The sequence below is a fragment of the Maritimimonas sp. 2304DJ26-3 genome, assembly GCF_056591635.1.
On sequence record NZ_JBWQOK010000003.1, the window covers coordinates 288,357 to 403,699 of the forward strand.

Annotated in this window: 118 protein-coding genes (2 of these 118 cut by a window edge); 86 read left to right on the forward strand and 32 right to left on the reverse strand. The window is 30.5% G+C overall.

The genetic code is table 11. The features are described 5' to 3' along the window. From AC1EUV_RS09940 to AC1EUV_RS10000, 13 genes are all read left to right on the forward strand, one after another. A protein-coding gene (locus AC1EUV_RS09940; RefSeq protein ID WP_480198549.1) for an N-acetylmuramoyl-L-alanine amidase family protein crosses the window boundary here: on the forward strand, window positions 1–593 show its 3' portion. 508 nt of this gene lie to the left of the window's left edge; only the last 593 of its 1,101 coding nucleotides appear in the window; the start codon falls outside the window, past its left edge; its stop codon occupies window positions 591–593. Between the two features lie 69 nt (window positions 594–662). Beyond that, window positions 663–1,607, forward strand: a complete 945-nt coding sequence (locus tag AC1EUV_RS09945) for an MlaD family protein (protein WP_480198550.1) — start codon at window positions 663–665, stop codon at window positions 1,605–1,607. Window position 1,608: 1 nt separating this feature from the next. Beyond that, window positions 1,609–2,214 carry a carboxymuconolactone decarboxylase family protein gene (locus AC1EUV_RS09950; RefSeq protein WP_480198551.1) on the forward strand — a complete coding sequence of 202 codons (606 nt, stop codon included), beginning with the start codon at window positions 1,609–1,611 and terminating at the stop codon, window positions 2,212–2,214. Between the two features lie 21 nt (window positions 2,215–2,235). After that, complete coding sequence (locus tag AC1EUV_RS09955; protein WP_480198552.1) at window positions 2,236–3,546, forward strand: 4Fe-4S dicluster domain-containing protein; 1,311 nt, start codon at window positions 2,236–2,238, stop codon at window positions 3,544–3,546. Continuing rightward, window positions 3,536–3,979 carry an LNS2 domain-containing protein gene (locus AC1EUV_RS09960; RefSeq protein ID WP_480198553.1) on the forward strand — a complete coding sequence of 148 codons (444 nt, stop codon included), beginning with the start codon at window positions 3,536–3,538 and terminating at the stop codon, window positions 3,977–3,979. Before AC1EUV_RS09955 ends, AC1EUV_RS09960 begins: the two co-directional genes overlap by 11 nt. Before the next feature lie 15 nt (window positions 3,980–3,994). Next, window positions 3,995–4,774 carry a (Fe-S)-binding protein gene (locus AC1EUV_RS09965; RefSeq protein WP_480198554.1) on the forward strand — a complete coding sequence of 260 codons (780 nt, stop codon included), beginning with the start codon at window positions 3,995–3,997 and terminating at the stop codon, window positions 4,772–4,774. A gap of 22 nt (window positions 4,775–4,796) precedes the next feature. After that, window positions 4,797–5,414, forward strand: coding sequence for an SPOR domain-containing protein (locus tag AC1EUV_RS09970; RefSeq protein WP_480198555.1), 618 nt, complete (start codon window positions 4,797–4,799; stop codon window positions 5,412–5,414). Window positions 5,415–5,418: 4 nt separating this feature from the next. Continuing rightward, window positions 5,419–6,318, forward strand: coding sequence for a 1,4-dihydroxy-2-naphthoate polyprenyltransferase (locus tag AC1EUV_RS09975; protein WP_480198556.1), 900 nt, complete (start codon window positions 5,419–5,421; stop codon window positions 6,316–6,318). Between the two features lie 82 nt (window positions 6,319–6,400). After that, window positions 6,401–7,078 carry a metal-dependent hydrolase gene (locus AC1EUV_RS09980; RefSeq protein WP_480198557.1) on the forward strand — a complete coding sequence of 226 codons (678 nt, stop codon included), beginning with the start codon at window positions 6,401–6,403 and terminating at the stop codon, window positions 7,076–7,078. Window positions 7,079–7,088: 10 nt separating this feature from the next. After that, window positions 7,089–7,481, forward strand: coding sequence for a VOC family protein (locus AC1EUV_RS09985; RefSeq protein ID WP_480198558.1), 393 nt, complete (start codon window positions 7,089–7,091; stop codon window positions 7,479–7,481). A 13-nt stretch (window positions 7,482–7,494) separates the two neighbouring features. Further along, on the forward strand, window positions 7,495–8,529 hold the full coding sequence (locus AC1EUV_RS09990) for an o-succinylbenzoate synthase (protein WP_480198559.1): 1,035 nt from the start codon (window positions 7,495–7,497) through the stop codon (window positions 8,527–8,529). A gap of 30 nt (window positions 8,530–8,559) precedes the next feature. Then, complete coding sequence (locus AC1EUV_RS09995) at window positions 8,560–9,513, forward strand: CPBP family intramembrane glutamic endopeptidase (RefSeq protein ID WP_480198560.1); 954 nt, start codon at window positions 8,560–8,562, stop codon at window positions 9,511–9,513. Between the two features lie 18 nt (window positions 9,514–9,531). Continuing rightward, window positions 9,532–10,584, forward strand: coding sequence for an AMP-binding protein (locus AC1EUV_RS10000; protein ID WP_480198561.1), 1,053 nt, complete (start codon window positions 9,532–9,534; stop codon window positions 10,582–10,584). A gap of 3 nt (window positions 10,585–10,587) precedes the next feature. Here AC1EUV_RS10000 and secA read toward each other — a convergent pair whose 3' ends face one another. From secA to AC1EUV_RS10020, 4 genes are all read right to left on the reverse strand, one after another. Beyond that, entirely contained in the window at window positions 10,588–13,926 is a 3,339-nt protein-coding gene (gene secA / locus AC1EUV_RS10005) for a preprotein translocase subunit SecA (RefSeq protein WP_480198562.1), read from the reverse strand. A gap of 156 nt (window positions 13,927–14,082) precedes the next feature. Continuing rightward, a complete protein-coding gene (locus AC1EUV_RS10010; protein ID WP_480198563.1) occupies window positions 14,083–14,304 on the reverse strand; it encodes a DUF2795 domain-containing protein in 222 nt (73 codons plus the stop codon). A gap of 116 nt (window positions 14,305–14,420) precedes the next feature. Continuing rightward, window positions 14,421–14,996, reverse strand: a complete 576-nt coding sequence (locus AC1EUV_RS10015) for a cob(I)yrinic acid a,c-diamide adenosyltransferase (protein ID WP_480198564.1) — start codon at window positions 14,994–14,996, stop codon at window positions 14,421–14,423. Window positions 14,997–15,013: 17 nt separating this feature from the next. Further along, window positions 15,014–15,790 carry an O-methyltransferase gene (locus AC1EUV_RS10020; protein WP_480198565.1) on the reverse strand — a complete coding sequence of 259 codons (777 nt, stop codon included), beginning with the start codon at window positions 15,788–15,790 and terminating at the stop codon, window positions 15,014–15,016. An 85-nt stretch (window positions 15,791–15,875) separates the two neighbouring features. On the opposite strand from AC1EUV_RS10020, the gene AC1EUV_RS10025 reads away from it, so the two are divergent. The 35 genes from AC1EUV_RS10025 (at window position 15,876) to AC1EUV_RS10195 (ending at window position 56,232) form a co-directional block, all read left to right on the forward strand. After that, complete coding sequence (locus tag AC1EUV_RS10025; protein WP_480198566.1) at window positions 15,876–16,664, forward strand: polysaccharide biosynthesis/export family protein; 789 nt, start codon at window positions 15,876–15,878, stop codon at window positions 16,662–16,664. 3 nt (window positions 16,665–16,667) lie between these two features. Next, complete coding sequence (locus AC1EUV_RS10030) at window positions 16,668–19,106, forward strand: GumC family protein (protein WP_480198567.1); 2,439 nt, start codon at window positions 16,668–16,670, stop codon at window positions 19,104–19,106. An 11-nt stretch (window positions 19,107–19,117) separates the two neighbouring features. Further along, window positions 19,118–20,416 (forward strand): nucleotide sugar dehydrogenase, encoded by a 1,299-nt coding sequence (locus AC1EUV_RS10035; RefSeq protein ID WP_480198568.1) that lies wholly within the window; start codon window positions 19,118–19,120, stop codon window positions 20,414–20,416. Between the two features lie 24 nt (window positions 20,417–20,440). Further along, the gene (locus AC1EUV_RS10040) at window positions 20,441–21,754 is read left to right on the forward strand and encodes a UDP-glucose dehydrogenase family protein (protein ID WP_480198569.1); all 1,314 of its coding nucleotides are present in this window, start codon (window positions 20,441–20,443) and stop codon (window positions 21,752–21,754) included. 11 nt (window positions 21,755–21,765) lie between these two features. Further along, the gene (locus AC1EUV_RS10045) at window positions 21,766–22,818 is read left to right on the forward strand and encodes an NAD-dependent epimerase/dehydratase family protein (RefSeq protein WP_480198570.1); all 1,053 of its coding nucleotides are present in this window, start codon (window positions 21,766–21,768) and stop codon (window positions 22,816–22,818) included. Between the two features lie 7 nt (window positions 22,819–22,825). Next, window positions 22,826–23,629: a 3'(2'),5'-bisphosphate nucleotidase CysQ gene (cysQ, locus tag AC1EUV_RS10050; protein WP_480198571.1), complete on the forward strand. Its 804-nt coding sequence runs from the start codon at window positions 22,826–22,828 to the stop codon at window positions 23,627–23,629. Between the two features lie 13 nt (window positions 23,630–23,642). After that, the gene (locus AC1EUV_RS10055) at window positions 23,643–23,879 is read left to right on the forward strand and encodes a DUF2061 domain-containing protein (RefSeq protein ID WP_480198572.1); all 237 of its coding nucleotides are present in this window, start codon (window positions 23,643–23,645) and stop codon (window positions 23,877–23,879) included. Further along, a complete protein-coding gene (gene cysC / locus AC1EUV_RS10060; protein ID WP_480198573.1) occupies window positions 23,872–24,465 on the forward strand; it encodes an adenylyl-sulfate kinase in 594 nt (197 codons plus the stop codon). Before AC1EUV_RS10055 ends, cysC begins: the two co-directional genes overlap by 8 nt. Further along, window positions 24,458–25,363, forward strand: a complete 906-nt coding sequence (cysD, locus tag AC1EUV_RS10065; RefSeq protein WP_480198574.1) for a sulfate adenylyltransferase subunit CysD — start codon at window positions 24,458–24,460, stop codon at window positions 25,361–25,363. Before cysC ends, cysD begins: the two co-directional genes overlap by 8 nt. Before the next feature lie 9 nt (window positions 25,364–25,372). Beyond that, a complete protein-coding gene (locus AC1EUV_RS10070; RefSeq protein ID WP_480198575.1) occupies window positions 25,373–26,632 on the forward strand; it encodes a sulfate adenylyltransferase subunit 1 in 1,260 nt (419 codons plus the stop codon). 3 nt (window positions 26,633–26,635) lie between these two features. After that, complete coding sequence (locus AC1EUV_RS10075; protein ID WP_480198576.1) at window positions 26,636–27,325, forward strand: cytidylyltransferase domain-containing protein; 690 nt, start codon at window positions 26,636–26,638, stop codon at window positions 27,323–27,325. 8 nt (window positions 27,326–27,333) lie between these two features. Continuing rightward, window positions 27,334–28,353 (forward strand): UDP-N-acetylglucosamine 4,6-dehydratase (inverting), encoded by a 1,020-nt coding sequence (pseB, locus tag AC1EUV_RS10080; protein WP_480198577.1) that lies wholly within the window; start codon window positions 27,334–27,336, stop codon window positions 28,351–28,353. Between the two features lie 13 nt (window positions 28,354–28,366). Continuing rightward, window positions 28,367–29,224: a Rossmann-fold NAD(P)-binding domain-containing protein gene (locus AC1EUV_RS10085; RefSeq protein ID WP_480198578.1), complete on the forward strand. Its 858-nt coding sequence runs from the start codon at window positions 28,367–28,369 to the stop codon at window positions 29,222–29,224. 1 nt (window position 29,225) lies between these two features. Continuing rightward, a complete protein-coding gene (locus AC1EUV_RS10090) occupies window positions 29,226–30,398 on the forward strand; it encodes an N-acetylneuraminate synthase family protein (protein WP_480198579.1) in 1,173 nt (390 codons plus the stop codon). Then, on the forward strand, window positions 30,395–30,877 hold the full coding sequence (locus AC1EUV_RS10095) for a Cif family virulence factor (protein ID WP_480198580.1): 483 nt from the start codon (window positions 30,395–30,397) through the stop codon (window positions 30,875–30,877). Before AC1EUV_RS10090 ends, AC1EUV_RS10095 begins: the two co-directional genes overlap by 4 nt. A gap of 3 nt (window positions 30,878–30,880) precedes the next feature. Beyond that, window positions 30,881–31,870, forward strand: coding sequence for a hypothetical protein (locus AC1EUV_RS10100; RefSeq protein WP_480198581.1), 990 nt, complete (start codon window positions 30,881–30,883; stop codon window positions 31,868–31,870). Beyond that, a complete protein-coding gene (locus tag AC1EUV_RS10105) occupies window positions 31,871–33,496 on the forward strand; it encodes a hypothetical protein (RefSeq protein WP_480198582.1) in 1,626 nt (541 codons plus the stop codon). It begins immediately after the preceding gene. 1 nt (window position 33,497) lies between these two features. Further along, the gene (locus tag AC1EUV_RS10110; RefSeq protein WP_480198583.1) at window positions 33,498–34,583 is read left to right on the forward strand and encodes a polysaccharide pyruvyl transferase family protein; all 1,086 of its coding nucleotides are present in this window, start codon (window positions 33,498–33,500) and stop codon (window positions 34,581–34,583) included. Between the two features lie 2 nt (window positions 34,584–34,585). Then, window positions 34,586–36,025 (forward strand): lipopolysaccharide biosynthesis protein, encoded by a 1,440-nt coding sequence (locus AC1EUV_RS10115; protein ID WP_480198584.1) that lies wholly within the window; start codon window positions 34,586–34,588, stop codon window positions 36,023–36,025. Window positions 36,026–36,032: 7 nt separating this feature from the next. Then, window positions 36,033–36,908 carry a sulfotransferase domain-containing protein gene (locus AC1EUV_RS10120; protein WP_480198585.1) on the forward strand — a complete coding sequence of 292 codons (876 nt, stop codon included), beginning with the start codon at window positions 36,033–36,035 and terminating at the stop codon, window positions 36,906–36,908. Then, a complete protein-coding gene (locus AC1EUV_RS10125) occupies window positions 36,905–37,834 on the forward strand; it encodes a hypothetical protein (RefSeq protein ID WP_480198586.1) in 930 nt (309 codons plus the stop codon). The genes AC1EUV_RS10120 and AC1EUV_RS10125 overlap by 4 nt, the downstream gene beginning before the upstream one ends. Window positions 37,835–37,854: 20 nt before the next feature. Beyond that, complete coding sequence (locus tag AC1EUV_RS10130; RefSeq protein ID WP_480198587.1) at window positions 37,855–38,901, forward strand: glycosyltransferase; 1,047 nt, start codon at window positions 37,855–37,857, stop codon at window positions 38,899–38,901. A 7-nt stretch (window positions 38,902–38,908) separates the two neighbouring features. Continuing rightward, a complete protein-coding gene (wecB, locus tag AC1EUV_RS10135) occupies window positions 38,909–40,033 on the forward strand; it encodes a non-hydrolyzing UDP-N-acetylglucosamine 2-epimerase (RefSeq protein ID WP_480198588.1) in 1,125 nt (374 codons plus the stop codon). Continuing rightward, on the forward strand, window positions 40,033–40,806 hold the full coding sequence (locus AC1EUV_RS10140; protein WP_480198589.1) for a sulfotransferase family 2 domain-containing protein: 774 nt from the start codon (window positions 40,033–40,035) through the stop codon (window positions 40,804–40,806). Before wecB (AC1EUV_RS10135) ends, AC1EUV_RS10140 begins: the two co-directional genes overlap by 1 nt. A gap of 75 nt (window positions 40,807–40,881) precedes the next feature. After that, on the forward strand, window positions 40,882–42,039 hold the full coding sequence (locus tag AC1EUV_RS10145) for an O-antigen ligase family protein (protein WP_480198590.1): 1,158 nt from the start codon (window positions 40,882–40,884) through the stop codon (window positions 42,037–42,039). Next, window positions 42,032–43,162 (forward strand): glycosyltransferase family 4 protein, encoded by a 1,131-nt coding sequence (locus tag AC1EUV_RS10150; protein WP_480198591.1) that lies wholly within the window; start codon window positions 42,032–42,034, stop codon window positions 43,160–43,162. Before AC1EUV_RS10145 ends, AC1EUV_RS10150 begins: the two co-directional genes overlap by 8 nt. Further along, on the forward strand, window positions 43,162–44,208 hold the full coding sequence (locus AC1EUV_RS10155) for a glycosyltransferase family protein (RefSeq protein ID WP_480198592.1): 1,047 nt from the start codon (window positions 43,162–43,164) through the stop codon (window positions 44,206–44,208). The genes AC1EUV_RS10150 and AC1EUV_RS10155 overlap by 1 nt, the downstream gene beginning before the upstream one ends. 50 nt (window positions 44,209–44,258) lie before the next feature. Then, a complete protein-coding gene (gene asnB, locus AC1EUV_RS10160) occupies window positions 44,259–46,139 on the forward strand; it encodes an asparagine synthase (glutamine-hydrolyzing) (protein WP_480198593.1) in 1,881 nt (626 codons plus the stop codon). A 1-nt stretch (window position 46,140) separates the two neighbouring features. Next, window positions 46,141–48,261, forward strand: coding sequence for a bi-domain-containing oxidoreductase (locus AC1EUV_RS10165; protein WP_480198594.1), 2,121 nt, complete (start codon window positions 46,141–46,143; stop codon window positions 48,259–48,261). 35 nt (window positions 48,262–48,296) lie between these two features. Continuing rightward, entirely contained in the window at window positions 48,297–49,379 is a 1,083-nt protein-coding gene (wecB, locus tag AC1EUV_RS10170) for a non-hydrolyzing UDP-N-acetylglucosamine 2-epimerase (RefSeq protein WP_480198595.1), read from the forward strand. 151 nt (window positions 49,380–49,530) lie between these two features. After that, on the forward strand, window positions 49,531–50,958 hold the full coding sequence (locus tag AC1EUV_RS10175) for a heparinase II/III domain-containing protein (protein ID WP_480198596.1): 1,428 nt from the start codon (window positions 49,531–49,533) through the stop codon (window positions 50,956–50,958). Then, window positions 50,958–52,154: a glycosyltransferase family 4 protein gene (locus AC1EUV_RS10180; protein WP_480198597.1), complete on the forward strand. Its 1,197-nt coding sequence runs from the start codon at window positions 50,958–50,960 to the stop codon at window positions 52,152–52,154. The genes AC1EUV_RS10175 and AC1EUV_RS10180 overlap by 1 nt, the downstream gene beginning before the upstream one ends. A 6-nt stretch (window positions 52,155–52,160) precedes the next feature. After that, complete coding sequence (locus AC1EUV_RS10185; RefSeq protein ID WP_480198598.1) at window positions 52,161–53,129, forward strand: MraY family glycosyltransferase; 969 nt, start codon at window positions 52,161–52,163, stop codon at window positions 53,127–53,129. A gap of 9 nt (window positions 53,130–53,138) precedes the next feature. Then, the gene (locus AC1EUV_RS10190; RefSeq protein ID WP_480198599.1) at window positions 53,139–54,263 is read left to right on the forward strand and encodes a DegT/DnrJ/EryC1/StrS family aminotransferase; all 1,125 of its coding nucleotides are present in this window, start codon (window positions 53,139–53,141) and stop codon (window positions 54,261–54,263) included. A gap of 79 nt (window positions 54,264–54,342) precedes the next feature. Beyond that, on the forward strand, window positions 54,343–56,232 hold the full coding sequence (locus tag AC1EUV_RS10195) for an SDR family NAD(P)-dependent oxidoreductase (protein WP_480198600.1): 1,890 nt from the start codon (window positions 54,343–54,345) through the stop codon (window positions 56,230–56,232). On the opposite strand, the gene AC1EUV_RS10200 is transcribed toward AC1EUV_RS10195, so the two are convergent. The 5 genes from AC1EUV_RS10200 to AC1EUV_RS10220 form a co-directional block, all read right to left on the reverse strand. Further along, complete coding sequence (locus AC1EUV_RS10200) at window positions 56,225–57,382, reverse strand: Lnb N-terminal periplasmic domain-containing protein (protein WP_480198601.1); 1,158 nt, start codon at window positions 57,380–57,382, stop codon at window positions 56,225–56,227. The genes AC1EUV_RS10195 and AC1EUV_RS10200 overlap by 8 nt on opposite strands. 2 nt (window positions 57,383–57,384) lie before the next feature. Beyond that, complete coding sequence (locus AC1EUV_RS10205) at window positions 57,385–58,503, reverse strand: putative type IX sorting system protein PorV2 (protein ID WP_480198602.1); 1,119 nt, start codon at window positions 58,501–58,503, stop codon at window positions 57,385–57,387. Window positions 58,504–58,594: 91 nt separating this feature from the next. After that, window positions 58,595–59,557 carry a YheT family hydrolase gene (locus AC1EUV_RS10210; RefSeq protein WP_480198603.1) on the reverse strand — a complete coding sequence of 321 codons (963 nt, stop codon included), beginning with the start codon at window positions 59,555–59,557 and terminating at the stop codon, window positions 58,595–58,597. Further along, on the reverse strand, window positions 59,558–60,298 hold the full coding sequence (locus AC1EUV_RS10215) for a 5'-methylthioadenosine/adenosylhomocysteine nucleosidase (RefSeq protein WP_480198604.1): 741 nt from the start codon (window positions 60,296–60,298) through the stop codon (window positions 59,558–59,560). It lies immediately after the preceding gene. 35 nt (window positions 60,299–60,333) lie between these two features. After that, a complete protein-coding gene (locus AC1EUV_RS10220) occupies window positions 60,334–60,993 on the reverse strand; it encodes an ABC transporter ATP-binding protein (protein WP_480198605.1) in 660 nt (219 codons plus the stop codon). A gap of 137 nt (window positions 60,994–61,130) precedes the next feature. Between AC1EUV_RS10220 and sucC the strand changes: the two genes are divergently transcribed. After that, on the forward strand, window positions 61,131–62,324 hold the full coding sequence (gene sucC, locus AC1EUV_RS10225) for an ADP-forming succinate--CoA ligase subunit beta (protein WP_480198606.1): 1,194 nt from the start codon (window positions 61,131–61,133) through the stop codon (window positions 62,322–62,324). A gap of 105 nt (window positions 62,325–62,429) precedes the next feature. Beyond that, window positions 62,430–63,155, forward strand: a complete 726-nt coding sequence (locus tag AC1EUV_RS10230; RefSeq protein ID WP_480198607.1) for a DUF3667 domain-containing protein — start codon at window positions 62,430–62,432, stop codon at window positions 63,153–63,155. Here AC1EUV_RS10230 and AC1EUV_RS10235 read toward each other — a convergent pair. The 3 genes from AC1EUV_RS10235 to AC1EUV_RS10245 form a co-directional block, all read right to left on the reverse strand. Beyond that, window positions 63,148–65,646 carry a M14 family metallopeptidase gene (locus AC1EUV_RS10235; protein WP_480198608.1) on the reverse strand — a complete coding sequence of 833 codons (2,499 nt, stop codon included), beginning with the start codon at window positions 65,644–65,646 and terminating at the stop codon, window positions 63,148–63,150. The two genes, AC1EUV_RS10230 and AC1EUV_RS10235, sit on opposite strands and share 8 nt — an antisense overlap. Before the next feature lie 86 nt (window positions 65,647–65,732). Next, window positions 65,733–66,101: a PUR family DNA/RNA-binding protein gene (locus AC1EUV_RS10240; RefSeq protein WP_480198609.1), complete on the reverse strand. Its 369-nt coding sequence runs from the start codon at window positions 66,099–66,101 to the stop codon at window positions 65,733–65,735. Between the two features lie 93 nt (window positions 66,102–66,194). Then, window positions 66,195–67,961 carry an ABC transporter ATP-binding protein gene (locus AC1EUV_RS10245; RefSeq protein WP_480198610.1) on the reverse strand — a complete coding sequence of 589 codons (1,767 nt, stop codon included), beginning with the start codon at window positions 67,959–67,961 and terminating at the stop codon, window positions 66,195–66,197. Window positions 67,962–68,113: 152 nt separating this feature from the next. On the opposite strand from AC1EUV_RS10245, the gene AC1EUV_RS10250 reads away from it, so the two are divergent. The 9 genes from AC1EUV_RS10250 to AC1EUV_RS10290 all read left to right on the forward strand — a co-directional run bounded on the left by AC1EUV_RS10250 (window position 68,114) and on the right by AC1EUV_RS10290 (window position 75,702). Continuing rightward, window positions 68,114–69,208, forward strand: a complete 1,095-nt coding sequence (locus tag AC1EUV_RS10250) for a Glu/Leu/Phe/Val family dehydrogenase (RefSeq protein ID WP_480198611.1) — start codon at window positions 68,114–68,116, stop codon at window positions 69,206–69,208. Between the two features lie 31 nt (window positions 69,209–69,239). After that, complete coding sequence (gene nusB / locus AC1EUV_RS10255) at window positions 69,240–70,178, forward strand: transcription antitermination factor NusB (protein ID WP_480198612.1); 939 nt, start codon at window positions 69,240–69,242, stop codon at window positions 70,176–70,178. Between the two features lie 50 nt (window positions 70,179–70,228). Beyond that, the gene (locus AC1EUV_RS10260; protein WP_480198613.1) at window positions 70,229–70,696 is read left to right on the forward strand and encodes a DUF1573 domain-containing protein; all 468 of its coding nucleotides are present in this window, start codon (window positions 70,229–70,231) and stop codon (window positions 70,694–70,696) included. A gap of 4 nt (window positions 70,697–70,700) precedes the next feature. Then, window positions 70,701–71,027: a preprotein translocase subunit YajC gene (gene yajC, locus AC1EUV_RS10265; protein WP_480198614.1), complete on the forward strand. Its 327-nt coding sequence runs from the start codon at window positions 70,701–70,703 to the stop codon at window positions 71,025–71,027. 159 nt (window positions 71,028–71,186) lie between these two features. Beyond that, window positions 71,187–72,074 (forward strand): CdaR family protein, encoded by an 888-nt coding sequence (locus tag AC1EUV_RS10270; RefSeq protein ID WP_480198615.1) that lies wholly within the window; start codon window positions 71,187–71,189, stop codon window positions 72,072–72,074. Then, on the forward strand, window positions 72,071–72,658 hold the full coding sequence (gene coaE, locus AC1EUV_RS10275) for a dephospho-CoA kinase (RefSeq protein ID WP_480198616.1): 588 nt from the start codon (window positions 72,071–72,073) through the stop codon (window positions 72,656–72,658). Before AC1EUV_RS10270 ends, coaE begins: the two co-directional genes overlap by 4 nt. 141 nt (window positions 72,659–72,799) lie before the next feature. Further along, window positions 72,800–74,344 carry a sensor histidine kinase gene (locus AC1EUV_RS10280; RefSeq protein ID WP_480198617.1) on the forward strand — a complete coding sequence of 515 codons (1,545 nt, stop codon included), beginning with the start codon at window positions 72,800–72,802 and terminating at the stop codon, window positions 74,342–74,344. Between the two features lie 17 nt (window positions 74,345–74,361). Next, window positions 74,362–75,060: a response regulator transcription factor gene (locus AC1EUV_RS10285; protein WP_480198618.1), complete on the forward strand. Its 699-nt coding sequence runs from the start codon at window positions 74,362–74,364 to the stop codon at window positions 75,058–75,060. A gap of 21 nt (window positions 75,061–75,081) precedes the next feature. Further along, window positions 75,082–75,702 (forward strand): L-threonylcarbamoyladenylate synthase, encoded by a 621-nt coding sequence (locus tag AC1EUV_RS10290; RefSeq protein WP_480198619.1) that lies wholly within the window; start codon window positions 75,082–75,084, stop codon window positions 75,700–75,702. Here the strand turns inward: AC1EUV_RS10290 and AC1EUV_RS10295 are convergent. Together AC1EUV_RS10295 and AC1EUV_RS10300 are read right to left on the reverse strand one after the other, a co-directional pair. Next, the gene (locus AC1EUV_RS10295) at window positions 75,697–76,320 is read right to left on the reverse strand and encodes a hypothetical protein (protein ID WP_480198620.1); all 624 of its coding nucleotides are present in this window, start codon (window positions 76,318–76,320) and stop codon (window positions 75,697–75,699) included. The genes AC1EUV_RS10290 and AC1EUV_RS10295 overlap by 6 nt on opposite strands. A gap of 4 nt (window positions 76,321–76,324) precedes the next feature. Continuing rightward, window positions 76,325–76,819: an RNA polymerase sigma factor gene (locus AC1EUV_RS10300; RefSeq protein ID WP_480198621.1), complete on the reverse strand. Its 495-nt coding sequence runs from the start codon at window positions 76,817–76,819 to the stop codon at window positions 76,325–76,327. A gap of 121 nt (window positions 76,820–76,940) precedes the next feature. Here AC1EUV_RS10300 and AC1EUV_RS10305 point away from each other — a divergent pair, with 121 nt between their 5' ends. Genes AC1EUV_RS10305 through AC1EUV_RS10330 form a run of 6 tightly spaced genes read left to right on the forward strand, consistent with a single transcriptional unit; the run spans window position 76,941 to window position 81,800 of the window. Beyond that, window positions 76,941–77,837 carry a MerR family transcriptional regulator gene (locus AC1EUV_RS10305; protein ID WP_480198622.1) on the forward strand — a complete coding sequence of 299 codons (897 nt, stop codon included), beginning with the start codon at window positions 76,941–76,943 and terminating at the stop codon, window positions 77,835–77,837. Between the two features lie 52 nt (window positions 77,838–77,889). Beyond that, window positions 77,890–79,377, forward strand: coding sequence for a phytoene desaturase family protein (locus AC1EUV_RS10310; RefSeq protein WP_480198623.1), 1,488 nt, complete (start codon window positions 77,890–77,892; stop codon window positions 79,375–79,377). Continuing rightward, complete coding sequence (locus AC1EUV_RS10315) at window positions 79,361–80,203, forward strand: phytoene/squalene synthase family protein (RefSeq protein WP_480198624.1); 843 nt, start codon at window positions 79,361–79,363, stop codon at window positions 80,201–80,203. The genes AC1EUV_RS10310 and AC1EUV_RS10315 overlap by 17 nt, the downstream gene beginning before the upstream one ends. A 9-nt stretch (window positions 80,204–80,212) precedes the next feature. Further along, window positions 80,213–80,653, forward strand: a complete 441-nt coding sequence (locus AC1EUV_RS10320) for a sterol desaturase family protein (RefSeq protein ID WP_480198625.1) — start codon at window positions 80,213–80,215, stop codon at window positions 80,651–80,653. Beyond that, complete coding sequence (locus tag AC1EUV_RS10325; protein WP_480198626.1) at window positions 80,654–81,349, forward strand: lycopene cyclase domain-containing protein; 696 nt, start codon at window positions 80,654–80,656, stop codon at window positions 81,347–81,349. Then, complete coding sequence (locus tag AC1EUV_RS10330; protein WP_480198627.1) at window positions 81,336–81,800, forward strand: SRPBCC family protein; 465 nt, start codon at window positions 81,336–81,338, stop codon at window positions 81,798–81,800. The genes AC1EUV_RS10325 and AC1EUV_RS10330 overlap by 14 nt, the downstream gene beginning before the upstream one ends. A gap of 18 nt (window positions 81,801–81,818) precedes the next feature. Here the strand turns inward: AC1EUV_RS10330 and AC1EUV_RS10335 are convergent, their stop codons facing one another. From AC1EUV_RS10335 to AC1EUV_RS10345, 3 genes are read right to left on the reverse strand one after another with little or no spacing between them, the layout of a single operon-like run. Beyond that, window positions 81,819–82,271, reverse strand: coding sequence for a hypothetical protein (locus tag AC1EUV_RS10335; RefSeq protein ID WP_480198628.1), 453 nt, complete (start codon window positions 82,269–82,271; stop codon window positions 81,819–81,821). After that, window positions 82,265–82,669, reverse strand: a complete 405-nt coding sequence (locus AC1EUV_RS10340) for a hypothetical protein (RefSeq protein WP_480198629.1) — start codon at window positions 82,667–82,669, stop codon at window positions 82,265–82,267. The genes AC1EUV_RS10335 and AC1EUV_RS10340 overlap by 7 nt, the downstream gene beginning before the upstream one ends. Further along, on the reverse strand, window positions 82,666–83,028 hold the full coding sequence (locus AC1EUV_RS10345; RefSeq protein WP_480198630.1) for a hypothetical protein: 363 nt from the start codon (window positions 83,026–83,028) through the stop codon (window positions 82,666–82,668). The genes AC1EUV_RS10340 and AC1EUV_RS10345 overlap by 4 nt, the downstream gene beginning before the upstream one ends. 35 nt (window positions 83,029–83,063) lie before the next feature. On the opposite strand from AC1EUV_RS10345, the gene AC1EUV_RS10350 reads away from it, so the two are divergent. Next, window positions 83,064–84,581: a M20/M25/M40 family metallo-hydrolase gene (locus AC1EUV_RS10350; RefSeq protein WP_480198631.1), complete on the forward strand. Its 1,518-nt coding sequence runs from the start codon at window positions 83,064–83,066 to the stop codon at window positions 84,579–84,581. Between the two features lie 20 nt (window positions 84,582–84,601). Here the strand turns inward: AC1EUV_RS10350 and AC1EUV_RS10355 are convergent, their stop codons facing one another. Together AC1EUV_RS10355 and AC1EUV_RS10360 are read right to left on the reverse strand one after the other, a co-directional pair. Next, the gene (locus AC1EUV_RS10355; RefSeq protein WP_480198632.1) at window positions 84,602–85,273 is read right to left on the reverse strand and encodes an acetyltransferase; all 672 of its coding nucleotides are present in this window, start codon (window positions 85,271–85,273) and stop codon (window positions 84,602–84,604) included. A gap of 222 nt (window positions 85,274–85,495) precedes the next feature. Continuing rightward, a complete protein-coding gene (locus AC1EUV_RS10360) occupies window positions 85,496–86,686 on the reverse strand; it encodes an NAD-dependent epimerase/dehydratase family protein (RefSeq protein WP_480198633.1) in 1,191 nt (396 codons plus the stop codon). Window positions 86,687–86,828: 142 nt separating this feature from the next. Between AC1EUV_RS10360 and AC1EUV_RS10365 the strand changes: the two genes are divergently transcribed. Beyond that, window positions 86,829–88,982 carry a TonB-dependent receptor gene (locus tag AC1EUV_RS10365; protein WP_480198634.1) on the forward strand — a complete coding sequence of 718 codons (2,154 nt, stop codon included), beginning with the start codon at window positions 86,829–86,831 and terminating at the stop codon, window positions 88,980–88,982. A gap of 5 nt (window positions 88,983–88,987) precedes the next feature. Here AC1EUV_RS10365 and AC1EUV_RS10370 read toward each other — a convergent pair whose 3' ends face one another. The 7 genes from AC1EUV_RS10370 to AC1EUV_RS10400 all read right to left on the reverse strand — a co-directional run bounded on the left by AC1EUV_RS10370 (window position 88,988) and on the right by AC1EUV_RS10400 (window position 92,421). Then, a complete protein-coding gene (locus AC1EUV_RS10370; RefSeq protein ID WP_480198635.1) occupies window positions 88,988–89,587 on the reverse strand; it encodes a MarR family winged helix-turn-helix transcriptional regulator in 600 nt (199 codons plus the stop codon). 56 nt (window positions 89,588–89,643) lie between these two features. Further along, window positions 89,644–89,907 carry a DUF2024 family protein gene (locus AC1EUV_RS10375; protein ID WP_480198636.1) on the reverse strand — a complete coding sequence of 88 codons (264 nt, stop codon included), beginning with the start codon at window positions 89,905–89,907 and terminating at the stop codon, window positions 89,644–89,646. A gap of 45 nt (window positions 89,908–89,952) precedes the next feature. Next, window positions 89,953–90,186 carry a thioredoxin family protein gene (locus tag AC1EUV_RS10380; protein WP_480198637.1) on the reverse strand — a complete coding sequence of 78 codons (234 nt, stop codon included), beginning with the start codon at window positions 90,184–90,186 and terminating at the stop codon, window positions 89,953–89,955. Window positions 90,187–90,289: 103 nt separating this feature from the next. After that, window positions 90,290–90,838 (reverse strand): hypothetical protein, encoded by a 549-nt coding sequence (locus AC1EUV_RS10385; RefSeq protein WP_480198638.1) that lies wholly within the window; start codon window positions 90,836–90,838, stop codon window positions 90,290–90,292. A gap of 36 nt (window positions 90,839–90,874) precedes the next feature. After that, window positions 90,875–91,567, reverse strand: a complete 693-nt coding sequence (locus tag AC1EUV_RS10390) for a hypothetical protein (RefSeq protein WP_480198639.1) — start codon at window positions 91,565–91,567, stop codon at window positions 90,875–90,877. A 196-nt stretch (window positions 91,568–91,763) separates the two neighbouring features. Continuing rightward, window positions 91,764–92,045 (reverse strand): DUF2188 domain-containing protein, encoded by a 282-nt coding sequence (locus AC1EUV_RS10395; RefSeq protein ID WP_480198640.1) that lies wholly within the window; start codon window positions 92,043–92,045, stop codon window positions 91,764–91,766. Window positions 92,046–92,061: 16 nt separating this feature from the next. Beyond that, entirely contained in the window at window positions 92,062–92,421 is a 360-nt protein-coding gene (locus AC1EUV_RS10400) for a rhodanese-like domain-containing protein (RefSeq protein ID WP_480198641.1), read from the reverse strand. Between the two features lie 125 nt (window positions 92,422–92,546). Between AC1EUV_RS10400 and AC1EUV_RS10405 the strand changes: the two genes are divergently transcribed. The 10 genes from AC1EUV_RS10405 (at window position 92,547) to AC1EUV_RS10450 (ending at window position 98,069) form a co-directional block, all read left to right on the forward strand. After that, the gene (locus tag AC1EUV_RS10405; RefSeq protein ID WP_480198642.1) at window positions 92,547–93,197 is read left to right on the forward strand and encodes a hypothetical protein; all 651 of its coding nucleotides are present in this window, start codon (window positions 92,547–92,549) and stop codon (window positions 93,195–93,197) included. Between the two features lie 125 nt (window positions 93,198–93,322). Then, entirely contained in the window at window positions 93,323–93,733 is a 411-nt protein-coding gene (locus AC1EUV_RS10410; protein WP_480198643.1) for a DUF2141 domain-containing protein, read from the forward strand. Window positions 93,734–93,743: 10 nt separating this feature from the next. Next, window positions 93,744–95,114: a 2TM domain-containing protein gene (locus AC1EUV_RS10415; RefSeq protein ID WP_480198644.1), complete on the forward strand. Its 1,371-nt coding sequence runs from the start codon at window positions 93,744–93,746 to the stop codon at window positions 95,112–95,114. Continuing rightward, window positions 95,080–95,430 carry a 2TM domain-containing protein gene (locus tag AC1EUV_RS10420; protein ID WP_480198645.1) on the forward strand — a complete coding sequence of 117 codons (351 nt, stop codon included), beginning with the start codon at window positions 95,080–95,082 and terminating at the stop codon, window positions 95,428–95,430. The genes AC1EUV_RS10415 and AC1EUV_RS10420 overlap by 35 nt, the downstream gene beginning before the upstream one ends. 6 nt (window positions 95,431–95,436) lie before the next feature. Further along, a complete protein-coding gene (locus AC1EUV_RS10425; protein ID WP_480198646.1) occupies window positions 95,437–95,751 on the forward strand; it encodes a 2TM domain-containing protein in 315 nt (104 codons plus the stop codon). Between the two features lie 11 nt (window positions 95,752–95,762). Beyond that, window positions 95,763–96,116: a 2TM domain-containing protein gene (locus AC1EUV_RS10430; protein ID WP_480198647.1), complete on the forward strand. Its 354-nt coding sequence runs from the start codon at window positions 95,763–95,765 to the stop codon at window positions 96,114–96,116. 12 nt (window positions 96,117–96,128) lie between these two features. Next, a complete protein-coding gene (locus tag AC1EUV_RS10435; protein ID WP_480198648.1) occupies window positions 96,129–96,479 on the forward strand; it encodes a 2TM domain-containing protein in 351 nt (116 codons plus the stop codon). 13 nt (window positions 96,480–96,492) lie between these two features. After that, window positions 96,493–96,834: a 2TM domain-containing protein gene (locus tag AC1EUV_RS10440; RefSeq protein WP_480198649.1), complete on the forward strand. Its 342-nt coding sequence runs from the start codon at window positions 96,493–96,495 to the stop codon at window positions 96,832–96,834. A gap of 9 nt (window positions 96,835–96,843) precedes the next feature. Continuing rightward, on the forward strand, window positions 96,844–97,317 hold the full coding sequence (locus AC1EUV_RS10445; RefSeq protein WP_480198650.1) for a DUF2306 domain-containing protein: 474 nt from the start codon (window positions 96,844–96,846) through the stop codon (window positions 97,315–97,317). Further along, complete coding sequence (locus AC1EUV_RS10450; protein ID WP_480198651.1) at window positions 97,314–98,069, forward strand: LytR/AlgR family response regulator transcription factor; 756 nt, start codon at window positions 97,314–97,316, stop codon at window positions 98,067–98,069. Before AC1EUV_RS10445 ends, AC1EUV_RS10450 begins: the two co-directional genes overlap by 4 nt. 28 nt (window positions 98,070–98,097) lie before the next feature. Here AC1EUV_RS10450 and AC1EUV_RS10455 read toward each other — a convergent pair whose 3' ends face one another. Next, window positions 98,098–100,014 carry a S9 family peptidase gene (locus tag AC1EUV_RS10455; protein WP_480198652.1) on the reverse strand — a complete coding sequence of 639 codons (1,917 nt, stop codon included), beginning with the start codon at window positions 100,012–100,014 and terminating at the stop codon, window positions 98,098–98,100. A gap of 167 nt (window positions 100,015–100,181) precedes the next feature. Here AC1EUV_RS10455 and AC1EUV_RS10460 point away from each other — a divergent pair, with 167 nt between their 5' ends. After that, window positions 100,182–100,574 carry a hypothetical protein gene (locus tag AC1EUV_RS10460; RefSeq protein ID WP_480198653.1) on the forward strand — a complete coding sequence of 131 codons (393 nt, stop codon included), beginning with the start codon at window positions 100,182–100,184 and terminating at the stop codon, window positions 100,572–100,574. Window positions 100,575–100,586: 12 nt separating this feature from the next. On the opposite strand, the gene AC1EUV_RS10465 is transcribed toward AC1EUV_RS10460, so the two are convergent. The 3 genes from AC1EUV_RS10465 to AC1EUV_RS10475 are packed head-to-tail and all read right to left on the reverse strand — an operon-like array spanning window position 100,587 to window position 102,683. Next, the gene (locus tag AC1EUV_RS10465; RefSeq protein ID WP_480198654.1) at window positions 100,587–101,123 is read right to left on the reverse strand and encodes an RsmD family RNA methyltransferase; all 537 of its coding nucleotides are present in this window, start codon (window positions 101,121–101,123) and stop codon (window positions 100,587–100,589) included. Beyond that, the gene (locus AC1EUV_RS10470; RefSeq protein ID WP_480198655.1) at window positions 101,123–101,974 is read right to left on the reverse strand and encodes a DUF3822 family protein; all 852 of its coding nucleotides are present in this window, start codon (window positions 101,972–101,974) and stop codon (window positions 101,123–101,125) included. The genes AC1EUV_RS10465 and AC1EUV_RS10470 overlap by 1 nt, the downstream gene beginning before the upstream one ends. After that, window positions 101,943–102,683 carry a hypothetical protein gene (locus AC1EUV_RS10475; RefSeq protein ID WP_480198656.1) on the reverse strand — a complete coding sequence of 247 codons (741 nt, stop codon included), beginning with the start codon at window positions 102,681–102,683 and terminating at the stop codon, window positions 101,943–101,945. The genes AC1EUV_RS10470 and AC1EUV_RS10475 overlap by 32 nt, the downstream gene beginning before the upstream one ends. 114 nt (window positions 102,684–102,797) lie before the next feature. On the opposite strand from AC1EUV_RS10475, the gene AC1EUV_RS10480 reads away from it, so the two are divergent. From AC1EUV_RS10480 to AC1EUV_RS10515, 8 genes are all read left to right on the forward strand, one after another. Continuing rightward, window positions 102,798–104,228 carry an ATP-dependent DNA helicase gene (locus AC1EUV_RS10480; protein WP_480198657.1) on the forward strand — a complete coding sequence of 477 codons (1,431 nt, stop codon included), beginning with the start codon at window positions 102,798–102,800 and terminating at the stop codon, window positions 104,226–104,228. A gap of 130 nt (window positions 104,229–104,358) precedes the next feature. Beyond that, window positions 104,359–106,008, forward strand: a complete 1,650-nt coding sequence (locus AC1EUV_RS10485) for a leucine-rich repeat domain-containing protein (RefSeq protein ID WP_480198658.1) — start codon at window positions 104,359–104,361, stop codon at window positions 106,006–106,008. Window positions 106,009–106,114: 106 nt separating this feature from the next. Beyond that, entirely contained in the window at window positions 106,115–106,669 is a 555-nt protein-coding gene (locus AC1EUV_RS10490; protein WP_480198659.1) for a 1-acyl-sn-glycerol-3-phosphate acyltransferase, read from the forward strand. A gap of 122 nt (window positions 106,670–106,791) precedes the next feature. Beyond that, entirely contained in the window at window positions 106,792–108,036 is a 1,245-nt protein-coding gene (locus AC1EUV_RS10495) for a type 1 glutamine amidotransferase domain-containing protein (protein WP_480198660.1), read from the forward strand. A 237-nt stretch (window positions 108,037–108,273) separates the two neighbouring features. Next, window positions 108,274–109,188: a helix-turn-helix domain-containing protein gene (locus tag AC1EUV_RS10500; RefSeq protein WP_480198661.1), complete on the forward strand. Its 915-nt coding sequence runs from the start codon at window positions 108,274–108,276 to the stop codon at window positions 109,186–109,188. A gap of 131 nt (window positions 109,189–109,319) precedes the next feature. Further along, window positions 109,320–111,032 carry an alpha/beta hydrolase-fold protein gene (locus AC1EUV_RS10505; protein WP_480198662.1) on the forward strand — a complete coding sequence of 571 codons (1,713 nt, stop codon included), beginning with the start codon at window positions 109,320–109,322 and terminating at the stop codon, window positions 111,030–111,032. Between the two features lie 159 nt (window positions 111,033–111,191). Then, window positions 111,192–112,043 (forward strand): helix-turn-helix domain-containing protein, encoded by an 852-nt coding sequence (locus AC1EUV_RS10510; protein WP_480198663.1) that lies wholly within the window; start codon window positions 111,192–111,194, stop codon window positions 112,041–112,043. A gap of 91 nt (window positions 112,044–112,134) precedes the next feature. Next, window positions 112,135–112,971 carry an SDR family oxidoreductase gene (locus tag AC1EUV_RS10515; protein ID WP_480198664.1) on the forward strand — a complete coding sequence of 279 codons (837 nt, stop codon included), beginning with the start codon at window positions 112,135–112,137 and terminating at the stop codon, window positions 112,969–112,971. Window positions 112,972–113,110: 139 nt separating this feature from the next. Here AC1EUV_RS10515 and AC1EUV_RS10520 read toward each other — a convergent pair whose 3' ends face one another. Both AC1EUV_RS10520 and AC1EUV_RS10525 read right to left on the reverse strand, forming a co-directional pair. Beyond that, window positions 113,111–113,974, reverse strand: a complete 864-nt coding sequence (locus AC1EUV_RS10520) for an alpha/beta fold hydrolase (protein ID WP_480198665.1) — start codon at window positions 113,972–113,974, stop codon at window positions 113,111–113,113. 7 nt (window positions 113,975–113,981) lie between these two features. Next, window positions 113,982–115,343 carry the 3' portion of an acyl-CoA dehydrogenase family protein gene (locus tag AC1EUV_RS10525; RefSeq protein WP_480198666.1) on the reverse strand. Its footprint extends 447 nt past the window's final position, so 1,362 of the gene's 1,809 nt are visible here — the last part of the coding sequence; the start codon falls outside the window, past its right edge; the stop codon is at window positions 113,982–113,984.

A 115,343-nucleotide genomic window follows, 5' to 3' on the forward strand; every position in this document is an offset into this window, starting at 1 on the left:
AAGAGGAATATTTAGATCAAAGTTTATATTTAGCTAGCTTGATTCAAGATAAAATGGTTGCTAAGGCTAAACGTAAAGATCGAAAAGTGAAACAAGCAGGTTTTATAGTATTGCATCAAACATTTATGCCTAGTGTTCTAGTAGAAACCGGTTTTTTAACCAATAAAAATGAAGGCGCATATTTAAACTCTAAAAAGGGGCAACAAGAAATAGCCAATGCAATATATCAAGGCATCATTGCATATAAAAAACAACATGATGCTAATACAGTAGTTGAAGTCAAACCTAAACCAGAGAAGCCTGTTGTAACAAAAGAGGAACCAAGAATTTATAAGGGCGTTGATTTTAAGGTACAAATAGCTTCTAGTTCAAAAAAAGTGAATACAGCTTCGTATAACTTTAAAGGACTTAAGGGAGTTGAACGAATAAGAATTGGAGCTCATCATAAATACTACTACGGCGAAACTTCAGATTATAATGAGGTTAATAGATTAAAGAAACAAGCGCAGCAAAAAGGATACAATTCTGCTTTTGTTGTTGCTTTTAAAAATGGAAAGAAAGTTTCTGTTAAATCGGTTTTGAACGCTCTTTAAAAATAAGCTACACTACTTTTTCTACTGCCAAAAATAATTAGTAATATTGCTTGTGTTAAAAACAATCTATTGAAAATTTCAAGCGAATTAAAAACAGGCTTAATCGCACTCGGTACTATTGCCATTTTTATTTGGGGATTTAGTTATCTAAAAGGAGAAAAATTACTTGATAAGTCTAGGTATTTCTATTCGGAGTATGATAATGTTCAAGGCTTAGAATCATCTGGGTCTGTTACTATTAACGGACTTAAAGTTGGTAAGGTTGATAAGATCTATTTTCACCCGAAGAAAGTAGGAAAACTCATAGTTAAGTTTTCAATAGAGAACCCAATTACTTTTTCTAAAAATAGTATCGCTCAAATTTATGCTCCAGATTTTATTAGTGGAAAATCCATTAAAATTTTACCTAATTATGACGGTACAACGGCAGTTTCTGGAGACTCTTTAAGAGGAAACGTAGAAGCAGGTATTTTGGGAGCATTAAATGATCAAATAGCTCCATTGCAATCTAAAGTAGAAAGTTTTCTAATCAATGCAGATACTTTATTACAAGGCTTTAATCAAATTTTTGATAAAGATGGTCAAACCAATATTAAGCAATCTTTAACAAAACTAAATGCATCACTTTCTTCATTTCAGAATGCTTCAAAATCTTTAGATGGTATGCTTGCTGAAAATGGTAAAATAGATTCTATATTAAGTAATGCAACACGAGCTTCAAAAAACTTGGTTAATCTAACAGATTCATTGAATAATGCGAATCTTAAAGCGACTGTACAGAAATTAGAAACTACAGTGAATCACTTTAATGGTGTGTTAAATAAAGTGAATAAAGGAGAAGGCTCTTTGGGTAAGTTACTAAAGGACGAAGGTTTGTATCAAAATTTAGAAGGCGCTACTAAAGAAATGGAAGAGCTTCTACGTGAGATGAAACTGAACCCTAAGCGATTTGTTCATTTTTCACTCTTTGGTAAAAAACCAAAACCTTACGATACTTCTAAAGAAGAAAATTAATATGGCTTTTATAAAAACCATATCATATAAAGAGGCAACTGGAGCGCTCAAGAGATTATATGACAAGGTAAAAGGCCCAAATAATAATGTAGATAATATAATGTCTATTCATAGTTTGAGACCTCATACAATGAAAGGGCATATGGCACTTTACAAAAACATCCTCCACAACAGTAACAACACATTGCCTAAATGGTTTTTAGAAACTTTAGGTGTATATGTAAGCATATTAAATAATTGTGATTATTGTATAGATCATCACTTTGAAGGATTAAAGAGATTACTCAATGATGATGAGAAATCAACAATTATTAAAAAAAAGTTAATAACTAATTCTTATGAGTCAATCTTCAATAAGGATTATTATTTAGTTTTACGCTACGCTGAAATGCTCACCATATCGCCTGATTCTGTCACAAATAATGTGATTCATGAGATTAAGAATCAAGGTGTTAGTGACGGTGAAATTTTAGAGATCAATCAAGTTATTAGCTATTTTAATTATGCTAATAGAACAGTTTTAGGTCTCGGCGTAAACACAAAAGGTGATATTTTAGGATTATCACCAAATGATTCTAATGATGAGAGTAATTGGAATCATTCGTAAAGATTAAATAACTCGAATTAAATGCAATACGTACCGAATATACTTTTTGCACTATTACTTGTTGTGGGTATAGGTTTCTTTATAAAGAATGTAAAGAAACTTTCAAGGAATATTAAATTAGGTAAAGATGTTGATCGATCAGATAATTCATCAGAGCGATGGAAGAATATGATTAACATAGCTTTAGGGCAATCTAAAATGGTACGTCGCCCGATTGCAGGTTTACTTCATATAATTGTTTACTTAGGGTTTATTATCATTAACATAGAAGTATTAGAAATCATCATAGATGGTTTGTTTGGTACGCATCGTGTTCTATCCTTTTTGGGAGGATTTTATAGCTTTTTAATTGGATCATTTGAAATTTTAGCTGTACTGGTGTTAATCTCTGTTATTCTATTTTGGATTCGTAGAATGGTGCTTCGAATTCCTCGTTTTTGGAATAAGGAAATGAAAGGTTTCCCTAAAAATGATGCATTATATATTTTGTATTTCGAAATGGTACTAATGACCTTGTTTTTGGTAATGAATGCTACCGATGCGTCATTTCAACACGCAGGTTCTGGTAATATTATAAGTCAATTTATTACTCCTTTATTCCAAGGATTTAGTCCAGAAACACTACACTTTATAGAACGAAGTGCTTGGTGGCTACATATTATTGGTATTCTAGTATTCTTAAATTATTTATACTATTCTAAGCATTTGCATATTTTATTAGCTTTCCCAAATACGTATTATGCGAATCTAAAGCCAAAAGGTCAGTTCAACAATTTAGAATCTGTTACTAACGAGGTGAAATTGATGTTAGACCCGAATGCTGATCCATTTGCTGCTCCAGCCGAAATAGAAACTGAAGAAGTGCCAGAAAAGTTTGGTGCAGAAGACGTTACTGATTTGAATTGGGTACAGTTGTTAAATGCATACACATGTACAGAGTGCGGTAGATGTACTTCTTCATGTCCTGCGAATTTGACCGGTAAAGAATTATCGCCCCGTGCAATTATGATGAAAACACGTGATCGCTTAGAAGAGGTAGGTAAGAATATTGACGCAAATGGAGGGGAGTTTAAAGATGACGGTAAGAAATTACTAAATGATTATATAACTCCAGAAGAATTATGGGCATGTACAACTTGCAACGCTTGTGTAGAAGAATGCCCTGTAGATATAGATCCATTATCAATCATTATGGATATGCGTAGGTATTTGGTGATGGAGCAATCTGCAGCGCCTCAAGAATTAAATATGATGATGACCAATATTGAAAATAATGGTGCACCATGGCAATACAATCAAATGGATCGATTAAATTGGAAAGATGAAGAATAAGTTTAATAAAGAATTAACAGAGTTAAGAGACAAGGAGGGTAACTTGTTGAGCCCAGCGTTGGCTGAAGGCGTTAAGAATTACTTAATTGATATTGATGGTACTATTTGTGACGATATACCTAACGAAGAACCAGAAAGAATGTTAACAGCAGAAGTATATCCTGACGCATTAAGAACATTAAATAAATGGTATGATGAAGGACATATTATTTGTTTTTTTACCTCTCGAACAGAAGAGCATAGAACTTATACTGAAATTTGGCTTCGTGAAAATGGGTTTAAATATCATAGTTTATTAATGGGAAAGCCTAGAGGTGGTAATTATCATTGGATAGATAATCATCTGGTAAAAGCAACACGTTATAGAGGGAAATTTACAGATCTTATAGAAAAAGAAGTAACTATTCAAGTCTTTGATGACGGTAAGCATTAATAAAATAAAAGAGTAATGAACGTACCTACAATGGCAGAAATGATGGCTCAAAGCAAGCAACCAGAAATTTTATTCTGGGTAGGTTCAGCGGGTAGTTATGATGATAGAACAAAAAAAATTACTAGAGCTTTTGTAAAAGTATTACATAAAGCAGGTGTGGATTTTGCCGTGTTAGGAACAGAAGAAAGTAGTACGGGTGATGCTGCTAAAAGAGCGGGAAATGAATTTTTATTTCAGATGCAGGCTATGACTAATATTGAAATTTTAAATGCTTACGAGGTTAAAAATATAGTTACTTGTGATCCACACTCCTTTAATACATTTAAAAATGAATACCCAAGTTTAGGAGGCAATTATCAAGTGTGGCACCATACCCAATATATTCAGAAGTTAATTAAAGAAGGGCGTTTAAATGTAGATGGAGATCTCTATAAACAAAAAAGAGTTACATTTCATGATCCTTGTTATTTAGGTAGAGCGAATGAAGAATATGAATCTCCCAGAGAATTGATAAGAAGACTAGGAGTGAATTATGTCGAAATGAATCGTAGTAAGTCTAGAGCTTTATGTTGTGGAGCTGGAGGCGCGCAAATGTTTAAAGAACCTGAAAAAGGAGATAAAGACATAAATGTTTTAAGAACTGAAGATGCCCTTAAAACAAATCCGAATATCATTGCCACTGGTTGTCCTTATTGTAATACTATGATGACCGATGGTATAAAAAATAAAGAAAAAGAACAAGAGGTTGAAGTTTTAGATATAGTAGAGCTTATTGCCAAAGCACAAAATTTGTAATAAAAAAATAGTACCTTAAGCCATGCCTTACATTAAAGACAAAAATTTAGTGAATATTTACGAAGAAGTAGATAAAGCCAATCAGACCATCGGTAAATTAACTGGTCTTTTAAGAGAAGAGGAAGAAAATAATTCTATACTCAAAAAACATAGAGCTATCTTAGGTATTTTCGGGTTGTTATTATTGATATTATTTCTTTGGTCATTTTTGGGGAAAGATGATAGTAAGGTTACAGATAAGTATTTGCATAAAAATAATTTAGCAATTATAGATGCTGATAGTTTAGAAGTTTTAAAAGAAGTTGCTTTAGTATCTACCGATGATGAATTTACTGATGATGGAGAAGGCGGTGGGTTAGCTGGTGAAACAATAGTTTATAGTGTACAGATAGGTGCTTTTACTAACTTTAAAGCACAATTATTTTCAGATGATTTAGCGCATATGAAAGAATTTTCTGAGGGAGGGCTTAATAAGTATGCTATTGGTAATTTTATCACCTATGCAGAGGCCAAACAGTTAAAAGATGATCTTAGAAACCTTGGTTTTAAAGATTGTTTTGTAATCGCTCAGTCTTATGGCGAACCAGTAAACATCAAAGAAGCACTTCAATTGAGTGAAGAAACTCAATATTTAAAATAGAACTATGCTTAAGGCTTTTATAAAAGCTGCTCGTTTACGCACTTTACCCTTATCTATTTCTGGTATTCTTATTGGTAGCGCTCTCGCTTACGCGGAAGATTTTTTTGATTGGAAAATTTTAGTTTTAGCCCTTTTGACCACTATTGGTTTTCAAGTCTTATCAAATTTTGCAAACGATTATGGTGATGGAGTTAAAGGAACTGACAATAAAGATAGAGTAGGACCAGAACGCGCTTTGCAAAGTGGTTCAATTTCACCTAAACAAATGCTGAATGCTATTAAAATAACAGGAATGCTAACCTTCTTAATAGCAATACTATTAATTTATATAGCCTTCGGTTTAAAAGAATATTCAAAATATTTTTTCCTTTTTTTAATTTTTGGTATTGCCAGTATAGCAGCGGCTATTAAATATACAATGGGTAAAAAGGCTTATGGATATAGTGGTTTTGGCGATGTGTTTGTTTTTCTATTTTTTGGTTGGTTAAGTGTGGTAGGAAGCTATTTTTTATTCACTAAGCAGTTAGACTTTGCTGTTTTTCTACCCGCAACATCTATTGGTATGCTTAGCGTTGGTGTCTTGAATCTTAATAACATGCGAGATAGAGAATCTGATGAAAAAGCGGGTAAAAGAACACTAGTTGTAAAGATTGGCGAAGAATTTGCGAAATACTACCATTACTATTTATTAATTGCAGCTTTTTTATTGGCTTTGCTATATGTAACAATGCATTATAAGAGCCCTATTCAATTTTTATTTATTATTGCTTATATACCAATTGCAGTACATCTATTAACTGTTTATAAGAATAGAAATACTAAGTTGCTAGACCCTGAGCTTAAAAAACTGGCATTAAGTACATTTCTATTTGCTATATTATTTTCTTTAGGTTTTATTTTATAATTGTTTTAGTAACTTTAATGTCGTCTTAAAGGACAAATTAGGAATGTTTTATTCCGTTATTTTTCAACGTAAACTTTAAAAAATGAAAATAACCTATTTAGGTCATGCTTCTTTAGCTATTGAAGTCTCCGGTAAGCACTTAATTGTAGATCCTTTTATTTCTGGTAATGAACTAGCAAAGCATATTGATGTAGATGAGCTTAAAGCAGATTATATCTTAGTAACTCATGCGCATCAAGATCATATTTTAGACGTAGATACTATTGCAAAAAATACAGGTGCAAAAATCATTTCAAATTATGAAATAGTAACGCACTATGCCTCAAAGGATATTGAAGGACATCCATTAAACCATGGAGGATCGTGGCAATTTGATTTTGGAAAAGTTACGTATACCAATGCTATTCATACAAGTTCTTTTCCTGACGGAAGTTATGGTGGGCAACCCGGCGGATTTATCCTCGAAACGGATGAGAGTAATATCTACATAGCTGGTGATACTGCTTTAACGTATGATATGAAGCTAGTTCCCGTTAAGGCAAATATAGATTTAGCAATTTTGCCCATAGGAGATAATTTTACAATGGGTATAGATGATGCAGTTATAGCTTCAGATTTTGTAGAATGTAATAAGGTATTAGGCTATCACTATGACACTTTTGGGTATATAAAGATCAATCATATTGAAGCTAAATCGAAATTCTCTGCAAAAAATAAAGAGCTTATCTTGCTAGAAATTAACAATTCAATAACTGTTTAAATTTAAGAATATGGAAAGTAATATGGTTGGCTGGTTTGAAGTACCCGTTACAGATATGAATAGAGCTGTTAAGTTTTATAATAAAGTATTTAATGTAGAAATTTCAATTCATGAGTTGGGGCCATTAACTATGGGATGGTTTCCGTTTACTGAAGACCAAAGTAGACCTGGGGCAGCTGGTTCTTTGGTAAAACACAAAGATGCATACAAACCTTCATCTGACAGTGGAGTATTGATTTATTTTTCTTCTAGAACAGGAGACCTTGACGATGAATTAAGTAGAATAGACGACGCAGGAGGTGAAGTTCTACAACCTAAAACTCAAATCTCAGAAGAATATGGTTATATGGCCTTGTTTATTGATTCAGAAGGGAATAGAATAGCTCTACATTCTCGGAAATAGTTTTTAAGCTTTTATGCAAGCATTTTATAAAAAGTACATTCTTAACTTCAAACAACCAGGGGGCACTTCTCGAGGAATTTTACACACAAAAGAAACATATCTTCTAATTATTGAAGAAAATGATAAGAAAGGAGTAGGAGAATGTGGACTCTTTAGAGGGTTAAGTGCAGATGACAGACCCGATTATGAAGAAAAACTACTATGGGTTTGTAATAATATTCACCTTGGAAAAGATGAAATACTAAAACAGGTCTATGACCTACCTTCGATTCAGTTTGGAGTTGAACAGGCATTTCTATCTTTAGAAAGTGAATCATCTTTTGAATTATTTCCTTCAGAATTTACAAATGGAAATTCTGGAATTGATATTAATGGATTGATTTGGATGGGAGAGGCTTCTTTTATGAAGCAGCAGATTATTGAAAAAATTAATGCTGGTTTTTCTACGGTAAAGTTAAAAATTGGCGCAATAGATTTTGAAACTGAATTAGGTCTCTTAAACTTTATCCGCCAAGAGTTTTCAGAAAAAGATATTGAATTACGGGTAGATGCAAATGGTGCCTTTAAACCTAATGAAGCGCTCGAAAGGTTAAAACAGCTATCGGATTACAATTTGCATTCCATTGAGCAGCCTATCAGAGAGGGTCAATTGCAGAAAATGGCTGAACTATGTGAGAAAACACCTTTGCCTATTGCTTTAGATGAAGAATTGATAGGAGTTTTTAGCTATTCAAATAAAGAAAAACTACTGGATACTATAAAACCACAATACATTATTCTAAAACCAAGTTTAATTGGTGGTTTTAACGGAAGCTCAGAGTGGATTCAATTATCAGAAAGGCACAATGTATCTTGGTGGATTACTTCAGCCTTAGAAAGTAATTTAGGTTTAAACGCTATTGCTCAATTTACTCACTCTTTACAGACTACTATCCCTCAAGGCCTCGGTACAGGTGGATTATTTACCAATAATTTTGATTCACCTCTTGTTGTAAAACAAGGAAAACTGTACTATAACCCTAAATCTCAATGGAAATTCAATCTTTAATCTTATTTTTGATCAAATTTGAAATTTAATATGGATTTTATACAACAAGGATATAAAGGAAATAAAGAATGGTATTGGTATTTATTAACGCTCATCGTTGTATTTGTCTTTTGGCAGATTATTGGAGTTGCTCCACTATCCTTAGTTGCCCTATCACATCTAGGTGGAGATTTAAATGAGTTTATGAAAGCGGGGAATGATGCATTTGCATCTATTGGGATAAACTCTAATTTATACTTGACACTTGCTTTATTAACATTGATTATGGGGCTTGTCGGTTTGATTTTATCAGTCAAATTTATACATAGAAGATTAATTAAAACTATAACTACTAGTAGAGAAAAAGTAGATTGGAAAAGAGTTGCTTTCGCTTTTGCTTTATGGGGAGGTATTTCTCTTTCTTTTATAATTTTAGGTGTTTTCCTAGAACCAGAGAATCTCGTATGGAATTTTAAACCGATTCCATTTTTAATACTTCTTGTAATATCTATTTTACTTATTCCTTTGCAAACTAGTTTTGAAGAACTACTTATGCGCGGATATCTTATGCAGGGCATAGGAGTTTTAGCGAAAAATAGGTGGGTTCCGCTTATCGTTACATCGTTAGTGTTTGGTTTGTTACACGGAGCTAACCCAGAAGTTGCTACTTTAGGCTGGGGAGTAATGGTATTTTATATAGGTACAGGTTTAATGTTTGGTATTACAACGTTGATGGATGAAGGTACTGAAATTGCTTTAGGTATGCATGCGGCCAACAATATAGTAGCAGCTTTATTTATTACTACTGATTGGACAGCATTTCAAACTGATGCATTGTATATAGATACTTCTGAACCTTCTTTAGGCTGGGAGACATATATTCCTGTTTTTATTTTATACCCAATAGTTTTGTTTATTCTTTCTAAAAAATATAACTGGTCTAATTGGCAAAATAAGTTGTTCGGTAAAGTAGAAGAACCTCAATTGATTGCCGAAAATAACTAGTTAGTTATTCTGATCGGAATGAAAAACCTAAGCTTTCATAAAGATTTTCACCTTAATGGAAATCATTTCGTAATTGCGAATGATATATTGAATTATTCTAAAACGCTTTCACCTAGTGTATATACTTTTTTAACGGTTTGGTTTAATAAAAATGATTATGTTGTTGTTCAAACATCTGGTTCTACAGGAAAGTCAAAAGAAATCAAACTTAAGAAAGAACATATGATTAATAGTGCTATTGCTACTAGTAATTACTTTAAGTTACCAAGCAAAACTACAGCACTCTTATGTTTATCAACTGATTTTATTGCTGGTAAAATGATGTTGGTACGAGCTTTGGCCTTAGGTTGGCACTTAGATATAGTTGACGTGAATTCTAATCCATTAGAAGGCATCAGAAAAAGCTATGACTTTTCGGCTATGATACCGCTACAGGTTTTTAATTCGCTAACAAAACTTTCAAAAATTAAGAAATTAATTATCGGGGGAGGTGTAGTTTCAAGAGAATTGGAACATAAGATTCAAAATATTTCTACTGAATGTTTTGCCACTTATGGCATGACTGAAACGATTACTCATATAGCAGTTAAGAAGCTAAATCATAATCCAGCATCATTTTATGAAGTTTTACACAATGTTATAATCTCAAAAGACAAGCGTAATTGTTTAGTAATAAATGCTCCAAATATTTCAGATCAAATGATAATTACCAATGACCTCGTAGAAATTATTTCTCAAACTGAATTCAAGTGGTTAGGTCGTTACGATAATATTATTAATTCTGGAGGAATTAAATTAATACCAGAACAAATTGAGTTAAAGTTATCTGAAGAAATTGATAGCCGATTTTTTGTAGCTGGCGTATCAGATAAAGTTTTAGGAGAGAAATTAGTTTTAATTATTGAAGGAAAAGAGGATAGAAACATCCTCAAATCTCAAATCTCAAATCTCAAGCTTTTAAGTAAGTTCGAAATTCCAAAAGAAGTTCATTGCATTCCTAAATTTATAGAAACCGAAACAAAAAAAATCCAACGTCAAAAGACATTGGATTTGATTTTTTCTAATAAATAGATTTTAGTCAACTAACACCCATTCACCTTTTTCAATTAATGGGATAGCTTGTTTATACTTTACTTCTTTACTTTGGCCATTCATAACATGCTTAATAGTCACACGTTCATTACGACCAATTTTACGTTCAGTGCGAACAATAGTTTCAGTAACATGCTGCTCTTGAGTTTGATTAGTAGAAGTATCTTGTGTTGGACTTCTAAAATCAGCCTTACTCACTTGCACTTTTTCTCGCTTTTGCTCACTAGCTTGTGAAACCTGATTCGCATTTTGATTAGGTAATTCACCTTTAAATAAGAATGATAGCACTTCCTTATTTACTTTGTCAATCATCTTTTTAAATAATTCAAATGCTTCAAACTTATAGATCAACAAAGGATCCTTTTGCTCATAAGTAGCATTCTGAACAGATTGTTTTAATTCATCCATTTGACGTAAATGATCTTTCCATGTTTCATCAATAATGGCTAAAGAGATATTCTTTTCAAAATCAGTTACTAGTTGTTTTCCTTTAGATTCATATGCTTCCTTAAGATTTGTAACAACATTTAATGTTTTTACACCATCAGTAAAAGGGACGGCAATACGCTCATATTGATTCCCTTGTTTTTCATAAACATCTTTGATTACAGGATATACTACATCTGCATTACGTACTATCTTATCTTGATAATGTTTGTAAACTACATCGAACAATTCATTAATTAATTCTTGTTCAGTTTTATTCTCAAATTCTTCTTTGCTAAAAGGAGAAGAAGTAGAAGAGAAACGAATGAGCTCAAATTCAAAATTTGAATAATCATTTGCAGCTTTATTCTCTAGTACAATGCTTTCACAAGTATCGTAAACCATATTTACAATATCAACCTGAAGTCGTTCACCATACAATGCATGTTTACGACGCTTATATACGACTTCACGTTGAGCATTCATAATATCATCATATTCTAACAGACGTTTACGAATACCAAAGTTATTTTCTTCAACTTTCTTCTGTGCACGCTCAATAGATTTAGAGATCATAGAATGCTGAATCATTTCGCCTTCTTTTAGCCCCATTCTATCCATCATCTTCGCTACACGTTCAGATCCAAACAAACGCATTAAATTATCTTCTAGAGATACATAGAATTGTGAAGAACCAACGTCACCTTGACGACCTGCACGGCCCCGTAATTGCCTGTCTACGCGACGAGAGTCATGACGTTCAGTACCTATAATTGCTAATCCGCCAGAGTTTAGCACCTCATCAGATAGTTTAATATCCGTACCACGACCAGCCATATTAGTTGCAATAGTTACTACACCAGGTTGGCCAGCTTCAGCTACAATGTCTGCTTCTTTTTTATGAAGTTTAGCATTTAATACATTGTGTTTTATTTTTCTTATTGCAAGCATTCTACCGAGTAATTCAGAAATTTCTACAGAAGTAGTACCAACTAATACTGGTCTCCCGACACTAACCAGTTCAACAATTTCATCGATTACCGCATTGTATTTTTCTCGTTTCGTTTTGTAAATTAAATCCTCTCTATCATCACGAGCTAAGGGTTTGTTTGTTGGTATCTCAACAACATCTAATTTGTAGATTTCCCAAAACTCGCCGGCTTCAGTGACGGCTGTACCAGTCATACCAGAAAGTTTGCGATACATTCTAAAATAGTTCTGTAAAGTAATTGTTGCAAACGTCTGCGTTGCATCTTCAATTTTTACATTCTCCTTTGCTTCAATTGCTTGATGTAATCCATCAGAGTAACGACGACCATCCATTACACGACCAGTTTGTTCATCAACAATCTTAATCTTGTCATCCATTAAAACATACTCAACATCTTTTTCGAAAAGTGTGTATGCTTTTAATAACTGATTCAATGTGTGTATACGCTCACTTTTAATACTAAAATCACGATAGAGCTCTTCTTTTGCCTTTGCTTTCGCTTCGGCATCATTATCTTCTTTATCTATTTTAGCTATCTCAATACCAATATCAGGTAATACAAAGAAGTTTTCGCCTTTATCTTTACTTCCGGATAAATACTCTATTCCTTTATCAGTCAGTTCTATGGAATTATTTTTTTCATCAATCACAAAATACAAAGCCTCATCAATCTTTGGCATTTCACGATTGTTATCTTGCATATAAAAGTTCTCAGTCTTTTGCAATAATTGCTTAATACCTTCTTGACTTAAAAACTTTATTAGTGCTTTATTTTTTGGTAATCCTCTAAAAACTCGCAATAAGTGAAAAGCGCCTTCTTTAGTATCACCTTCAGCTATCATTTTTTTAGCATCCGCTAATACTCCAGTAAGAAAAGTACGTTGCGTTTTTACAATGTCATCAACCTTAGGTTTTAGTTCATTGAATTCGTGACGATCACCTTGAGGAGTTGCTCCTGAGATAATTAAAGGTGTACGAGCATCATCTACTAAAACAGAATCTACCTCATCTATAATAGCATAATTATGAGGACGCTGTACCAGATCGTTTGGCGAATGAGCCATATTATCACGCAAATAATCAAAACCAAATTCATTATTGGTCCCATAGGTGATATCTGCATTATATGCTTTTCTACGTGCATCTGAATTTGGTCGATGATAATCAACACAGTCTATACTTAATCCATGAAAACCAAAAATAGGTCCCATCCAAGCAGCATCACGTTTTGCTAGATAATCATTTACGGTAACTACATGTACTCCTTTTCCCGTTAAAGCATTTAGATAAATAGGTAATGTTGCAACTAATGTTTTACCTTCGCCAGTCATCATTTCGGCAATCTTACCTCGATGTAATACTGAACCACCAATCAATTGCACATCATAATGGATCATATCCCAAGTAATTGGTTTGCCTGCGGCATCCCATGAATTACTCCAAATGGCTTTATCACTTTCAAGTGTAACATAGTCACCTTCTGCCGAAAGTTCCCTGTCAAAAGGAGTAGCGATAACAGTTAATGTTTTGTTATTAGTAAAACGCTTTGCGGTTTCTTTAATGACTGCAAAAGCTTCAGGTAAGATTTCGTTTAGAACAGTTTCAGAAGTTTCATAAATTTCATCATTTAAAGCGTCAATTTCTTTATAAATTTCTTCTTTACGATCTATATCTGCTGTATCAATTTCGTTTTTAAGCGCTAGAATTTTATCCTCAGCAACTTGAGTTGCATCTTTAATTTTTTGTTTGAACTCGCTAGTTTTATTACGTAACTCATCGATTGATAATGCTTTCATTTTACTATCAAAAGCTCTAACTGCATCAACAACTGGTTGTAATTCTTTTAAGTCTTTCTTGCGTTTATCTCCCACAAAGACCTTTAAAACTGAATTTAAAAGGCTCATAATTTCTTATTCAAAATGTTTAAGTAAATAGTAACAATTACTATTGATTTTTTGCAAGCACAAATATACTTATTGTGTTGCCTGTTTTATAATTTAATCCGTTAAATATGTAACCTAACGACAAAAAAAAAGTCTCAATTTTGAGACTTTAGGTTTTTAATATTCATCTTCGTTCCAGAGAAAATCCTCATCAGTAGGATAATCTGGCCAAATCTCTTGAATGATCTCATAGGATTCACCTTCATCTTCAATTGCTTGTAAATTTTCTACAACTTCAAGAGGAGCACCCGTTCTGATAGCGTAATCTATCAATTCATCTTTAGTGGCTGGCCAAGGTGCGTCACTTAAGTACGATGCTAATTCTAATGTCCAATACATAGCGTAATCTATAAATTTTTAATTTTTGCAAATGTAATTTTTTTAAGCAAAAAAGCAAGTTTTTTATAAATTATTTTTTTCGATAAAAAAAGAACATCATTTTTATTCTATTTTCGCTACTCATTTTTCTTAGGAATCCAAGGAATTTCTGTAGCTTGATTATCGATGGTCAATTTTCGTGCCAGTACAAAAAGATAGTCAGAAAGTCGGTTTAAGTATGATATGATGGTTTTGTCAATTACTTCTTCTTCGTTAAGATACACTACCAAACGTTCTGTTCTTCTACAGATACAACGAGCTATATGACAGAATGACACTGTTTGATGACCACCTGGAAGAATAAAATGAGTCATTTGAGGTAAAGTCTGTTCCATAAAGTCAATTTCTTTTTCAAGGAATTGAATATCTTCTTGAGAAATTTTAGGAATATTGAGTCGATCTTTACCACTTTTTAATTTTTCCTTTTCAGGAGGAGTTGCAAGCATTGCTCCCAAAGTAAAAATTTCATTTTGAACTTTTAATAATGTTTCTGAGGTTCTAACATCAATTTTTTGATCACGAATTAATCCTATGTAAGAGTTTAGCTCATCAGCAGTACCATAAGCCTCGATACGGGCATGATATTTAGGAACACGTGTACCTCCATATAATGCTGTGGTACCTTTATCGCCAGTTTTAGTGTAGATTTTCATAAAGCGAATTTATAGATTTAAACACGAATTGTGAAATGTTCTTTTTCTTGTTCTTTACGGAAAAAAACAATGCCCCATTGAATAGTATCTATTGTTATTGTCACTTTTGGATGTGCTTTAATATAATTCCATGCCTCAGACATACCTTCACTCCAATAAATATCATCAAAAATAAAAACAGAATCATTATGAATATGGTTGAGGCATTGTTCAAAATATTCAATTGTTGGTTTTTTTTGATGATTACCATCAAAATATATGAGATCAAAGATGTTATTGTCTAAAACTTTTGATAATGTGATTTTAAATTCGCCAATTACTAAATTTACATTATCAAAATTAAATTTATCAAATTGTTGTTGCGCAATTTTTGCTGTTTCAGGGCAGCCTTCAAGGGTTTGAATAGTACCACTTTTTGGTCTTCCTAGAGAAAGACTAGCCGTAGCAATACCTAAAGATGTACCTATTTCAAGAATATTTTTACAATCAAAATAGTTAATTAATCTATAAAGTAATTGAGCTCTTTTTTTTGAAATTCCAGCATTTTTAGCAATAGACGAAATTTTTCTCTGATTATCTAAAACCTTAGAACCTGCACCAAAATCTGCAACATTAATTTCAGAGCTATTTTTTAATAATCCGCACCTATAATCAGATAGAATTTGATAATCTTCATAATGAAATTTATCATAAAAACATTTTGTAATTAAATTATATACAAATGGGGAATGTATTCCATGCTGATTTGTTGACTTTAAAAAGAACTTTAAATAGGATTTTATTTGAAAAAACATCGTTAATTTCTTGTGTTCGAAAATAGGTAGAAATATTATTTTAATAAACAATTAAAAATTATATTTGCCGTTAGTTTAAAATTATATGATGCAGCGTATATTGATTATTCTTTTGTTGAGTATTTTTACAACCTCGTGTATACCAAGAAAAGATCTAGTTTATTTTCAGGGAGAGCCTAATCAAAAAGGTTCGATTCATAAAATATTAAATGAGCCTTATAAATTACAAGTAAATGATATTCTTGATATACGAATTAAGGCAGCTGATGGGGAATTAGTAGCGCTTTTTAGTCAAAATCAAGAACAAGCAAATTCAGGGGGTCAAGTTAGTGAAGAGAATTTATATTTTACATCTTATACGGTTGATAGGCAAGGAAATATAAGAATTCCTTATTTAGGAGAGTTAAATGTTTTGGGGTACACCGAAAAAGAGGTAAGAGAAAAGATAGAAAAAGAATTTGAATCCTTTTTCAAAAACCCTCAAGACATTTTTATTACAGTTAAATTGGCTGGTATTCGTTTTACTGTTTTAGGGGAAATTGAAAACCCTGGCACATTAGTTTTATTTCAAAACCAAGTTAGTGTAGTAGAAGCTATTGCCAGCGCGGGGGATATAACTTTAACTGGAAATAGAAGAAAAATAATTATAGTTAGAAAGAATATTGATGGAACTAAAAAATTTAGTATAGATCTTACCAACATATCTGCTTTTAATTCTGAATCGTATTATATTCAATCAAATGATGTTATTTATATAGAACCCTTAAAGCAAAAATCTTGGGGTACTGGAACTACAGGATTACAAACATTAACAACCATAGTTACTATCGTTTCTTTAGTAGCATCATCTATTTTAATTTCTAGAAACTTATAATTAATGGCAAAATTAGATAAGTTTGATATAGATATAAATGACATTAAATCTTTTGATTTAAAAGAATATATATTTAAAATACTTTCTTATTGGAAATTGTTTTTAGTAATGTTGATAATAGGATTACTAATCACTTTTTATATTAATAGACGTAAGCAAAGAATATATAAGCTTAGTAGCATTATCACAGTTAAGGATGAACAGAATCCATTATTTAATGCCAGTACAAATATTGCATTTAATTGGGGTGGACCGAGTGATAAAGTTGAAACAATTAAAACGATTTTAACCTCAAGAACACATAATGAAAAAGTTGTTAAAAAATTACGCTATTATGTAAATTATTTACAAGAAGGAAGATTTAGATCAATAGATGTTTATGGAAAGGTGCCTTTTGAGATAATTCCTGATTCCAATAGTTACCAACTTTTATATACCCCAATTGAAATCGAATTTTTAGATAATAATGAAGTTTCTTTAACGGTGAATTTTCAAGGTGAAAGTGCATCCTTGATTAATTATATAGATAATGATATAAATAATTATATAGTAGATCAAAGTTCATTTACGCAAAAATTTAGTGTTAATCAAACAGTCACTACTGATTTTCTTAGTTTTAAAATTGATAAAAAGAAAGTATTATCTGATTTGACAGGGAAGAAGTATATAATAATGTTTAATAGTTTTGACGGAACGGTAAGTACATATCAAAGAATTTTTGTTGATAATTTGAAAGATGGCACGTCAATCTTAGAATTAAGCCTAACAGGGTCAAATAAAAATAGAATTGTTGACTACATTAATACAACAGTAGAAATTTTGGATGAGGATCAACGTGAACAAAAAATACAATATGCTCAAAGGACAAAAGATTATATTGATACTGTATTTAATATAGCCTCAACTAACTTAAAAAATATTGAAAAGGACTTAGGTAATTATAAACAAAAAAACAAAGTATACGACTTGAGTGTAGAAGGTCAAGCTTTGTACCAAAATTTAACTGAACTAGATAAGCGACAACAAGAAATTAGTTCGAGACTGAAATATTTTGAAAATCTTGAAGAATATATTTTGGTTAATAATGAAATTAATGAAGATATACCCGCTCCCGTAAATGTAGGGATTGAAGACGCTAATATAACAAATAATATAGTTGAATTAGTAAACCTCTCTAAGCAAAAAAAGAATTTAGAAAAGACTGTTAATTCAAATTACCCTCCTTTAAAGAAAATTGATAACCAAATAAATATTACAAGAGATGTAATTTTGGAAAACATTGCCAATTTAAAAAGTGCTACAAAAAATAATTTATTAAGTATCAAAAGTAGATTAGGAACATATAACTCCCGATTGAACACCTTACCAAAAAAAGAACAAGGGTTAGTTAAATATCAACGAGACTATAATTTAACAGCAGCAAATTATGAATATTTAAAACAAAAACAATATGAAGCTGGAACTGCTATAGCAGCAAATGTTTCTGATGTTAAAATTTTAGATAAAGCAAAAGATATAGGCCAAGCACCAATTAGCCCTAAACCTCTTTTTAACTATCTCGTAGCCGCATTATTAAGTTTAGGAATACCATTTCTATATATTATTATTAAAGAAGCTTTAAGTAATAAAATTCTTACGGTCGAGGAAATAGAAAAGAAGTATAATATACCAGTTTTGGGAGTAGTAGGTAATAGTTTAATAAATAATTATTTAGCAGTTTTTAATAAACCAAAGTCTTCATTAGCAGAAGCGTTTAGGGCTTTGAGGTCTAATATACAATTTCTATTTAAAAAAGAAAGTGACTCAAAAACAATTCTTGTAACCTCTTCTGTGAGTGGAGAAGGAAAAACGTTATGTTCTATAAGTATGGCCTCAGTATTTGCAATGAGTGATAAAAAAACCGTTTTATTAGGGCTTGATTTAAGAAAACCAAAATTACATGAAGATTTTGAAATTAGTAATAATACAGGTATAACAAATTTTTTAATTGGCCAGAAGGAGATTGAAGACATAATTCAAAATACCAAGATCCCTAATTTGGATATAATACCATCCGGTCCAGTGCCTCCAAACCCATCAGAGTTAATACTAAGTAACCAGACAAAAGAAATGATGTCTTTTTTAAAAGAGAAATATGACTATATTATAATCGATACACCACCAGTTGGTTTAGTAGCAGATGCTATAGAATTGTTTAAATATGCCGACGCAATTATATACATAATTAGACAAAATTATACACAACGAGGAATGCCAAAAATGATTGATGATAAATATTTAAACGGAGAAGTGAAAAACATTAGCTATGTATTGAATGACTTTTCAGTTAAGGATGGATATGGATATGGATATGGATATGGCGGTTATGCATATGGTAAATATGGAAACGGTTATCATAGTGATGAGGCTATACCTTGGTATAAAAGAATATTTAAAAAGTAAAATTGCACAATATGAAAAAATCAAAAATTGCTATTATTGGCTTAGGGTATGTCGGATTACCATTAGCGGTTGAATTTGGTAAAAAATATCATACCGTTGGCTTTGATATTAATGAAGCAAGAGTGAGCCAATTAAGAAATAATAATGACATTACATTAGAAACATCTTCAGAGGAATTAAAGAGTGTTAATGTAGATTCGATTAATGATTTAAAAAATGTTAATGGTTTATGGGTTACGACAGATTTAAAAGAAATTGCATCTTCTAATTTTTATGTTATAACTGTTCCAACACCTGTTGATAAAAATAATAAACCAGATTTAACACCTCTTTATAAAGCTAGTGAGAGTGTAGGGAAAATACTTAAAAAAGGAGATATTGTAGTTTATGAGTCTACAGTTTTTCCAGGAGCTACTGAAGATGAATGTATACCAATTCTTGAAAAAGTTTCTGGGTTGAAGTTTAATAAAGATTTTTTTGCAGGATATTCGCCTGAACGAATTAACCCAGGAGATAAGGAACATACAGTCACCAAAATTTTAAAAGTAACTTCTGGATCAACACCTGAAGTTGCTAATTTTATTAATGAGGTTTATAAATCCATTATAGTAGCTGGAACCCATTTAGCACCTTCAATTAAAGTTGCAGAAGCTGCTAAGGTTATTGAAAATTCTCAAAGAGATATCAATATTGCTTTTGTTAATGAACTATCTAAAATTTTTAGATTAATGGATATTGATACCAATGAGGTATTAGAAGCAGCTGGGACTAAATGGAATTTTTTGCCATTTAAGCCAGGTTTAGTAGGCGGACATTGTATAGGTGTAGATCCTTATTATTTGGCTCAGAAGGCTACAGAATTAGGCTATAACCCAGAAATTATTTTGTCTGGTAGACGCTTGAATGATAGCATGGGACCATATGTTGCTCAAGAAACGATCAAAATGATGATCAAAAAAAGAATTGATATAAGTTCTGCAAATATTCTAGTTTTGGGTATAACATTTAAAGAAGATTGTCCTGATATTCGTAATTCTAGAGCTATTGATATTGTTCGAGAATTAGAATCATTCAATATGAGCGTCGATGTTTTTGACCCTTGGGCATCATCATTGGAAGTAATGCATGAATATAAACTCACATTACTTTCGTCAGAAAAAGAAATAACTAAAAAATACGATTCAATTATAATCGCTGTTTCTCATAAGGAGTTCAAAACTTTAAAACTAGATGAATATTTGAATGAGAATCATATCATCTTTGATGTAAAATCTACTTTTTCAAAAGAAAAATCAGACGGTAGATTATAATTAGTAGTTTAATTTGATTATGGAATGAATATAACAGTTATTGGAACTGGTTATGTAGGGTTGGTTACTGGTACTTGTTTATCTGAGATGGGTAATAATGTTACCTGTGTTGATATTGATAAAGAAAAAGTTAACCAAATGCGTAAAGGAATTGTACCTATTTATGAACCAAATTTAGAGGAATTATTTCATAGGAACATTGAAGGGAAACGATTACATTTTACAACTGATTTAAAGAATGCTATAAAAGATTCTATAATTATATTTTTAGCATTACCAACACCGCAAGACGAAGATGGTTCCGCAGATTTATCTTATGTTAAAGAAGTAGCTTATGATCTAGGAAAACTAATTAAAGATTATAAGATTGTTATTAATAAGAGTACAGTCCCTGTAGGCACTTCGGACATAGTAAAAGAAATTATTACGAACCATACGGATGTTGAATTTGATGTTGTTTCAAATCCGGAATTTTTGAGAGAAGGATATGCGGTTAAAGATTTTATGGAACCACAGCGTATAATTATTGGCAGTAAAAGTGTAAAAGCAAGAGAAATTTTAGAAAACCTTTATAAACCTTTTATAGATGTAAAACGACCAATAATTTTTATGGACGTACGCTCATCAGAATTAACAAAATACGCCTCAAACACTTTTTTAGCAACAAAAATTTCATTTATGAATGAAATGGCGAACCTTTGTGAAAAAATTAATGCTGATGTAGACCTGGTTAGAAAAGGTATGGGGTCTGATAATAGAATAGGTAATCGTTTTTTATTTCCTGGTATTGGTTATGGAGGGTCTTGCTTTCCTAAAGACGTTAATGCGTTGGTAAAGTCTAGTGATCAAAATGGATACGATTTTAAAATATTAAAGTCAGTTCTAGAAATTAATAAAGAGCAAAAAACCTCTTTGATTCCTAAATTAAAAAAATATTTTAATAATGAATTAGAAGGAAAGAAGATTGCTTTATGGGGATTAGCATTTAAGCCAAATACTGACGATATTCGTGAAGCACCTTCAATCAATATAATAAATGAATTATTATTGAAAAATGTTAAAATAGCTGCATACGATCCTGAAGCAATGAATAATATTAGGCGAGTCTATGGAAATAAAATTGAATATGGAAAAGATGCCTATTCAATTTTAGAAAAAGCCAATGCTCTTTTAATATGTACGGAATGGAGTGAATTTATTTCTCCAGATTTTAATAGAATGAAATTATTAATGAAAGATTGTGTAATTTTTGATGGAAGAAATATCTTTGAATTAGATACTATGAAACGTAATAAGTTTCACTACGAATCCATTGGTAGAACAGTTATTGAAAAATAATTTTTGATACAATGAATAGTAAAATAGAGAAAATATTAGTTACAGGAGCTGCAGGATTTATTGGATTCCACTTATCAAGATTGTTAATTGCAAACGGTTATAAAGTAGTTGGTATAGATAATATTAATGATTATTACGATCCTAATTTAAAATTGATTAGATTACGTGAGTTAGGGGTAGATACTTTAAAAATCAAATATAATAATCCTATACAAGGGAATATTAAGTTTATAAAATTAAACCTTGAAGATAAAGAGAATATTTTCAAGTTGTTTAATAATGAGAAGTTTGATTATGTCGTTAATTTAGCTGCTCAGGCTGGTGTAAGGTACTCTCTAGAAAACCCCCAGTCATACATAGATAGCAATATTACAGGTTTTTTAAATATTTTAGAAGCCTGTAGACATTACCCAGTTAAACATTTAATTTATGCCTCATCAAGCTCTGTATATGGACTGAGCGAGGAAATACCTTTTTCAGTAAATAACCACACTGATCATCCTTTAGCTATGTATGCTGCCAGTAAGAAATCAAATGAAATGATGGCACATTCTTATGCTCATCTGTTTAAAATTCCAAGCACTGGCCTACGGTTTTTTACTGTTTATGGACCATATGGAAGACCAGATATGGCATTGCATATTTTTACAAAAGCTATTGTGAACGATGAAGAGTTTAGTGTTTTTAATTTTGGAGATATGAGTAGAGATTTTACATATGTGAAGGATATTGTTGAGAGTATAAAAAGATTGATCCCGTTAGCGCCAAAAGAAAATAATCTAAATTTCAATGCTAAAAAGCCTAACCCTTCAATTAGCTCAGCACCCTATCAATTATTCAATATTGGTAATAATAACCCTGTAGCTTTAATGGATTTTGTTCATGCTGTAGAAGATGCTTTAGGAAAGAAAGGAAGAATAAAGTTAGAACCGATACAGGCTGGAGATGTTCCAAGAACTTATGCTGATGTTCAAAGTTTATTCGATTATATAAACTTTAAACCCGCTACTAATATTAAAGTTGGAGTTAAAGCTTTTGTCGATAAGTACTTAGAGTTATATTAGTGAATCAATGATAAGAGAGGAATTAAAAATTGCTGTTAGGGCTGCTATTGAAGCGGGTAAGGAGATTCTTAAAGTATATGAAAGTGATTTTGAACATGAGGTAAAAGATGATAAATCCCCTTTAACTTTAGCTGACAAAAATGCAAATGAAGTTATTAATTCATATTTGTTAAAAACAGATATACCAATTATTAGCGAAGAAAATAAACAGATTGATTACAATGTAAGGAAGAACTGGGCTAGATGTTGGATAGTCGACCCTTTAGACGGCACTAAAGAATTTATTAAACGTAATGGAGAGTTTACTGTTAATATAGCATTAATAGAAAATGGTTTGTCAATTTTTGGTGTTATTTATGTGCCAGTTATAAATACTATTTATTTTGGAGGTGTAAATCAGCGAAAATCTTACAAGTATAAGTTATCCAATAAAAAGGAGTCTATAGAGACTATTTTAGCAAAAGCTGAGGTATTAAACCCAATAGTTGATAATTCTAATTTGATACGAGTTGTAGGTAGTAGATCACATATGAATAAGGAAACACAAGATTATATTGAAGAGTTTAGAGTTGATAATAAAGAAGTGGAGATGCTTTCAAGTGGGAGTTCACTAAAATTTTGTTTAGTGGCAGAGGGCAAGGCTGATGTTTATCCTAGATTTGCACCAACAATGGAGTGGGACACGGCTGCTGCGCATGCGATTTGTAATGCATCTGGAGTTTCAGTAGCAAAAGTTGGTACTAATGAAGAATTAATATATAACAAAGAAGATTTATTGAACCCCTGGTTTATTTGTAAACTTCAGAGTTAAAAAAATATAATATATGGGAGAAGATATTTCAAAAAAGAGGCATATTGCTAAAACTTTCACTTGGCGTATAATTGCTACAGGTACAACTGTTATTTTAGCATGGATTATTTCTGGAGACCCTATGATTGGTTTACAAGTAGGTGGTTGGGAATTTTTTATTAAGATGTTATTATACTATTTGCACGAAAGGGCCTGGTATAAAATTAATTTTGGTTTAAAGTCAAGAAAGAAAGAAGTTATAAATGAGTAATATTACACCTCATAAATATCTAGTATCAAAAGAAGAAAGAAATAGACAAAATAATCATAGATCTTTTTTAATCTGGTTTACTGGTTTATCAGGATCTGGTAAGTCGACTATTGCAAATGCTTTAGAAACTAAACTTTTTGAAAATTCTATTAGAACCTATACTTTAGATGGGGATAATATTCGTGACAGGATTAATAAAGACTTGACTTTTTCTCCAGAAGATAGAACTGAAAATATTAGAAGAATAGCTGAAATTGCTAATTTGTTTGTTGACAGTGGAATGGTAGTTTTAGCAGCCTTTGTTTCTCCTTACAGGAAAGACAGAGACCTAGTTAAACATATTGTTGGAGAAAGTAATTTTGTTGAGGTATATATTAATACATCTATAGAGGAGTGTGAAAAGAGAGATGTAAAAGGATTGTACAAAAAAGTACGTTTAGGAGAAATTAAAAACTTTACAGGTATTGATGCACCTTATGAGCCTCCTATAAAGCCAAATGTAGAGATTAAAACTGAGGAGTTTACTAAAGAAGAATCCGTTTCAAAAATTATGGAGATTATAAAAAAAAAATTGAGCTATGAGTAAATATTTTTTAAATTACTTAGACGAATTAGAATCAGAAGCCGTTTTTGTTTTGCGTGAAGTTTTCGCGCAGTTCAGAAATCCGGTAATTTTATTTTCTGGAGGAAAAGATTCAATTGTATTAACTCACCTTGCAAAAAAAGCTTTTTACCCTAGTAAGGTGCCTTTTTCTCTAATGCATATAGATACAGGTCATAATTTTCCTGAAACAATAGCATTTAGAGATGAATTAGTAAAAAATCTAGGTGTTCAATTACTAGTGGGTTCGGTACAAGACGCTATTGATGACGGAAGAGTAATTGAGGAAAAAGGTAAAAATGCTACTAGAAATAGTTTACAAATAACTACACTTTTAGATGCAATAGAAAGTAACCAAATTGATTGTGCTATGGGTGGTGGGAGAAGAGATGAAGAAAAAGCAAGAGCTAAAGAACGTTTTTTTTCACATAGAGATGATTTTGGACAATGGACTCCAAAAAATCAACGACCTGAGTTATGGAATATTTTTAATGGAAGGATGCAACATGGAGAACATTTTAGAGTATTTCCAATAAGTAATTGGACAGAAATGGATGTATGGAATTATATCAAAAGAGAACAAATTGATATACCATCTTTGTATTTTGCCCATAACAGAGAAGTAGTTTGGAGAAACAATAGCTGGATTCCTATTTCAGAATACCTTCCTAAAATAGATGGCGAAGAAACTTTTATGAAAAAGATTCGTTTTAGAACGCTAGGCGATATTACCATTACAGGAGGCATAGAAAGCGATGCAGACACTTTAGAAAAAATAGTCGATGAGGTTGCCGCTATGAGAGAGACTGAGAGAGGGAATAGGGCAGATGATAAGCGTTCAGAAACAGCTATGGAAGATAGAAAAAAACAAGGGTATTTTTAAGATAGAAATATGAGCAAAATAGATAATAATCAATTATTACGTTTTACAACTGCTGGTAGTGTTGATGACGGTAAAAGTACTTTAATAGGGAGGCTTTTGTATGATTCGAAATCAATTTTTGAAGATCAAATTGCTGCTGTTGAAAAAACGAGTAAGAGAAAAGGTAGCGAAACTGTAGATTTGGCTTTGTTTACCGACGGATTAAGAGATGAAAGAGAACAAGGTATCACCATTGATGTGGCTTACAGATACTTTACCACACCGAAGCGTAAATTCATTATTGCTGACACCCCAGGTCATATACAGTATACTCGTAATATGGTTACGGGTGCATCAACTGCTAATGTGGCATTGATATTGATTGATGCGCGAAAAGGCGTAATTGAACAGACTAAAAGGCATTCATATATTGCTTCATTGCTTCAAATATCTCATGTTATTGTATGTATAAATAAAATGGATTTGGTTGATTATCAAGAAGAAGTATTTAATGATATTGTAGCACAATATGAAGGTATTTCTTCAAAAATGATGATTAAAGACGTGCGTTATATTCCTATTAGTGCTTTAGAAGGAGATAATGTAGTTCATCGTTCTAAAAACATGGCATGGTATCAAAATGCACCATTATTACATACTTTAGAAACTATTCATATAAGTAGTGATAATAATATGGTAGACGGCCGTTTTCCAGTTCAAACAGTATTAAGACCGCAGAGTGAAGAACATAGAGACTATAGAGGTTATGCAGGTAGGGTATCTAGCGGTATTTTTAGAGTTGGTGACGAAATAAAAATATTACCATCAGGACTAAATTCAAAGATTAATTCTATTAACTATTATAACAAAAATGTTTCTGAGGCCTTTTCAGGAATGTCCGTTGCTATTACGCTTGATGATGATGTCGATATTAGTAGAGGCGATATGATTGTAAAATCAAATAATGTACCTAATGTGACACAAGATGTTTCGGCTATGATGTGTTGGTTAAATGATAATAGAGCGAGACCACGTGCAAAGTATATTTTAAAGCATACTTCTAATGAGCAAAAAGCAGTTATTAAAGAGGTGCTTTATAAGGTAAATATAGATACTTTTAGACGTATTCAAGATGATAAAAATTTGGATATGAATGATATTTGTAAAGTGAATCTTAGAATTACTGCTCCCATTATGTCAGATGAATATGATGTAAATAGAGAAACAGGTAGTTTTATATTAATTGATGAAGCAACTAATGAAACTGTTGCAGCTGGAATGATAATGTGATTAATGAATGTAAGGGTTGTTATACAAGCCAGAATGGGAAGCTCTCGCCTTAGAGGTAAAACTTTAAGTCCTATTAATGGGATACCACTTTTAAAACGTGTTTGCGATACTATTTTAGAATTAAATTTATCAGAAGATATAGTTATTGCTACTTCTAGTTTAATTGAAGATGACCCAATAGAAGCATACACCTCAAGTTTCTTATCTATTAAATGTTTAAGAGGTGATAGTGATAATGTGTTAAGTAGATTTGTCGATGCTTGTGAAGGATTAAATGATAGTGATACAATTATGAGAATAACCGCTGATAACATTTTTTATCAAAAAGAAGTATGTAAGAAATTATTATTTATTCACAATCAAAGCAATAATGATTATACAGGCATTGAAGGTTTGAGTCATATTGCTTGTGAATTAATTCGTGTTGAGGCTATTCGAAGGTTAGATATTAAAGAATTGAATGATTATGATAGAGAGCATGTTACCCCTTTTTTTATTAATAATTCTAAAAAATTTAAAACAACTTTCATTAATCCTAACGAATTTGGCTTGATAAAAGAATTAGATAATCTTTTAACTGTTGATAATGAGGCAGACAGAAATAGAATGGAAAAATTAATAGAATTTTTTAAAAATGAAAATATGAGCTTTAATCAAAAAAACTTATATAATTGGTTGAATAGTAAAAATTAATTTAATAGATGAAATTAGATCTTAATAATAAGTCAATACTAATAACAGGAGGGACCGGCTCTTTCGGAAAAAAATTTATTGAAGTAATACTTAAAGAATTTCCAAATGTTGGAAGGGTTATTGTTTATTCAAGAGATGAATTGAAGCAATTTGAAATGGCGCAAACATTTAACCCGAGTAAGTACAAAGCCATGCGTTATTTTATTGGTGACGTTCGAGATAAAGAACGTATGAAAAGGGCTTGTGAAAATGTAGATTATATAATTCATGCTGCTGCATTAAAACAAGTTCCTGCTGCTGAATATAATCCAATGGAATGTATAAAGACTAATATTAACGGTGCAGAAAATGTTATAGAAGCAGCTTTAGATACCGGTGTGAAAAATGTTGTAGCCTTGTCAACAGATAAAGCAGCAGCTCCTTTAAACTTATATGGAGCTACTAAATTATGTTCTGATAAGCTATTTGTAGCTGCCAATAATATGAGTGGATCTAGAGATTTAAAATTTTCAGTGGTGAGATATGGGAACGTTATGGGCTCTAGAGGTTCTGTAATTCCTTTTTTTATAGAAAAGAAAAAAACAGGTATTTTACCAATTACAGATGAGAATATGACAAGGTTTAACATCTCATTAGAAGATAGTGTGAGTATGGTTTTACATGCTCTTGAAAATGCGCAAGGGGGGGAGATATTTATACCAAAAATCCCTTCTTATAAAATTACAGAATTAGCAGAAGCAATTGGGCCTGAATGTGAAAAACCAATCTTAGGCATTAGACCAGGTGAAAAAATTCATGAAGAAATGATAACATCTTCTGATTCTTATAATACTGTTGATGTAGGTGATTATTATGTTATTTTACCTCAAACTTTTAGATATACAAAAGAGGAATATATGGTTAAAAATAATGCAACACCTGTAGAATCTGGATTTGTATATAATTCGGGTACGAATACAGAGTGGGTGAGTGTAGAAGAAATTAGAGATTTAATTCGTCAACATGTAGACCCTACATTTAAAGTGTAAATTTTTGAATTCATTGTCTAAAGATAAAATTCTTGTTTTAGGTGCATCTTCATGGTTAGGGTATTTGCTAATACAACAGTTGTCTAAGAGTAATGCAATAGTAGCAGGAACAGTTTTTAGATCTCAGATTGTTTTTCCAAAATTTATTGAAATTTTTAGAACAGACAATGCAGTAGATAGCAATGAAAAAATTATACGATCTTTTAATCCCACGGTGATAGTAAATTTCTTAAGAGGTGAAGATGATCAAAGCTTTCTATTGCATCAAAAAATTATTGAAATCGCTGAGCTCATTCCTATTCATTATATATATATGTCATCAGTTTTAGCTTTAGATGGTTATAAGAATATCAATTTGGTAGAAACATTAGAGCCAAAGAGCGTTTCACCTTACGGAATATTTAAGGCCAATTGCGAAAAAGAGTTATATAAATCGACTATTTCTTGGTGCACTGTACGCTTTTCTTCAGTACAGGGTTGGGTACCACATAAACCTACAAGAAATCAAGTATTTTTAGAAAAATTGGTTAATAATATTGAGATTAAAGTAGATAAAGGTGTTTTACAAAATAGAGTGCTAGCTTCCTTATTAGTAGAATGCATTATTGATTTAATGAGCGATAGAATTACAGGAACAATCCATTTTGGTAGTATAGACTCTTCAGAAGAGTATGATTTTTTACAAAAGCAAGCTACAGCATTTGGTTTTAATTCTAAACGAGTTCATTTAATTGATAATGATAGGAATGTTAACTTAGTAGCGATACCCAATAAAATTTTTAAATTGTATGGTGATAAATATAAAGTTACCGAAGCTGATACAATAAAAGGACTATTAAGAATTGAAGGATTGGTAAAATATAAGTGCTAAAATGGAAGTAAAAATTAATAATAGAAAAATAGGAAAAGATGAACCTGTTTACTTTATAGCAGATATTGCTTCTAATCATAATGGTGATTTAGAGCATGCAAAAGAATTGATATATGCGTGTGCAGAATCAAGAGTGGATGCTATCAAAATGCAAAATTTTAATGCAGAAACTATTGTATCTGATTATGGTTTTAAAAATTTATCAGATTTGAAAACTCACCAGAGTAAATGGAAAACATCTGTATTCAATTCTTATAAAGCTGCTTCTATTCCTTTTGAATGGACTTTAGAACTAAAAGAATTGTCAGATAAATTAAAACTTGATTATTTTACTTCTCCGTATTCTATAGAGATTACACAAGCAGTTGCCCCTTACGTATCAGCTTTTAAATTAGGTTCTGGTGATATTACTTGGCATGAAGAAATTAAAGAAATGGCTAGTTATGACAAACCAGTACTTATCGCTACTGGTGCATCAGATTTAACTGAGGTGAAAATGGCAATGAAAACTGTACAGGATTGTAATGCTCAAGTAATTTTGATGCAATGTAATACAAATTATACTGCTTCGAAAAATGAAGATTTGTCACTGACTAAAGAACGTTTTTCTAATATCAATCTGAAAGTATTAGAAACTTACCATAATTTATGGCCAGATATACCTTTAGGTTTGTCAGATCACACTCATGGAGATTTGACAGTATTAGGAGCCGTTGGTTTGTTCAATTGTGCTGTGGTTGAAAAGCATTTTACATTGGATAGTTCCAAGATTGGTCAAGATCATGCATTTTCAATGATGCCCGACGAATGGCTTTCTATGGTGCAAAATACAGAACATTTAAAAAACGCGATTAATGATAGTGACTCTTACCAAGAGAGATATGAAAAAGTAAAAAACTTTACTAGTGATGCTGAATTCTTAGATTTAATTATTGGTGATGGAGAAAAAGTGTTAGCCGAGAATGAAAAGAATACTATTGTTGTACAACGTCGGGCAATTAGAGCTAATAACAACCTTAAAAGAGACTCAATAATTACTAAAAATGATTTATCGGTTCTTAGACCATGCCCAATTGACGCTTTACCTCCTTATAGAATAAATGAAATTATTGGAAAAAAACTAGCTAAAGATATTTCTAGAGGTGATTATATCAGATTAGCTGATATTCAATGATAAATAAATATTCTAAATATAAACCTCCCTCATCTTATACCGAAGATGAAAAATCGATTTGGCAACTATTGGTTTATAGAGATTTTGTTGCTTTTTGTACACAAGATTGGATAATGATTGAAACTGATTTTGTAGAAGAAGTTTTTTTCGGAATTGACGGAAAAAAGTCTAAAAATAAAAATGACTGGAGTCTAACATACAACTCATTAGAAGCCTATAAAAATGACTGGATACGACAGAGTTATGATTTTAATCAAAAGATTTTTATAGATGACCCTTTGGATGTTTTATTTACCACCACAAAATTGAGTAATATTGAAATAAAAGGTAATATGGCTTTGGTACATAAAGAATTTAATGGTCAATTTAATATAAAAGATAATGAACCTATTAAATTAGATTGGTTGAGTCTTTTCGTATTAAAAAAAATAGAAGGTTGTTGGAAGATTTTGAGTTTTACTGGATACCTACCTAAGTAGAATATGAAAAGAAAATTGATTTTTAGAGTTGACGCAAATGATAAAATTGGTAGAGGGCATTTATCGCGGTGCCTTGCAGTTGCTATTATGTTAAAAAATGATATTGAAATACTGTTTATATGCTTATTAACTAATAAAAAGTTTGTACAGTCACTTCTAACCGATTTTAAAGTTTTATATATTGAATCTGAACAAGAATTAAACAATTTAATATCTATAGAGCATTTTCTTTGGATAGATGGTTATGATTTTACTGAGGCTTGGAAAAAAAAAATAAGACCAAAGGTTTACAAACTTATAGAAACTAACGATATACCTTATCCAGCAGATAATGTAGATATAGTTTTTAATCATACTCCAGGAGTTAAAAGAAGTATGTTTAAAAATAATAATTCTGACTTAGAGTTATACTTAGGGTTAAAGTTTGTTTTATTACGTAGCATATTTTTAAGAGAAGCAAAAAGCAGAAAGAAGCTAGTGTCTGGCAATGGGGTATTTATTTGCTTCGGAGGAGCGGATATATTTTCATTAGGAGAAAAATTTGTAGATAAACTTTTAGAACATGATTTTAAAGAACCTATTTATTGGGTGACAAATAATGTGAAAGATGATAAAAAGTATAATAATCATTCTAATTTAAAGTTGCTATATGGGTTATCAGAAAAAGATATGGTAAAATATATGACTAAGGCAAAAGTATTATTAATACCTTCTAGTGTGTTAAGTTTTGAAGCTATGGCTTTACGTAAGCCAATATGTACTTGTTATTTTGTTAATAATCAAAAATTGATTTATGAAGGATTAGTAAAAGATAAATTATCTTATGGAGTTGGATATGTCGAAACTATAGTGGATGTAGAAAAAGCAACAGAAGAATTTTTACATTATTATAGAAATGATAGTTTACACAAAAAACAGTTAAAACAGCAAACTGAATTGCTAGACGGTCAGTCAAGAAAAAGAATAAATGAAGTATTTGATAATATAATATAGATGAGTTTTAAAATTTTTAAATATAATATACGATTAATATTAATCCCTTTAGTTTCTAAATTTTTATTTTCGCTAGGTTTTGATTGGAAACTCCTAGGCAAAAAGTTAGGTAGAGAAGTGATTATTTCCCAATTGCAATTTCTAAATAAAAAATTTCATATCAACTTACCTAAAAACAACCCTCCTCTTTCTATTTATATTTTAACAATTACATGTGGTAATACTTATAACTTATGCCTTGAAATTCTTTTGGCTTTTGGCTTAAAATTTAGAGGGCATAAAGTTAAATTTGTTTTAGATGATTTGCAACTACCCATAACTACGGACACTAAGGCGGGTAATGAAGATAATTGGGAAAGTATTGTCTACAGAGGTTTTAGTTTCGGAAAAAAAATGATAAGTAAAGCTGGTTTTGAAATAGTTTATGTCTCAAATCTGATTAATAATAATGAAGTTTCGAATAATCATAAAGAATTTTCAGAAATAGTTGATGCTTCATTGCTTAAGCATTATAAGGTTGGAGTGTTAGATGAAGATTCAGTAGAAGTAAGACAAAGAAGAAAACTCTTTGAAAAAGCTGTTAAATTATCTTCACATTTAGGAGATAAAATAATTGATTTAAAACCAGATAGAATTATTATGAGTACTGGTATTTACTCGACTTGGGGACCAGCAAGAATTGTTCTAAATAATGCAAAAATCCCTGTATTAACATATAGTAAAACTAAAAAAAAGGACACAGAAAAATTTAATTGGAAATATGCTTCTGATTGGTGGGATGTTAGTAAGGAATGGAAAAAAATTAAAGAAACTCCATTGTCAATTGATGAAAATAAAAAGTTAGATGATTATCTGGACTCTAGAATTACTCATGAAAAAGATGTTTTAAAGTATAACTTCGGACTTTATGAAGATCGTAAAGAAACTTTTAGAAGATTGAATTTGTCTCAATATAAACCAGTATATTCCTTATATACTAATGTTTTATGGGATGCAGCAAGTGCGCAAAGAGAAATAGCTTTTAACAATCCTGTGGATTGGGTATATAGAACTATTAATTGGTTTATTAAAAACCAAGAATACCAATTAATTGTTAAAATCCACCCAGCAGAGATTGTTATAGGGACAAATCAACCTTTTTATAATTTAATTAATAAAAAATATAATGAACTTCCAGACAATATTAGAATAATAAGGCCAGAAGAAAAAATAAATAGTTGGTCAATTGTAAATATATCATCTTTAGGCTTAGTACATACTTCTACAGTTGGGCTCGAGTTACCTCTAAAGGGAATTCCTTGTATTGTAGCATCTAAAACTCATTTTAGAGGTAAAGGGTTTACTATAGACATTGAAAATGAGGTTGATTATTTTGATCTATTGAAAAATTTTGACATAAAAAACTATGATACTGATAAAATGATTACCTATGCAAGAAGATATTCATATCTTTTATTTGAAAGATATCAGATTCCTTTTCCTTTCTTTTATGAACCGTTTTGGACAGATGTTCGAGCTCTAAATATCGAGACATATGATGATTTGTTTATTAATAAACATTTTAATTTTATTATAGATTGTATTGAGAATGAAAAGGAATTTGTTTTACCAGCTGAGTTAATTTAAAATGAATAGAATACTTCTTTTTGGTTATAATGGACATTCAAATTTTGGAGATGATTTATTATTAAAACTTGCTTATGACAAAATTCAAAAGAAAGACGATATAACTATAGTTACAACTAATAAAAAAGGAGTTTTTTACTTGAAAAAATGGTTTAAGGAAGCTACAATTATTTTTAATCCATCACCTGGGAGATTGTTCCGATATTATCAAAAAGTTCTTTATGTTGGTGGTAACCTTATATTTAATTATGATAAGAATCCATCTTCTTTGTTTGTGATGAGGAAATTTTTTTCAAGTTTTAAAATTTTTTTCCTAGCAAATTTTTTAGGTACTGAGTTTGGAGCTATAAGCCTTGGTGTTGGACCCTTTTTTTCAAAGTCTTTAGAAAAATCAACATTAATATCTTTAAAATATTTTGATTTATTATTTGTAAGAGATAGGACGTCATTTCTATATAGTAAGAAATATGTGAGTAAACCGAAAACTGATCTAAGAGAATTTTCAGATTTTTCTATAGGCCTTTACGATGAACTAAAAACCTACCGAAAAGAGATTCATAAAATTAATACAGTTCTTATCATAGTAAGATCAATTAATATTGATAAATTAAATAATGACTTTATCCACACACTTATAGAATTAAGTGAAAATCAAAAGGCACTTAACAGAAAAGTTATTTGGTGTTCTCTTCAAAAGGATTATGATAGTACTGCTTCGAATTTGATACCAAAAGAAGATGATTTTTGGCAATGGGATCCTGAAATTCATCAATTGAAAAATTTTTACGAATTATTTGATAATGTAGATTTAGTTATTACAAGTAGAATGCACGGTCTTTTTATTTCTGGTATGATGAATATTCCTACCATAGGTATTACTTTGCATGAAAAATTTGAAGTGGCTGCCTCAATTTTTGATGGAAGTGTAATAACTGTTTCGCCAAATATTGCTTTAAATGACCTTAAAGAAAAAATTCTAGAGCTAGAAAATTATTTTCTTAATACCTCAAGAAATAATTCAATGATTAAAGAAGAAGTTCGAAAAATTGATATAGCAAATGTGCTATTATCTAATTGGGTGAATTAATTATGAGTAGAAAAAAAGGATTTAGTTCTTTGATTTGGGATATGACCAATTTGTTTTCTAATCAAATTGTTAGATTCATTTTATCTATTTATTTAGCAAGACTGTTAGAACCAAGAGAATTTGGGGTTGTAGGTATGGCAATGGTTTATATAGCTATAACTAATATGATTATTGGCTTTGGCTTTGGAGCTGCTATAATAAATAAAAAAAAGCCTAAGCAAACAGAGCTATCTACAGTTTTTTACTTAAATACTATTTTTGGGATTACACTTTCTATAATTGGTTTTTTTGCCTCACCATATATTGGTACTTTTTATAATGACAAATTAGTAGGAGAAGTTTTTCAGGTTTTAAGCATTGTTATTTTTATTAAATCATTAGTAATTGTTCAAAATGCCTTATTATATAAGTCAATAGATTTTAAGGGAATTTCTATTATACAAATTTTTGTTAATATAGTTACGGCAATAATCGGTATTATCTTAGCTTATTTAGGTTATGGTGTATGGAGTTTAGTCATAATGAACATTTCTAGAGAAATTTTATACACATTATCAATATGGTTCTATAGTAAATGGAGACCGCTTTTATATTTTAGAATTTCCTCAATTTATGATTATTTGAGATTTGGAAAAGATGTATTTTTTTCAACTCTTTTAAGTAACCTTACAAGCAAACTTGACACATTACTAATCGGAAAATACACGAACGCAACTGACTTAGGTTATTATACAAGATCGAGATCATTTCAAACACTAATCAATGATTTTACAGGAAGAAGTTTAGGAAAGGTATTGTTTCCTATTTTATCTAAAGAAGATAGTTTAGATAAAATCAATTCAATATTCTGGAAAGTATATGAGTTTGTATTTATTTTAGTTTTTTTCTTAATTGGTTTATTTTATGTAATTGGAGATGAGGTTTTTATCATTCTTTTTACTGAAAAATGGAAAGCAAGTATTCCAATATTTAAAGTATTAATTCTTGCAAGTTTTTATCAACCACTTAATATTCTTTTTAAAAGTTATATAAAAGGAATTGGAGAATCTAAAATTTTATTAAAGTCAGAGTTAATTAAATCGGGTTCATTATTATTAGCCTTAATACCATTATTCTGGGGGAATATTTACTTTTTTTTATACCTCTTTGTAATTCAAAGAATTTTTGCAATTCTGTATAATGATCAAATAATTTTTAATTTTAATAAAATAGAGAATAGTTTTAAACTTACTTTTGTTTTTAGAATAAAGCAATTATGTTTTTCTTTTCTAGCTGTTTTTTCTACTAGATTTATTGAATTCAATGAGCTTAATAATATGTCAAGTTTATTTTTAGATGGGATAGTTTTCTCTACGGTTTTTATTATTTTATCATATATTTTTGACTATAAAAACTTTAATAATAAATTAGAATTTTTAAAGAACATAAAAAGCAATTTATAAACTAAGTATGGAAAAATTTCAAATTTATATTCACCTAGGTCTGCCAAAAACAGCTACCACATATTTGCAAGAAAATATATTTAATCAATATAATAGAGAGCATATTAATTTTCTTGGTAAAGCAAAATGTTTAAGTATTTGGGACATAATGGATATGCCTTCAAATAAATACCTTATTTCATCAGAAAATTTATTGGCAGATCCTTTTAATTGTGAAAAGGGAGAATGGTTTATAAACTTCAAAAAGAATATTCTTAAGTTAAAAAATAAATTTCCTAATGCTAAATATATTCTATCAATTAGAAATCAAGAGGATTTAATTCTATCGTGTTATAAAGAGTTTATTAAAAAGGGAGGGCGATCACATTACCCTAAAATAAATGAATATTTTGATATTGTTGAGGATTCCGGTCAAATTTCTAAAAATGATTTTTATTTTAGAAATATTATTGAAGAGATAAAAAATACTACTTCTGCTGATTTATTTGTTTTTTCTCAAGAAGAGATAAGAGATAATTTAGAAGTGACATTAAAAAGGTTAGAAGAATTTTTAAAAATACCGCAACAAAAAATTATAATCGATAAAAATAAAAAGTCTAATGTAGGAGTAAATAAACAACAGGCAAATGCATTAATTAAAATAAATAGATTTAATAAACACTTAAAAAAAATAGGAATAGATCTATACTCGCCATTTCTAAAAAAAACAGGATTGACTCCTTTTTATCTAATTAAAAGAAGATTAAGTTTTTTACCAAAAGGGAAGCCTTTGAAATTACCAAGCGAAACAAAAATTTATATACAAAATCTTTATAAAGAAGACCTTGAATGGACAAGAGAGTATATAAGAGTTCAAAATAAAAATATTTTTTCTACCAAATGAAAAAGCTAAAAATAGTTACACCTTATAAAAACCTATATGAGAAAATACTAGGTAATATAAATGAAAGGCTAAGAAAAAAAATAAGAAAAAAAATAAGAAATTCTTACTTTAATTTAGTACAAGCTAAACCTGCAAATAAAGACCTATCTTTTACTACGCATATGATGCTTTGTAAAAGAGATTTAGAAATGGCAATATGTACTGCAAAAGCATTTAATAAAGTGATGGATGATACTATGCGTTATCGTTTTCATGACGATGGTAGTTTAGATGCAGGTGATGTTAAATTTGTAGAAAAACATTTACCAGGTACTAAAGTTATTTTAAGAAAAGAGGCCAATGAAAGAGCTGAATATGAGTTGAGTGCATATCCTAAAATATTAGAATACCGCAGGAATCAAATTATGTCGCTTAAAATTATTGATGTAACCATATGGGGAGAAGGAGAACGTTTTTGTTATGTAGATTCTGATGTGTTATTTTTTCAAAAACCAGAATTTTTCATTGACGCCCTGAAAGGTGAAAATTCCAAAAACTATTTTAATAAAGACATACAAAATGCTTACATGCAAACTCCTGATGCTATTGAATCTTTTTTAGGAATAAGACCTCTGGAAAAGGCAAATGCAGGATTATGGGTTATGAATAAAGCTGATATTAATTTGGATATTATTGAATCGTGGCTTAATAATCCAGGATTTAAAAAAAGTTTGTATGGTTATACCTTAGATCAAACTTTTATAAGTATGTTGGCTAACAATAGTAAGGTAGGGGCAGAGCATTTGCCGAAAGCATATGATGTTGATTTTTATAAAAAACCAGAAGTTTCTGTATGTAAACATTACGTGGGAGCAATAAGGCATGGTTATGAGTTAGAAGGGCTTTTATATTTAATGAAAAGAGATTATGGGCATTTTGTTTCTTAATTTTTAACAACTAAAGTTTAATGGTAAAAATACAAGTAGCTTGTTTACCTGTAGCTGGTCCTGAAAATCCTTATCAAAGGTTAATGATGGAAGGATTAAATACATCTAAAAAACTCAACGCCTTTAGCGGCATAGATGATCGTTTTTTCGGAATCATTAAAACTGCTTTGAAGTTTAAACCTGATTATATTCATTTTGATTGGATTAACAATTATTATGAAAGAAAAAAAAAATGGATGACTTACATTTTGCTGCCGTTTTTTTATTTGCAGATCCTATGGATTAGGTATTTCACAAAAACCAAAATAGTTTGGACGTTACATAATATTATGCCGCATGATACAAAAGATTATTTATTACATAAAAATGTAAGATCGTTTTTTGGGTCAAATTGTAAATGGATCAGAGTTTTTTCTGAGACTACAATTGATAATGCAATAAGAGAATTAACATTAAAAAGAGATAATTTTATTATTGTTCCAGAAGGTGATTATACTTCAGTTTACCCTAATAAAATTTCAAAAAGAGAGGCAAGAAAAAAATTAAAAATTGATAAAGACAAAAAGGTATTAGTTTACTTGGGCTTTATTAAACCTTATAAAGGGTTGGAAAAATTAATAGCTACCTTTTTAAGATTAAAAAAACAAAACATTGAATTAATTATTGCTGGTAAAAGCATGGATGCAAATTATTTTAATTCCTTAGAAAAAGATATAAGTAGTCATATAAAGATTAAAGATATTAAACTAATTAATCGTTTTATAAGAAAAGAAAAGTTGCAACTGTTTTACAACGCTGCTGACGCGGTGGTGTTACCATTTGATAAAGTTGAGAATTCAGGTAGTGTAATAATGGCTATGGGTTTTAAAAAAGCGATTCTTGCACCTAAATTAGGTGTGTTAGAGAGACGTTTAGTAAAACAAGATTTCTTGTTATACGAGGATTTATTAGATGGGTTAAACAGTGTTGTTGAAATCAATTCTGATCAATTACAAGAAATAGGACTTCAAAATTTTATGACTTTACAAAAATATAAATGGCAAGATTTTACTAAAGCTTTTAAATAGTTAAAAATTGAAAAAAATATTAACAGTATTTGGTACCAGACCTGAAGCCATTAAAATGGCTTTATTAGCTAAACAATTAAGTGATGATAAAGAATTTGATCATAAAGTATGTGTTACTGGGCAGCATCGTGAAATGTTAGATCAAGTATTAGACTTATTTTTATTAAAACCAGATTTTGATTTAAACATTATGCAGCATGGTCAAGATTTAACAGACGTTACTTCTAGAGTTTTAATTGGAATGCGTGATTTATTTAAAAATAAATGGAAACCTGATTTAATTTTAGTCCATGGTGATACAACAACTTGTTTGGTAACAGCTTTGGCTGCTTTTTATGAAGGTGTAAAAATTGGACATGTCGAAGCAGGTTTACGTACAGGTAATATAAGGTCACCTTTTCCAGAAGAAGCAAATAGAGTATTGGTAAGTAAAATAGCTAATTTTCATTTTGCCCCAACAAAGATGAACATTAATAATTTGATTGCTGAAGGTGTGAATAAGCAAAATATTGTAAAAACGGGTAATACTGTTATAGATTCTTTGCTTTTTGTATCTAATAAATTATCTTCATTTAGTAATAGTTTAGAAAACTCTATTTTGGTTAAGTTAAAGGAGAAAAAGGAGAAATATGTTCTAATAACTGGACATAGAAGAGAAAATTTTGGAGACGGTTTTATAGAGATATGTAAAGCAATTAAGTCACTTGCGATAAAAAATGAGACAGTGCATTTTGTATATCCGGTTCATTTAAATCCCAACGTACAAGAACCAGTAAATAGATTATTATCTAATTTAGAAAACGTCCATTTGATTCAGCCTTTAGAATATCAAGATTTTGTTTTTGCCATGAAGCATTGTTATTTGGTTCTAACGGATTCTGGTGGAGTTCAGGAAGAAGCTCCAAGTTTAGGCAAACCAGTTTTGGTTATGAGAGATACGACTGAAAGACCGGAAGCAATTGGTGCTGGAACTGTTCGATTGGTTGGTGCTGATAGTAATAAAATTATTAGAGGAGTACAAGAACTGATAGACAATGAAACAATATATAATATTATGAGAAAGGCTCATAACCCATATGGAGACGGAAAAGCAGTAAGTAGAATAATTAATTTTTTAAAGACGAGAAACTAATGTTTGCTTATTGTCATATACCAAAAACAGCAGGCACAACATTAAATTTTGTTTTGCGAAAAAATTTTGGCGCAAAATTAATACCAACTATAGAGCGAGTGGGAAATAATTATACTTATAATGATCTTAAATTAGATATTAAAATTTATAAAAATGCTAAATGCATTTCGGGTCATGGGCTTAAACCGTTTATAGATTATAAAGAGTTTAATCAAGATATGAAATGGTTTACTTTTTTTAGAGATCCTATTAAAAGGTATGTTTCGCAATATATTCATCAAAAAACAAATGGATTAGCTAAAAATGACTTACCAATTGAAGAATGGGCACAGAAATTTTCTAGGAGTAATTGGTTAGTTAAATGGATAGCTGGTGAAGAAAATTTAGAAAAAGCAATTGATATCATAAATGAAAAATTTATATTTATTGGGTTTGTTGAAAATTTTCAAGAGTCATTAGAATTAATGCAGAAAGCCTTCAATTGTAGCTTTGACCTTGAGTTTGGAAAGCCGAAAATGATTGTTAGAGATCGCTCTTTAAAAACAGAATTATTGGTAGAGCGTTATGAAGAATTATTACCATTTTACTGTAATGAAAATGCATTAGATTTAAAACTTTATAATTACGTTAAGAATGAATTTTTCCCAGAATTAAAAAGGAAATATGAAAATAAGAATTTAAACATTAAAAAACAAAATTTAGGAGTTGAATATATTAAGTTCAGATTGAAGAAGTATTTAATTTACAAACCTTACGTTTATGTAACAAAATAACTTTTATTGAAACTGTCAAATTATAAAATTAATAAGTTAATTAGAGATGACGTTTTCACCTTGTTGTTTCTAAATATGTTATGGGTTATTATTGGATACGGTTTAGGTACAACACAAGGTGAAGGTGCTGTTTCTATCATGCGAATCTTTAAAGCGTTTTTTCTTTTCTTATCTTTTCTTTATGTAATTACAGTTAACGGTTTGGCAACTGATTTTTTGTCAAGATCCAAAAGTATGTATATAGTAATTCTTGCAGTATCTGTTTTTTCTTTCTTTGCTGATAATCCTTTTAATGCATTATATAAGAGTCTTACTTTTGTCTACCCACTATTATATATTGTATATTCAATGAATCATTTATTAAAATATGGTGCCTTAAATGTATTAGTTTCACTTTCAATTGCAATTTTAATAATTTATTCGATAGTACCGTTATCATTTTATTTTTTTGGTGGAAGCTTAAGTGAAACTAATATTTATGGATATACTGAGGGAGAATTTTTTGTATCAAATCATTATGGTTGGGCTAGTGCATTATTTATACTAGCAAGTTTTACTGTTTTGAAATTCTATTTATTAAAACCATATTTTAAATTTGCGATTTATATACTCTTACCATTTGTTTTTTATTTATTAATTATTAGTGCAAATCGATCTGGAATTTTATCTATTGTAGTGGCAATATTTATCTTTTTTTTAAAAGATAAGTATACAAAGTTTATCTACAAATTGGCACTAATAGCTTTGGGTTTTATGGTGATTTCAATTGTTTCATTGCAAGAGAACTCTGCAATTGATTTTCTGATTGAAAAAAATGAAAACCAACTCAATGCCGGGGGAGATGGTAGATTAATTGGCACGAATGCCATGTTAAACAGTTTTGATAAAAACCCTATATATTGGTTTACAGGAGTAGGAATGTTTAATTATACCCAATTAAAATTAAATGGTGGTATTTTAACAGGATACCATAATTCGTATTGGGAAATATTATTTGGTTCGGGGGTAATAGTTTTTACGTTTTTCTTAATTTTTATGTTATACAATCCATTGAGGGTCTTTTGGAAGTTGACAGCTACATACTCTTTACTTATTGTACCATTAATAATTATACCTTTTTTTGAAAGTAATTTAACTGCTGGACAGTTTTTGTTTTTTCCATGGTTTTCTTACATAATATTGTTGAATGCTCAAGAATTCTCTGTTATTCTTAATATAAAAAATAATGATTAAAGTTCTATTTTCAACTACTTCGTTTGATACCATTGATAATGGCCCAGCACTATTCGCAAACTTGGTTTATGATAATTTAGTAAAAAACAGCAATAATAATATTAAGTTAAAAATTATTACTGAAAATATAAAAGAGGTAAGTGATAAACGCAATGGAATAATAAAATTAAGTTTGAAACAAACGAAGTTTAATAGTTTTTTTTATCAATTCATTAGGATTTATAAATATCATAGAGCAGCTAAGAAAATTAAAAACTATTTTGATTTTGATGTAATTATATATAACAATGCATTTACAGGCTATATGAGCGCGTTATTTTTTAAAATACCCGTTATAGTTATGATAAATGATTATGAATTGGCATTCGTAAATAGAACTTTTAAATTTAATAAAACGTACTTAAAAACATTAGTATTAAACTATTTAGAAAAAATGACATCCAATAATGCAACTACTGTTATTACTAACTCTCGTTTTATGAAAAATAATTTGATGAATGCATACCAGCTTAATTCGGAAAAATTAAAAATATTAGTTAAGGGAATCAATTTGGACTTATACCATTATCACTTAAGAGAAAAATATTCAAAAGAGATTAAAATTTTATTTGTAAAGGCAGACTATAAAAGAGGAAGATTAGATAATGTAGTAGCGGCAATAAAAAGAATTGAAAAGTATAGTATTAAACTAATCGTTATTGGTCCACCAAAGCACGAGATTGGTAATGTGAAAAGTATTTTAGATTCTGGCAAAATAAATTATGAATTGCATGGTGCCATGAGGCCTGAACGTGTACGAAACTATTTTAATATGGCAGATATTTTTTGCTTGCCTCCCATCAAAGAAGCTTTAGGAGTTGCAAATATGGAAGCTCTAGCAAGTGGTTTACCAGTTATTGCCACAAATGTTGGTGGAATACCTGAAGTATTAGATTATGGCAAATGTGGTTGGTTGGTAGAGCCCGATAATGTTTCTCAATTAAGAGAAGCTATTATTGATTGTATAGAAAATGATAAAAAAAGAATAAAAAAAAGTATACATGGCTATAAATATGTTCAAAAATTCAATTCTCAAAATTTGATAGCTAATTTTACAGATATAATCAAAGGCTCGCTTAATTAATGAAAAAAACGATACTTTATATATGCTTGAATGATGGTTCAGATACTAGGGTTAACAAAGAAGTGAAAACGCTTTCAAAGAAGGCAAATATTATTTTTTTGGGAACAGGAATTGAAAGTGAAGCATCATTTATAAAAGAATACTGTGTACAGTTTGTAATAATTAACGGTAAAAATAGATCAGTTGGTACTATTACTAAACAAATAATAGCAGCGGTTAAGATGTTAATCACAAATAAAATTGATTCAATTCATTTTATTAACGAACAGTCATTTCTATTTTTTTATCCTTTTATATTTTATAAATATATAGTTCTAGATTTATTCGATTCTATTTTTTTAACCCTTAATAAACCAAACAATAAGTGGCTTCTTATTAAGAAAATAGTATATGCTATTGCTAATAAAATTATTGTCACTGATGAAAATAGAAAAAAATTGATGCCAGATTATTTAATCAGCTCTAATAGATTAGTAGTTTTAGAGAATTACCCAAAGTATTTGAAGGTAAAAAGAAAAAACATGATTAAGAATAGCTTGACTATTTTGTATTTTGGCACCATAATGAAAATTAGAGGATCAGAATTATTACTAGAAATAATGCAAAGAGATGATTCTGTTAGAGTTATTTGCGCCGGTTGGGTAAAAGACAAAATTTCTGAGATACTAGTCAACCATAAAAGAGTAGAATATTTAGGTATAAAAAAACAGGAAGAATTGTTGAAGATTTGTGCTGAAAGTTGTGATTATATTTTTTGTGTTTATGAGCCTATAGACATATTAAATATTAATGCGAGTCCAAATAAAGTATATGATGGCATCATGTGTAACACACCGTTAATTATGAATAGAGAGGTAAAATTATCTTCTTTTATTGAAGAAGAAAATATAGGAGTTATTATAGAAAATTACTACGATATAGATTATGGTAATTTGATAAAAAAATTGATAACGCAAAAAGATTCGTTTAATTTCTCAAAAAAGTTAAAGAAAAAATATAGTTGGGATTTTATAGAGCATAGATTATTAGAAGCGCATAAACTATAACGGTTGAATTTAATTATTACTTTTGCATTTATTCGAAATTATACCAACTTATGTGTGGAATTTTAGGTTATTTAGGCAATGAAGCTGACAGGTTTTCTAAAGAAACTTCACTAACCCCCATACAACATCGAGGTCCAGATAATAAAGATTTTATTACAGGGTCCAATTATTATTTGGGACATGTTAGATTATCCATTTTGGATATATCAGATGCTGGTAATCAGCCAATGTTTGCATTAGATAAATCTGCAGTTATAATCTTTAACGGTGAAATATATAATCACTTAAATTTAAGGAAAACAGATTTATCTGGACATAAATTCAAATCTACGAGCGATACGGAAACACTTTTATATGGCTTGAAAAATTATGGAACTAACTTCATTAATAAACTGAATGGCATTTTTGCTTTTTGTTATTTAGATTTGATTACCAAAAAATTTATTGTTGCTAGAGATCATTTTGGAGTCAAACCTTTATATTATTATCTAAGTGATCATGAATTTTATTTCTCATCTGAATTAAAGGCAATTAAAAATTTTCACCAAGGTAATACGATAAATCAATCGGCTTTAAAAAATTATATTAATTTTTTGTGGTCTCCTGGTGAATTGACTCCATATAATGAGTTTAATAAATTACTACCTGGTACTTATGTTTGTGGAAATTTAAATAAACTAAATAAAATTAAATTTCATAAATATTATTCAATACCATTCACTGGTAATTATTTGGATAACATTACTGAAAAAGAACTAATAAAACAATTAGAAATTAAATTAGTTTCTTCAGTTAAACGTCAAATGCTTTCTGATGTTCCATTAGGGTTTTTCTTATCGGGAGGGTTAGATTCAAGTTTATTGGTTGCAATAGCCAAGAAATTATACCCGAATAGGAAATTGAATTGTTATACGATAAGATCAGAATCAACGGATGGTTTTGCAGACGATTTATCCTATGCAAAAAAAGTTGCAGAACATTTGAATGTAGATCTAAAAATTATTGATGCAAATTCAAATGTTTTAAAATATTTTGATAGGATAATTTACCATTTAGACGAACCACAAGCTGATCCAGCTCCGATTAATGTTTATAATATTTGTAAAGTAGCTCGTGAAGATGGAATAAAAGTTTTGATTGGAGGTACTGCGGGAGACGACCTATTTTCAGGTTATAGAAGACATCAGGCTTTGGCTATTGAATCTAAAATTGAAAAGCTCCCAATAAGTTTAAGGAAATTTATTAAGAAATCAGTAAGCTTATTGAATAAGAACAGCACTTTAACTCGTAGATTATCAAAATTGACTTCTAATTTTGAAAAGCCTAAGCAAGAACGTTTACTTGGTTATTTTAGCTGGATAGATTCTGATATTTTGAATGATCTATTTTTAGAGAAAAAAAATTATGACTATTTTAATTATTTTAAAGAACTTAATAAATTAATTCCAAAAGAAAAATCTGAACTAAATAGAATGTTACATTGGGAAATGAACACTTTTTTAACAGATCATAACTTAAATTATACCGATAAATTGAGTATGGCTGTTGGCGTCGAAGTAAGAGTTCCTTTTTTAGATGTTGAATTGGTAGAGTTTTCTACAAAAATCCCACCTAGTTATAAATTAAAGGGTAATGAAACAAAATACATATTAAAAAAAGTTGCAGAAAAATATTTACCAAAAGAAGTTATTTATAGACCTAAAACTGGTTTTGGTGCACCTGTAAGGGATTGGATTACAACTAAGATGGATACTCAAATTGAAAATTATTTGAATGAAAAATCTATTAAAAAGAGAGGTATTTTTGACTACAAAAAGATAGAAAAATTAATAAGCGATAATAAGAGAGGAAAGATTGATGCCTCATATTCAATATGGTCATTACTAGCTATTGAATCTTGGATGCGTCAATTTATAGATATAAAGAATTGAAATGAAACAAATTATACAAGACCTTAAACAAGGTGATACTATATTAGAAGAAGTACCGGTACCGTTAGTTAAGTCGGGTAATGTACTTATAAAAACTACTAGAACATTAGTATCATTGGGTACAGAGCGTATGCTAGTAGAATTTGGTAAAGCCAATTTTATACAAAAAGCGAAGCAACAACCAGATAAGGTAAAAATGGTGTTGGATAAGGTGAAAACAGATGGTTTAAAACCCACTATGAATGCCGTCTTTAATAAGTTAAATCAGCCATTACCATTAGGTTATTGTAATGTTGGTGAAGTAGTAGCGTTTGGTAAAGGAGTAACTGAATTTAAAGTTGGTGATAGAGTTGCTTCAAACGGTAATCATGCGGAGTATGTGTTGGTTCCTAAAAATTTAGTAGCAAAAATACCTGATAATGTATCTGATGAAGAAGCTACTTTTACAGTAATAGGTTCTATTGGTTTACAAGGTATTCGGTTGTTGAACCCTACTTTTGGTGAAACTATAGTTGTAGTTGGCTTAGGGTTAATTGGCTTAGTAACCGCCGAATTACTAAAAGCTAATGGATGTAATGTTATTGGTTTTGATTTTGATGCTGAAAAAGTGCAGATTGCAAATGATAAGGGAATAATTGCCATTAATCCTGCCGATGGTACAGACCAAGTTAAGTTTGTCGAATCAATATCTAATGGAGTAGGAGCTGATGGCGTAATAATAACAGCGTCAAATAAGAGTAACGAAATAATTGCTCAATCTGCACAAATGTGTAGAAAAAGAGGAAGAGTAGTTTTAGTTGGAGTTATAGGATTAAATATAAGCAGAGCGGATTTTTATGAAAAAGAAATTACTTTTCAGGTTTCATGTTCTTATGGGCCAGGTAGATACGACGAGAATTATGAACAAAAAGGGAATGACTATCCTATTGGTTATGTGCGCTGGACAGAAAAAAGAAATTTTGAAGCAATTTTAAATGCAATTTCTAATAAAAGCCTAGATGTAACCCCTCTAATTACAGAAAAAATATCATTGAAAGATTATAAAAAAATCTATGGTGATATGAAAAATTCCAAAAATATAGCTTCTATTCTAGTGTATGATAGTACGAGTGAAACTAAGTCAACTATAGAAGTTGCACCTAAATCATTTAATGGTAAAAAAGGTGTTATTGGAATAATTGGTTCAGGAAACTTTACTAGTTCTACTCTTTTGCCAAATTTAAAAAAATTAGATGCTGATGTTAAATATATAGCAAGTTCAGGAGGGTTATCTTCAACTATTATGGCTAAACGATATAATATTGTTAACTCTACTTCAAATTATAAAGAGATCTTAGATGATAGCGAAACTGACTTAGTATTAATTACTACAAAACATAATATGCATGCCTCAATGGTATTAGAAACATTAAAAGCAGGTAAAAGTGTATTTGTAGAGAAACCATTAGCATTAAACGGAGAAGAATTAGTAGAAATTATTGCAGAATATAATAAACATAAAGTTTCACTTTCTGTTGGATTTAATAGAAGATTTGCACCATTGGCAAAGAAAATGAAAAAGTTATTAGGTAATGATAATACACCAAAAAATATTATAGCTACAATGAATGCAGGTTTTATACCTTCCGATGTATGGGTTCATGATATGGGAGTAGGTGGAGGTCGTATAATTGGTGAAGCCTGTCACTATATAGATTTATGCACATATTTTGCAGGTAGTAACGTCGTTGCAGTTTGTATGAATGCTATGGGTATGAATCCTGATGAAAATACTGATAATGCAAGTATCTTGTTAAGATATAAAAACGGTACGAATGCCGTTATCAATTATTTTGCTAATGGTAGCAAAGGTTACTCTAAAGAACGTGTGGAAATATATTCACAAGAACGTACGTTAATAATGGATAATTGGCGCAGATTAAAAGCTTATGGTTTTAAAGGAGCTTCTAATTCTTCCTCAAAGCAAGATAAGGGACACTATAATCAGTTTAAAGAATTAATAGTTAAACAGAAAAAAGGAGGTAAACCTATAATACCATTTGAAGAGATTGTAAATACTACAAAAGCCTCTTTTGCTGCTATTGAATCATTAAAACAAGGAAAATGGATTACTATTAATTGATTTTTAATCAATTAATATAATAGATTAGTTAAATTATGAAACTAGACATTATAGCGGGCGCAAGACCAAACTTTATGAAGATTGCTCCTATTATTTTTGAATTACAAAAAGAAAAAAATAAAATTGAGTATCGCTTAATCCATACAGGTCAGCATTATGATAAGAAAATGTCAGGTAGTTTTTTTGAACAATTAGGTATACCTGAACCAGATATCAACCTCGAAGTTGGTTCTGGAACGCAAGCAGAACAAACTGCTCGTATTATGGAGCGTTATGAAACATTATTGCTTAAAGAACCTGCCGATTGGTGTTTAGTTGTTGGTGATGTAACTTCTACAATGGCGTGTAGTATTGCTGCTAAAAAATTAAATTTAGGAGTTATACATGTGGAAGGAGGTATAAGATCTAATGATATAACCATGCCAGAGGAAATTAATAGGATGGTAACAGATGCGATTACCGATATTTTTTATACTACCAGTGAAGTAGCAAATGAGAATCTTAGAAATTTAGGACACTCCGAAGATAAAATAAGATATGTGGGTAATACAATGATTGATACATTGTTAAAAAATATGCCTCGTTTTCAAAAGCCTAAAGCTTGGGATAAATTTAAACTAAGAGAGAAATCATACTTTGTAATGACCTTGCATCGACCTGCCAATGTAGATGAAGAACAGAAATTAAAAAAATTAATCGACGAAATTGTTATTGGTGCCAATAATAAGCCAATAGTTTTTCCCGTGCATCCTAGAACAGCAAAAATCTTAAAAGGCATTGGTATTGAAGCACCAAATTTATATTTAATAGAACCATTGGGGTATTTAGAGTTTAATTATTTAGTAAAACATGCTTTTGCTGTAGTTACTGATTCAGGTGGAATTACAGAAGAAACTACTGTTATGAAAGTACCTTGTATGACTTTGAGAGATAATACTGAAAGACCAGAAACAATTACTGTTGGTACTAATGAGTTGGTAGGTACTGATCCTCAAAATGTAGCTCCATTTATGAAAACACTTCACAATGGAGAATGGAAATCAGGAGAAATCCCTCATTTATGGGATGGTAAAACTTCTGAGAGAATAGTAAAAGACTTGCTAACACTAACCAAGTAGTAAATTAGTGGATTTAAGAAAACTTAATCTAATTATAAATACAGTTAAGTATCTTAGATTTAAACAAATCTACTATAGGATATATTATTTTTTCAGAAATAAGTTCTTTAAAAGAAATTATACTAAATCTTTATCCAAAAACTTAGAACAATTGTTATGGGAAGATTCAATTGGGTACAATGATAGTTATTTTGGTAGTAATAAATTTGAATTTCTCAATTTAGAGTTTGATTTTAATCATAAAATTGATTGGAATCACAATCAATTCGGTAAGCTTTGGACATATAATTTAAACTATTTTGATTTCCTAAATCAGAAAAATGTTGATATAGATTCAAGTGTAGTATTACTAAAAGATTTTATAAGAAATGACAATTTCTTAATAGACGGTAAAGAACCTTATCCGATTTCATTGAGAGGGATTAATTGGATTAAATTTTTGTCTAAAAATAATATTTTTGACACCACGATTAATCAAACTCTATATAATCATTACCAAATCTTATTAAATAATTTAGAGTATCATCTTTTAGGCAATCATTTATTAGAAAATGGATATTCATTACTTTTTGGATCCTATTATTTTAAAGATGAATTTCTATATAAAAAAGCAAAGCAAATACTAATAGAAGAACTAAAAGAACAGATATTAGATGATGGAGGACATTTTGAGTTATCTCCTATGTATCATCAAATACTATTACATAGGCTTTTAGACTGTGTTAATTTAATTCAGCTAAATGATTGGATGAATGATGATTTGTTAGAATTTTTAAAGGCTAAAGCTTCTAAAATGCTATCATGGTTAGAAAAGATAACATTTAATGATGGATCTATACCTTTAGTGAACGACAGTACAAACGGAATAGCATTAGAGACTTTTGAAATAAAATCATATGCTAATAAAGTTGGTATTATTGATACACCAATTAAACTAACAACTTCGGGATATAGAAAATTAACCAATAATAGTTTTGAATTATTTTTAGATGTTGGTGAGGTAGGCCCTTCATATCAACCAGGGCATGCTCACGCAGATACTTTTAGTTTTATATTACATATAAATAATTCTCCAGTAGTTGTTGATCCGGGAGTTTCTACTTATGAGACAAATGAAATCAGAAGAAGAGAGAGGTCAACTGCATATCACAATACAATTTCTTTTGATAATAAAAATTCTTCTCAGGTTTGGTCAGGTTTTAGAGTAGCGAATAGAGCAAAAGTTTCTTTAACTAATGATTCTAATAAAAAAGTTACTGCTATACATAATGGATATAAAACTCTAGGAATTTCTCATCAACGTACTTGGCATTTAAAAAAGGACAGGGTTATAATTGAAGATATTTTATCAAATTCTAAAAAAAGTATAGCATATTTTCATTTATACCCTAATTCTTCAGTTAAAATTAATTCAAAGATTGCATTAGTTAATAATATTGAGTTTACCTTTGACGGATTAAATGAAATAAAAGTTTTAGATTATGAATATGCTCTGGGATTTAATAGAACTGAAAAAGCTAAAAAGATTGCAGTTCATTTTTATGATAAACTTATTACTGATATAAAAATAAAGGCTTAATGAAGATAGTTTACTTTTATCAATATTTCACAACGCCAAAAGGCTCTTATGGCACTAGAGTTTATGAATTTACTAAACAATGGGTAGAGAAAGGACATGATGTCACTGTTGTTACAAGCGTTTATGCTAAGTCTGATATAAAAGCAACTAGGTTTATTGAAAATCAAAACATTGATGGAATTAATTTAAAAATAATAAACGTTAAAATTGATAATAAACAATCTTTTATAAAAAGAATATATACTTTTTTGTTATATAGTATAGTTTCTATTTACTATGCCCTTACATTAAAATGCGATGTTGTAATTGCGAGTTCTGGACCTATAACAATAGGAGTACCAGGACTAATTGCAAAAATATTTAGAGGTAAAAAATTAGTTTTTGAAGTAAGAGATTTATGGCCTGAAGGCCCTATAGAATTAGGAATATTAAAAAATAGGTTTTTACAAAAATTTTCTTACGCTTTTGAAAAATGGTGCTATAAAAATTCTAGTTTAATAGTAGCCTTATCACCAGGAATGAAGTCGAATATTGAAGAGCGATTTCCTAAAGCAAACGTAATCTCTGTTACTAATTCAGCTAATATTGATTTATTTTCAGCTCCTAAACTACCAATTACATTACCCGATCTTCAGAATAAAAAGTATGCCATTTATACTGGTAATATTGGTATGGTAAATAACTCTGAATTATTATATAGAGCAGCTCTTAAATTAAAAGAAATAGGTAGAACAGACATTTGTGTTGTATTAATTGGTGATGGACAACTTAAAGCGGGTTTAAAAGCAAAGTCTGAAGATTTAGAAACGATAATCTTTTTAGATCTAATGCCAAAAAAAGATTTAGTAAATTATGTGAGAAATGCATTTGTATCCCTTATTCCCTTGAACAATACACCTATGTTAGCAACTTCTTCACCAAATAAATTGTTTGAGAGCATGGCCGCTTCAGTGCCCGTTATACAATCAACTTTTGGGTGGATAAAAGTGATGTTAGAAGAAACAAATTCAGGATATACAATTAGCCCTACAGACGAAAATGAATTGGTAGAGAAATTAATTCTTTTAGCTGATAACAGTGAGGTTGCTAAAAAGATGGGAAAAGAAGGCTATAGTTATGCTGTACAGAATTTTGATAAGGATATTTTATCACAAAAAATGTTAAATGGCATTGTGCAAGTTCATGAGAATAAATAAATTGTAATGGGTACTTATTTTATAATTTTTGTATCGTTAACTTTTATTGCTTTTTTATATCTAAAAATAGCAAGTCATTTTAATATAATTGATAAACCAAATCAAAGAAGTTCTCATATTGAACCTACTATTAGGGGTGGAGGTATATTATTTTTCTTAGCTATAATTTTATTCTTTTTTACTTCGAATTTTGAGTACCCATATTTCGTTACCGGTGTCTCTATTATAGCTATTTTAAGTTTTATAGACGACCTTGTTACTTTAGGCAGAAGAATCAGACTGCTATTTCATTTTATTACAGCTTTTTTATTACTGATACAAATAGGATTAATAGGGTTACCTGTTTGGTTGATTGTCGTTTATTTAATTATAATGGTTGCCTTTTTTAATCTATATAATTTTATGGACGGAATTAATGGGCTTACAGGCTTATACAGCCTAATAGTTTTAGGTAGTTTTTCGCTGTTAAACTATTATGAAAGCATTATTGGCCAGTCCCTAATAATATATACATTGCTATCTATATTAGTGTTTGGATTTTTTAATTTTAGGAAAAAAGCTAAATTTTTTGCAGGCGATATTGGTAGTATGTCTCTGGCTACCCTATTACTTTTTTTAGGGGGCTTGTTTATCTACAAACTTAATGCCCCCATTTTATTACTATTTGTCGCCGTTTATGCTGTAGACGGCGGGTTGACAATTCTATTTAGAATATTTAGAAAAGAAAATATTACCGAAGCTCATCGTCACCATTTATATCAAAAGTTTGTTGATATTCAAAATTGGAGCCATCTAAAAGTGAGTTTAATTTACTCATTGGTTCAGTTACTAATAAATTTGATTGTATTAAATTTCTATAAAGATTCATTTGATACTCAAATATTTTTATTAATTTTTATACTAATTATTATAGGAGCTTTTTATTGCTTCCTAAAATTTAAATATTCTAGGATAGAATCGACCTTAATTAAATAATTTAAGATTTTGAATTATAAGAAGTATAAGATACAGCTGTCTCCATCTCATTTTTCTGGAAAGGAACAAGAGTATATTCAAAAAGCCTTTAATGAGAATATGGTTGCTACTTATGGCTCAAATATTAATGATTTTGAAGAAGGACTATGTAGTTATTTAAATATTAAATCTTGTTCAGCATTATCTTCTGGTACCGCTGCTATACACTTGGCATTAATTTTATTAGGAGTTCAAGAGAAGGATGAGGTAATTTGTTCTACATTTACTTTTTCCGCAACAGCAAATCCTATATTATACTTAAAAGCTAAACCAATTTTTATTGATTCAGAAAGAGATACATGGAATATGTGTCCTGATTTACTAGAAGTTGCTATCAAAGATAGGGTAAAGAAAGGAAAAAAGCCTAAAGCCATTTTACTGGTTCATTTATACGGAATGCCATCTAAAATGGAAGAAATACTACAATTATCAAAAAAATATAATATTCCTATTATAGAAGATGCAGCAGAAGCTCTTGGGTCACTTTATAAAGATAAACCCCTTGGTACTTTTGGTGATATTGGTATTTTTTCATTCAATGGAAATAAGGTTATTACTTCTTCAGGTGGTGGAGCATTGGTATCTAATAATTTAAGTTATACCAAGAAGGTTGTTTTTTTGGCCACACAAGCTCGTGATAAAGCACCGCATTACCAACATTCAGAGATTGGGTATAACTATAGAATGAATAATATCGCTGCTGGTATAGGTTTAGCCCAGTTAGAAGTTTTAAGAAATAGAATTCAAAAAAGAAGAGAAAATTTTGATTTTTATCAAGTTAAATTGAATGATGCTTCAGAGATATCATTTTTAAATGAACCTAAAAATTATTTTTCCAATAGATGGTTGAGTACATTGTTGTTAGATAGTTTTAAAACTAGAGAAACAATAAGGATGACTCTAGAAAAAGAAAAAATAGAATGTAAACCGCTGTGGAAGCCTTTGCATTTACAACCAATATTTAAAAAATTCCCTTCTTATTTAAATGGTAATTCTGAATCTTTTTTTAATACGGGCTTATGTTTGCCTAGTGGTTCAAATTTAACTACAAAAGAAAAAGAAAAGATTATAAAGACAATCAGAACAATAGTCTAAGCGTTAATAAGTAATCTCCATCTTATTTTAAGAATAACAGATTTATTACGACTTTTGTTCTAAATAATGAAAAGGATTTATGTTAAAAAGAATTTTTAGAAAAGGGATAGACAGAAATGTATCAAGATGGGTAGTACTACTTATTGATGTATTTTTAGTAGTTCAAGCTTTTGTTCTTGCTTATCTCATAAATTTTAATTTTAATTTGAGCTTTCAACAATATGGTTTTTTTGCTCAAATAGCTTTAATAGTGGGTCTTACTACAATTGGCTTTTTAATTGTTGGATCCTATAAAGGTACAGTTCGACAAACAGGTCTAAAAGATGCATTGAATGTGTTTTACGGTGTTTCTTTACTGTTTATTTTTTTAGTACTTATAACGCTTGCAGATAGAGAGTTTGAAATTACACGCCGATTTGCTGTTCCTTTTAGAGTAATTGTTGTGCATTATTTGTTGAATATAATAATACTTATAGCTAGCAGATTTATTTTTAAACGTTTTGTGCAACGCGTTTTAATGGCCTATAAACCACCTGTTAATACTATGATTTATGGAGCAGGAGATTCAGGGTTATTGACGTATGCCACATTAAGTAATGACTTAAATAACAATTCTAATGTAGTTGGCTTTATTGATAAGGATAAAAATAAGATTGGCAAAAAATATAACCGAGTAAAGGTTTATGCGCCTAAAAAAATTACTAAGCAATTCATTGAGAAGAATGAGATAAAAGAAGTAATTGTTTCTATTCAAAATATACAATCTTTTAGATTGATGGAAATAGTAGACTCATTACTTGAATTACCAGTTAAGGTTAAAATTGTTCCATCTGTTGATAAATGGATTAATGGTGATTTAAATGTGGGGCAAATCCAAGAAGTAAAAATTGAAGATTTATTAGATAGAACACCAATTAAAATTGACAACCCTATACTTCAAAAAGAATTAAATGATCAAACTATCTTAATAACTGGTGCAGCTGGCTCTATAGGTAGTGAAATTGCTCGTCAAGTTTGTAACTATGATTATAAGCATCTTGTGCTTTTAGATCAAGCAGAATCGGCTTTGTATGATGTTCAACAATCTTTTATAAGAAATAGCATAAAAAATTATTCAACTATTGTTGCTGATATTAGAAATCTTGATCGATTAAAGCAAGTTTTTAATGACTACGATTTTGATATAATTTTTCATGCTGCAGCTTATAAACATGTGCCATTAATGGAAGAAAACCCATATGAAGCAGTTAATGTAAATATTTGTGGTACCAAGCAGTTAATGGATTTATCTATAAAGCGTAATGTTGATAAATTCGTAATGGTTTCTACAGATAAGGCGGTTAACCCTACTAACGTAATGGGTGCTACCAAGCGTGTAGCAGAAATTTATGGTAGTTGTTTGAATAGAAAAATAAAAACGAAATTTATAACGACTCGATTTGGCAATGTACTTGGTTCTAACGGTTCTGTTATACCATTATTCAAAAAACAAATTAAACAAGGCGGGCCTTTAACTGTTACCCATAAAGACATAACTCGTTATTTTATGACCATCCCAGAAGCATGTGAGCTAGTTTTGGAAGCTGGTGTAATGGGAAATGGAGGAGAAATCTTTGTGTTTGATATGGGTAAATCTGTAAAGATTTTTGAAATTGCTAAGAAGATGATAAACCTTTCTGGTCTGCGTTATCCAGAGGATATAGATATTAAAATAGTAGGATTGCGCCCTGGAGAGAAACTATACGAAGAGCTATTAAGCGATGAAGAGAATAGTATACCAACTTACAATAAGAAAATTCTTATTGCAAAAACCCAACAAGTGAACTACGAAGTTGCCAAAGAGAAAATAGATGATCTCGTATTACTAACTAATAGTAGTAAAGAGCATTTAGTCTCTAGGTTAAAAGACATAGTGCCAGAGTATATTTCTAATAACTCTGAATTTGAAAAGCTAGATAAAGCTATTTAACTCTTTTCAAAAACAAATACCTTATAAGTAAGAGTAAAAGAATTGGAATGATAGCCAAGTTGAATTCTTGTACTTTAAACACCCAGATTAGTATTGTAAGTATTAAAAAAACTATTAATAAGATGCAATAGTTTTTAATCCATTGAGGAATTTCTTTTTTTAATAAATAGAATGCAACAATAAGGTTAGGAGCAAAAGCCCATAAAACATTATAATTATTGGCTGTTGCAGTATGATTAGTTGCAAACCAAAGTAGCAACATAACAATACCTACTAAACCAGTTATAAAAAACAATGTAAAGTCAAGCCACTTACTTCTCTTTTTATTTTTAAAATTCTTATAAGTAATAAAAATTATGAGAATAGCTAGAATACTAAATAAGAGTAATGGAGTAAAAGCAAAAGAACTTTTTCTGGATTCAGATTTGAATAAGGTTTTAGATTCAGCAACTAAAGATTTGTGATTATTAAATTTAGCACCATCAAATGCTTCATAAATATAATCTGGTAAGAATACATAGGTCTCTGGTGTTGCTTTTTTATCAATAATAGAGCCTAATGCTAAGTCTATTCCGAAAGTACCCCAAGGTTGCGTTTGAGAATATTTATGAATCAAACCTCGCATGGTATAGTTCTGATTTCTAGCAAAACTGTAATCAAACTCTACCTTATTTTTTAAGACACCTTGAGAAACATCTCTAAGCTTTGTTGCACAATTATCATAAAAGAAATCATATAAATAACCTCTATTTTTAGGTTTTGCATTATTTCTCAAATAGTTGAAAAATTCTTGTTTTTCTTGTTGAGATAGATTTAAAATCTGCTCCTTAACAGATCTATTTTGATTGGTATAGTATTTTAGAAAGTCAGAAAAACGACTTACGCTTAATACATATAACAATTTTCCTTTAGCAAAATTTAAATAAAAATTTGGGGCATTGAAATCAAACGTTCCATAGTTATATGTCAAATCTAAACCTAAAGAATTATCGTTTACGCGAATGGCACTATGTCCAAATGAATCTACAAGACTATTTCCAGGTGCAACGGTAATGATACTAATTTCAGCATCATTAGTTAATGTAACTTGTTGTGCTTTACATAAATATCCAGTTAAAAGAAAAAGTATAAGGAGCAGTATCTTTTTCATAATTATCTAAAATAACTAAAATCTAATTTTAAAGAAAAAATATTAGAATATAAAGTTCCACTTGCACCTCCGATATTTGATAATGCGTAGTCTACTTGTATCCCTTTGTATTTAAAACCTACTCCAAAATTTGGTTCAATTGATAGCGACTCACTGTTATCAACATTGGTTTCGTTTTGAAAATTATTAATACCTCCTCTTAAGTAAACCATATCTAAATAATCTACCTGAAAGCCGAAAGAAGGTGTAATGCTTGCAAAAGATGTTGAGATTAAATCATTAGTTTCAGTAAAACGAACATTTAGGTCCAAAGCAGTCAATAGACCAAAATCTTTCGCAATGGTAAATTTTCTAGCAACTCCTAATTGCATTTTAGGTTTGGTAATTTCAATTTTTTCTGGAGTAACAGTAGGTATGACTTGGTCATCATTACTTGGATCACCATCATTTAGTAATTCATCATTGAAATCATCATAAATTGCAATAATACTATTCAATTCATCATCTTCAAATGACCAAGCATTAAAAGATGTAGTAATATCTCGAATCATTAAACCAAACTGCCAGTTGGTTGTTTTGTATTGTAAACCCGCATCGATTCCAAAACCAATTGAAGAAGCAAAATCTCCAATTTTTCTTCTTATAATTTTTGCATTGGCGCCAATATTCAAGTTCTTATTAGACAATCGAATTCTTTTAGCATATGCAACATTCACGGCCCAATCGGCTGCTGAAAAAAGACTTATCCTATTATAATCTATATTACCATCTATAATCAGATTAGTGGTATTCAAAATATCATCAACTCCAAAACGTATTACAGAAAGTGCAATAGTACTTTCATTATCAATAGGTTTTGCAAATGCTGCATAATCGTATTTTGCAATACCCTGAAAATATTCAGCATGCATTAAAGCACCTTGATAATCACTTATACCTACCAACCCCGCAGGATTCCAATAAATAGCATTTACATCATTTGTTGTAGCAGAAACCGCTTTACCCATACCGAAGGCAGCAGCATCAACACCAATATTTAGAAACTCATTAGAAAAACCTCTAATCGTTTGACCATGAGCTATAGCTGCAATGAATAAGAAAAATGTGATTAACCCCTTCAACTAATTTCGATTTGTGCAAATATCATATTTTATAACTAAACTAACAGTTATTTAGAGTAGATATTGCCTATTTATCTATTGAATTACGCAGTTATTTTCCATCTTTAATAAATGATAAGATTCGCTGCTCACACCAAGGTAATTTACTAGTATTCAAATAGGTCATAAAACCAACATGACCACCATATTTAGGTGTTTCTAAGTGGAAGTATTTATGCTGTTTTGCCTCTTTTACAGGAAAACTCTCTTGAGTGAAAAAAGGATCATCTAAGGCATTAATAAGCAGTGTTCTTGTCCTTAACGAAGAAATAAATTGTTTACAACTAGCTTTTTGCCAGTAATCTTCTGCATCTTTAAACCCATTAGCAGGTGCAGTATATAGATCATCTAATTCTTTAAAAGTTTTGATTTTTTGAATATATTCCTTGCTAAGGAAGCTATTAGGGAATTGCTTAGATTTTTGCAGTGCTTTTTCCTTTAATGTTTTTAGAAAAACATTTAGATATAATTTATTAGAAACAGCAGTCATTTTAATAGCAGTAGATTCTAAATCGCATGGTGTAGAAATTGCAACAGCAGAATTTATATGATTTCTTTCTTTTTCACCTAAGTATTTAATGACTATGTTTCCTCCAAGGCTATATCCCACCATATTTAATTCACTATACTTATAATTATTCTGGATATAGTTAAAGACTTCTTCAATATCTTCTGTTTTCCCACTATGATAAGAAGAAAAAAGACGATTGGTTTCGCCACTACATCCCCTCAAATTCATAGATACGGCATCGTATCCATTTCTATTTAATTCGCTAGTTAGTGAAACCATATATGATGAATTAGAACTTCCTTCCAATCCATGAATTAGTAGTACTAATTTGTTAGAACCTATTATTGAAAAATCAAGGTCTATAAAATCATCATCAGATAATTCTACCCGTTTTCTGCTATATTCTAATTCCGGATGACAGAATACAGCACGGTACATGGTGTTTACATGTCCGTTTTTAAATATGAATGATGGCGAGTATGTAGAATTTTCTATATAAGGCATCTATTTTAAATAATATTCTAAAATCTTCAGAGCATATTTGCTGGCAATTTGATCAGCAAATAGTTCAAAATCTATATGTGCGTTATCATTTGCATTATCTGAAATAATGCGGACAATCGAAAAAGGAACTTGATATTCATAGCAAACTTGTGCAACCGAAGCACCTTCCATTTCAACACAAACAACCGACTGCAAATTCGAATGTAAAAAATTTATCTCAGATTTTGTATTGATAAATTGATCACCACTTGCAATATCACCTTTTATAACTTTAGGATTCTCAATGTTAAATTTGGTTGCTTCATTTTTAGTAATTACTATATGAAAATCATCAATAAATTTTTTACTAGAAGCTAAGAGCTTTTCTCTTTTAGAAGATTCAGCCTCAAAGAAAGTTTTATTTAACAAAGGGACTTCAAACCTTTTGTATAGTGGAGATGCATCAATATCATGCTGAAATAAATTTTTACCGATTACAATATCTCCGATGTTTAAATCAGGATTTATAGAACCAGCAACACCTGTAAAGATTATCTCATCAAGCTCAAAATCATTAATCAATTGGGTGGTTGTAGTTGCAGAAGCAATTTTTCCCCATCGAGAAAAAACAAGTACAACCTCTTTGCGAAAAAGAGTACCTGTGTGGTAGCGGCGTTTGCCTTTTGTATAGCTTTTAGGATTCTTAAGATGTTGAAGCAATGTTTGAATTTCTTCTTTCATTGCGCTCATAATAGCGATCATAGTAGCTTATTTACTTCTCAATTCAGAATTTTACTTTAAACGATCTTTCCATCTTTCATTTCTAATTTTCGATCTGCCATGTTTGCTAATTCTTTATTATGCGTAACAATTACAAATGTCTGATTGAATTCATCACGAAGCTTAAAGAACAATTCATGTAGATTTTGAGCAGAAGTACTATCTAAATTACCACTTGGTTCATCAGCAAAAATAACCTTAGGTTTATTGATCAATGCCCTAGCAACAGCCACACGCTGCTGTTCACCACCAGAAAGCTCATTTGGTTTATGGTTTACTCTATCTGATAAGCCTAGAAATTCTAACAATCTTTTTGCTTCTTGTTCTACTTCATTCTTATTTCTATTTGCTATAAAAGCAGGTATGCAAACATTTTCTAAGGCAGTAAATTCTGGTAATAACTGATGAAATTGAAAAATAAACCCAATATTTAAGTTTCTAAATCTTGATAGTGCTTTATCTTTTAATGTTAAAACATTATCACCATTAAGTTGCAACTGAGTTGAGTTTAGTACTTCTGGTTTATCTAAGGTTCCTAATATCTGAAGTAGTGTAGTTTTTCCAGCACCAGAAGGACCAACAATAGCAACTATCTCTCCTTGTTTAATATGTAAGTCAACTCCTTTTAGAACAGCAAGGTTTCCATAAGATTTGGAAATGTTTTTAGCTTCTATCATTCCTTAAAAATAAATGTGCCGTGAAATTAAACAAATTACCCATAATGAATAGTTTTTTGTTTAAAGTTTATTTAAAAAACAATATAGAGTTTTGAAATGGTTTCCTATTTTTGTGGTGATTTAAAATCAAACTGAAAATGAATTTACACGAATATCAAGGTAAAGAAATCTTAAGCAGCTTTGGCGTTAGAATACAACGTGGTATGGTTGCTCATAATCATAAAGAAGCTGTTGATGCAGCAAAACAATTATCTACAGAAACTGGTACTAGTTGGTGGGTTGTAAAAGCACAAATTCATGCCGGTGGTCGTGGTAAAGGTGGTGGTGTAAAACTTGCTAAAAGTTTGGCAGAAGTAGAGTCTATTTCTGAAGATATTATCGGAATGATGCTTAAGACGCCTCAAACACCTCCTGAAGGTAAAAAAGTGAATCAAGTTTTGATTGCTGAAGATGTATATTATCCTGGGGATAGTGAGCCAGAAGAATATTATATGTCGGTTCTATTAAATAGAGAAACAGGTCAAAACATGGTGATGTATTCGCCAGAAGGCGGAATGGATATTGAAACCGTTGCTGAGGAAACACCACATTTAATTTTTACAGAAGAAATAGATCCTGCTACGGGATTATTGCCATTTCAAGCTCGTAAAATTGCTTTTAATTTAGGATTGTCTGGTGGCGCACTAAAAGAGATGGTAAAATTTGTTTCTGCTTTATATACAGCATTTGTTAAATCTGATTCTTCTATGTTTGAGATTAATCCAGTTTTAAAGACATCAGATGATAAAATAATGGCTGTAGATGCTAAAGTAACTTTAGATGATAATGCATTGTTCCGCCATAAAGATTATGCGGAGATGCGCGATCTACGTGAAGAGAATCCAATTGAAGTAGAGGCAAAAGCTGCAGGTTTAAATTATGTTGACCTTGACGGGAATGTTGGTTGTATGGTGAATGGTGCTGGTTTGGCTATGGGAACAATGGATTTAATCAAAGAATCTGGTGGAGAACCTGCTAACTTTTTAGATGTTGGTGGTACTGCTGATGCCAAACGTGTAGAAACTGCATTTGGTATTATTCTAAAAGACCCAAATGTTAAAGCTATTTTAGTAAATATTTTTGGAGGTATTGTTCGTTGTGATAGAGTTGCTCAAGGAGTTGTAGATGCATATAAAAATATGGGTGATAAGATAACTGTACCAATTATTTGTAGATTGCAAGGAACTAATGCAAAAGAAGCGAAAGAGTTGATTGATAATAGTGGGATGAAAATTATTTCTGCTACAGAATTTCAAGAGGCTGCTGATAAAGTACAAGAGGTATTAGCCTAATGCTATCCCTGTGAAAACAGGAATCTAATTTATAAAGAAAAGAGCTGCACATTGCAGCTCTTTTCTTTTGATTGATTTTACTATTTTTACCATAAACCAAAATTAATGGAAAGTCAACTACCAGAAATACCAGAAAACCAATTACCCAGACTTACTACCAAAGAGATTCAGAACGAAGCATTGAAATTCTTTAACCTAGAAAAAGGATTGCTTTTTACCTTTATGGCTTTATTAAGAAGACCACATGAAACAGTAAATATATATTTGAACATTAATAGAAGAAAGTTTTCGAACCCATTGCAGTATATATTAATTGCAGTTGCTATTTACACAGTAATAGTTTCTATACATCCTAGTTTTGTCAATGCTATGACATCAATGAAGGTGCAAAATGAAAAAAGTTATAAAATTCTTGAGGAGAAATTGGATATTTCGATTATGGAACCATTTAATAAAGCTCAAGAAACTTATTTGTCTTATCAAAATATTTTTTATTTGGCGCTAATACCAATAGTAAGTTTAATTACTATGCTTTTGTTTGTTAAAAACTATAATTTTGCGGAAAATCTAGCTATCAATGCATTTATATTTGGAACTTCTACTTGGCTTGTTGCAATACTAAGTATTATAACACTTCCTTTTGATCATTTTAGTATTATGACGTTTATAATCCCTTTTATTTCTTTTGGAACAACCGGATACTTGTATAAAAAAGTATTTCAAGAAAGTTGGCTTAAGACTGTAGGTGTTACAATTATAGTTGTAATTGCATTAATATTATTGTCATTTATTATTCAGATAGGATTAACCTTATTATTCATGTTTACATAAACTTCCCAAAGAAAATAGCATTCATTAACAGCTTATTAGTACCATACCAGAATGCTCTAAAATTTGTATTGTCTGTAAATACAATGACTTTACCTTTACCTATATTGGCGGTTTTAAAAGGTAATGAACCAGAAAGTTGTTTTAGGTTTTCTTTAGAGATATAACCACTCAATAAAGGATTTTTAGAATATTGTAAAGCAGGTTTATATGTTAACGTGCTGTCAGGTTTTATATAAACAGTTGTATTTCTAAACAACGATAATTTAGAATTTTTATATCCAAAATTTATTGGATGACTTCTATCAGCATTAGCTTCAAAAATAGCACCTCCAATAACTTGAGCACCTCTAAAGTCAGAACGTTGATCAAAAGCCACATTTTCTGTTTCTGCTTTTGACTTTTTAAAATCTAGTTTAATAAACTTATTTGTATTCAGCCACCTTAAGCTATTTCTATATCCAATTAATGTACCACCATTTTGTACAAATGTTTTTAGCTTATCCTTTACATTGTTTAATGAAGATCCAGAAGTATTTGGTAGTATTACTGTAGTATATTTACTTAAATCTACTCTACTTAGGTTTCTAGTATCTAACTTAGTAATTGGTATTTGATATCTGGTATCCAATAAATGCCAAATTTCACCAGCATCGTATGAGTTGATTCCATCACCAATAATAATAGCTATTTTAGGTTTTTTAAGTGCTCTAAAATTTCTACTTCCTAGATCTATTCCTTCAGTTAAACCAGTAGCAACTCCATCAATATTTACACCGGTTTCTTTGGCTAAATTACTTACTAAAGTGTAAATTGTTTCTGCTGATCTTTTTTGATTTTGCACTGGAATCATTATGGTACCATAGCCATAATTTTTACCATTTTGACTGAATGATTTCATAGCTACTTTAGCACGCAGTCCTCTTTTTAATAGTTGATATAAGAGTTTAGGTGTGTAATATTCATTCCATTCAAAAAGATAGGCGTAGTCGCTTTTAGCGGATACTTTTCCTACTGGGAAACTTAATTTGGTTACTTCACTTCCCAAATTAGATGTATTTGAGGAATAATTATAATCAAGATTAAATGCTAAAGGTAAAGTCCAGGCTGAAACATCATAAAACAAACTATCTTTAAACTTTGTACGCTTTTCGAACATACCTTTTATCATTCTATAATTTGCTTGATTCATTGGTACTACATAGCTAAAGTCATTTTTTGAATTCTTATGAAACTTAATATTTTGCCTTTTTAGCATTTCAGCAAAATGATAGGTTTTAGTTTTATTAGTTGCCTCACCAAAAACAATCGCTTTATTTCTATCCTTTACAGTTTCACGCTGCGCATTCTTATAAAAATTACGTTGATAATCTAATAATTGAGTTCTTAGCTCTTTACCTGCTTTTAATGTTGATAGGGCAGTAGTCACCTGATTTCTAATTGAAAAAGGAAAAGTCAATAATCCATTTTCAGTGTATTGAGCATGTCCTCTAGAACTTGCTTGTTCAAATAAAATACCAATACCTCCATTAATATCTGGAAATGTTGAACCTTTACCATAATAAAAATCGTCAAAGCTCTCTTCAGAATAATAAAGAGACCCGATTTTATCTAAAGCTTTGGCATGATATTTTGCTATTTCTTTGGTAAGCTCTTGATTCATACTCGGTGTCAAAGGATGTGTTCTAGATGGGATTCCAGGTTGAAAGAAATATGTAGCATTGCTACCCATTTCATGGTGATCTGTTAAGATATTTGGTTTCCATTGATGGAAACTTTTAACCCGAGCTTGAGATTCGGGTAATTGAGATACTAACCAATCACGATTCATATCAAACCAATAGTGATTTGTTCTACCTCTTGGCCATGCTTCCGAATATTCTCTATCGTTACTATCTGGATTTACATTCTGGCTCTTATGAGTATTTACCCAAGAAGCAAATCGATTAAGTCCATCTGGATTATAAGAAGGATCGAATAAAATAATAGTATTATCTAATAATTCATTTATATATTCTCCTTCAGCAGCAGCGAGATAGTAAGCAATAAGCAAACCTGCATTCGCACCGCTTGGCTCATTACCATGTATAGAATACCCTTGATAAACTACTAATGGCATGTTTGAAGTGTTTAAAGAACTAGAAACGTTTGTATCAGATAATTTTAGATGTTCAGTTCGTATCTGCTCTAAATCCTGATGGTTTTTTGGCGATGTTATGGTTAAAAGTAATAAAGGTCTGTCTTCATAAGTTGCACCTCTATTTTCTATAGTAACTCTATCAGAAGCTTTGGCTAATGCCTTCATGTACTCAGCGAGCTTATCATGCGAGACATGCCATTCTCCTACTTGAAACCCAAGAACACTTTCTGGTGTGGGTATATTTTGATTGTATGAGACGTTTTGAGGTAAATAATAAGAGATATCAATTTTTTCTTGAGAGAATATGGTTAATGAAATTGATAAAAAAATAAGGAAGATTAATTTTTTTTGCATGACTCGTTTTTAAAGAAACGTAAAGGTATAAAAAAACCGCTCAAAATATTGAACGGTTTTTAGTTGTATAAAAATATTGAGTTAGTTTAAATATCGTCAAAATCTACATCAGTAAAACTTTCTGTAGAATTGTTTTGTTCTACACTCACTTCTTCTTTCTGATAGTCTTTTTGGTGACGCTCAGAAATTACTTCCTCACCTTTTTCAGAAACAATAAAATCTGTTGCTTTATTTAGCATTTCTTTAAATTCTGAAAAATCTTCTTTGTATAAGTAGATCTTATGTTTTTTATAATGAAAAGATCCATCATCATGTGTAAATTTTTTACTCTCAGTAACTGTTAAATAATAATCACCAGCTTTTGTTGATCTTACGTCAAAAAAATAGGTTCTTCTACCAGCTCTCAACACTTGCGAAAAGATTTCTTCTTGCTCTACAAATTCTTTATCACTCATAATAATCTTTACTTTTAGAAATAGTAATTTTTAATTAATAGTGAACAAATCTAAAAAAATAAATTACTAGAACAAGTAATTATTGAATTTTCTTTATCCGCTTTCAGCTGATTGCTCGGTAAGTTGTTGGTTGTAAAGCTCTTGATAATAACCTTCTCTATTAGATAATTCTTGGTGAGTACCTCTTTGAATAATAGCACCATCTTCTAATACAAGTATGAGGTCAGCGTTTTTTGCGGAAGATACTCTATGGCTAACGATAATAGTCGTTTTATCTTTACTGACTTTTTCTAAATTATTTAATATAACTTCTTCAGTTTCAGTGTCTACTGCAGATAGACAGTCGTCAAAAATTAAAATTTTTGGGTTCCCAATAATAGCTCTAGCTATAGAGATGCGTTGTTTTTGCCCACCTGATAAAGTGACCCCACGTTCTCCAACTGTAGTGTTGTAATCATCATTAAATTCTATGATATTATGATGTATATGTGCATTTTTTGCAGCTTGCACAACTTCATCATCAGTTGCATTTACATCACCAAATTTAATATTGTTCTTAATCGTGTCAGAGAATAAAAATGCTTCTTGAGGAACAAACCCGACCTTATTTCTAAGATCATTTAAATTTAGACTTTTTATTGGCCTCCCATCAACTAAAACTTCACCTTGATTAATATCATATAATCTGGAGATTAAACTTATTAATGTAGATTTACCTGAACCTGTTCTTCCTAAAATGGCTAATGTTTTTCCTTTTTTAAGAGAGAAGCTTACATTTTTAAGCGCTGTTATGTTAGTGTCATCATAAGTAAACGAAACATTCTTAAATTCAATTTCTCCATTTATATCGGAAATTTCTTCAACCGTATTAAGTATTTCAGGTTTTACTTCTAAAAATTCATTAATACGTTTCTGAGATGCCTCTGCTTGTTGCACAATTGAAGTTACCCAACCTACAACTGCAACTGGCCATGTGAGCATATTTACGTACATTATAAATTCTGCAATAATACCAATACTAGCAATTTCTCCATTTATATATTGTTTACCACCAATATAGATTACAATTACATTACTCATTCCTATTAACAAAATCATAAGCGGAAAAAACAATGCTTGTACCTTATATAATGAAATGTTCTTTTGTTTACTTTCTATTGCTAATGTGTTGAAAGTATTAAAGGTTGGTTTTTCAATTCCGTAAGCTTTAATAATATTAATGCCTGAAAATACTTCTTGGGCGTTGGTTGTGAGCTTTGATAGATATTCTTGTACAATTCTACTACGTGTATTAATAACTCTACTTATAGCATATATAGAAACAGATAAAATTGGTAGTGGTAATAATGTATATAATGTCAATTTTGGATTGATGCTAATCATATTACCAATTACAATTACAAATAGTGTAATCATATTAATGCTATACATTATGGCAGGACCAAAATACATACGCACTTTCCCAACGTCCTCACTAATTCTATTCATTAAATCACCTGTACGATTCTTTTTGTAAAATTTTAATGACAACCTTTCATATTGTTGAAAGATCTCATTTTTAAGATCAAACTCAATATGACGCGACATAACAATAATTGTTTGTCTCATTAAAAAAGTAAAAAACCCAGAAAGTAAAACTGCTCCTATAATTAGTAAGATGTTTATTAATAGTTCGTTTTTTACTACAGAAAGTTCAGCAACACTTCCTTTTTGATATTCCTCTACAATAGTTAATGATTTATTTACTAATCTTGGGGTAAATAATGAGAAGATGCGAGCTATAATAGTAGTAACTAAACCTATTATTAATCGATAACGGTACTTTACAAAGAATTTATTTAAATATTTTAATGCTTTCAAGTGCTATTGAATTCGAATGGCGATAATACAATGAATAAAAATACTATTAAAATGCTTAACAGTTAAAGAAGTCTTAAAAAATAATTAGGAATGAATAAAGTTTTGTTTGCAGACTCTAAAAAATTACCTTTGCTGCGATTATAAAATTTGAAATGACAACAGATATTTTAGATAAGAGGCATTTAGAAAAACTTGGTCCTGTTTTCGATAATTCTTCATTTGATAAGCATGAACAGATTGTATTTTGTAATGATGAATCCACAGGATTAAAGGCGATTATCGGTATTCATAATACGGTATTAGGTCCTGCATTGGGTGGAACGCGTATGTGGAATTATAATAATGAAGCTGAGGCTCTAAAAGATGTGTTGAGACTTTCAAGGGGTATGACCTATAAAGCTGCTATTACAGGATTAAATCTTGGTGGTGGTAAAGCTGTAATTATTGGTGATGCAAAAGCGCAGAAAAATGATGCGTTAATGCGCCGTTTTGGTGAATTTATACATTCATTAAATGGTAAATATATTACTGCAGAAGATGTGGGTATGGAGACACATGATATGGATATTATTCGTGAAGTAACCCCTCATGTTACTGGGATTTCTGAGGAAAAAGGTGGAGCTGGTAACCCTTCACCTATTACCGCTTATGGTGTTTTTATGGGACTTAAAGCTGCAGTTAACTATAAATATGGTTCTGATAATCTTTTAGGAAAGAAAGTATTAGTACAGGGTATTGGGCATGTAGGTGAAACGTTGGTAAAACATTTAACTTATGAAGGCGCAGATGTTATTATTAATGATATCAATGAAGACAGATTGTTAGATATTAGTAATAAATATGGTACAAAAATTCATAAAGATTTGAATGATGTTTATAATCTTGACGTTGATGTGTATGCACCATGTGCTTTAGGAGCTACAATTAATGATAATACCATAGACAAGATTAAGGCTAAAGTAATTGCTGGTGCTGCGAATAATCAGTTAGCAGATGAATTAAAGCATGGCAAGATATTGAAGGAGAAAGGAATAGTTTATGCGCCAGATTTTTTAATCAATGCTGGTGGTATTATCAATGTATATGCAGAACTAGAAGGATATGGTAAACAAGAAATTTTAAGAAAAACTGAAAATATTTATAATACTACTTTAGAAATTTTAAATCTTTCTGATAAAAAGGGTATAACCAGTCATCAGGCTGCATTTAATATTGCTCAAAATAGAATTGATTCAAAAAAGAACTAAATTCGCCACGAAAAAGACGATCTTTTAAATTATGTTGAACAGAAGACATATCCGTATTAAAGTAATGCAGTCTATTTATGCATTATTACAATCTAAGAATGATGATCTGGTAAGAGAAGAGAAGTTTTTGCATGTTAGTATTGCAAAAATTTATGACTTATATATACTAATGTTTAGTTTGCTCATAGAGGTTAGAGAAATGGCCAATGAACATTTAGAAATTGCCAAAAAGAAACATTTAGCAACAACTGAGGATAAAAATCCAAATAGAAAATTTGTTAAAAATCAGATTTTAGAGCAATTAAAAAATAGCCCTTTTATTGCTGATTATTTGACAGATAAAAAACTTAACAATTGGAAAGATCATTCAGAATACGTTAGAGTTATTTGGGATGAAATTAAAGTTAGTGATCTTTACAAAAAGTATATAGCTTCCGAGGATTTGTCTTTTAATGATGATAAAGAGTTTTTAGCGGCTATTTATAAAGAAATTATAGCCCCTAACGAAAAGCTATTTGACTATTTTGAAAGTGAAAACTTAAGTTGGGTAGACGATATTCCTTTAGTAAATACAATGATTCTTAAAAAGATAAATTCTTTTGGTAAGGATAAAAGTTTAAATAGACAACCGCTTTATAAAGATACTGATGATGAGCAGTTTGTATCAGATTTATTCAAAAAAACCGCATTGCATCATTCTGAATTTACCCAAGATATCGATATAAAAACACCCAATTGGGATACAGATAGGATAGCCGAAGTCGATTTGATTTTAATGAAGATGGCAATGACAGAATTCGTTTACTTTCCATCTATTCCTACGAGGGTAACTATTAATGAATATATAGAAATTGCTAAAGATTATTCTACTCAAAAAAGTAGTTTCTTTATCAATGGAGTGCTAGATAAATTATCTAAAGAATATGATTCTTTAGGTAAAATAAATAAAATTGGTAGAGGATTATTATAATTTATATAATTTTACACCAGAATTTAAGTTTAAAATTAAAATAAGTATCAATGAAGAATGTATTAATTGTTTTCAGTGCAATGATCATAGTAACAATGGTTTCCTGTAAAGAAAATATCGCTGCTAAGATTAAAAAAGAGAATTTAGAAGTAGCTAAAGAACGCGACTATAAACTGGGCGAAGGTGCAGCTGCAATAGAGTTCGATAAAAAAGAACATGACTTTGGTGTTATTAACGAAGGTGATATCGTAGAAACTACATTTGGCCTTAAAAACACTGGTAAATCAGAATTGATTATTACTAATGCAACAGGTAGTTGTGGTTGCACAGTACCAGAATGGCCTAAACAGCCAATTCAGCCAGGTGAAACAGCTGAAATTAAAGTTAAATTTAACTCTAACGGTAAGCCAAATAAGCAAAGTAAAACGGTAACATTAACTACAAATACTGCTAATGGCAAAGAGACTGTAGTAATTAAAGCAGAAGTTACACCAAAAGCTAAAAAAGCGAACGCTTAAAAGAATGATACAACAAACTATATTTTTACAAGCCACTGGAAGTGGTGACTGGGGGAACTTTATTTTAATTCCGTTAATGTTTATGATCATTTATTTCTTTATGATCCGCCCTCAAATCCGTCGTCAGAAAAATGAAAAGAAATTTCAATCAGCGATTAAAAAAGGTGCTAGAGTAATTACTACTAGTGGTATACATGGTAAAATATTAGATCTAAATGATAATGATAATACATGTGTAATAGAAACTGGTGCAGGCAAGATCAAATTTGAGCGTTCTGCAATTTCAATGGAATTAAGTAAAAAATATTCTAAAGAAGCAGTTAAAAAATAAGAGCTAAATTTTGTTAAAATTTAAAAGTGAGTTTTGCTAGCAAAACTCACTTTTTTTATATCTTTAAAAGATTAGAATTAGTTAAAACCCTACATGAATACTGAGCAAAAAAAGTTAAAAAACAATAAGAAATTACGGATTTTTATCCTATTTGTTTTAATGTCACTATTGCTATGGATGCTTATCAAACTATCTCAAGAATACACTTCTAATGCTACAGTTTTAGTTAATTATAAGGACTTGCCAAAAAATAAATTACTACAATCTGAATCTACAAATAAAATTAAAGTAAGACTAAAGTCCATTGGATTTAGCTTATTGAAAAACAAAGTATTTAAGAAGAATGTGACTATTAGTCTTAAAAATATTAAAAGAATAAAAGGATCACGATATTATTATACTTCAAAAGAAATAATTCCTTTGATTGAAGAAAAATTCTCGAAATCTGAACTTATAGCGATTGAACCTGACACGTTATACTTTGATTTGGGTAAAAGTATTAGTAAGAAATTAAAAGTGACTCCTAATCTTAATATTCAATATCAAACAGGATATAATTTATTAGGTCAGCTAAAAATTGAACCAGAATTTATTACTATTAAAGGACCAAAAAGTAAAGTTGATTCCATTCAAACTGTTTCTACGGAACTACTAGAATTAAGTGATGTACATGAATCAATTGATCAAAAAATTAAAATTGCCGTTAATAATGCTTTTGGAATGGTTGAATATTCTGAAAATGAAGTAGTCATTCAAGGAGTTGTAGATAAGTTTACGGAACGTACCATAATTTCAAAAATTGGAATATTAAATAAGCCTAATTCATATAAGATTATTACGTTTCCAAAAGAAGTTGAGTTGGTGTTTCAAATAGGACTATCTGACTTTAATAAAATCAATGAAGAAGATTTTCAAGTGACCTGCGATTATAATGAATCGCTAAATAATAATTTAGATTATCTTATACCTAAGATTACTAAAAAATCGAATTTGGTAAACGACGTTAAAATTATACCAAGTAAGATTGAATTTTTATTAGAAAAATGATTGTAGTAGGGTTAACTGGTGGTATTGGTAGTGGTAAAAGCACAGTTGCAAACCTATTTCTAGAATTGGGTATACCCGTTTATTTTGCTGATACTCATGCAAAAAGATTAATGCATACATCAAAATCTATCAAACGTAAGATGACTAATGAATTTGGGCAAGAGTCATATATAAATGGTAAGCTTAATAGATCATATATTGCTGATATTGTATTTAATAAAAAAGAAAAATTAGAGGCTATAAATGGTATAGTTCATCCCTCAGTTTCTAATAGTTTTAAACGATGGATAAGAAAACAATCTACTCGATATATAATTCAAGAGAATGCTATACTATTTGAAAGTCAATCTGAAAATAAATTCGATTTTATTATTACTGTAACAGCCCCAACTAATACAAGAATTGAACGAGTTATTCAACGAGATAATGTATCTAAAGCTCAAGTATTGGCTAGAATTAATAATCAACTTCCTGATAAAGTAAAAATAGAAAAATCTGATTTTGTTATTGAAAATATAGATTTTTCAAATACAAAAAAAAAGGTGTTAGAAATTCATCATAAATTATTACAATTTAAAGGATAATCTTTCCGTATCTTTATTCTTAAAAAAATGTTAAAAAACTAATGTTTTAGTTAATGTTAGTTAAAGAATTTAGCGAACTATAAAGAAAATTTAAATTTGTTCTAGATGAGCAAACGCATTTTTATACTCTTAATTATATTAATGAGTACTGCCTTAATTGGTATTATAGCTGTACAGATTTATTGGATAAATAGCTCGGTTAATATCCGTGAAAAGCAGTTTAGTAATGATGTAAAGTTTGCATTGGCAAATGTATCTGATATTATTCAAGAGCGTGAAATCAATGATTATTATGAAGAGTTTGGCTCTGCGATCGATAGTTTGACCCGTTCGGCTTCATCTATGTCTGAATCTGGAAAAACAGATTTCTTTTTTAGAAGAATAGATACTACTAAGAATGAAGTTTTTACTTTCAGGCAGAGCATACTAGAGACGAACAATAAATCGTCTTTAACGTTATTTGACAATGATTCTGTAGATTTTTCTACTTTTTTTAGTGAAAAAGAAAGAGAAATTTCAAAATTAACTGATGGTAATAGTGGTGATTTAGAAGAAATGACTCCTGTTGAACGCTTATACGTTGTAGGGCGATTGACCGATTTAGAAAAATCGAGATTCGAAAGTTATTTTAAAGAGATAGCTCCAAGTCGTCCAATCTATGATAGAATATCTAAAAAAGAGATTTATCTAAATCTAGAAAATGAGTTAAGAACGAGAGGGGTAGATACCGATTTTGAGTTTGGAGTTTTTGAAGATGGATTGGCGACAAAAGTAGCATCATCTAGCTTTAAAAAAGAAAAATATATTAGTTATGGAGTTCCTTTATTTATTGATGATGAGGGTTTTAGTGACTATCAACTATTTGTAAGCTTCCCTGAAAAGGAAAAATTTATTTTAGCATCTATTGGAAATATTTTAGCCTTATCGGCTATTTTTATTCTAATCATAATTTTGGCTTTTGCTAGTGCTTTGTATCAATTGATTCGCCAAAAGCAAATTTCTGAAATTAAAACTGATTTCATTAATAATATGACGCATGAGTTTAAAACACCTATTGCAACAATAAATTTGGCACTAGATGCTATAAAGAACCCTAAAATCATTGATAATAAAGATAAAATACTGCGCTATGCTGAAATGATAAGAGAAGAGAATAAGCGTATGCATGGGCAAGTAGAAAACGTTCTAAGAATATCTAAATTAGAGAAGAATCAATTAGATTTAAGTAGTAATGTGGTTGATATGCATGAGATTATTGAAGAAGCTATAACACACATTGATTTAATTGTTAAAGATAAAGAAGGGTATATGAAAACCCATTTGGAGGCTTCTTTAACTGAAGTAATGGCTAACAAATTTCATATGACAAATGTGGTAGTTAATATGTTAGATAATGCAGTTAAGTATACACAAGATTCGCCAAAAATTGATATTTATACCGAAAATGCAGGTAACTTTTTCTTATTAAAGATCAAAGACCAAGGAATCGGTATGAATAAGAATGTGCAAAAGCATGTTTTTGATAAGTTTTATAGAGAGCAAAAAGGAAATATACATGATGTAAAAGGCCACGGTTTAGGTCTCTCTTATGTAAAGAAAATTGTCGAGCATCATCATGGAAATGTTTTTGTAGAAAGTGAAAAAGGAAAAGGAAGTTTATTTACAGTGAAATTACCATTAATATAAAATACACATAATTAGTTATGGCAAATAAAAAAATATTATTAGTTGAAGATGATCCAAATTTTGGAACAGTCTTAAAGGATTACTTAACATTAAACGATTATTCAGTTTCGCACGCTAAAGATGGCCTAGAAGGTTTAATCATGTTTAAAAATGATGATTTTGATATATGCATTTTAGATGTTATGATGCCTCGTAAAGATGGCTTTTCATTAGCAAAAGATATTCGAACAACAAATGCAGATGTGCCTATTATCTTCTTAACGGCAAAAACTATGAAAGAAGATGTTTTAAAAGGATACGAAGTAGGCGCAGACGATTACTTGAATAAACCATTCGATTCTGAAGTATTGTTGTATAAAATAAAGGCTATTTTACAGCGTAAAGAAGTAGATTCTAATACAGACGAAGAGCAACATGAGTTTCAGATTGGTAAGTTTCACCTAAATTCTAAACTAAGACATTTAACCTATGCTGGTAATGAGGCACGTAAGCTTTCACCTAAAGAGAATAAGTTATTAAAAATGTTGGCTATTCATCTTAATGATTTAATGCCTAGAGAATTGGCTTTGACAAAGATTTGGAGAGATGATAACTACTTTACTTCTCGTAGTATGGACGTATATATTGCTAAACTACGTAAATACCTTAGAGAGGATACGGATGTTGAAATTATAAATATACATGGTGAAGGCTTTAGGCTAATTGTAAATGCCTAAGATTTATTGTATACTTGTTGTGTGTCACAACTTGTAAAAATATACAACGAAAATCCAAACTCAAAAGAGATAGATAAAGTCATAGAGGTGCTCCGAAAAGGAGGGCTGATTATTTATCCTACTGATACTGTATATGGTTTAGGCTGTGATATCACAAACCCTAAAGCTTTAGATAAAATTGCACGTATAAAGAATATAAAATTGGCGAAGGCCAATTTTTCTTTTATATGCAACGATTTAAGTCATTTATCTGATTATGTAAAGCAGATTGATACACCAACTTATAAAATTTTGAAAAGAGCTTTACCAGGGGCTTATACTTTTATTCTTCCAGGAAATAATAACTTACCAAAAGCATTTAAGAATAAAAAAACGGTTGGTATCAGAGTGCCGGATAATAATATTGCTAGAGAAATAGTACAAGTTTTAGGAAACCCAATAGTATCAACATCCATTTATGATGAAGATGATGTTATAGAATATACAACTGACCCTGAATTAATCTATGAAAAATGGCAAGATAAAGTAGACTTAGTAATAGATGGTGGATATGGAGATAACTTAGCATCTACAGTAATAGACTTATCGCAAGATGAAATTGAGATTATCAGAGAAGGTAAGGGCAGCTTGGATATACTATGATTCTTCACCGTTACTCATCAATTCTGCATAGTTCTTTTTTAGTTTTTTCAGTAAAATACCATAAATTAATTGATAGAACAGCCAAAATATTCCAATTGTAAAGGATATTACTAAAACTGATATTAAGAGAAGCATTCCAGAACCAACATTTTCAGGTATTTGATCTATAAATTCCTGAGAGTTAAAAGTTGCATAGAGTATCATTCCGCCAACTAAAGGTATCATTGCAAGATTGAACCAGATATAATGTTTTACAGTTCTTCTGGTTTTAATAATATTTTGCATTAATTCGTTTGGTTTAGAATTAGCTGAAATGGATCTGTAATTTTGATAAAAACGAAAAATGAAATAAAAAATAACAATATAAAAGACAATATAAAAGCCTTTAATAAAGTCACCAATACCTAATTCTTCATAATGCCGCATAGAAGCATCACGGTCTACAAATAATATAAAAAGATGAGGGACAATCAATTCTAATAAACTAATTATAAATATCCATTTGACTATAGACGATGATTTTTTATGGATAAGCTTCGATAATTCATCAAAAGTTAATTTTGGCAAGCTTTTATCTTGCTTTTTCCAGTCTTTTTTTAATAAATCTAATTGATCCATGATCTTACGGATTTAATATTTTCTGTAATTTCGTTTTTACGCGATTCATCTTCACTCGAGCATTTACTTCTGTAATACCCATAGTTTCAGATATTTCTTTATAATTTTTGTCTTCTAGATATAAAAACACTAATGCTTTTTCGATATCAGATAACTTTCTAATTGCTTTATACATCAGTCTCAACTGTTCCTCTTCAGTATCATCATATTCTTTGGCTTCAATTTTAAAAAGAACAGAATCGAAATCTTGAGTTTGAACTCGTCTTTTAGATTTTCGATATAATGTAATAGCAGTGTTTAAAGAAACTCTATACATCCATGTGCTAAATTTTGCCTCACCTCTAAACTTAGGATAAGCGCGCCATAATTGTATGGTGATTTCTTGAAAAAGATCATTATGAGCATCCTTATTGTTGGTATAAAGTTTACAAACTTTATGTATTATATTTTGATGCTGTTCTAGATCACTAACAAATTTATGTTCGAGTTCTTTGGTCACTTTGGTTAATTACAATAGATAAGTAGTATAAAATTAGATTTTGTTACAATAATTTGTTAAAAATAACTAGAAATATAAAAGTTAAAAATTAAATATATATTTGTTTAATAATACTATCAATATGCTAAACAATATCAAAACAAAATTTTCTATTAAAGATTTAGAGAATTTTACAGGTATTAAAGCACATACCATAAGAATCTGGGAAAAAAGATATGGTTTGTTAGAGCCAAAAAGAACAGATACTAATATTCGCTATTATGATGCTGATAATTTTTTAAAATTACTTAATATCAATCTATTATATAATAATGGATTTAAAATTTCTAAGATAGCTGAATTGTCCAATGGGTCAATAGAATTAAAGGTAAAGGAAATTGCGCTGTACAAAGCTATTGAAGAATCTTCAATCAACCAACTAAAGGTAGCGATGGTTAATTTTGATACAGTATTGTTTAATGAAACATATAATAGGTTATTAGCAAGCAAATCGTTTCGCGAGATTTTTACAAATATTTTTATACCGTTTTTAGAATATATAGGTCTTTTATGGCAAACAAAATCGATTAAGCCAGCACATGAGCATTTTATTTCTAATTTAATTGTTCAAAAAATACAATCTAATATTGAGAGAAATCAAACTATTTCAAAAAAATCTGATAAAGTTTATGTTCTTTTCTTGCCTGAAAATGAAATTCATGAGCTTGGTCTCTTATATATTCATTACGAATTAAGTTTAAGAGGCTGTCACTCTATTTATTTAGGGCAAAATATAGCTATAGACCACCTAACGGACCTTACATTATTATATGACAGAATAAATTTCTTATCCTATTTTACAGTGCAGCCAGATGATGATCATATATATGATTACCTTAATAAGTTAAGTGAATATATTTTAAAAGAAAATAATCAGTTTTGGTTTTTGGGTCGTAAAGCTTTAGATTATTCTTTAAATGGATCTATTAGAAATATTAAGGCCTTTAAATCAGTTAATGACCTGTTAAATATTCTTTAATTTTTTTACAAATGCTAATTTTGTTTAATTATTTTATATATTTGTTAAACAAATGAATAAAAAAGTTCTAATCATTGGCTCTGGATTTTCTTCTTTATCAGCTTCTTGTTATTTAGCAAAAGCTGGATTCGATGTGGAAATTTTTGAAAAAAATGAGAGTGTTGGAGGTAGAGCAAGAATATTTGAGAAACAAGGTTTTAAGTTTGATATGGGTCCTACATGGTATTGGATGCCTGATGTTTTTGAAAGTTTTTTTAATGATTTTGATAAACATCCCTCTGAATACTATCATTTACAGAAACTAGGGCCTGCTTATAAAACTTACTTTGATAAAGAAGATTCGATAATTATTGATGACAATTTTGAAGCTATCTGCCTGACGTTTGAATCCATTGAAAAAGGAAGTTCAAAACACCTTATTGATTTTATAAATTCAGCAAAATATAACTACCAAGTAGCTATCAAAGATTTGGTTTACAGACCAGGTGAATCTATTACCGAATTAATAACGCCAATAACAATAAAACGGACAAGCCAATTTTTTCGAAGTGTAAGCGCTCAAGTTCGCTCAAAAATTAAAAGCCCAAAGCTAAGACAGATATTAGAATTTCCTGTTTTGTTTTTAGGAGCTAAGCCAAGCAAAACTCCTTCATTTTATAATTTTATGAATTATGCAGACTTTGGTTTAGGTACTTGGCATCCTAAAGGAGGAATGTTCGAAGTTGTAAAGGCAATGGTAACTTTAGCTACGAGCTTAGGAGTTGAAATTAAAACAAATACTACTATTTCTAAAATTGGCGTTGAAAATAACAAGGTAGAAGGTATTTGGTCAAATAATGAATTTGTGCCAGCTGATGTTATCTTAAGCGGTGCTGATTATCATCATACCGAGAGACTATTGGATGAGCAGTATAGGCAATACTCAGAAAATTATTGGAATAAAAGAACATTTGCGCCGTCTTCATTACTTTTTTATGTTGGATTTGATAAAAAATTACAAAATGTAACACATCATACATTGTTTTTTGATGCAGATTTTGAAGTTCATGCAAAAGACATTTATGATAATCCTAAATGGCCTGAAAAGCCATTGTTTTATGCTAGCTTCCCAAGTATAACAGATGTATCTTTTGCTCCAGAAAATAAAGAAGCTGGAGTGTTTCTTATTCCTTTAGCACCGGGTATTGAAGATAACGAAACCATTCGCGAAAGCTATTTTAATCAAATCATTAACCGTTTTGAAGAATTAACCAATCAAAAAGTAAAAGAAAGTATTCTTTTTAAAGAATCTTATTGTGTAAACGATTTTATTAAAGATTATAATTCATACAAGGGTAATGCTTATGGTTTAGCAAATATATTAACACAAACAGCTTTTTTAAGACCAAAAATTAAAAGTAAAAAAGTAGAAAACTTATTCTTTACTGGTCAGCTAACTGTACCCGGTCCTGGTGTGCCTCCATCATTAATATCGGGTAAAATTGCAGCAAACTCTATTATCAAATATTCAAAAATTAGCGTACATGAAACAACTGTTTGATCGAGTATCAGAAGATTGTAGCAAACTAGTTACCAAATCGTATAGCACTTCTTTTTCGCTGGCAGTAAAGATGCTAGCACCATCTATACGTAAAGACATTTATAATATTTATGGATTTGTTCGCTTTGCTGATGAAATAGTAGATTCATTTCATCAGTACAATAAAAAAGAATTACTACTGAATTTTGAAGAGAATTATTATAGGGCCTATAAAGATGGTATTAGTATAAACCCTATACTAAACTCATTTCAACATACAGTTAAAAGATATAAAATTGATGATGATCTAGTACAGGCATTTTTAAATAGTATGAAAGCGGATTTAAGTAAGACCATTTATACTACAAAAGAAGAGTTTGATACTTACATTTATGGCTCGGCTGATGTTGTCGGTTTAATGTGTTTAAAAGTTTTTGTAAACGGAGATAAAGAAAAATATAGTGAACTAAAAAAGGCTGCAATGCGATTAGGTTCTGCATTTCAGAAAGTAAATTTTTTAAGAGATATAAAGGATGATCAAGAAGTTTTAAAGCGTTCATACTTTCCAAATATTGATTTTAATTCATTAGACCACAAAGCGAAAGAAGAGATCATTATTGACATAGAAAAGGACTTTGATTATGCTTTTAAGAATGGAATTTTAAAATTACCAATCGAAGCCAAATTTGGTGTATATATGGCATTTAGATATTACAGGAAACTACTGAACAAACTTAAAAAAGTACCATCATCTAAAATCATGGAGCAAAGAGTACGTATTTCTAACCCAATGAAATTAAATCTATTAGCGAGAAGTTATGTGAAATATAAACTAAAATTAATTTAACTTTACCATATGTTGTTCGTATTAATAACTTTAGGTGTATTTATTTTTATGGAAGGCGTTACCTGGTTTACGCATAAATTTGTGATGCATGGCTTTATGTGGTATTTTCATTCTGATCACCATGAGCCTAAGTACCCAGATACTTTTGAACGCAATGATATCTTTTTTGTAATTTTTGCATTACCAAGTGTTTTGTTATTTTATTTTGGTACTAGAGATGGAGTAGACTATAGATTTTTTATCGGATTTGGTATTTTACTTTATGGGATTGCCTATTTTTTAGTTCATGATGTATTAATACATCAACGATTTAAGTGGTTTAAACGAACCAAAAACAAATACCTGATAGGTCTTAGAAAAGCTCATAAAACACATCATAAACATCTTAGCAAAGAAGATGGTGAGTGTTTCGGTATGCTCTTCGTTCCTTTTAAATATTTTAAGATATAAATGTCACTATATCTTATTTTAAATCTCGCTAGCTTTAGTATTCCTTTTTTTTACAGTTTCGAAAAGCGAATGCGCTTCATTAAATGGTGGAAAGAAGTCTTTTTAGCCATTTTAATCACTGCTATTATCTTCTTAATATGGGATGTAATTTTCACTAGAAATGGTGTTTGGGGGTTTAATGAAAAATATCTACTAGGTATAAATATTATAAACCTTCCTTTTGAAGAGTGGTTATTCTTTATATGCATACCTTATGCATGTATTTTTACACATTATGCGTTTAAATACTTTTTTCCTAAACTAAAGTTGTCTTTTAAAACAACTAATATAATTTCTATTTTACTACTTATTGTACTCGGTATGGTAGTAGCAACAAACATTAATAAAGACTATACATTTTATAATTATAGTTTATTGATAGTTATTCTGTTATATTCATTGATAACTCAAGAAAAGCAATTGAGAACATTCTATATTACTTTTTTAATCATTCTTATTCCTTTTTTTATTGTGAATGGAATCCTTACCGGGAGTTTTATAGAAGATCAGATTGTTTGGTATAACAATGCAGAAAATTTAGGAATACGGTTGGGTACAATTCCTATTGAAGATATAGGCTATGCTTTTAGTATGATCTTTTTAAGTATTATTTTAGTTGAAAAATTTAAAAGAGTATTTAAGCGTGAAACTATATAAATTAGAAACAACACAGATAGTTAATACTTCTTTAGATGAATGTTGGAATTTTTTTTCAAACCCAAAGAATTTAAAAGTAATAACACCCAATTATATGGGTTTTAAAATTATTGATGTTATAAAAGATAAAATGTACGCTGGTCAGATCATACAATATTATGTAAAACCAGTAATGGGTATTTCTATAAAATGGGTAACAGAAATCACACAAGTAAAAGACAAAGAATATTTTATTGATGAACAACGGATTGGCCCTTATAAATTATGGCATCATAAACATTTTTTTAAAAAAGTAGGTGATAAAGTTGAGATGAGAGATATTGTTCATTATGGTTTGCCTCTAGGAATTCTAGGAAGAATCGCACATACTTTTTTTATTAAAAAACAATTAAAAACAATTTTCGATTATCGTTATGAAAAAGTTAATGAGCTATTTAATGGGAAAACTTGAAATAGCTGTTTTTTGGTTTCATGGTGATTTTTGCCTCCAGAAAAGCCAGCCAATTAGCAATCCAAAACTCATAGAAATTATATAAATAGAGATGTTGTATTGATGTTTTACAAAGAAACTATCCACATATTTTTCGATATTAAAAATTACAATAAGCATAGCAATAAGTAATACAATAATAAACCCAACACCCCTACTAAAAGCTGCAGGTTTTAGTGAGTATAAAAAAAGATTAGCAGCTATTGCTCCCCATAAATAAGTTAAAACGAATAATCCATTATCAGTATTATCTTTTATAACATTGCTTATAGTATTACCGTCTATTTTATCTAATGCCAGGTAGATGTCTAATCCTATAATAATTACAAATAAACCAATAAGTACATACTGTACTCTTTTAATAAATACAGGGTCGTTTATTAATTCTGATAACTGAATTGTATCTTTTGATGTAGAAGTTTCTTTTACCATGGAAAATCAATGTTTGGTATGTGTCTTTGAGACCAAATAAAATGCCCATATAATACTCCAAAAAAGAGCAGAATAAATTGATAACGGCTTTTTAGCATAAAATTTTCAGGAAGCTTTTTCCCTATAAAAAATAAAATTACTAGAATCAATGCAACTAGTAGAATAGGTAACCACCAATTGCTTCCAAATAATGGAATTCGAGTACCTAAAAAGAAATGACCTCCTAAAACACCCCAAGCGAATGTCATAAAAAAGTAATTGCTAGATGCCCAATTTTTTAATATAATATTGATAGTATCATTCTTTATTCTATTAAAATAGCCTAAGTAAATATTAAATAGTAGTAGAAATAGCATAATGCCTATTACAATATGTTCAACAGTTTTAACACTTATCATTTTTTATTTTTTGTAGTTGGTTTTGTAGATAAAGACATTACATATTCATAACTTTCATCTAAGGTTGTAGCCAGCAATTCTAAATTATCATATAAATGTTCTGGTATTAAAACATAATCTTTCATTACTGCTCCGTAAGATTTATATATAGTGGTATTGTGTTTTTCTTTGAAAGCTTTTTGAGATTCTTTTGATAAACGAATACCAATTTCGCAAGCTTTATTGAATAAAGAAAACATATAGCCATTTGCTGAAGTATAAGGCATGGTTTTACCCTTTCGTTCAAATTTATCATTAGTAGCTACAAGCTTATCGTAAAATTTTAATTTCTCCGCCCACATAATTAAAAGATTTGTCATTAAATTTACTAATGATTTTTAAATCAACTAACATCATGAAAAAAAATACACTTCTTTTAATCACTTTTCTTCTAGTTTTTTCAATTTCATTTTCTCAAAAAGAGATTAAAGATTTAGATAAACTGTCTTTAGAATATGCTAAGAGTTCATTTGATGAATTAGCAGAGTTTTTTAGTATACCAAATGATGCAAATTATTCTGAACAAATAGAACCCAATGTTCAATGGTGTGAAACAGCTTTTGCTAAGCGCGGATTCAAAACAGAAAGATTAAGCACAGAAACTGTTCCTTTGTTGTTAGCATCAAAAATGAACCCCAAGGCTAAGAAAACGGTATTGGTTTATTTGCAAATTGATGGGCAACCTGTGGATACTACCAAATGGTTTCAACCGGATCCATATATACCTGCTTTAAAAGAAAAAGGGGAAAACGGAAAATGGCAAATCATCTCTTGGGAAAAGTTAAATGGAGAGTTAAATAATGATTGGCGAATTTTTTCACGTTCTGCTTCCGATGCTCGCGGACCAGATATGATGTTTTTAAAAGCTATGGATATCTTGAATGATCACAAAATTGAGCCAAACTTCAATCTTAAAGTTATTTTAGATTTTGAGGAAGAATTAGGATCTCCACAATTGCCTAAGGCTGTATTGGCAAATAAAGAAAAACTAGCGGCAGATATGCTAGTAATTTTTGATGGGCCACGTCATTTATCCAATCAACCAACATTATCATATGGCGCTCGTGGTATTGCTACTATTTCTTTGGAAGTATTTGGGCCTAGAAAACCATTACATAGTGGTAACTATGGTAACTATGCGCCGAATCCTGCGGTCAAATTATCCCAGTTGTTATCTACAATGTGGGAAGAGGATGGGAGAGTTGCTATTAAAGGATGGTACGACGGAATAACAATTACCGATGATGTTAAAAAAATATTGCAACAGGTTCCTGATGATGAGCAACAAATTCAAAAAGATTTTGGAATATCTCATACTGATAATATTGGTAATAATTTTCAAGAAGCCATTCAATATCCTGCATTAGGTATATTAGGATTAAAAGCTGCTTGGGTTGGTAAAGAGACAAGGACTATTATACCAGCTACAGCTATTGCCGAGTTAAACATTCGTCTGGTGAAAGAAACTGATGGAGATCATATGGTTAATCTGTTAAAACAGCATATTGTAGATCAAGGGTATTTTTTAGTTGATAGTGAACCCACCGAAGAAGAACGAATGACAAAAAAGAATATCATTCGATTTAATGCAGAAGTATCTTATGATGCATTTAGAACAGAATATGATACCGAAATAGGTGAATGGTTGAGGCGAGGTATGCGTAAAGCTTTTGGCAAAGATCCTATTCAAATTCGAACTATGGGAGGTTCTATACCAATTTCGCCATTTGTAACCACTTTAGGAATTCCTGCTGTAGGTGTGCCCACTGTGAATCCAGATAATAATCAGCATAGTCCTAATGAGAATATTCGTTTGGGTAATTATATAAATGGTATAAAAACGATAGTCGCTATTATGTCAGAGAAGTTATAATGTATATAATATAATAAACCTTAACCAGATTTTAAAAATCTTTCACCAAATTCTCTTTCTTTAACTATTTTTGCTGGGTTTCCATAAGCCAAGACATTGTCGGGTAGATCCTTCAAAACAACAGCTCCAGCTCCTATTAAGGTGTTTTCTCCAATTGAGATTCTATCAACAATGGTTACACCTAGTGTAATTGAACAAAACCTTTCAATTATTACTTTCCCACCTACAATAGAACCAGAAGAAAGTAGAGAAAACTCACCTAAAATACTATCATGGCCCAGTTTTGCACCTACATTAAGTATGCAAAAATCTCCAATAATTGCATTGGGGCTTATAATTACTCCTGCCATTATAAACACACCGATTCCAATCTTTACATTTCTTCCAATAATCGCATTAGGATGAATGGCATTAACAAATTCAAATTTTGGAATTTTGTAGATTATTTCATCCCTGATCATCCTTCTACCTAAATTATCTCCAACAGCAATAAATCCGCAGTCAATATTATATACTTTAGATAGTCTAATTATATCCTCTTGTTTTCCAATTACCTTATAACCATGCACTTGCGTTCCTTTATTTGCAAATGCATCAATAATACCAACGATATTAAAATGTTCGTTCTGTTCAAAAATATCAATACATACATTTGCATGAGGTCCTCCACCAAATATGACAATATTTTTCATCCTTATATATTACTAGTAGTAAAGCTATTAACGAATAATTATATATTTTATGATATCGTTTAAAAGATATACAGATAAAATAAACAATTCTTATCTAAATGTTTGACCCATAAATTTAGAGTAGGTCACAATGCATAACTCAAATAACAATATCCAATAGGGAATTATATAGTAGCTATTAAAAACAATTACAGCAATATTGTCAGAAAAATTATAACAATATTACTTTTTATAAACGTTCCATTTTTTAATGAGCTCAGCTTGTCTGTTGTGTAATTCGTTTGGGTCGGAAAGAAATTTTTCTCTTCTATCTTTAGGTACACCATCAGAAACCCACCAATTATAGGTATCCGTTATGGTTTTATTAAACGGCCTAAAGCTTAAACCATTCTTTTTAGAATGCTCATTGTTTACGCGAGATATACCATGAAATTTTTCTGAATCCAATATCCAAGGAGCTTGAAAAGGAAGATTGTTTTTATTCAAAAAGTCATAGTTATCAATACTAACCAATTTAGATTTTGAGTCTAAAGCTTCTTTAGTTTTTTCAGCAAATGTTGTAACAGACATTTTCGTAGCAGGGCCAACACCATTAAAAACGCCAGAAGTTTTATTTTCTATCAATCTAATAGTCCAATCTGCAATATCACGGACATCAATAAACTGAACCGGATCATCTTTTTTACCTGGTACTATAACATCTGCACCTTTGGCTAATTGAGTTGGCCAATAAAAAAAACGATTGGTTCTGTCTGCCGGGCCTAACATAAAAGTAGGGCGAACTATTGCTGTTTTATTTTTTCCAAATATTCTTTCCGCAGCTAATTCTGAGTTAGCTTTCATCACACCATAATCGTAGGTAAATTTTTCGTCACCAGTGGCATTACTAGGTACTTCTAAGACAAGAGGATCTCCTTCTTTTAAATTTGCTTTATAATAAGGATAGAATACGCTAACTGAAGAAATGTAAATATACATGCCTACATTTTCTTTTAGCAGATCAGCAGTAGCTTCTGTCCACTCAACTTTTCTACCAGAATTATCAATTACTGCATCCCATTTTCTACCCTTTAGAGCTTCTAGATTATTTTCTCTATCACCTATCAAATGTTCAGCTTTTTCATAAATATCCTGATGAACGGTTGGCTTTGTTTTACCTCTTGTAAATGTTGTGATTTTATGGCCCCTTTCTAATGCATATGCTATTTGATGAGGACCCAAAAAACTAGAACCGCCCAAAATCAAAATGCTTAATGGTTTTGAAGTATTACTAAGAGGGTTTGTCCTAGTTTGTTCTTTATTGGCGCCAAGACAAGCAATTGGAAAGCCCATAAAAGGAATCAACGCTGAAGCTTTTAAAGTGTTAGAAATAAAGCTTCTACGAGCTATTGAGGTTTTTTTATTTTTTTTCATGTGATAATTTTCAATAGCCCTAAATTACTTATATTTTATTTAATAAGATTTTACATCCCGTCCTCTTTAATCTACAATTCAGTAGCTCTTTTTATGAAAGTTTTTTACGCTAAACAACATTTGCACTATAAAATCAATGTAAATGAAAACCATAATAATCTTAGCTATCTTAATTTTAACAATACCACTAAGTGCTCAAACTACTATATCTGGAAAGGTAACAGACAAAAAAGGAGTTCCAATAATTGGGGCAAATGTTTATTTGCAAAACACCTACGATGGAGCCACCACTGATAAAAATGGATTATTCTCATTTGAATCAGGCAAATCTAGTAACCAAACCTTAATTGTGTCTTATTTAGCGTTTAAAACATATCGATTTACAGCTGATGTTTCTACTTTAAATAATCTAAATATTGTTTTAAAAGAAGAGGTAAATACTTTAGACGCTGTTGTATTGTCTGCGGGCTCTTTTCAGGCTGGAGATAATTCTAAAGTATCAGTAATGAGTCCTTTAGATGTAGTTACAACGGCAGGTGTAGCTGGAGATTTTATTTCTGCCTTACAAACGTTGCCTGGCACTCAAACCGTAGGCGAAGATGGTCGTTTGTTTGTACGTGGTGGTACAGCAGAAGAAACTCAGGTATTTATTGATGGCTTACAGGTTTTTAAACCATATTCACCAACTGCAAATAATACACCTACTAGAGGGCGCTATTCTCCATTTTTATTCGACGGTATTACTTTTAGTACCGGTGGCTATTCTGCAGAATATGGCAATGCACTGTCTAGTGTATTATTATTGAATACCATAGATGATCCTAAGCAAAGCGAAACCAATTGGTCTTTTATGACTGTAGGTGCAGGAGTAGGGCATACCAAAAAGTGGGAAAAAGATGCGCTTACGGTCAATACCATGTATATTAATTTAGCTCCATATAATGAGTTGGTACCAGATGATAATAAATGGAATAAATTACCAGAATCACTTTCTGGTGAGGCCGTATATAGACATCATACTAAAAATGGATTGTTTAAATTCTATTCAGCTTTTGAATCCTTAAATTTTGATGTAGAGCAACAAGATATCAACTTTGAAGATTTGGTTAGACTAGATTTAAAAAATAACAATTGGTATACAAACCTTTCTTATAATGGCTTTATAAGTGATAAAACCAAACTAACAACAGGTATCAGTTATACAAATAGTAATGCTAAAGTACATATAAGTGATACTAAAGTTAGAAATATAGAAAATGCACTGCATATTAAGGCGAAATTGAAACATAATTTTAGTAATCAACTAAAATTGAGCTATGGCGCTGAGTTTCAATCAACACATTTTAAAGAAGATGGTATAGCAAGTCAGACACAGCCATTTCAATATAGTTTTACAAATAATTTAGCTGCAGCGTTCGCGGAAACTGATATTTTCTTTTCAAACAGCCTAGCTGCAAAACTTGGAGTACGATTAGATCATACTGCTTTATTTGACGAAACTACAATTTCACCAAGAGTTTCTTTAGCCTATAAGTTCAATAAACAAGCACAAATATCTTTTGCTTATGGTGATTTTTATCAAACGCCACAAAACGATGAATTAAAAATTACCCAAGATTTAAATTTACAAGAAGCAACACATTATATTTTAAATTATCAATACAAAAAGAACAAGCGCTTATTTAGAGCAGAAGCGTTTTATAAAGAGTACGATAATTTATTGCAATACGATACTGAGTTTGGCAGACCAATGGCTAATTTTAATAACGAAGGATTTGGTTATGCAAAAGGCTTAGATCTTTTCTGGAGAGACTCTAAAAGTATCAAATATCTACAGTATTGGTTATCGTATTCGTATTTAGATACTAAGCGTAAATTTCAAGATTATCCAACAGAAGTAATGCCTAATTATGCAACCAAACACAATGCTTCATTAGTTACTAAATATTGGATTAACGATTGGCGTTCGCAAGTAGGTATGACTTATAATTTTGCTAGTGGCAGACCTTTTAACAACCTGAATAGTACTCAATTTATGGATGGTAGAACTAAAAGTTATCATAATATAAGTGTTAATTGGGCGTATTTAATTTCGCAGCAAAAGATCCTATATTTTTCTGCAACCAATATATTAGGTTTTAAAAATGTATTTGGTTACGATTATTCGACTACACCAAATAATAATGGAACGTTTAATAGACAAGCCATTGTACCTACTTCTGATAGCTTCTTTTTTGTAGGTTTCTTTTGGACTATTAGTGAGGATAAGAAAAAGAATCAACTAGATAACCTGTAAGATAATTAATGCACTTTCTCAAATTCTGGGCAGTCTAGTCTAATATCTTGAACTTTTAAAGAAGCTTCTAATAAATTGCAATAACTGCCTTTCGAATTTTTATCGTAAAATTTACAAGCATAACAGGTACGTTGTACAGTTAAAATATTAGTTTGATTGAGCTGATAAATTAATTTGCTAAGTGTTTTATACACATTATTAAGATCAATCTCGTTTATAGTGTTTAGCTGTTTTTCAATGGGCTCAGCAAAATTTTCTGTAACGTTAACTATTTTTTTACCTTTTTCAGAAACCAAAATTGTATAACTACGGCTATCGGTAGAGGAGTAGTCTTTAATAATTAATTCTTTTTTATTTAATACTCGAATCGCGTCACTAATAGTGGGCTTGGTAACATTAAATTCTTTTGCTAAATGGCTTACGTTGCAGAACTCACTTTTATGATAAGCAACAAATAATAGTATTTGTATTTGTATAGGGCTTAATCCCAATTCTTTAGCCTTCTCCCAAAGTAACACTTTAAATGCTTCAGATATACGTTCTAAGCCAACTACTATTTTACTAGTAGTATCTAATTGTTGTTTTTTCGGATTAAATATGCTCATAGTAAAAGCCTATCAAGTTTGGTTTTGATAGGCTAAGTTAGCATTCCTAATTAAAATTAAGAACAATTTTCCATTTCAATAATATAAAAACCTTTTTGCTGAATGGCATTTATTACTTCTTCTGAAGCTTGTTCTATATGGCAAAATTGACATTCGTTAGATGTAAGTTTGCCAGTTTTAAATGGTTTACTGTTAAGATAAGTATGACCATAATTGTATATAATGTTAGTGTCTGTTACTGTGTCTGGAACAAGAATATCAAAATGCATAATAGCACCATCCGCTCGTTGAACATACGTATCGTAAATTGAAATTTTCATAAATAAAATTTAAAATTAGGAATCCTAACAAGTAAAGATAAAAAATTATCCTTTTACATCGGCCATAGAAGCACCATAATTAATGTGTAGTACATTACCAGTTGGTGTAACTAAGGCTGGTACGGACTTTACGCCTGCGTTTTCAGCTTCACTTATACGTGTTCTTACTTCACCAATATTAACAACTTCTACATTACTAGATCCTATTAAATCTATAACGTCATGTTCTGCACTTACACATACTGGGCAACCTGCATGATAAAAAATTGATTTATTCATAATTAAAAATTTTGGATTAATACTAATACAAATATAGTAAGGAATCCTAACTTAATAAAAAATATTTTAAATATTTTATTAACAAAACCACTCGAAGTTACGTTTACTTCTTACTATACAACTTCAACTCTAACTCCGCCAACGACAATTGCCGATATTTTGGTTTTGCAGCTTGTACGCGTTTAGCAAGATCGATGACTTCTAAATAGCTTTCTATGGTTGCTATTTGTGTCCAAGGTTTTAGGGTAATGGTAGGCAGGTTTAATTGCTTTGCTTCTTTATTAAGTATTATTTGTATAGTTCTATCCACCGGAAAGTGCGGTGGTGCAGGTATTAATTTTAAACACCAAACATATTTTAAAAATAGGTTTAATACTTTTTGGCTTACGCCAATATTGAGTTGACCGCCTTTAAGCAGGTTAGCATATTCTTTAGTATGCTCAGAGAGTTTTTCTATGTTTTTTATATGCTGCTCTTCGGAGCAAGGTTTAAAGTATTGTTCTGCGATAAAACTTTCGAGGTCTCTTTTAAGTTCTGTTTTAAAACGTTCTTTAAGCGCCTCATCTACATCTGGTTTATAAATACCAGCGCGTTGAAAAGCCCCAGCAATAGACAATTGCCATAATTCGTTAATGATAAAGTTGCTTTTCATGTGGTGAAAATACGTTTTTTATAATAAGCATTATTGTCACCTGCTATTTTCAAGTCGTATTTTATCAATGTAATAAGCACGGTTAGATGGAAGAGAAAGGGGGTGGCATGTATGACCATCATACTGTATAACTAACCCATATTTTGAGTACTCCCAAAAATCATGTGAATACAGGGGGCGGTCTCTTTGTATAATGGCTGGTTTACCAGGTCTTAATATTGTCAACGTGTAAGTATTGCTCCGACGATCAAACTTCACTACACAAATAAGTTTTTCGTATGAAGAATATGACCCTATTGTTCTAAAGCGGCGTGTTCCATCTTCTAAAACTATATCTCCATTAAAAAACAACCTAAGTCTTAACCCCATTCCAGACGCGTCTGATGGGAAGTCTGCTTCAATGTCTGGGTCTGGCTCATCTATTTTGGCCTTTAAATCAATAAAAATAGGACAGTCATTGTATTCGGTATATACTTCGAAATAATATTCTAAATATCTTGGAAATCCACTGATATCATTAGAATAGATCATTAACTTATCTCGACAACCAACATTAATTGGGTTAAATTTTAAAGCTCTAGAATTAAATACAGTACTATTTTCTATAGTATAAAAACATTCCCCATCTAATAAATTTAGGATAATCTCATCACCTGAAGGATCGCCAGGAGGATTTAAATTTGGTTCCCTTCCAATGCGATCTGAATCAAAATTTGCATTTAGGATCAAAGGAGCACAACTTGAAAATAATAAAGTTATTACACCTATGAATATGAAAATAAAAAATGACCTTAACCTCATAATAAAGCTTATGATTTCATATTTTTAAAATCTTATTTGTAGCAAATATCTACTTTTTTTTATATGATGTCAACAGGATTTATCCTGTTTTTTGTAGAGTGTTTTTCCCTTTTTTCAAAATAGGTTAATCATAACTAACCCTGTCTCGTATACCACCATTTTCTCTATGTATAATAACATCTGCCTTATATTTTCTCGCAATAGTTTTTGCTTTATTTATAGCGGTACTTTGCTTACGGTGTTTAGAAGTAATACGTTTATTGCCTTCGCGCCTTATGGCCCAACCAGCTTTGTAAGGTACTACATGTTGGTGCCAGGTTCTTTTTTTAGTACGGCTACTTTTAAAAAAGACATCTACTAATTGTTCTAAAATATCTAACCAAAAATTAGTTTTCCGTTTTGTCATTGTTTTTAATCATTAATCATGCTGTAATTATACACTTCTTTAAGTGTTTCATAGCTCCACCATTATAAGCAGTTGCAAAGCCTTTATTCTTTAAGATTTCTAGAGCTTTGTAGCTACGTATGCCATGAGAGCAATATGTAATTATTGTTTCATTTTTTTCTAAAGGAATATTAGTAGTATTCAATTGACCAATAGGTATGTTTATTGCATGTTTAATATGTCCGTTTTTATATTCTGTCTTTGTTCGTACATCTAAAAGAGTAGCTCCGTTTGCTAGTATCTTATCTAGATCTTTGGCTATTTTGGTTTTGTAATATTCTAAATAAAGTAAATAAACTATAATTATAACTAGCAGTATTATAGCGGTTGTGATCATTAACTTTAATTATTAAAAAACCCAAGTTAACAATTCATCCTAAAAAAATGACAATTCAGTCGTAAACTCTTTTAAATGTTTGGCTATCTCAAGACTTTTGAACCATCATTTAAAACAAAAATATCATGATACGACTAGTAACAACCTTATTATTATTCTTACTTAGCCAAGTAACAACAGCACAAACCGATTTCGAAAAAGGTATGGAGCAAGCTCTCGCACTTCAAAAAGAGCAAAAATATGATGAATCAGCCAATCTTTTAGAACGCATTGCTAATACCGAAACGGAAAATTGGTTGCCTGCTTACCATTTAGCTTTATTAAAAACAAGGACTGCTTTTAATATTAAAGATAAAGCGCAACAAGCAGCACAAATAGCTTCGGCAGAAGATCATATTGCTACAGCAGATGCATTATCACCAAACAACTCAGAGATATATGTAGTAAAAGCATTGATAAATGTGGCTAAAGTAGCTTCAGACCCTGTGACATATGGGCCAACTTTATCTGCACCAACTACCGAGTTGTATAAAAAAGCAATTGCTTTTGATAAAACTAACCCTAGAGCATATAGTGGTTTGGCAGAATTCGAAATGGGCGGAGCTCAATTCTTTGGGCAAGATCTAACACCTTATTGTAAACGTTTACAAGAATCGATCGCTTTATACGATGCTTCTGAGTCTAAAGGAAAATTTTACCCAAAATGGGGTAAGCAAAGAGCCATGCAAATAGTAGCATCATCACAATGTGCACCAAAAAAGGAAACTAAAGAATAATTAGTAGTTTTAAGCCACAAAGTGGCCTAAGTTAGAGTGCCGCCTCAGATAAAATAGCAACTTATGCAGTTCTAGATACACTTTTATAAAGAAAAGCACTCGAACTGACAAAACAACCATAAGAAATGAGATTTTTAATTTTAATAACATTTTTAATACTATCCTTAACGGGAAAAGCACAAGACAATACTTTAATTATACAAATAGATGGTATTGAAATGAAGAAAGGAACCGAGGTGTTTATTGCACTTTATAATAGTGAAGATAGCTTTTTAAAGAAACCATATAAAGGCACCATTGCTAAAGTAGTAAACGGAAAAGCGACCACAGTTATTAAAGATTTAGAGTCGGGCACTTATGCTGTTTCATCTTTTTATGATAAAAATGCCAATGGTAAAATGGATACCAATTTCTTGGGAATTCCTAAAGAACCAACGGGTATGAGTAATAATGCTAAAGGAAGTTTTGGTCCACCAAAATACAAGAATGCTAAGTTTAAATTAACGGCAGACAAAACAATAACAATCAACTATTAAATAGGAAGCTGTGAAAACTAGAGAAATATTTTCTATGAATAATATTAAAAATGGTGCGATTGTATGCCTAAAAGTAACATTAATTTTAGGTATTATATTCATCATCTTGTCTAGACAGTTTACTGTTGAAGGTATTTTAACCTCCTTTGGTATCTCAGCACTTTATAGTTATGGTATTGGTTTCGGTTTAGGAATAATAAATAAGTATCTCAATTCTCAATGGGATTGGGTAAAACAAACTAATCAACGTGTTACTGCTGGTATTATAGCAACGGTGATATATGTTGTTCCGGTGGTTCTGATGATAAATTATATACTCTTTGTTTATATACAAGGAGCTAATCCTGATAATTTTTTTGAAGGAAACTTTTTTTGGATACATATCTTTTACATCATATTTTCTTTAGCTGTAGCAACTTTTATGCATGCACGAGATTTTATGCGTAATTGGAAATCTGCTGTTAAACAAGAAACCAAAATACAAAAGGTAATTGCTGGTACTGCAAGCGCTCAATTTGATGCGTTGAAGAATCAACTAGACCCACATTTTTTATTTAATAGTCTAAATGTTTTAACAAGTTTAATAGACGAATCACCAGATAATGCTCAAAAATTTACAACCTCATTATCAAAAGTATATAGATATGTACTCGAACAAAAAAATAAAGAACTTGTTACAGTAGAAGATGAGTTAAAATTTGCTAGAACTTATATGTCTCTATTAAAGATGCGTTTCGAAGATAGCATCATTTTCGAAATCCCTGAAAAGGTTGCAAATCCTGAAGCTAAAGTAGTGCCTCTGTCATTACAATTGTTACTAGAGAATGCTGTAAAACATAACATGGTTACATCTCAAAAGCCACTAAATATTAAAATCTACGAAAGGGGTAACGATCTAGTGGTCGAAAATAACTTACAACCAAAACAAGTAGTAAAAAAGAGTAGTGGTGTTGGTTTATCAAATATAGTACAACGTTATGCGCTTTTAACTAAGCGTGAAATGATTATAGAAGAAACACCAAAGCATTTTAGCGTAGCTATACCGATGCTTACTAAGCAATTATCTACGTCGCTAGAAATACAGCAAGATTATATAGAAGACAAACGATATATGCGTGCTAAAGAACGCGTAAAAAAGGTTAAAGAATTTTATTCTAATCTGGTATCGTACATAATTGTAATGCCAATTTTGGCCTTTGTTAATTATATGACAACTGATTTTCCTTGGGTGATATTTCCTGCATTAGGTTGGGGGTTTGGTGTACTGGCACACTGGCTAGAGGCTACCGGAAGAACACCTTTTTTAGGAAAAAATTGGGAGCAGCGTAAAATAGAAGAGCTAATGGATGAAGAAAATAATAACAGAGAACTTTACAACTAAATCAATCATGCAAGTAATAGATAACAACAAAGAAGAGAAGTACGCAAGAGCTAAGAAGCGCTTAGAAGAATTAAAAGGTTTTTACTGGCATCTCTTTGCAGGTATATTGGTAATACCAATTGTAACAATTGTAAACTGGTTAACGAGTAATTATCCATGGGCAATTTTTCCCGTTGCTGGTTATTTACTGAGTCTTATTATTCATTGGTTTGTAGTCTTTAAAAGAGGTTCAATATTTAGTAGACAGTGGGAAGAGAAAAAGATTCAAGAGCTAATAGAAAAAGAAGAAAATCAACAAAATCAACTTTATAATTAACTAACTATGGAAAATTTTGATAAAGAAAATAAATACTTACGAGCTAAAGAGCGTGTAGAAGAGTTAAAGAAGTTTTATTCTAGTCTTGCTTGGTATATAATTGTAATAGCTTTTTTAGCTGGGTTAAACTACTATACAAACGGTTGGCGTTATATGTGGTTTTTATGGGCTGCATTTGGCTGGGGTATCGGTTTGGTATTTCATGCAATAAAGGCTTTTCAAATGAATCCGTTTATGGGTAAGAATTGGGAAGAACGTAAGCTTAAAGAGTTTATGGATGAAGAAAATACTGATGTAAGTAGAAGAAACCGTTGGGAATAAGATATTAGACGATGGAAAAAGATAAAAAAAGTGCCTATTTAAGAGCTGAAAAGCGAGTTAAAGACATAAAATGTTTTTACAAAAACTTGTTTATTTATGTAGCATTTTTAATTCTTTGGATTTTATTTGCGAAGAGGTTCATTCGATATATATTAACAGAAGTGAAGGGTGATGATGTGGGCTTTATAAACTGGTTAGATATTAATTTATGGTTAACACCAGTATTTTGGGGTTCTATATTGTTAATATATGGATTGTATGTGTTTACTGATGTTTTTAATTTCTTTAAGAAATGGGAAAAAGAAAAAATAGAAGAATATATGGCCGAAGGTAATGAGGACGCGCCTAGAAATCAATGGGAATAACAACTTTAACGTATGAAAGAGTTTGATGAAATACAAAATGATAATTATTTAAAAGCAAAGAAACGTGTAAAGCAAATTAGAGGTTTTTATACACATTTGCTTGTATATTTATTAGTGAACACATCAATAACAATTGCAAAGATGGTTCTAATTTATCATGTTGCCAACATTAAAGTTTTTATTGAAATGTTGACACATGTTGATATTTATTTGAGCTGGTTGTTATGGGGAATAGGACTACTGATCCATGGTTTAGTGGTATTTGTTTTTAAATCATCACTTTTTAAAGGTTGGGAAGAGAAAAAAATAAAAAAATATATGGCTGAAGGTAATAAGGATGCGTCAAGTAATCAATGGGAATAAAAATTTTTGAATTATGAAAGAATTAGATAAAATAAAAAGTGATAGATATTTAGAAGCTAAAAAGCAGGTAGATGAACTAAAAGGATTCTATGTTCATTTAATAGTATATATTTTAGTTAATCTATTTATTTCTTCCGCTAAGGTAATTAGTGATATAAATAGTGGAGATACTTTTAGTGAAGCATTTTTCGATTTTCCAACGTATGCTGTATGGTTTTTTTGGGGTATTGGTATTTTTTTTCATGCTTGGGGCGTATTTGGTAGAAATATAATTTTTGGAAAAAACTGGGAAGAAGAGAGAATTAAGAAATATATGGAGGAGGATAGAAACGAATTTAGAAATAGGTATGAATAAAATAGGTTAATGTTAAACGACATTATACATAGTAAAATTGGTGCATTTCATACGATTATAGCTGTAATAACTATGATTACTGGCTTGGTAGTTGTTTTTAATGCTAAAGGCACTACTTTTCATAAAAGGATTGGCTATGTTTATGTGGTTTCAATGTTATTATTAAACTTGAGCGCATTTTTTATCATAAATTTTGGTGGCTTTAGCATATTCCATTTTTTTGCTATTGTCAGTTTAGCTACTGTGTTAGCAGGAATTATTCCAGCCATTAAAAAAAGTAAGAACTGGTTTGGGTATCATTATTATTTTATGAGTTGGTCTGTAGTAGGATTGTATTGCGCGTTTTGGTCAGAAGTCGGTACTCGTTTTGTACAAAATATGCAACAATTTTGGTGGGCAGTAGCTTTAGCAACTATAATCACGGTAATTATAGGAAACAACATTATAAATAAACAAGCTAAAAAATTGAACTTAAAGAAATGAATGTCATAATAATAGAAGACGAAAAACCAGCAGCTAGAAGATTATCTAGATTGCTGGAGAAAATAGGAGTAGAGGTGAGCACAATGTTGCATTCTGTAGAAGAATCTATTAATTGGTTTCATAATAATGAGCATCCAGATTTGATCTTTTTAGATATTCAACTTTCAGACGGATTGTCTTTTGAAATTTTTGATGAAATAGAGATTAATAGTTCTATTATTTTTACAACAGCCTTTGATGAGTATGCACTACAAGCTTTTAAGCTAAATAGTATTGATTATTTACTAAAACCGATAGATGATGAGGATTTAGAACGAGCTGTAAAGAAGTATCAAAATATGGCTCCAAAAGCTCAAAATGTTCAGGTTAATTTTGAGGACATTAAAAAGCTTTTAACAAACCCAATTGAGCGTGCTTATAAAAAACGATTTACGGTAAAAATAGGGCAGCATTTAAAAATGATTCCCATTGACGCTATAGAATGTTTTTATAGCGAAAATAAGGGTACCTATATTCATACAAATGAAAACCGCGATTATTTAATAGATATGACTTTAGAGCAACTAGAAAATGAACTTGAGCCAAAGACTTTTTTTAGGATAAGCCGTAAGTTTTTTGTGAATATCAACGCTATTAAAGATATGGTGTCGTATACTAATTCGCGTTTGCAAATAAAACTAAATACCTATAAAGATCAAGATGTGATCGTTGCTCGCGAACGTGTAAGAGATTTTAAAGATTGGTTAGAATAAAAAAACCGCCGTTTGGCGGTTTTTTTATTTATTCTTTTACAGGTTCATCATCACCGAGATATTTATCTAAAAATTGTAAGATCTTGCCGTAGGCTTCAATCTGATTCTCTTTTTTAACAAAGCCATGACCTTCATCATCAAACAATACATATTCTACTGGAACTTCATTTTTACGAACTTCTGCTACTATTTCATCAGATTCAACTTGTAGTACACGAGGATCTTTCGCTCCTTGCAATACCATTAAAGGCTTAGTAACATTTTCAGCATGAAATAAAGGTGAAATTTTATGTAACCTCACAGAATCAGCTGAATATGGATCACCCATTTCTTTATATAAAGCGTCTTTAAAAGACTCCCACCATGGTGGAATGCTTCTAATGGTTCTAATCCAATTTGTAACACCAAAAATGTTAACACCAACATCAAATTCCTCAGGTTTAAAAGTAAGCGCAGCCATAGTCATATAACCACCATAAGAACCACCTATAATACCTATTCTTTCGGCATTGATTTCAGGTTGCTCGGCAAGCCAATTCTTACCTTCTACACAGTCTTGTAAATCTTTATCACCGTGATTTAAATCATCCATTTGAAAGAATGTTTTACCATAACCACTACTTCCTCTATTATTTACAGCAAGAATGGCATAGCCATGATTCACTAAATATTGAATTAGTGATGAGAAATTTTGTCGCGATTGTCCTCCTGGTCCTCCATGTACCCAAACCAATGCAGGCACTTTATTTTCTGTTGAAGCTTGATGAGGAGTATAATAAATAGCAGGTATTTCTAATCCGTCAAAAGACTTATAACGAACCACTTTAGCAGTTACCATATCAACAGGATTAATATCCTTATTTAATACATCAGAAAGTTTTTTATACTCTTTTGTAGCTACATCGTACGAATATAAGTTTGAGGGTGTATTAGACCCTCTAACATAAAAACGCGCTTTTGTACCATCTCTAGAATAACTAACGCTACTAACATCGCCTGCATCAAATTTTGGAAAATCTACATTTTCTCCAGTTGCTACATCTACAACATCAATCTCTGTTTTGGCATCGGCATTCACATAAGTTATCTGATATTTTCCATCATGTGTAAAGAAGCTACTCCAAATATCCCAATCTTTTTCTAGTACTTTTTCTTGAGATTTATCTTCAAGATTGTATTTCTTCAAATAAGCAAATTCATTGCCATCGTCTGTAGTATAGAGTAATGATTTACTATCAGGCGTAAAATCTGAAGCAGAATTGGCAGATTGATTTGCATTTACTTTGGTTAATGATTTGTCATCAAAAGAATAGACAAATAAATCAGAATCATTAGTGGTAATAGCTTTTCCTAAAGCCATATACTTTTTATCGTTAGAAATACCTCCAAATGAATAGGCATTATCATTTTGATAGATCATTTTTGGAGTCATAGTTTCAACATCCATTTCATATACATCAGTAAAACGAGGATTACGTTTTGTATATCCATAATAGAAGCTTTTACCATCATGTGCCCAACCATAAAAAGATGCACGAGCACCTTTATCAGGAGTTAATTCGGTTGTAGCTCCAGTAGTATCACGAACATATAAATGAAATATTTCATCTCCATTACCATCCATTCTAAATAGAATGCGTTCGTCATTAGGGAAATATGAAATACCAAATACAGAAGCACTGTCTGACTGCGTTATCGGTGTAAAATCACCACCATCAGCAGGAACGGTAAACATATTATAAATACCAGATCTGTTACTTGAGACTAATAATTTAGAATTATCTGGTGAAAAACTTCCTCCGCCAATGGCTTCGTTATCCATCATTTGCTCAATGGTATACGATTGAAGATTCTTAACTATCTCTGCTTTTTCATCAACTTTTTGCTCTTTTTTACAAGCAATCAAGCAAGAAAAGGCCAGAAGAAATACTGCTAATTTTCTCATTATGTGATTAGTTTAGTTAAACTACTAAGTTACTACTAATTAATATATTATTATAAAGTTTAACATTGTTAAGATCGTCATAATAAAACTTTAGAATATCTTTAGTTTTTATAAGTTATTTTGCTACTTTAGAGAACTATTAATTTTTACCCCCTTAAAACTCTGTTTTGAAAAAGATATTTTTCGTGTTATTTTTTGGTTTAGCTATTTTTTCTTCTTTTGCTCAAGCTACTGAAAAGCCTCAATTGTTCAAATATGTTAGCACTGCGCCAGATGGTTCAGTAGTTTTTACTGTTGTTGATGATACTCGAAAATCTACAATGACATTAGAATCTGTAGATGATTTCTATAAGTATCAGCTAAGAGATGCTAAGACAGATGAATTAATACTTACATATAATAATAAAGGGAAGACAGGTACAATTGATAAGTCTAAACTAGCCGCAGGAGATTATAATTTATTTGTATACACCAAAAGCTTTATTATATCTTCTGAAATTACAATTTCTTCATCTTCAGTAAAAACTGAGAATGGTGTTGCAATGGTCGATGAAAATTAACTTGTTAAAGTATTAGTTTTCGAAGAAACTAAAGGAACTTCCTCCGTAATTTTTAACATAACTAAATTGATCTAAATCAGATAGGTTAGTACGTTTAGAATGCTCTATAATCAATAAACCATCTTTATTAAGTAATTTTTTCTCGAAAATAAGTTTTGGTATTGTAATAAATTGCTGATCAGAAAAACTGTATGGAGGGTCTGCAAAGATTATATCTGCTGTTTGTAAAGTGTTTTCTAAAAATTTAAAAACATCACTTTTTATAGTAGTAATATTTGCATCAAACTCTTTTGACAAGCTATTGATAAATTGCACACAGCCATTATGCTTGTCAACACTTATTACTTGCTCTGTTCCACGCGAGGCAAATTCTAAACTAATACTACCAATACCGGCAAAAAGATCAATGACTTTTATATCTTCAAAATAGTATTGGTTATTAAGAATATTGAACAATGCTTCTTTAGCCATATCAGTAGTAGGCCTTGTAGGTAAATTTTTAGGTGCATTAAAGCGTCTACCTTTGTGTTTACCTGAAATTATTCTCATTAAAATTGATGTAGTAAAGTAAAATACTGTCTCTTAATCTCTTCAGTAAAACCCTCTGAATGTGAATATCTAGATCGATTTTCGAGCAAACTTACATTTCTAATGTATTTATAGGCTATTGCATACAAATTATCATCTTTATCAACATTACCTAGCAACTGCAGTTCAAACTTTTCAGGATTCATTTTCAACTGTTCAGCAGTAAACAAAATATAATAAATGAAATCTTCTTTTGTGGTATATTTATAGGTATTATATAACTGCAATTTTTTGTCGAAAATAACAATGATCTCAAAATGAGATTGACAAATATTAACAAACATTTGAGGCGCTAAACTGTACTTATAGATATCTGTTAAGTTTTCTACTAAAACTGTAGAAAAATGCTTGTACTCAAACCCTCCGAATTGATCAATTAAAAAATTATTTACGTTTACGTATGGTGCATATACGTTAACAATATCGTGGTTTTTTATTTCATCAAAAACAAAATAGTCATGCCTAAGAACTTTATTGTTAAATTCAACATAATTCGATAATTTATTCTCATCAAATAAAGGTTTCGGTACTAACGTAGAAAGGTCATTTATATGACTTACAGTAACTGAACTAAATTTTTGCTTTAACAACTCATTACTATCGAAAACATCGGCAATATTAGTAAGTAATTTTTGTGGAGTCTTAACTTGATTTTCTTTAAAATAATAATCGCATAGTGCTGTAAATTCTTTAGAGTCTTTATCAAGAACGCAAAAAGAAAATCCATCCAAACTAAATTGGATGGATAGATGATTATTTCTTTGATCTTTTGAATCTGTATTATTCGCTATCTTTCTTTTCTCCTGTATCATAAAAAGGTGGCCAGTTACCATTCACTTTTACATCGTCTAATGATCCTACAGAAATGAATTCACCACTCACTTCAGGACCACCAAAAGCCTCTTTTTCCTGTCTTATTAAATGAATGTCTAGTCCGTCTAATATTACACCTTTATCAACTTTCGCTTGAAATACTGGTGATTTAATGCCTTGTACTTTTTCTACATAACCAGTTTCCATGGTAAACTTAGTACTAGCATCTGGTACATCGCCCATGCTTTTATAATCACGCTGAGCGTATGAATCTTTTACTGGTTTGAAGCCTACAGTATCCACAACTCGCTCTTCTACCTCAATCATAATAGGACTATAATCAGTTCCTTTATTAACGGTTTTAATTACGTTTTTCGTTTCTGTAACAGCAAATTTAGCCGTGTCAATAAACGCTACTAAGTTTTCAAATTTCTTAGCATAATCGCCAGTAACAGCTTTATGATCTACTTGAGCATCTCTAATTATTTTTAAGCGATCAATTACCTTGGTGTAACGTGCTTTCTTTTCCTTATTAAATTTAATTGGGGCTTGAATACCTTGATAGATCTTATAGCCTAGGAATGCGATTAGCAACCAAAGTAAAATAGAAATAATTGGTCTAGACTTACTACTAGCTTTATTTACAATAAAGTATGCTAAACCACCAACTAGTGCGATTGCTGCAATAATTATTAAAACTGTTAACATTTTAAATGAGATTTAATTTTTTAGGTTATACGCAAATCTACAAAATTTTTTCAATGCTAAAAATTTTTAGGGTTAAATCAATTTGTACCTTTGGTTTTTTATTTGTGTAGGTGAATGATTAAAGACCCAAAGACATTTTATACATTATTACTAGATAAGTTTCCTTACGAACCTACAAAAACACAAGATGTTCTATTAAAGCAATTATCTGATTTTGCATTTAGCGACAATAACAAGAACTTATATCTCTTAAAAGGATATGCCGGTACTGGTAAGACTACTACTATTAGTACTGTTGTAAATAATCTGTGGAATGCAGGCAAAAAATCTGTTTTATTAGCTCCCACTGGTAGAGCCGCTAAAGTAATAGCAGGTTTTGCAAATAGGCAAGCATTTACAATTCATAAAAAGATATATCACCCTAAAAAGAAAAATAACGGAAGTGTATCTTTTACTTTACAAACAAATAAGCATACCAATACTATTTTTATTGTCGATGAAGCTTCTATGATACCAGACAGAGCTGCTGATGCTCGTTTGTTTGAGAATGGTTCTTTGCTGGATGATCTCTTGTTTTATGTGTATTCTGGTAAAAATTGTAAACTGATTCTTATAGGTGATACTGCACAGTTACCTCCAGTCAAGCTGGAATTAAGTCCTGCCTTAAACGCCGACGCCTTAGAATTAAATTATAATAAAGATGTAAATGAGTTGGAGTTGAATGAAGTAATGCGTCAACATAAAAATTCTGGAATACTTAGTAATGCAACTCGGTTAAGATTGAATTTAGGTGATGGCGGTTATGAAGATTTCAAATTCAATTTAAATTTTCCAGATATTATCCGTTTAATGGAAGGGTACGATATACAAGACGCCATACAATCTGCTTATGACACAGACGAAGGGGTAGAAGCTACGGCATTTATTGTTAGATCAAATAAACGTGCTAATCAATACAACCAGCAGATAAGAAGTAAAATTAGAGGTCAAGAGAATGAAATTGCTACTGGTGATTATGTAATGGTAGTAAAGAACAATTATTTTTGGTTAAAAGATAGTTCTGAAGCCGGTTTTATAGCTAATGGTGATATTTGCGAAATTCTTGAAATTAGAAATTATAAAGATTTATATGGGTTTCGTTTTGCTGAAGTGAAAATTAGAATGATAGATTACCCAAATCAGAGACCATTTGAAACAGTCTTATTATTAGATACCTTAAGTTCTGAAACGCCTTCATTATCATATGAGGACTCTAATCGATTATATGAAGAGGTAAAAAAAGATTTTGAGCATGAAAGATCATCTTATAAACGATTGCTTTCAGTAAAAAAGAATAAATATTTTAATGCCCTACAAGTAAAATTCTCTTATGCAATGACATGCCATAAATCACAAGGAGGACAATGGAAAACAGTTTTTATAGAACAGCCTTATCTACCTAATGGGCAAGATATAGGGTATTTGCGCTGGCTCTATACTGCGGTTACTCGTGCACAAGAAAAATTATATTTAATAGGGTTTCAAGAAGTTTTTTTTGAAGATTAGTTTGCAATACTTATAGCAAATTTCCTTTGATTGGTTACATCTGTTTCATAGTCTGTTACATATGTTTAATTTAATTGTGATTTAATAAAGTAATTTTATAGTGTTATATAATCTTTAAATTTTTAATGCTATGAAAAAACTAACTAAAATTTGCAATAGGTGTTTTAATCAAAATAATATCTTAGGTTGTTTATTCATCTTATTTATATTCTTAATATCGTGTAAAAAGAAAGTTATTAATGCTGAAATTGATGAAAAGGCAACAGAAAAATTTATGTCTGCAGAAAATGAACTAGTTGTTTTTAAAGTAATAGACAATTCATCTGAGGTAGATTTTTTTGATGTAATTGAGAAATTAGGCGAAAATTCTAATATTTCAATTTTTGAAGTAGATGAGAATTTTAATGTCAATAAAATTGCTTCGAAAGTTGATTTAAGTTCAAAAAGATTTAATACAAATTTTTCAAAAGAGAAAAACTATTTAGCCATTAAACCTATTAGTCTTCAAACTAAAGCACGATATGACTTGTTAGGAAGGTTAAAAAAAATACCTGGTTTAGCTTTCCCTCCAGAAATTTGTAAATATATATTGTGTTTTCCTGAGGTTTACCAATTTGATGATGTAGTAGAAAGACTACCTATATTAAAAGAATATAGAGACAAGACCATTTTAGAAGATATTCAATTCAGGTTTCCGCCTAACCCCACCCCCTTAGTAAACGGAGGAGCTTGTGGTCAATGTTTTGATAATGATATTGTTTTTATCAATCCAAAGGATTTGGAAACTGAATTGCCAATAAGTGGTCTACTATGTAATTGTGCTTTAAGCACTCCTTTAAGCAATTATAATGCTTTAAAGGCCTTGTATGAAGCAAACCCAAATAATACTTTGAATTGGGATTTAAATGATACTAGTATGGAATCATTTTCTGGAGTTCAACTAAATAGTAACGGTAATGTTGTAGGTTTGCGTTTAAGATATTCAAACCTTACAACTATCCCTTGTCAAATAGGGCAATTAACTGATTTGATAAATTTAAATTTATCTTATAATGAGATAACAAAAATCTCTTGTGGGATAGGTAAATTAGCTAATCTTGAAAGTTTAGAATTATTAGTAAATCCACTAAAAAATCTACCAGTTGAAATAGGACAATTAACTAATCTTCAGCATTTAGATTTAAGGCATACTAATTTAACAACTTTTCAAGCTGAAATAACTCAGTTAATTAATCTTAAAAGTTTACAATTGGGATTTAATCAAATAACAACAATTCCAAAAAGTATAGGTCTATTAACCAACCTTCATTATTTAGATTTAGGACATAATAAAATAACAATTATACCCCTTGAAATAACACGATTATCTAACCTTGTTACTTTAGTTATACCTGGTAATCACATAACAACTATACCTAAAGAAATAAGTAAACTAAGTAATCTCTTAATTTTATCTTTTTCTGGGAATCAAATAACAGCACTTCCTAAAGAAATAGGGCAGTTAGATAATTTACAAGGTTTATATTTAACATATAATAAAATTATAACAATACCAGTTGAAATAGGTCAATTATCTAACCTTTGGCATTTAGATTTTTACCGAAACCAAATTATTGCAATTCCAACAGAAATATCTAACTTAACAAACCTTAGAGAATTAGTTATTGGTGGTAATCCTGTAACGATTATTCCACAAGCTGTTTGTGATTTAAAAAATAACATTTTACCTGATGGAACATTAACTTCAGTAGGTTTGGATTCAGATGATGTATGTCAATAGTGTTCGTTCTAATAAAATTATCCAACATACTTGGTGGATTTTTCTTTTTAGAATAGTTTAACTTTGCCTTCTTAATTGATGAGATTCCTACTTCTCGGGAAATACGATGAAAAAACCAATAGCAAAATTTGTCCTTTTTATTTCAGGTTGGAAGGCCGATTATAAAAAAGAATTTAAAGTTGATAAATCTGTGATGCTGGCAGCGCCGCATACTTCCAATTGGGATATTGTGTATGCTCTAGCAGTCTACTGGTTAGAAGGTATTGATGCTAAGTTTTTGATTAAAGACAATTATACGAATAGTTTTTTTGGCTTTTTCTTTAAATGGCTGGGTGCCATAGGTGTAGATAGAAAAAAGAATAATAATCTGGTTGATTATTCCGTCGAACTTTTTAATAAATCAGATAAGTTAATTTTAATGGTTCCTGCGGAAGGTACACGCAGAAGAGTAGAGAAATGGAAGACTGGTTTCTATCATATTGCTAAAAATGCAGATGTGCCTGTGTCTTTTGGTTTTTTAGATTATAAAAATAAAATTGCAGGAGTTGGAGGTGCTTATAGCTTAACTGGTAAGTTCAAAAAAGATATGCAAGTAATTGAAGATTTCTATAAAGACATTGAAGGCAAACATCCAGAACTTTACAATAAAAAGATCTTCTAGCTTTAATCTACTAGCTCTTACTTATTAAATCATCTTTTCCTCTGACGAAATTATCATTTCGACAGGTTTTAATAATGAATTGATATTACTTCGCGGCATAATTATAAAACATTTGTATTATTATGAAGTCTGAAAAAAGAATTGGCGTTGGAATACTCTTAGGATTAGTATTTGGTGTTTTAATAGGTTTGACTATAAATAATTTACCTCTTTGGATTAGTGTAGGAACAGCTTTAGGAGCTAGTATTGGATTTACTTTAAAACTTAAAAAATACCCTAAATTAAAATGGACGTTAATCTCAATTTTAAGTTTACTAATTCTACTTATTTCATTTGGAGCATGGTTTATTAATCTCTTACCGTTAGATGAGATGAAAAAAGACCTAACTGCTAGTAAAGTTGATGACATTTTGTATTTATCTGAGAATATTATTCCTAATCGCGGCAAAGTATTGGCAGTAGTTACAAGTACAGATATGATGGGGAATAGCGGAAAGAAGACAGGTTATGAGTTAACAGAATTGTCTCGTACTTATTATGTATTTAAAGCCAATGGTTTTGAGGTCGATGTGGCAAGCCCGTTGGGCGGTAAACCTCCAGTTGTTATTGATGATGAAGATATGGGAGTGTTCGATTATGCTTTTTTAAATGATTCTATTGCACAACATAAAACAAGTAATACCATTGCTATAAATGCTATAAATGTGGATGACTATCAAGGCGTATTTTTTGTTGGCGGAAAAGGAGCTATGTTCGATTTTCCAGAGAATAAAGCCATCCAAGAAATTGTAAAAAACTACTATCAAACCAATAAAGTAATTGGAGCTGTATGTCATGGACCAGCAGCTTTGGTAAATGTTACATTAGATGACGGTAGTCACCTTTTAGAGAATAAAACGGTAACTAGTTTCACAAATAAAGAAGAATTACTTTTAATACCAGATGCTGAATCTATTTTCCCTTTTCTTTTACAGGATAAATTAACTTCTAATGGAGCCAATTTTAATGAAGGCGCCATGTATTTAAATAAAGTAAGTCATGATAAAAATTTAATAACAGGACAAAACCCCTGGTCTACTTGGAAATTTGCTGAAACCATGATTAAGCAATTAGGTTATACGCCTAAGCACAGAGAAATAACTGGTGAAGAAAACGCAGTAGAAGTATTACAAGTTTATGAAAAAGAAGGTTCAAAAAAGGCTAAGGAACTTATAGATAAATTAGTGACTCAAGAAAAAAAATCAGTAGATAGAATGTTACTAGCGTCTCATAGTATTATTGCCGCTATGAAAGGCGAAATAGGTAGGTTTTTTGGAGTTCTTGGAATTACTTCTTATGTTAAAAGTAAATCAAAAGACAAAAGTTAAATGTAAAATGATTTTGGTTGACCTTGAGAGCATAAGTTCTTTATTGAATTTGTGCTTTTGTGCGTATAATTTATCCTTAAATTTGAGAAAAAGAATCTATTGAGTTTTTTAGATATACTTCTTATTATAGTTAGTAGTGCAGGACTTTTGTATGGTGTACTCTTTGCTTTTTATTTATTTTTTTTTAAAAAGAAAAAAACGATTACTAATTTTTTATTGGGATTGATTTTGATTTTTATGGCATTTAGGATAGGGAAGTCAGTAATGATGAATTTTGGAGATGAGCTTGAACCTATTTTTATTTTTGCAGGATTAGCCTTTTTATTAATTATTGGTCCTTTATTAAGATGGTATATGTTGGGAATGACACGCCCTAATTTTAAATTGCCCAAAAGTTACTTATTAGAATTAGTCCCGTTTGGTCTAATCTTTATTTCAAGCTTTTTTATTACCAAAGAATGGTTTGATACCAATAACAAAGAAGCAATCGTCTTATTTGCTAGTGTTCTTCTTTTTATTTATTTCCATTTTGCTTTTTATATCTTCTTGTCATGGAGGATTATTAAAAATATAAAACAAGTCTATAATAAAGAAGATCTAACTAAATCACAAAAATCAATATTTCGGTGGTTATATTTATTAATTGTAGGTTTTATTATTATTTGGATTTCTTATGTATTGAATATTTTAGATGACGCCGTGCCATACGTTATTGGCCCAATTGTTTATTCTATTGTTATTTACTTTTTGAGTTATAAAGCTTTTCAGTTAAAAGCTACTGATATAGATGGAGAGGCATTTAAAGCAAATGATAACTCGATATTATTTGATGATATTTCTAGATTAATAATAGATAAAAAATTATATCTAGAATCTGATTTGTCGCTTTCAAAATTAAGTATTATGATAAGTCAAAGCACGCAAAGGACCTCTACTGTTATTAATGAATATGCAAAACGAAACTTTAATGATTTTATTAATTATTATCGAATTCAAGAAGCTAAGAAACTACTCTCTAATAAGGAAAATGAAAAGTTTACAATTTCTTCAATAGCTTTCGATACTGGTTTTAGCAGCTTATCTTCTTTTAATAGTGCCTTTAAAAAATTTGAAGGTACTACACCTTCTTTTTATAAGAAAAGTAAAATTTGAAAGTAATTAAATCATCATTTTCTTGAAACGAAAATTCACAAACTATTAACTTTTTAAACTAGTTAGTTTAAACCGATTAATTATAGTTTCGCTTACTAATAATAAATGCTTTATAACTAAAGATATCAACCATGAAGAAAACAACAATTTTACTAATACTGTTGTTATGTTCTTTTAATAGTGATTTATTTGCTCAAAAATTAGAAGCTAAAAACAGAGTGCTTAAAGAAGACCATATTGTTAAGTCAGAAATAATGAATAAAGACTATCAATTATACATGTCTTTTCCACCTTCTTATACCTCTAAAGACTCAGTTAGTTACCCTGTTTTATATGTTTTAGATGGAAAATATATGTTTTCAATAATTGATGGTACTCGTGTTAATTTAGATTTTGAGAACAAAATAGAAGATGTCATTATTGTTGGTATAGGTTCAGGGCACGATTTGAGCTCTTGGCAAACTAATAGAACTTATGAGTTTACACCATCTGAAGATAAAAATATTAAAAGGTTTAAATCTGGTGGCGCAAAGCAATTTTTAGAATGTATAAAAACTGAAATCATTCCATTTGTAGATAAACATTATAAAACTAATGGTGATAATGGAATTTTAGGACATTCTCTTGGAGGCTTATTTGCAACTTACACTTTTTTGAATGACACAGATACCTTTAATCGATATGCAATAAGTAGCCCTTCACTAATGTGGAAAAATAATGAATTGCTGAATGAAGCAGAAACAATTTTGGCTCAAACTAAAATCTGGGATATTCCGTCTACTAAAGTGTTTATTTCTGCTGGAGGAGATGAAGAGGAAGCTATGACTTCTGGAATGATAAAGCTTTCTGACTTACTAAGAAAGAATAGTGAAAATCTTCAAATTACTACAACTATTTTTGAAAACGAATCACATTTATCTGTAGTTTCTGCGATGATAAGTAGAGCACTTTCTGTTTTATATGAAAAGAACGATAAAACTAATAATTCAGGTTTTGAAGTAACCACTATCACCGATAATGTATATAGTATTGTTTCGCCATCCGTTGGACTGCCTACACGGGAGAATAAAGGTTGGAATTCTAATAGTCATTTTGTAGTTACTGGAAACGGCGTATTGCTTTTTGATACAGGTTCCTCTGAAACTATTGGTAACAAAATTAAAAAAGCCATTAAATCAGTCACAAATCAACCAATTCGTTGGGTTATTAATTCACACAGTCATGCAGATCATTGGTTTGGTAATGCTGCTTTTCCAGATGCTGAAATTATTACGAGCAATAATGCGTTAAAAACAATGAAAGAGCATGGGCAACCATCTTTGGAGTTTTATACTAAAGTGACTAAAGGTGCCATTGGTTCTACACAACTTATGTATCCTACTTCGATATTGACTAAAGTGCAAAAACGAAATTTTGGTGGAGTAGAAGTAGAATTTATAATGTCTAATGACGCACATTCTCCAGGCGATATTTTAATGTGGCTTCCAAAACAGAAAATTATATTTGGAGGGGATGTATTGAGTTCAGATTACATGCCTATGATTACAGGTCATGGAAATATTCCTAATTTAATTGATACCCTAAATCATATAATAAAGCTAAACCCTACTAATGTTTTAACAGGACATGGTAAAGCAACAACAATTAAATCGGTAATACGAGATGTAGATTTATTATCCAACGTTTGGAAACGCGTAAAAGTCAGCTATGCGAATAAGAAAAACTTAGAAGAAACTCTGACAGAAATTAAAGCGAAGTTTGCGCCAAAATATAGCTCGTTATATAAGAATTTTGATTCTGAAGTTCAACGATATGTGAAGCTGATGTATAAATTACAAGAGTAGAGGCTGGTCAAAATTATTTGTACTTTATTGAGTGAAGGTATTTAGTTTGACTCTTAATTTAATTTCAACGAGCTTCGCTTATCAATTGCTAAAATGAATTAAAATTCACATTAGCTTAACGTTGGCAATAATTAAAATCGATTGAGATAATTCATAAGAATGAATCGTGATATAATAGATATAAATGATTATACAATCTTGTTGGAAGTGGCTTCCACTGATAATAATTCAATAGATTCATGTTTTTTTGACGAACCTGTAATAGCTATTGCCTTTTATGGTGCAGGTGATGTTAGACTAAACGTAAAATTTGATAGAAAAGTCAAAGAATTCCATCACACCAAAGGTATGGTGCTATCATTTTATGCAGATAATATGGTAGAGTTTGAACATCATGTTTCCAAACTAAAATCGCTGCAATGTCTGGTAATCGCAACAACAATAAGGAACATAGACAAATTGCCTAATGGTGAAGGACAATTCTTGGAACAATTTCTATATCAATTAATTCACCCTAAAGATCATTATGTTGAAGGCTCAGTATTTAATATGAGCCCAGAAATGTTTCAATTAGTTGAACAGTTCTTTAACAATACCTATGAGGGCGAAATTAAAATGATGTTTTATAAAAGCCATATCACAGCTTTACTTTCTCATTATTTTGGACAATTGGCAAAACAACAACACACAAAACTTGATACTTCGCAAATAGAAAAAATCAATCTAGCCAAAGAAATTTTAATATCAGATTTGGAAAATCCGCCTTCCTTAACAGAGCTTGCCTATAAAATCGGAACTAATACAAATAAACTTAAAACAGAATTTAAAGCGCAGTTTGGCGTACCTGTTTTCAAATACTTACAAAACGAACGGTTAAAAAAAGCTTATAATTTAATAAAGAACGAACGAAAAACTATTCAAGAAGCTGCTTGGGCTGTAGGTTATGATAGTTTAGGTTCTTTCTCTAACGCTTTTGAAAAAAAATTTGGCTATAGACCTAGTCAAGCGTAAAATTCTTTTCGAATAAATCATAATTCTTTTTGAATAAGTCTCTGGTTCACAGCTACAATAGATTTGTATCATAATTCAAAAAACAAAAATTATGAAATCTAACATTTTAGTTATTGGTGGAACTGGTAAGACTGGTCGCCGAGTAGTTGAACAATTGCAAAACAAAGGAATTGAACCAAGAGTTGGCTCAAGAAATGCATCACCAAGCTTTGATTGGGATAATAAAGATACGTGGATCACTGCTTTAGAAGGTATAGAAAAAATGTATGTCACTTATTATCCTGACCTGGCTGTTCCAGGAGCCAAAGAAGCCATTCAGAGTTTAACCTATTTAGCAAAAGAATTAGGTGTAAAAAAAATGGTTTTACTTTCTGGAAAAGGTGAAACTGAAGCTGAAGCCTGTGAAAAAATTGTAATGGATTCTAGCATAAATTACACCATTGTTCGAGCCTCGTGGTTTAACCAAAATTGGAGCGAAAGTTTCTTTTTAGACCCTATTCTTTCAGGAGAAGTTGCATTACCAATGTCTGATATTTTAATTCCATTTGTAGATGCAGATGATATTGCAGAAGTAGCAACAACTGTATTACTGGATGATACTTATAATGGTGAAATTATTGAGATGACTGGTCCAGAATTAATCACGTTTAAAGATATTGTGAATATCATTTCAAGAACTAGTAAAAGAAATTTGAATTTTTATGATATCACGCTAGAGCAGTATATCGATGGCATGAAACAAATGCAAATACCTAATGATGTTGTGTGGTTAATTCAGTATTTATTTAGTCATGTTTTAACCAACCCAAAAAATCAACTGGTAGTTAAAGATATTGAACGAGTTTTAGGAAGAAAGGCTAAAACATTTCAAGAATATGCACAAGAAACTGCTGAAACTGGGATTTGGAGTCAAATTGAAGTCCAATAACTATTGCCAACAACATGTATAAGTAATAGCGATTTGAATCTTAATTCAAGTCGCTATTCTTTTTTTATTTTGTAATATACTTTCCAAAAAGTATAGTATATAAGCTCGCAACTAACCATACACAAACCGATAAGCGATTCTACTTTTTTAAAGCTTTAAAAATCAGCTCTAACCATTCTTTAGGAGTTTCTAACATAGGAAAATGACCAGACTTTTCTAGAAAGTGTAATTCACTATCTAGTATTTCACTATGTAGTTTTTGAGCAATAGCTTTTATGGCAATAGGATCTTCAGTGGTCCATACAATTTTTATGGGTAATACAGTTTGTTTTAATGCTCCAACCCATCTGTTCCAATACAGATAGCGTTCATTAATATATTGGGTTTGTTTTGGTAACACTTTCCTACCATTATTTCCTAAAAGTAAATGCCACATTTCTTTTAGTTCTTCAATAGAGACTTTAGAGGAGTCATACCAAATATTCTTCATATTTCGAACAAATGTTCTTTGACTAGATAATTGAGCTACAATTGGTCCAAATGTTTTGTGTTTTAATAGCTTTTGTATAAAACGCAATTTTGCTAACTCAATATGCACACTACCATTACAAAGAATAACTGATTCTATTTTTAAATTAATGGTACTATTTTGAGAAAGTGCGAGTATTTCTGTGGCTACACTAGTTCCATAATCATGAGCTAAAATAGTAGTATTCTTAATTCCTAATTGTTCCCAAAGTTTTAAAGCGACTTCTGCTTGTTCAATTAAGGAATACGAATAATCTAGTGGCTTATCTGAATGCCCGAATCCTGGATGATCATGAATAATTACTCGAAATTTTTCTGATAATTGATCTAATACTTTATAATAATCATATGATGACGTAGGATAGCCATGTAATATAACGAGTGTTTCTTTAGCAGAACCTTTATCAATAACAAAAACCTGTTTGTTTAAAACAGTATGGTACTCTCCTAAAGATTTCCACTGTTTGATATTCATAAACTATTTAAAATGTTTCAGAAGTTGCTTTAATAGTCAATTCTTCATCATTCATAAGTATGTTGGCTAAACTTTTCGTTTTGGTCATTTCGTAGGTATAGAAAAATTTCATGGTATGAATTTTACTTTCATAAAACCCATGACCTTGATCTCCACCACCATTAATAAGAATTTCTTGTGCTAAAACAGCAGCTTTTAACCATTGCCATCCGATGACAATCGTACTAAAGAACTCCATAAAAATGCTGGCATCCGCTAAATAACGTTCATAATTTCCTTTTAAAGCATGTGGCATTAATACACCAATAATTTTTTGTGTTAATCCTAAATTTTCTAATAGAGTAGTTGCATATGCTTGTAATTCATCATGCCTACTTGCGGTATTTATTGTGGTTTGAATTTCTTCTGCCAATAATTTTAAAGCTTTACCATTTTGTATAGTAATCTTTCTACCCAATAGATCTAAAGATTGTATACCTGTAGTGCCTTCATAAATAGAAATGATACGAATATCTCTAGAAAACTGTTGTGGCATAAAATCCATACAGAAACCATAGCCACCTAAAACCTGTACTGCATTATTACATGCCTCTATGCCTTTCTCTGCAGGATATGTTTTAGCAATTGGTGTTAATAATTCTAATAACAGATTGTACTTCTCCTTTTCTTCTTCTGATCTGCTTGTTATTTCTTTATCAAGATAATTAGCTGTTTCAACTATTAAACTCATTGAGCCTTCAACAATAGCTTTTTGAGTTAACAACATACGCTTTACATCCGGATGATTAATTATTAATGTTTGTTCTTCATTAATGTTCTTTTGACCGGTACTATTCAGTTTTCTTCCCTGAGGGCGCTCCTTAGCATAATTTAAAGATGAATAGTAGGCAGCTGCTGCTATACCAGCACCCATTCTGCCAGTAGCCACGCGTGCTTCATTCATCATCTGAAACATATACGATAAGCCTTTATTGGCTTCGCCAACTAACCAACCTCTAGCACCATTATTATCACCAAATACTATATGCGTTGTACAATATCCTCTTTGACCTAGTTTTTCGAATTCTCCAGCCACAGCTACATCATTCGATTCTAAATCTCCATTTGCTAATGGTCTATATTTTGGCACCACAAATAATGAAACCCCTTTTATTCCTGCAGGCGCATCATCTATACGAGCTAGAACTAAGTGCACAAAGTTTTCTGCAAATTGATGATCACCAGCTGAGATAAATATTTTTTGACCTTTTATCAGATAATAATCTTCGGTAGTTGGAGTGGCTGAAGTAACTACATCTGAAAGTGAGCTACCAGCCTGAGGTTCTGTCAAACACATGGTACCTCCCCAAGTAAGGTCTAACATTTTTGG

What these genes read in the sequence shown, in the direction of transcription:
- AC1EUV_RS09950 (WP_480198551.1), top strand. Translation starts at nt 1,609, where the DNA reads ATGGCTTTTATAAAAACCATATCATATAAAGAGGCAACTGGAGCGCTC.
- AC1EUV_RS10450 (WP_480198651.1), top strand. Translation starts at nt 97,314, where the DNA reads ATGAATGTCATAATAATAGAAGACGAAAAACCAGCAGCTAGAAGATTA.
- AC1EUV_RS10420 (WP_480198645.1), top strand. Translation starts at nt 95,080, where the DNA reads ATGAAGAAAATAATAACAGAGAACTTTACAACTAAATCAATCATGCAA.
- AC1EUV_RS10490 (WP_480198659.1), top strand. Translation starts at nt 106,115, where the DNA reads ATGAAAAAACCAATAGCAAAATTTGTCCTTTTTATTTCAGGTTGGAAG.
- AC1EUV_RS10010 (WP_480198563.1), bottom strand. Translation starts at nt 14,304, where the DNA reads ATGTATTGGACATTAGAATTAGCATCGTACTTAAGTGACGCACCTTGG.
- AC1EUV_RS10435 (WP_480198648.1), top strand. Translation starts at nt 96,129, where the DNA reads ATGAAAGAGTTTGATGAAATACAAAATGATAATTATTTAAAAGCAAAG.
- asnB (WP_480198593.1), top strand. Translation starts at nt 44,259, where the DNA reads ATGTGTGGAATTTTAGGTTATTTAGGCAATGAAGCTGACAGGTTTTCT.
- coaE (WP_480198616.1), top strand. Translation starts at nt 72,071, where the DNA reads ATGATTGTAGTAGGGTTAACTGGTGGTATTGGTAGTGGTAAAAGCACA.
- AC1EUV_RS10200 (WP_480198601.1), bottom strand. Translation starts at nt 57,382, where the DNA reads ATGAAAAAGATACTGCTCCTTATACTTTTTCTTTTAACTGGATATTTA.
- AC1EUV_RS09995 (WP_480198560.1), top strand. Translation starts at nt 8,560, where the DNA reads ATGGATTTTATACAACAAGGATATAAAGGAAATAAAGAATGGTATTGG.
- AC1EUV_RS10505 (WP_480198662.1), top strand. Translation starts at nt 109,320, where the DNA reads ATGAAGAAAACAACAATTTTACTAATACTGTTGTTATGTTCTTTTAAT.
- AC1EUV_RS10040 (WP_480198569.1), top strand. Translation starts at nt 20,441, where the DNA reads ATGAATATAACAGTTATTGGAACTGGTTATGTAGGGTTGGTTACTGGT.
- AC1EUV_RS10515 (WP_480198664.1), top strand. Translation starts at nt 112,135, where the DNA reads ATGAAATCTAACATTTTAGTTATTGGTGGAACTGGTAAGACTGGTCGC.
- AC1EUV_RS10470 (WP_480198655.1), bottom strand. Translation starts at nt 101,974, where the DNA reads ATGATACAGGAGAAAAGAAAGATAGCGAATAATACAGATTCAAAAGAT.
- AC1EUV_RS10395 (WP_480198640.1), bottom strand. Translation starts at nt 92,045, where the DNA reads ATGACAAAACGGAAAACTAATTTTTGGTTAGATATTTTAGAACAATTA.
- pseB (WP_480198577.1), top strand. Translation starts at nt 27,334, where the DNA reads ATGAAATTAGATCTTAATAATAAGTCAATACTAATAACAGGAGGGACC.
- AC1EUV_RS10100 (WP_480198581.1), top strand. Translation starts at nt 30,881, where the DNA reads ATGAAAAGAAAATTGATTTTTAGAGTTGACGCAAATGATAAAATTGGT.
- AC1EUV_RS09960 (WP_480198553.1), top strand. Translation starts at nt 3,536, where the DNA reads ATGAAGAATAAGTTTAATAAAGAATTAACAGAGTTAAGAGACAAGGAG.
- AC1EUV_RS10325 (WP_480198626.1), top strand. Translation starts at nt 80,654, where the DNA reads ATGTCACTATATCTTATTTTAAATCTCGCTAGCTTTAGTATTCCTTTT.
- AC1EUV_RS10020 (WP_480198565.1), bottom strand. Translation starts at nt 15,790, where the DNA reads ATGTTTTTTCAAATAAAATCCTATTTAAAGTTCTTTTTAAAGTCAACA.
- AC1EUV_RS10180 (WP_480198597.1), top strand. Translation starts at nt 50,958, where the DNA reads ATGAAGATAGTTTACTTTTATCAATATTTCACAACGCCAAAAGGCTCT.
- AC1EUV_RS10125 (WP_480198586.1), top strand. Translation starts at nt 36,905, where the DNA reads ATGAAAAAGCTAAAAATAGTTACACCTTATAAAAACCTATATGAGAAA.
- sucC (WP_480198606.1), top strand. Translation starts at nt 61,131, where the DNA reads ATGAATTTACACGAATATCAAGGTAAAGAAATCTTAAGCAGCTTTGGC.
- AC1EUV_RS09975 (WP_480198556.1), top strand. Translation starts at nt 5,419, where the DNA reads ATGCTTAAGGCTTTTATAAAAGCTGCTCGTTTACGCACTTTACCCTTA.
- AC1EUV_RS10250 (WP_480198611.1), top strand. Translation starts at nt 68,114, where the DNA reads ATGACAACAGATATTTTAGATAAGAGGCATTTAGAAAAACTTGGTCCT.
- wecB (WP_480198595.1), top strand. Translation starts at nt 48,297, where the DNA reads ATGAAACTAGACATTATAGCGGGCGCAAGACCAAACTTTATGAAGATT.
- AC1EUV_RS10145 (WP_480198590.1), top strand. Translation starts at nt 40,882, where the DNA reads ATGTTATGGGTTATTATTGGATACGGTTTAGGTACAACACAAGGTGAA.
- AC1EUV_RS10430 (WP_480198647.1), top strand. Translation starts at nt 95,763, where the DNA reads ATGGAAAAAGATAAAAAAAGTGCCTATTTAAGAGCTGAAAAGCGAGTT.
- AC1EUV_RS10445 (WP_480198650.1), top strand. Translation starts at nt 96,844, where the DNA reads ATGTTAAACGACATTATACATAGTAAAATTGGTGCATTTCATACGATT.
- AC1EUV_RS10130 (WP_480198587.1), top strand. Translation starts at nt 37,855, where the DNA reads ATGGTAAAAATACAAGTAGCTTGTTTACCTGTAGCTGGTCCTGAAAAT.
- AC1EUV_RS10140 (WP_480198589.1), top strand. Translation starts at nt 40,033, where the DNA reads ATGTTTGCTTATTGTCATATACCAAAAACAGCAGGCACAACATTAAAT.
- AC1EUV_RS10070 (WP_480198575.1), top strand. Translation starts at nt 25,373, where the DNA reads ATGAGCAAAATAGATAATAATCAATTATTACGTTTTACAACTGCTGGT.
- AC1EUV_RS10260 (WP_480198613.1), top strand. Translation starts at nt 70,229, where the DNA reads ATGAAGAATGTATTAATTGTTTTCAGTGCAATGATCATAGTAACAATG.
- AC1EUV_RS10380 (WP_480198637.1), bottom strand. Translation starts at nt 90,186, where the DNA reads ATGAATAAATCAATTTTTTATCATGCAGGTTGCCCAGTATGTGTAAGT.
- AC1EUV_RS10475 (WP_480198656.1), bottom strand. Translation starts at nt 102,683, where the DNA reads ATGTTAACAGTTTTAATAATTATTGCAGCAATCGCACTAGTTGGTGGT.
- AC1EUV_RS10075 (WP_480198576.1), top strand. Translation starts at nt 26,636, where the DNA reads ATGAATGTAAGGGTTGTTATACAAGCCAGAATGGGAAGCTCTCGCCTT.
- AC1EUV_RS10280 (WP_480198617.1), top strand. Translation starts at nt 72,800, where the DNA reads ATGAGTACTGCCTTAATTGGTATTATAGCTGTACAGATTTATTGGATA.
- AC1EUV_RS10165 (WP_480198594.1), top strand. Translation starts at nt 46,141, where the DNA reads ATGAAACAAATTATACAAGACCTTAAACAAGGTGATACTATATTAGAA.
- AC1EUV_RS10440 (WP_480198649.1), top strand. Translation starts at nt 96,493, where the DNA reads ATGAAAGAATTAGATAAAATAAAAAGTGATAGATATTTAGAAGCTAAA.
- AC1EUV_RS10055 (WP_480198572.1), top strand. Translation starts at nt 23,643, where the DNA reads ATGGGAGAAGATATTTCAAAAAAGAGGCATATTGCTAAAACTTTCACT.
- AC1EUV_RS10370 (WP_480198635.1), bottom strand. Translation starts at nt 89,587, where the DNA reads ATGAGCATATTTAATCCGAAAAAACAACAATTAGATACTACTAGTAAA.
- AC1EUV_RS09970 (WP_480198555.1), top strand. Translation starts at nt 4,797, where the DNA reads ATGCCTTACATTAAAGACAAAAATTTAGTGAATATTTACGAAGAAGTA.
- AC1EUV_RS10235 (WP_480198608.1), bottom strand. Translation starts at nt 65,646, where the DNA reads ATGCAAAAAAAATTAATCTTCCTTATTTTTTTATCAATTTCATTAACC.
- AC1EUV_RS10030 (WP_480198567.1), top strand. Translation starts at nt 16,668, where the DNA reads ATGGCAAAATTAGATAAGTTTGATATAGATATAAATGACATTAAATCT.
- AC1EUV_RS10345 (WP_480198630.1), bottom strand. Translation starts at nt 83,028, where the DNA reads ATGACAAATCTTTTAATTATGTGGGCGGAGAAATTAAAATTTTACGAT.
- AC1EUV_RS10285 (WP_480198618.1), top strand. Translation starts at nt 74,362, where the DNA reads ATGGCAAATAAAAAAATATTATTAGTTGAAGATGATCCAAATTTTGGA.
- AC1EUV_RS10320 (WP_480198625.1), top strand. Translation starts at nt 80,213, where the DNA reads ATGTTGTTCGTATTAATAACTTTAGGTGTATTTATTTTTATGGAAGGC.
- AC1EUV_RS09985 (WP_480198558.1), top strand. Translation starts at nt 7,089, where the DNA reads ATGGAAAGTAATATGGTTGGCTGGTTTGAAGTACCCGTTACAGATATG.
- AC1EUV_RS10355 (WP_480198632.1), bottom strand. Translation starts at nt 85,273, where the DNA reads ATGAAAAATATTGTCATATTTGGTGGAGGACCTCATGCAAATGTATGT.
- AC1EUV_RS10495 (WP_480198660.1), top strand. Translation starts at nt 106,792, where the DNA reads ATGAAGTCTGAAAAAAGAATTGGCGTTGGAATACTCTTAGGATTAGTA.
- AC1EUV_RS10155 (WP_480198592.1), top strand. Translation starts at nt 43,162, where the DNA reads ATGAAAAAAACGATACTTTATATATGCTTGAATGATGGTTCAGATACT.
- AC1EUV_RS10410 (WP_480198643.1), top strand. Translation starts at nt 93,323, where the DNA reads ATGAGATTTTTAATTTTAATAACATTTTTAATACTATCCTTAACGGGA.
- AC1EUV_RS10025 (WP_480198566.1), top strand. Translation starts at nt 15,876, where the DNA reads ATGATGCAGCGTATATTGATTATTCTTTTGTTGAGTATTTTTACAACC.
- AC1EUV_RS10000 (WP_480198561.1), top strand. Translation starts at nt 9,532, where the DNA reads ATGAAAAACCTAAGCTTTCATAAAGATTTTCACCTTAATGGAAATCAT.
- AC1EUV_RS10045 (WP_480198570.1), top strand. Translation starts at nt 21,766, where the DNA reads ATGAATAGTAAAATAGAGAAAATATTAGTTACAGGAGCTGCAGGATTT.
- AC1EUV_RS09955 (WP_480198552.1), top strand. Translation starts at nt 2,236, where the DNA reads ATGCAATACGTACCGAATATACTTTTTGCACTATTACTTGTTGTGGGT.
- AC1EUV_RS10480 (WP_480198657.1), top strand. Translation starts at nt 102,798, where the DNA reads ATGATTAAAGACCCAAAGACATTTTATACATTATTACTAGATAAGTTT.
- AC1EUV_RS10455 (WP_480198652.1), bottom strand. Translation starts at nt 100,014, where the DNA reads ATGAGAAAATTAGCAGTATTTCTTCTGGCCTTTTCTTGCTTGATTGCT.
- yajC (WP_480198614.1), top strand. Translation starts at nt 70,701, where the DNA reads ATGATACAACAAACTATATTTTTACAAGCCACTGGAAGTGGTGACTGG.
- AC1EUV_RS10350 (WP_480198631.1), top strand. Translation starts at nt 83,064, where the DNA reads ATGAAAAAAAATACACTTCTTTTAATCACTTTTCTTCTAGTTTTTTCA.
- cysQ (WP_480198571.1), top strand. Translation starts at nt 22,826, where the DNA reads ATGATAAGAGAGGAATTAAAAATTGCTGTTAGGGCTGCTATTGAAGCG.
- AC1EUV_RS10520 (WP_480198665.1), bottom strand. Translation starts at nt 113,974, where the DNA reads ATGAATATCAAACAGTGGAAATCTTTAGGAGAGTACCATACTGTTTTA.
- AC1EUV_RS10110 (WP_480198583.1), top strand. Translation starts at nt 33,498, where the DNA reads ATGAATAGAATACTTCTTTTTGGTTATAATGGACATTCAAATTTTGGA.
- AC1EUV_RS10240 (WP_480198609.1), bottom strand. Translation starts at nt 66,101, where the DNA reads ATGAGTGATAAAGAATTTGTAGAGCAAGAAGAAATCTTTTCGCAAGTG.
- AC1EUV_RS10335 (WP_480198628.1), bottom strand. Translation starts at nt 82,271, where the DNA reads ATGGTAAAAGAAACTTCTACATCAAAAGATACAATTCAGTTATCAGAA.
- AC1EUV_RS10465 (WP_480198654.1), bottom strand. Translation starts at nt 101,123, where the DNA reads ATGAGAATAATTTCAGGTAAACACAAAGGTAGACGCTTTAATGCACCT.
- AC1EUV_RS10385 (WP_480198638.1), bottom strand. Translation starts at nt 90,838, where the DNA reads ATGAAAAGCAACTTTATCATTAACGAATTATGGCAATTGTCTATTGCT.
- AC1EUV_RS09965 (WP_480198554.1), top strand. Translation starts at nt 3,995, where the DNA reads ATGAACGTACCTACAATGGCAGAAATGATGGCTCAAAGCAAGCAACCA.
- AC1EUV_RS10425 (WP_480198646.1), top strand. Translation starts at nt 95,437, where the DNA reads ATGGAAAATTTTGATAAAGAAAATAAATACTTACGAGCTAAAGAGCGT.
- AC1EUV_RS10220 (WP_480198605.1), bottom strand. Translation starts at nt 60,993, where the DNA reads ATGATAGAAGCTAAAAACATTTCCAAATCTTATGGAAACCTTGCTGTT.
- AC1EUV_RS10185 (WP_480198598.1), top strand. Translation starts at nt 52,161, where the DNA reads ATGGGTACTTATTTTATAATTTTTGTATCGTTAACTTTTATTGCTTTT.
- AC1EUV_RS09980 (WP_480198557.1), top strand. Translation starts at nt 6,401, where the DNA reads ATGAAAATAACCTATTTAGGTCATGCTTCTTTAGCTATTGAAGTCTCC.
- AC1EUV_RS10360 (WP_480198633.1), bottom strand. Translation starts at nt 86,686, where the DNA reads ATGAAAAAAAATAAAAAAACCTCAATAGCTCGTAGAAGCTTTATTTCT.
- nusB (WP_480198612.1), top strand. Translation starts at nt 69,240, where the DNA reads ATGTTGAACAGAAGACATATCCGTATTAAAGTAATGCAGTCTATTTAT.
- AC1EUV_RS10115 (WP_480198584.1), top strand. Translation starts at nt 34,586, where the DNA reads ATGAGTAGAAAAAAAGGATTTAGTTCTTTGATTTGGGATATGACCAAT.
- AC1EUV_RS10215 (WP_480198604.1), bottom strand. Translation starts at nt 60,298, where the DNA reads ATGATCGCTATTATGAGCGCAATGAAAGAAGAAATTCAAACATTGCTT.
- AC1EUV_RS10400 (WP_480198641.1), bottom strand. Translation starts at nt 92,421, where the DNA reads ATGATCACAACCGCTATAATACTGCTAGTTATAATTATAGTTTATTTA.
- AC1EUV_RS10315 (WP_480198624.1), top strand. Translation starts at nt 79,361, where the DNA reads ATGAAACAACTGTTTGATCGAGTATCAGAAGATTGTAGCAAACTAGTT.
- secA (WP_480198562.1), bottom strand. Translation starts at nt 13,926, where the DNA reads ATGAGCCTTTTAAATTCAGTTTTAAAGGTCTTTGTGGGAGATAAACGC.
- AC1EUV_RS10485 (WP_480198658.1), top strand. Translation starts at nt 104,359, where the DNA reads ATGAAAAAACTAACTAAAATTTGCAATAGGTGTTTTAATCAAAATAAT.
- AC1EUV_RS10015 (WP_480198564.1), bottom strand. Translation starts at nt 14,996, where the DNA reads ATGAAAATCTACACTAAAACTGGCGATAAAGGTACCACAGCATTATAT.
- AC1EUV_RS10105 (WP_480198582.1), top strand. Translation starts at nt 31,871, where the DNA reads ATGAGTTTTAAAATTTTTAAATATAATATACGATTAATATTAATCCCT.
- AC1EUV_RS10035 (WP_480198568.1), top strand. Translation starts at nt 19,118, where the DNA reads ATGAAAAAATCAAAAATTGCTATTATTGGCTTAGGGTATGTCGGATTA.
- AC1EUV_RS10210 (WP_480198603.1), bottom strand. Translation starts at nt 59,557, where the DNA reads ATGCCTTATATAGAAAATTCTACATACTCGCCATCATTCATATTTAAA.
- AC1EUV_RS10375 (WP_480198636.1), bottom strand. Translation starts at nt 89,907, where the DNA reads ATGAAAATTTCAATTTACGATACGTATGTTCAACGAGCGGATGGTGCT.
- AC1EUV_RS09990 (WP_480198559.1), top strand. Translation starts at nt 7,495, where the DNA reads ATGCAAGCATTTTATAAAAAGTACATTCTTAACTTCAAACAACCAGGG.
- AC1EUV_RS10230 (WP_480198607.1), top strand. Translation starts at nt 62,430, where the DNA reads ATGGAAAGTCAACTACCAGAAATACCAGAAAACCAATTACCCAGACTT.
- cysD (WP_480198574.1), top strand. Translation starts at nt 24,458, where the DNA reads ATGAGTAAATATTTTTTAAATTACTTAGACGAATTAGAATCAGAAGCC.
- AC1EUV_RS10500 (WP_480198661.1), top strand. Translation starts at nt 108,274, where the DNA reads ATGGCATTTAGGATAGGGAAGTCAGTAATGATGAATTTTGGAGATGAG.
- cysC (WP_480198573.1), top strand. Translation starts at nt 23,872, where the DNA reads ATGAGTAATATTACACCTCATAAATATCTAGTATCAAAAGAAGAAAGA.
- AC1EUV_RS10090 (WP_480198579.1), top strand. Translation starts at nt 29,226, where the DNA reads ATGGAAGTAAAAATTAATAATAGAAAAATAGGAAAAGATGAACCTGTT.
- AC1EUV_RS10150 (WP_480198591.1), top strand. Translation starts at nt 42,032, where the DNA reads ATGATTAAAGTTCTATTTTCAACTACTTCGTTTGATACCATTGATAAT.
- AC1EUV_RS10095 (WP_480198580.1), top strand. Translation starts at nt 30,395, where the DNA reads ATGATAAATAAATATTCTAAATATAAACCTCCCTCATCTTATACCGAA.
- AC1EUV_RS10120 (WP_480198585.1), top strand. Translation starts at nt 36,033, where the DNA reads ATGGAAAAATTTCAAATTTATATTCACCTAGGTCTGCCAAAAACAGCT.
- AC1EUV_RS10270 (WP_480198615.1), top strand. Translation starts at nt 71,187, where the DNA reads ATGTCACTATTGCTATGGATGCTTATCAAACTATCTCAAGAATACACT.
- AC1EUV_RS10405 (WP_480198642.1), top strand. Translation starts at nt 92,547, where the DNA reads ATGATACGACTAGTAACAACCTTATTATTATTCTTACTTAGCCAAGTA.
- AC1EUV_RS10340 (WP_480198629.1), bottom strand. Translation starts at nt 82,669, where the DNA reads ATGATAAGTGTTAAAACTGTTGAACATATTGTAATAGGCATTATGCTA.
- AC1EUV_RS10310 (WP_480198623.1), top strand. Translation starts at nt 77,890, where the DNA reads ATGAATAAAAAAGTTCTAATCATTGGCTCTGGATTTTCTTCTTTATCA.
- AC1EUV_RS10195 (WP_480198600.1), top strand. Translation starts at nt 54,343, where the DNA reads ATGTTAAAAAGAATTTTTAGAAAAGGGATAGACAGAAATGTATCAAGA.
- AC1EUV_RS10365 (WP_480198634.1), top strand. Translation starts at nt 86,829, where the DNA reads ATGAAAACCATAATAATCTTAGCTATCTTAATTTTAACAATACCACTA.
- AC1EUV_RS10510 (WP_480198663.1), top strand. Translation starts at nt 111,192, where the DNA reads ATGAATCGTGATATAATAGATATAAATGATTATACAATCTTGTTGGAA.
- AC1EUV_RS10305 (WP_480198622.1), top strand. Translation starts at nt 76,941, where the DNA reads ATGCTAAACAATATCAAAACAAAATTTTCTATTAAAGATTTAGAGAAT.
- AC1EUV_RS10295 (WP_480198620.1), bottom strand. Translation starts at nt 76,320, where the DNA reads ATGGATCAATTAGATTTATTAAAAAAAGACTGGAAAAAGCAAGATAAA.